This is a genomic window from Pseudomonas sp. OVF7 (assembly GCF_030644265.1).
Taxonomy (GTDB): Bacteria; Pseudomonadota; Gammaproteobacteria; order Pseudomonadales; family Pseudomonadaceae; genus Aquipseudomonas; species Aquipseudomonas gorinensis.
The window spans coordinates 2,969,794-3,084,097 of sequence record NZ_CP128996.1 but is presented as its reverse complement, the minus strand read 5'-3'; the positions used below and the strand labels follow the sequence as shown (position 1 = coordinate 3,084,097).

99 protein-coding genes, 1 rRNA gene and 5 pseudogenes (2 of these 105 running past the window's edge) are annotated in these 114,304 nt (G+C 61.6%); 54 read left to right on the top strand and 51 right to left on the bottom strand.

Annotated features, from left to right (window positions below):
* Positions 1 to 228 carry the beginning of an MFS transporter gene (locus tag QU606_RS14235; RefSeq protein WP_304998482.1) on the bottom strand. The gene continues 930 nt to the left of window position 1, outside the view, so 228 of the gene's 1,158 nt are visible here — the first part of the coding sequence; the start codon lies at positions 226 to 228; its stop codon lies beyond the left edge, outside the window.
* Positions 229 to 467: 239 nt separating this feature from the next.
* Between QU606_RS14235 and sstT the strand changes: the two genes are divergently transcribed.
* Positions 468 to 1,688: a serine/threonine transporter SstT gene (gene sstT, locus QU606_RS14230; protein WP_304998481.1), complete on the top strand. Its 1,221-nt coding sequence runs from the start codon at positions 468 to 470 to the stop codon at positions 1,686 to 1,688.
* A 125-nt stretch (positions 1,689 to 1,813) separates the two neighbouring features.
* Positions 1,814 to 2,839, top strand: a complete 1,026-nt coding sequence (locus tag QU606_RS14225; RefSeq protein ID WP_024074122.1) for an IS110 family transposase — start codon at positions 1,814 to 1,816, stop codon at positions 2,837 to 2,839.
* A gap of 269 nt (positions 2,840 to 3,108) precedes the next feature.
* On the opposite strand, the gene QU606_RS14220 is transcribed toward QU606_RS14225, so the two are convergent.
* The gene (locus tag QU606_RS14220) at positions 3,109 to 3,618 is read right to left on the bottom strand and encodes a DUF1993 family protein (RefSeq protein ID WP_168233661.1); all 510 of its coding nucleotides are present in this window, start codon (positions 3,616 to 3,618) and stop codon (positions 3,109 to 3,111) included.
* Positions 3,619 to 3,823: 205 nt separating this feature from the next.
* Here QU606_RS14220 and QU606_RS14215 point away from each other — a divergent pair, with 205 nt between their 5' ends.
* Complete coding sequence (locus QU606_RS14215) at positions 3,824 to 4,474, top strand: YceH family protein (RefSeq protein WP_069075649.1); 651 nt, start codon at positions 3,824 to 3,826, stop codon at positions 4,472 to 4,474.
* A 361-nt stretch (positions 4,475 to 4,835) separates the two neighbouring features.
* On the opposite strand, the gene QU606_RS14210 is transcribed toward QU606_RS14215, so the two are convergent.
* On the bottom strand, positions 4,836 to 5,654 hold the full coding sequence (locus QU606_RS14210) for a shikimate 5-dehydrogenase (protein WP_069075648.1): 819 nt from the start codon (positions 5,652 to 5,654) through the stop codon (positions 4,836 to 4,838).
* A 156-nt stretch (positions 5,655 to 5,810) separates the two neighbouring features.
* Here QU606_RS14210 and QU606_RS14205 point away from each other — a divergent pair, with 156 nt between their 5' ends.
* From QU606_RS14205 to QU606_RS14195, 3 genes are all read left to right on the top strand, one after another.
* Positions 5,811 to 6,185 carry a hypothetical protein gene (locus tag QU606_RS14205; RefSeq protein WP_041160888.1) on the top strand — a complete coding sequence of 125 codons (375 nt, stop codon included), beginning with the start codon at positions 5,811 to 5,813 and terminating at the stop codon, positions 6,183 to 6,185.
* 233 nt (positions 6,186 to 6,418) lie between these two features.
* Positions 6,419 to 6,613, top strand: coding sequence for a hypothetical protein (locus tag QU606_RS14200; protein ID WP_024074474.1), 195 nt, complete (start codon positions 6,419 to 6,421; stop codon positions 6,611 to 6,613).
* 91 nt (positions 6,614 to 6,704) lie between these two features.
* The gene (locus tag QU606_RS14195; RefSeq protein WP_024074473.1) at positions 6,705 to 6,887 is read left to right on the top strand and encodes a hypothetical protein; all 183 of its coding nucleotides are present in this window, start codon (positions 6,705 to 6,707) and stop codon (positions 6,885 to 6,887) included.
* A gap of 3 nt (positions 6,888 to 6,890) precedes the next feature.
* Here the strand turns inward: QU606_RS14195 and QU606_RS14190 are convergent, their stop codons facing one another.
* Positions 6,891 to 7,958 carry an AI-2E family transporter gene (locus QU606_RS14190; protein WP_304998480.1) on the bottom strand — a complete coding sequence of 356 codons (1,068 nt, stop codon included), beginning with the start codon at positions 7,956 to 7,958 and terminating at the stop codon, positions 6,891 to 6,893.
* A 160-nt stretch (positions 7,959 to 8,118) separates the two neighbouring features.
* Between QU606_RS14190 and yegQ the strand changes: the two genes are divergently transcribed.
* Positions 8,119 to 9,441, top strand: coding sequence for a tRNA 5-hydroxyuridine modification protein YegQ (gene yegQ / locus QU606_RS14185; RefSeq protein WP_069075644.1), 1,323 nt, complete (start codon positions 8,119 to 8,121; stop codon positions 9,439 to 9,441).
* 4 nt (positions 9,442 to 9,445) lie between these two features.
* On the opposite strand, the gene QU606_RS32970 is transcribed toward yegQ, so the two are convergent.
* From QU606_RS32970 to QU606_RS14175, 3 genes and pseudogenes are all read right to left on the bottom strand, one after another.
* Complete coding sequence (locus tag QU606_RS32970; RefSeq protein WP_370531117.1) at positions 9,446 to 10,201, bottom strand: methyl-accepting chemotaxis protein; 756 nt, start codon at positions 10,199 to 10,201, stop codon at positions 9,446 to 9,448.
* 102 nt (positions 10,202 to 10,303) lie between these two features.
* A pseudogene (locus QU606_RS32965) lies at positions 10,304 to 11,125 on the bottom strand (cache domain-containing protein); the annotation flags it as partial.
* Between the two features lie 162 nt (positions 11,126 to 11,287).
* Positions 11,288 to 12,607 (bottom strand): Na+/H+ antiporter family protein, encoded by a 1,320-nt coding sequence (locus QU606_RS14175; RefSeq protein ID WP_162163605.1) that lies wholly within the window; start codon positions 12,605 to 12,607, stop codon positions 11,288 to 11,290.
* 240 nt (positions 12,608 to 12,847) lie between these two features.
* On the opposite strand from QU606_RS14175, the pseudogene QU606_RS32960 reads away from it, so the two are divergent.
* Positions 12,848 to 14,137, top strand: a pseudogene (locus QU606_RS32960) (HAMP domain-containing protein); the annotation flags it as partial.
* Positions 14,138 to 14,239: 102 nt separating this feature from the next.
* Entirely contained in the window at positions 14,240 to 14,995 is a 756-nt protein-coding gene (locus QU606_RS32955) for a methyl-accepting chemotaxis protein (RefSeq protein ID WP_370531116.1), read from the top strand.
* Between the two features lie 325 nt (positions 14,996 to 15,320).
* Here QU606_RS32955 and QU606_RS14165 read toward each other — a convergent pair whose 3' ends face one another.
* The 4 genes from QU606_RS14165 to QU606_RS14150 are packed head-to-tail and all read right to left on the bottom strand — an operon-like array spanning position 15,321 to position 17,918.
* Entirely contained in the window at positions 15,321 to 16,640 is a 1,320-nt protein-coding gene (locus QU606_RS14165; RefSeq protein WP_024074467.1) for a sensor histidine kinase, read from the bottom strand.
* The gene (locus QU606_RS14160; RefSeq protein ID WP_069075642.1) at positions 16,637 to 17,305 is read right to left on the bottom strand and encodes a response regulator transcription factor; all 669 of its coding nucleotides are present in this window, start codon (positions 17,303 to 17,305) and stop codon (positions 16,637 to 16,639) included. Before QU606_RS14160 ends, QU606_RS14165 begins: the two co-directional genes overlap by 4 nt.
* Positions 17,305 to 17,616 carry a PepSY domain-containing protein gene (locus QU606_RS14155; protein ID WP_024074465.1) on the bottom strand — a complete coding sequence of 104 codons (312 nt, stop codon included), beginning with the start codon at positions 17,614 to 17,616 and terminating at the stop codon, positions 17,305 to 17,307. Before QU606_RS14155 ends, QU606_RS14160 begins: the two co-directional genes overlap by 1 nt.
* Entirely contained in the window at positions 17,616 to 17,918 is a 303-nt protein-coding gene (locus QU606_RS14150; protein ID WP_024074464.1) for a PepSY domain-containing protein, read from the bottom strand. Before QU606_RS14150 ends, QU606_RS14155 begins: the two co-directional genes overlap by 1 nt.
* A 210-nt stretch (positions 17,919 to 18,128) precedes the next feature.
* Between QU606_RS14150 and QU606_RS14145 the strand changes: the two genes are divergently transcribed.
* The 6 genes from QU606_RS14145 to codA all read left to right on the top strand — a co-directional run bounded on the left by QU606_RS14145 (position 18,129) and on the right by codA (position 24,442).
* Positions 18,129 to 19,208, top strand: a complete 1,080-nt coding sequence (locus tag QU606_RS14145) for a hypothetical protein (RefSeq protein WP_024074463.1) — start codon at positions 18,129 to 18,131, stop codon at positions 19,206 to 19,208.
* 122 nt (positions 19,209 to 19,330) lie between these two features.
* A complete protein-coding gene (gene queD, locus QU606_RS14140) occupies positions 19,331 to 19,687 on the top strand; it encodes a 6-carboxytetrahydropterin synthase QueD (protein WP_304998479.1) in 357 nt (118 codons plus the stop codon).
* 206 nt (positions 19,688 to 19,893) lie between these two features.
* Positions 19,894 to 20,517, top strand: coding sequence for an NUDIX hydrolase (locus QU606_RS14135; protein WP_024074461.1), 624 nt, complete (start codon positions 19,894 to 19,896; stop codon positions 20,515 to 20,517).
* A 192-nt stretch (positions 20,518 to 20,709) separates the two neighbouring features.
* On the top strand, positions 20,710 to 21,978 hold the full coding sequence (codB, locus tag QU606_RS14130; protein WP_024074460.1) for a cytosine permease: 1,269 nt from the start codon (positions 20,710 to 20,712) through the stop codon (positions 21,976 to 21,978).
* The gene (locus tag QU606_RS14125; RefSeq protein WP_193690399.1) at positions 21,975 to 23,180 is read left to right on the top strand and encodes a PucR family transcriptional regulator; all 1,206 of its coding nucleotides are present in this window, start codon (positions 21,975 to 21,977) and stop codon (positions 23,178 to 23,180) included. The genes codB and QU606_RS14125 overlap by 4 nt, the downstream gene beginning before the upstream one ends.
* A 26-nt stretch (positions 23,181 to 23,206) precedes the next feature.
* A complete protein-coding gene (gene codA / locus QU606_RS14120; protein ID WP_024074458.1) occupies positions 23,207 to 24,442 on the top strand; it encodes a cytosine deaminase in 1,236 nt (411 codons plus the stop codon).
* An 8-nt stretch (positions 24,443 to 24,450) separates the two neighbouring features.
* Here codA and QU606_RS14115 read toward each other — a convergent pair whose 3' ends face one another.
* From QU606_RS14115 to QU606_RS14095, 5 genes are all read right to left on the bottom strand, one after another.
* Complete coding sequence (locus QU606_RS14115) at positions 24,451 to 26,607, bottom strand: lipase family protein (protein ID WP_304998478.1); 2,157 nt, start codon at positions 26,605 to 26,607, stop codon at positions 24,451 to 24,453.
* Between the two features lie 14 nt (positions 26,608 to 26,621).
* Positions 26,622 to 27,401 (bottom strand): hypothetical protein, encoded by a 780-nt coding sequence (locus tag QU606_RS14110; RefSeq protein WP_304998477.1) that lies wholly within the window; start codon positions 27,399 to 27,401, stop codon positions 26,622 to 26,624.
* Positions 27,394 to 28,230: a DUF4123 domain-containing protein gene (locus QU606_RS14105; RefSeq protein WP_304998476.1), complete on the bottom strand. Its 837-nt coding sequence runs from the start codon at positions 28,228 to 28,230 to the stop codon at positions 27,394 to 27,396. Before QU606_RS14105 ends, QU606_RS14110 begins: the two co-directional genes overlap by 8 nt.
* Complete coding sequence (gene tssI / locus QU606_RS14100) at positions 28,230 to 30,248, bottom strand: type VI secretion system tip protein TssI/VgrG (RefSeq protein WP_304998475.1); 2,019 nt, start codon at positions 30,246 to 30,248, stop codon at positions 28,230 to 28,232. Before tssI ends, QU606_RS14105 begins: the two co-directional genes overlap by 1 nt.
* 294 nt (positions 30,249 to 30,542) lie before the next feature.
* The gene (locus tag QU606_RS14095; protein WP_304998474.1) at positions 30,543 to 31,535 is read right to left on the bottom strand and encodes a diaminopimelate epimerase; all 993 of its coding nucleotides are present in this window, start codon (positions 31,533 to 31,535) and stop codon (positions 30,543 to 30,545) included.
* 360 nt (positions 31,536 to 31,895) lie between these two features.
* Here QU606_RS14095 and QU606_RS14090 point away from each other — a divergent pair, with 360 nt between their 5' ends.
* Positions 31,896 to 33,047, top strand: a complete 1,152-nt coding sequence (locus QU606_RS14090) for an MFS transporter (protein WP_024074452.1) — start codon at positions 31,896 to 31,898, stop codon at positions 33,045 to 33,047.
* A 32-nt stretch (positions 33,048 to 33,079) separates the two neighbouring features.
* On the opposite strand, the gene QU606_RS14085 is transcribed toward QU606_RS14090, so the two are convergent.
* The 4 genes from QU606_RS14085 to QU606_RS14070 form a co-directional block, all read right to left on the bottom strand.
* Positions 33,080 to 33,628, bottom strand: a complete 549-nt coding sequence (locus tag QU606_RS14085; protein ID WP_024074451.1) for a hypothetical protein — start codon at positions 33,626 to 33,628, stop codon at positions 33,080 to 33,082.
* A 1-nt stretch (position 33,629) separates the two neighbouring features.
* Positions 33,630 to 33,992, bottom strand: a complete 363-nt coding sequence (locus QU606_RS14080) for a hypothetical protein (RefSeq protein ID WP_024074450.1) — start codon at positions 33,990 to 33,992, stop codon at positions 33,630 to 33,632.
* Positions 33,993 to 34,595: 603 nt separating this feature from the next.
* A complete protein-coding gene (locus QU606_RS14075; protein ID WP_304998473.1) occupies positions 34,596 to 35,147 on the bottom strand; it encodes a hypothetical protein in 552 nt (183 codons plus the stop codon).
* Positions 35,148 to 36,251: 1,104 nt separating this feature from the next.
* The gene (locus QU606_RS14070; RefSeq protein WP_304998472.1) at positions 36,252 to 36,689 is read right to left on the bottom strand and encodes a tautomerase family protein; all 438 of its coding nucleotides are present in this window, start codon (positions 36,687 to 36,689) and stop codon (positions 36,252 to 36,254) included.
* 95 nt (positions 36,690 to 36,784) lie between these two features.
* Here QU606_RS14070 and QU606_RS14065 point away from each other — a divergent pair, with 95 nt between their 5' ends.
* Positions 36,785 to 37,747, top strand: coding sequence for a GlxA family transcriptional regulator (locus QU606_RS14065; protein WP_304998471.1), 963 nt, complete (start codon positions 36,785 to 36,787; stop codon positions 37,745 to 37,747).
* A 250-nt stretch (positions 37,748 to 37,997) separates the two neighbouring features.
* On the top strand, positions 37,998 to 38,531 hold the full coding sequence (locus QU606_RS14060) for an NADPH-dependent FMN reductase (protein ID WP_304998470.1): 534 nt from the start codon (positions 37,998 to 38,000) through the stop codon (positions 38,529 to 38,531).
* A 63-nt stretch (positions 38,532 to 38,594) separates the two neighbouring features.
* Here the strand turns inward: QU606_RS14060 and QU606_RS14055 are convergent, their stop codons facing one another.
* The 5 genes from QU606_RS14055 to QU606_RS14035 all read right to left on the bottom strand — a co-directional run bounded on the left by QU606_RS14055 (position 38,595) and on the right by QU606_RS14035 (position 44,726).
* Positions 38,595 to 39,629, bottom strand: a complete 1,035-nt coding sequence (locus tag QU606_RS14055) for a S9 family peptidase (RefSeq protein WP_051448915.1) — start codon at positions 39,627 to 39,629, stop codon at positions 38,595 to 38,597.
* A gap of 154 nt (positions 39,630 to 39,783) precedes the next feature.
* On the bottom strand, positions 39,784 to 41,304 hold the full coding sequence (locus QU606_RS14050) for an MDR family MFS transporter (protein WP_168233534.1): 1,521 nt from the start codon (positions 41,302 to 41,304) through the stop codon (positions 39,784 to 39,786).
* Positions 41,294 to 42,421 carry an HlyD family secretion protein gene (locus QU606_RS14045; protein ID WP_304998468.1) on the bottom strand — a complete coding sequence of 376 codons (1,128 nt, stop codon included), beginning with the start codon at positions 42,419 to 42,421 and terminating at the stop codon, positions 41,294 to 41,296. Before QU606_RS14045 ends, QU606_RS14050 begins: the two co-directional genes overlap by 11 nt.
* Complete coding sequence (locus QU606_RS14040) at positions 42,418 to 43,869, bottom strand: efflux transporter outer membrane subunit (RefSeq protein ID WP_304998467.1); 1,452 nt, start codon at positions 43,867 to 43,869, stop codon at positions 42,418 to 42,420. Before QU606_RS14040 ends, QU606_RS14045 begins: the two co-directional genes overlap by 4 nt.
* A gap of 107 nt (positions 43,870 to 43,976) precedes the next feature.
* The gene (locus QU606_RS14035; RefSeq protein ID WP_024074440.1) at positions 43,977 to 44,726 is read right to left on the bottom strand and encodes a helix-turn-helix domain-containing protein; all 750 of its coding nucleotides are present in this window, start codon (positions 44,724 to 44,726) and stop codon (positions 43,977 to 43,979) included.
* A gap of 157 nt (positions 44,727 to 44,883) precedes the next feature.
* Here QU606_RS14035 and QU606_RS14030 point away from each other — a divergent pair, with 157 nt between their 5' ends.
* The 3 genes and pseudogenes from QU606_RS14030 to QU606_RS32950 all read left to right on the top strand — a co-directional run.
* On the top strand, positions 44,884 to 45,684 hold the full coding sequence (locus tag QU606_RS14030) for a glucose 1-dehydrogenase (protein WP_304998466.1): 801 nt from the start codon (positions 44,884 to 44,886) through the stop codon (positions 45,682 to 45,684).
* Entirely contained in the window at positions 45,677 to 47,503 is a 1,827-nt protein-coding gene (locus QU606_RS14025) for a glycoside hydrolase family 15 protein (RefSeq protein WP_168233532.1), read from the top strand. Before QU606_RS14030 ends, QU606_RS14025 begins: the two co-directional genes overlap by 8 nt.
* A gap of 380 nt (positions 47,504 to 47,883) precedes the next feature.
* Positions 47,884 to 47,995 (top strand): annotated as a pseudogene (locus QU606_RS32950) (alpha/beta hydrolase); the annotation flags it as partial.
* Here QU606_RS32950 and QU606_RS14020 read toward each other — a convergent pair.
* Positions 47,992 to 48,960: a GlxA family transcriptional regulator gene (locus QU606_RS14020; RefSeq protein ID WP_041160887.1), complete on the bottom strand. Its 969-nt coding sequence runs from the start codon at positions 48,958 to 48,960 to the stop codon at positions 47,992 to 47,994. The pseudogene QU606_RS32950 and the gene QU606_RS14020 overlap by 4 nt on opposite strands.
* A 90-nt stretch (positions 48,961 to 49,050) precedes the next feature.
* Here QU606_RS14020 and inhA point away from each other — a divergent pair, with 90 nt between their 5' ends.
* A complete protein-coding gene (inhA, locus tag QU606_RS14015; protein WP_304998465.1) occupies positions 49,051 to 49,731 on the top strand; it encodes an isonitrile hydratase in 681 nt (226 codons plus the stop codon).
* 93 nt (positions 49,732 to 49,824) lie between these two features.
* On the opposite strand, the gene QU606_RS14010 is transcribed toward inhA, so the two are convergent.
* A complete protein-coding gene (locus QU606_RS14010) occupies positions 49,825 to 50,454 on the bottom strand; it encodes a LysE family translocator (RefSeq protein WP_304998464.1) in 630 nt (209 codons plus the stop codon).
* A 663-nt stretch (positions 50,455 to 51,117) separates the two neighbouring features.
* On the opposite strand from QU606_RS14010, the gene QU606_RS14005 reads away from it, so the two are divergent.
* From QU606_RS14005 to QU606_RS13950, 12 genes are all read left to right on the top strand, one after another.
* Positions 51,118 to 52,557, top strand: a complete 1,440-nt coding sequence (locus QU606_RS14005; RefSeq protein WP_024074433.1) for an undecaprenyl-phosphate glucose phosphotransferase — start codon at positions 51,118 to 51,120, stop codon at positions 52,555 to 52,557.
* Positions 52,557 to 54,017, top strand: a complete 1,461-nt coding sequence (locus QU606_RS14000; RefSeq protein WP_304998463.1) for a mannose-1-phosphate guanylyltransferase/mannose-6-phosphate isomerase — start codon at positions 52,557 to 52,559, stop codon at positions 54,015 to 54,017. The genes QU606_RS14005 and QU606_RS14000 overlap by 1 nt, the downstream gene beginning before the upstream one ends.
* Position 54,018: 1 nt before the next feature.
* On the top strand, positions 54,019 to 54,930 hold the full coding sequence (locus QU606_RS13995; RefSeq protein ID WP_102624316.1) for a glycosyltransferase family 2 protein: 912 nt from the start codon (positions 54,019 to 54,021) through the stop codon (positions 54,928 to 54,930).
* 29 nt (positions 54,931 to 54,959) lie between these two features.
* Positions 54,960 to 55,736, top strand: coding sequence for a polysaccharide biosynthesis/export family protein (locus tag QU606_RS13990; RefSeq protein ID WP_069075627.1), 777 nt, complete (start codon positions 54,960 to 54,962; stop codon positions 55,734 to 55,736).
* Between the two features lie 14 nt (positions 55,737 to 55,750).
* Entirely contained in the window at positions 55,751 to 57,742 is a 1,992-nt protein-coding gene (locus QU606_RS13985) for an exopolysaccharide transport family protein (protein ID WP_304998462.1), read from the top strand.
* Positions 57,742 to 58,932, top strand: coding sequence for a glycosyltransferase (locus tag QU606_RS13980; protein ID WP_168233531.1), 1,191 nt, complete (start codon positions 57,742 to 57,744; stop codon positions 58,930 to 58,932). Before QU606_RS13985 ends, QU606_RS13980 begins: the two co-directional genes overlap by 1 nt.
* Positions 58,922 to 60,250 carry a cellulase family glycosylhydrolase gene (locus QU606_RS13975; RefSeq protein WP_024074427.1) on the top strand — a complete coding sequence of 443 codons (1,329 nt, stop codon included), beginning with the start codon at positions 58,922 to 58,924 and terminating at the stop codon, positions 60,248 to 60,250. Before QU606_RS13980 ends, QU606_RS13975 begins: the two co-directional genes overlap by 11 nt.
* Before the next feature lie 8 nt (positions 60,251 to 60,258).
* On the top strand, positions 60,259 to 61,476 hold the full coding sequence (locus tag QU606_RS13970) for a glycosyltransferase family 4 protein (protein WP_069075623.1): 1,218 nt from the start codon (positions 60,259 to 60,261) through the stop codon (positions 61,474 to 61,476).
* On the top strand, positions 61,467 to 62,570 hold the full coding sequence (locus tag QU606_RS13965; RefSeq protein WP_304998461.1) for a glycosyltransferase family 1 protein: 1,104 nt from the start codon (positions 61,467 to 61,469) through the stop codon (positions 62,568 to 62,570). The genes QU606_RS13970 and QU606_RS13965 overlap by 10 nt, the downstream gene beginning before the upstream one ends.
* Positions 62,571 to 62,572: 2 nt before the next feature.
* On the top strand, positions 62,573 to 64,000 hold the full coding sequence (locus QU606_RS13960) for an O-antigen ligase (RefSeq protein ID WP_304998621.1): 1,428 nt from the start codon (positions 62,573 to 62,575) through the stop codon (positions 63,998 to 64,000).
* The gene (gene murJ, locus QU606_RS13955) at positions 64,000 to 65,409 is read left to right on the top strand and encodes a murein biosynthesis integral membrane protein MurJ (RefSeq protein WP_304998460.1); all 1,410 of its coding nucleotides are present in this window, start codon (positions 64,000 to 64,002) and stop codon (positions 65,407 to 65,409) included. Before QU606_RS13960 ends, murJ begins: the two co-directional genes overlap by 1 nt.
* A 101-nt stretch (positions 65,410 to 65,510) precedes the next feature.
* The gene (locus QU606_RS13950; RefSeq protein WP_190362324.1) at positions 65,511 to 66,518 is read left to right on the top strand and encodes an acyltransferase family protein; all 1,008 of its coding nucleotides are present in this window, start codon (positions 65,511 to 65,513) and stop codon (positions 66,516 to 66,518) included.
* Between the two features lie 38 nt (positions 66,519 to 66,556).
* Here QU606_RS13950 and QU606_RS13945 read toward each other — a convergent pair whose 3' ends face one another.
* From QU606_RS13945 to QU606_RS13925, 5 genes are all read right to left on the bottom strand, one after another.
* Entirely contained in the window at positions 66,557 to 67,141 is a 585-nt protein-coding gene (locus QU606_RS13945) for a DUF4174 domain-containing protein (protein ID WP_041160884.1), read from the bottom strand.
* Between the two features lie 165 nt (positions 67,142 to 67,306).
* Positions 67,307 to 67,939, bottom strand: coding sequence for a glutathione S-transferase family protein (locus QU606_RS13940; RefSeq protein WP_304998459.1), 633 nt, complete (start codon positions 67,937 to 67,939; stop codon positions 67,307 to 67,309).
* A gap of 13 nt (positions 67,940 to 67,952) precedes the next feature.
* Positions 67,953 to 68,531: a GNAT family N-acetyltransferase gene (locus tag QU606_RS13935; RefSeq protein WP_024074419.1), complete on the bottom strand. Its 579-nt coding sequence runs from the start codon at positions 68,529 to 68,531 to the stop codon at positions 67,953 to 67,955.
* A gap of 68 nt (positions 68,532 to 68,599) precedes the next feature.
* Complete coding sequence (locus tag QU606_RS13930; protein WP_304998458.1) at positions 68,600 to 70,957, bottom strand: DNA polymerase II; 2,358 nt, start codon at positions 70,955 to 70,957, stop codon at positions 68,600 to 68,602.
* Positions 70,958 to 71,125: 168 nt separating this feature from the next.
* Positions 71,126 to 71,593 (bottom strand): SRPBCC family protein, encoded by a 468-nt coding sequence (locus QU606_RS13925; protein ID WP_024074417.1) that lies wholly within the window; start codon positions 71,591 to 71,593, stop codon positions 71,126 to 71,128.
* A 98-nt stretch (positions 71,594 to 71,691) separates the two neighbouring features.
* On the opposite strand from QU606_RS13925, the gene QU606_RS13920 reads away from it, so the two are divergent.
* Positions 71,692 to 72,093, top strand: coding sequence for a GFA family protein (locus tag QU606_RS13920; protein ID WP_304998457.1), 402 nt, complete (start codon positions 71,692 to 71,694; stop codon positions 72,091 to 72,093).
* A gap of 4 nt (positions 72,094 to 72,097) precedes the next feature.
* On the opposite strand, the gene mrdA is transcribed toward QU606_RS13920, so the two are convergent.
* On the bottom strand, positions 72,098 to 73,990 hold the full coding sequence (gene mrdA, locus QU606_RS13915; RefSeq protein WP_024074415.1) for a penicillin-binding protein 2: 1,893 nt from the start codon (positions 73,988 to 73,990) through the stop codon (positions 72,098 to 72,100).
* Between the two features lie 329 nt (positions 73,991 to 74,319).
* On the opposite strand from mrdA, the gene rrf reads away from it, so the two are divergent.
* The 4 genes from rrf (at position 74,320) to QU606_RS13895 (ending at position 78,236) form a co-directional block, all read left to right on the top strand.
* Positions 74,320 to 74,435, top strand: a 5S ribosomal RNA gene (gene rrf / locus QU606_RS13910).
* A 235-nt stretch (positions 74,436 to 74,670) separates the two neighbouring features.
* Complete coding sequence (locus QU606_RS13905) at positions 74,671 to 75,330, top strand: paraquat-inducible protein A (RefSeq protein ID WP_069075247.1); 660 nt, start codon at positions 74,671 to 74,673, stop codon at positions 75,328 to 75,330.
* The gene (locus QU606_RS13900; RefSeq protein WP_024073211.1) at positions 75,317 to 75,940 is read left to right on the top strand and encodes a paraquat-inducible protein A; all 624 of its coding nucleotides are present in this window, start codon (positions 75,317 to 75,319) and stop codon (positions 75,938 to 75,940) included. Before QU606_RS13905 ends, QU606_RS13900 begins: the two co-directional genes overlap by 14 nt.
* The gene (locus QU606_RS13895) at positions 75,933 to 78,236 is read left to right on the top strand and encodes a PqiB family protein (RefSeq protein ID WP_024073212.1); all 2,304 of its coding nucleotides are present in this window, start codon (positions 75,933 to 75,935) and stop codon (positions 78,234 to 78,236) included. The genes QU606_RS13900 and QU606_RS13895 overlap by 8 nt, the downstream gene beginning before the upstream one ends.
* 172 nt (positions 78,237 to 78,408) lie before the next feature.
* Here QU606_RS13895 and mksF read toward each other — a convergent pair whose 3' ends face one another.
* From mksF to mksB, 3 genes are read right to left on the bottom strand one after another with little or no spacing between them, the layout of a single operon-like run.
* Positions 78,409 to 81,249 (bottom strand): Mks condensin complex protein MksF, encoded by a 2,841-nt coding sequence (gene mksF / locus QU606_RS13890; RefSeq protein WP_024073213.1) that lies wholly within the window; start codon positions 81,247 to 81,249, stop codon positions 78,409 to 78,411.
* Positions 81,246 to 81,953: an Mks condensin complex protein MksE gene (mksE, locus tag QU606_RS13885; RefSeq protein WP_024073214.1), complete on the bottom strand. Its 708-nt coding sequence runs from the start codon at positions 81,951 to 81,953 to the stop codon at positions 81,246 to 81,248. The genes mksF and mksE overlap by 4 nt, the downstream gene beginning before the upstream one ends.
* Positions 81,943 to 83,220 (bottom strand): Mks condensin complex protein MksB, encoded by a 1,278-nt coding sequence (gene mksB / locus QU606_RS13880; RefSeq protein ID WP_069075245.1) that lies wholly within the window; start codon positions 83,218 to 83,220, stop codon positions 81,943 to 81,945. Before mksB ends, mksE begins: the two co-directional genes overlap by 11 nt.
* 187 nt (positions 83,221 to 83,407) lie before the next feature.
* Between mksB and QU606_RS13875 the strand changes: the two genes are divergently transcribed.
* Complete coding sequence (locus QU606_RS13875) at positions 83,408 to 84,151, top strand: energy transducer TonB (RefSeq protein WP_304998620.1); 744 nt, start codon at positions 83,408 to 83,410, stop codon at positions 84,149 to 84,151.
* Entirely contained in the window at positions 84,144 to 84,596 is a 453-nt protein-coding gene (rimI, locus tag QU606_RS13870) for a ribosomal protein S18-alanine N-acetyltransferase (RefSeq protein WP_003188286.1), read from the top strand. Before QU606_RS13875 ends, rimI begins: the two co-directional genes overlap by 8 nt.
* A 121-nt stretch (positions 84,597 to 84,717) precedes the next feature.
* Here the strand turns inward: rimI and QU606_RS13865 are convergent, their stop codons facing one another.
* Positions 84,718 to 85,020 (bottom strand): hypothetical protein, encoded by a 303-nt coding sequence (locus tag QU606_RS13865; RefSeq protein WP_024073217.1) that lies wholly within the window; start codon positions 85,018 to 85,020, stop codon positions 84,718 to 84,720.
* Positions 85,021 to 85,174: 154 nt separating this feature from the next.
* On the opposite strand from QU606_RS13865, the gene can reads away from it, so the two are divergent.
* Positions 85,175 to 85,819 carry a carbonate dehydratase gene (gene can, locus QU606_RS13860; RefSeq protein ID WP_010213394.1) on the top strand — a complete coding sequence of 215 codons (645 nt, stop codon included), beginning with the start codon at positions 85,175 to 85,177 and terminating at the stop codon, positions 85,817 to 85,819.
* On the opposite strand, the gene QU606_RS13855 is transcribed toward can, so the two are convergent.
* The 4 genes and pseudogenes from QU606_RS13855 to QU606_RS13840 all read right to left on the bottom strand — a co-directional run bounded on the left by QU606_RS13855 (position 85,816) and on the right by QU606_RS13840 (position 89,848).
* Positions 85,816 to 86,340 (bottom strand): hypothetical protein, encoded by a 525-nt coding sequence (locus QU606_RS13855; protein ID WP_024073218.1) that lies wholly within the window; start codon positions 86,338 to 86,340, stop codon positions 85,816 to 85,818. The genes can and QU606_RS13855 overlap by 4 nt on opposite strands.
* Before the next feature lie 143 nt (positions 86,341 to 86,483).
* Complete coding sequence (locus QU606_RS13850; protein WP_024073219.1) at positions 86,484 to 87,653, bottom strand: hypothetical protein; 1,170 nt, start codon at positions 87,651 to 87,653, stop codon at positions 86,484 to 86,486.
* A gap of 122 nt (positions 87,654 to 87,775) precedes the next feature.
* Complete coding sequence (gene acpA, locus QU606_RS13845) at positions 87,776 to 89,476, bottom strand: acid phosphatase (protein WP_102624509.1); 1,701 nt, start codon at positions 89,474 to 89,476, stop codon at positions 87,776 to 87,778.
* 94 nt (positions 89,477 to 89,570) lie between these two features.
* A pseudogene (locus QU606_RS13840) lies at positions 89,571 to 89,848 on the bottom strand (hypothetical protein).
* A gap of 143 nt (positions 89,849 to 89,991) precedes the next feature.
* On the opposite strand from QU606_RS13840, the gene QU606_RS13835 reads away from it, so the two are divergent.
* Together QU606_RS13835 and QU606_RS13830 are read left to right on the top strand one after the other, a co-directional pair.
* Positions 89,992 to 90,282: a nucleotidyltransferase family protein gene (locus QU606_RS13835; protein ID WP_024073222.1), complete on the top strand. Its 291-nt coding sequence runs from the start codon at positions 89,992 to 89,994 to the stop codon at positions 90,280 to 90,282.
* Positions 90,279 to 90,623, top strand: a complete 345-nt coding sequence (locus QU606_RS13830) for a DUF86 domain-containing protein (protein WP_024073223.1) — start codon at positions 90,279 to 90,281, stop codon at positions 90,621 to 90,623. The genes QU606_RS13835 and QU606_RS13830 overlap by 4 nt, the downstream gene beginning before the upstream one ends.
* A 37-nt stretch (positions 90,624 to 90,660) precedes the next feature.
* Here the strand turns inward: QU606_RS13830 and QU606_RS13825 are convergent, their stop codons facing one another.
* Complete coding sequence (locus tag QU606_RS13825) at positions 90,661 to 92,079, bottom strand: short-chain fatty acid transporter (protein ID WP_150292317.1); 1,419 nt, start codon at positions 92,077 to 92,079, stop codon at positions 90,661 to 90,663.
* 185 nt (positions 92,080 to 92,264) lie between these two features.
* Here QU606_RS13825 and QU606_RS13820 point away from each other — a divergent pair, with 185 nt between their 5' ends.
* Complete coding sequence (locus QU606_RS13820) at positions 92,265 to 93,554, top strand: MFS transporter (protein WP_304998456.1); 1,290 nt, start codon at positions 92,265 to 92,267, stop codon at positions 93,552 to 93,554.
* Positions 93,555 to 93,557: 3 nt separating this feature from the next.
* On the opposite strand, the gene QU606_RS13815 is transcribed toward QU606_RS13820, so the two are convergent.
* Positions 93,558 to 94,928, bottom strand: a complete 1,371-nt coding sequence (locus QU606_RS13815) for a gluconate:H+ symporter (protein ID WP_304998455.1) — start codon at positions 94,926 to 94,928, stop codon at positions 93,558 to 93,560.
* Between the two features lie 216 nt (positions 94,929 to 95,144).
* On the opposite strand from QU606_RS13815, the gene QU606_RS13810 reads away from it, so the two are divergent.
* The 4 genes from QU606_RS13810 to QU606_RS13795 all read left to right on the top strand — a co-directional run bounded on the left by QU606_RS13810 (position 95,145) and on the right by QU606_RS13795 (position 101,668).
* A complete protein-coding gene (locus tag QU606_RS13810; RefSeq protein WP_024073227.1) occupies positions 95,145 to 96,050 on the top strand; it encodes a cation diffusion facilitator family transporter in 906 nt (301 codons plus the stop codon).
* A gap of 108 nt (positions 96,051 to 96,158) precedes the next feature.
* The gene (locus QU606_RS13805; RefSeq protein WP_304998454.1) at positions 96,159 to 97,382 is read left to right on the top strand and encodes a TolC family protein; all 1,224 of its coding nucleotides are present in this window, start codon (positions 96,159 to 96,161) and stop codon (positions 97,380 to 97,382) included.
* A gap of 17 nt (positions 97,383 to 97,399) precedes the next feature.
* The gene (locus tag QU606_RS13800; RefSeq protein WP_024073229.1) at positions 97,400 to 98,506 is read left to right on the top strand and encodes an efflux RND transporter periplasmic adaptor subunit; all 1,107 of its coding nucleotides are present in this window, start codon (positions 97,400 to 97,402) and stop codon (positions 98,504 to 98,506) included.
* Between the two features lie 18 nt (positions 98,507 to 98,524).
* Positions 98,525 to 101,668 (top strand): CusA/CzcA family heavy metal efflux RND transporter, encoded by a 3,144-nt coding sequence (locus QU606_RS13795; protein ID WP_304998453.1) that lies wholly within the window; start codon positions 98,525 to 98,527, stop codon positions 101,666 to 101,668.
* A 114-nt stretch (positions 101,669 to 101,782) separates the two neighbouring features.
* Here the strand turns inward: QU606_RS13795 and QU606_RS13790 are convergent, their stop codons facing one another.
* The 3 genes from QU606_RS13790 to QU606_RS13780 form a co-directional block, all read right to left on the bottom strand.
* Positions 101,783 to 103,186, bottom strand: a complete 1,404-nt coding sequence (locus QU606_RS13790; RefSeq protein WP_304998452.1) for a heavy metal sensor histidine kinase — start codon at positions 103,184 to 103,186, stop codon at positions 101,783 to 101,785.
* Positions 103,183 to 103,857: a heavy metal response regulator transcription factor gene (locus QU606_RS13785; RefSeq protein ID WP_024073232.1), complete on the bottom strand. Its 675-nt coding sequence runs from the start codon at positions 103,855 to 103,857 to the stop codon at positions 103,183 to 103,185. Before QU606_RS13785 ends, QU606_RS13790 begins: the two co-directional genes overlap by 4 nt.
* Before the next feature lie 339 nt (positions 103,858 to 104,196).
* Positions 104,197 to 105,516: an OprD family porin gene (locus tag QU606_RS13780; protein WP_024073233.1), complete on the bottom strand. Its 1,320-nt coding sequence runs from the start codon at positions 105,514 to 105,516 to the stop codon at positions 104,197 to 104,199.
* Between the two features lie 225 nt (positions 105,517 to 105,741).
* Between QU606_RS13780 and QU606_RS13775 the strand changes: the two genes are divergently transcribed.
* The 3 genes and pseudogenes from QU606_RS13775 (at position 105,742) to QU606_RS32940 (ending at position 107,496) form a co-directional block, all read left to right on the top strand.
* On the top strand, positions 105,742 to 106,074 hold the full coding sequence (locus tag QU606_RS13775; protein WP_069075238.1) for a DUF2790 domain-containing protein: 333 nt from the start codon (positions 105,742 to 105,744) through the stop codon (positions 106,072 to 106,074).
* Between the two features lie 63 nt (positions 106,075 to 106,137).
* A pseudogene (locus QU606_RS32945) lies at positions 106,138 to 106,956 on the top strand (PAS domain-containing protein); the annotation flags it as partial.
* A 108-nt stretch (positions 106,957 to 107,064) separates the two neighbouring features.
* Positions 107,065 to 107,496: a methyl-accepting chemotaxis protein gene (locus QU606_RS32940; RefSeq protein ID WP_370531115.1), complete on the top strand. Its 432-nt coding sequence runs from the start codon at positions 107,065 to 107,067 to the stop codon at positions 107,494 to 107,496.
* Positions 107,497 to 107,618: 122 nt separating this feature from the next.
* Here the strand turns inward: QU606_RS32940 and QU606_RS13765 are convergent, their stop codons facing one another.
* Entirely contained in the window at positions 107,619 to 108,428 is an 810-nt protein-coding gene (locus tag QU606_RS13765) for an AraC family transcriptional regulator (RefSeq protein WP_024073236.1), read from the bottom strand.
* 138 nt (positions 108,429 to 108,566) lie between these two features.
* On the opposite strand from QU606_RS13765, the gene QU606_RS13760 reads away from it, so the two are divergent.
* Both QU606_RS13760 and ddlA read left to right on the top strand, forming a co-directional pair.
* Positions 108,567 to 109,205, top strand: a complete 639-nt coding sequence (locus QU606_RS13760) for a LysE family transporter (protein WP_304998451.1) — start codon at positions 108,567 to 108,569, stop codon at positions 109,203 to 109,205.
* Between the two features lie 43 nt (positions 109,206 to 109,248).
* Positions 109,249 to 110,343 carry a D-alanine--D-alanine ligase gene (ddlA, locus tag QU606_RS13755; RefSeq protein ID WP_304998450.1) on the top strand — a complete coding sequence of 365 codons (1,095 nt, stop codon included), beginning with the start codon at positions 109,249 to 109,251 and terminating at the stop codon, positions 110,341 to 110,343.
* A gap of 55 nt (positions 110,344 to 110,398) precedes the next feature.
* On the opposite strand, the gene pgeF is transcribed toward ddlA, so the two are convergent.
* From pgeF to QU606_RS13735, 4 genes are all read right to left on the bottom strand, one after another.
* Positions 110,399 to 111,121, bottom strand: a complete 723-nt coding sequence (gene pgeF / locus QU606_RS13750; RefSeq protein ID WP_304998449.1) for a peptidoglycan editing factor PgeF — start codon at positions 111,119 to 111,121, stop codon at positions 110,399 to 110,401.
* Between the two features lie 23 nt (positions 111,122 to 111,144).
* The gene (gene ggt / locus QU606_RS13745; protein ID WP_168232474.1) at positions 111,145 to 112,974 is read right to left on the bottom strand and encodes a gamma-glutamyltransferase; all 1,830 of its coding nucleotides are present in this window, start codon (positions 112,972 to 112,974) and stop codon (positions 111,145 to 111,147) included.
* A 36-nt stretch (positions 112,975 to 113,010) separates the two neighbouring features.
* On the bottom strand, positions 113,011 to 113,790 hold the full coding sequence (locus QU606_RS13740; RefSeq protein ID WP_024073241.1) for a PhzF family phenazine biosynthesis protein: 780 nt from the start codon (positions 113,788 to 113,790) through the stop codon (positions 113,011 to 113,013).
* A gap of 219 nt (positions 113,791 to 114,009) precedes the next feature.
* Positions 114,010 to 114,304 carry the 3' portion of a DUF2388 domain-containing protein gene (locus tag QU606_RS13735; protein WP_168232472.1) on the bottom strand. It continues 32 nt past the right edge of the window, so the window shows 295 of its 327 coding nt (coding positions 33-327); its start codon lies off the right edge, out of view; its stop codon occupies positions 114,010 to 114,012.

Sequence of the window (114,304 nt, the reverse complement as noted above, 5' to 3'; positions counted from 1 at the left end):
GACCAGGATCGTGATGAACAGGCGTTTGCGCTGGAATCGGGCGAAGTAGGCCGTGAGAAACGGGCCGAACGCCGCCACGGTGAACGCGAACAGGGTCACCAGCAACCCAGCCTGGGACACGCTGACATTCAGGTCGCGGGCAATCGACGGCAGCAGGCCGACGATGATGAATTCCGTGGTCAGCACGGTAAAGCCGGCGGCCGACAGCAGCAGGATCGGAAACAGCATGAAAACTCCAGAAACGACGACATCAACGACTGCCCTGGGGGCTCGCTGACGGAGAGGAAAGATGAGAGGCAAGAATCTTAACAGAACATGTCCGGACTTGGCTAAGACCGGCGCCCGGCCGGTGACGCGTTGCCGCATTGGCAGGGACAGTTCGTGCAGCATGCTAGACTTCGCGACCTGTTTCCTACAGCCCTTTCCGCCCGCCCTGCTGCACCCATTAAAAAAACAGAGACAACTTTATGACTGCTGCCCCTTCCCTCTTTCAACGACTTGCGCGTGTCAGCCTGGTCACGCAAATCGTCATCGGCTTGATCGCCGGTATCCTGCTGGCCCTGCTGTTGCCCGAAGCCGCCAAGGCCACCGGGTTTATCGGCAAAGTGTTTGTCACTGCGCTCAAGGCCGTCGCGCCGATCCTGGTGTTTGTGCTGGTCATGGCGTCGATCGCCAACCATAAACACGGCCAGGAAACCCACATCAAGCCGATCCTGTTCCTGTACCTGCTGGGCACCTTTGCCGCGGCAGTCGTTGCGGTGATCGCCAGCACCCTGTTTCCCTCGTTCCTCGTACTGGCCCCCCATGACGCCACGGTGAGCGCCCCCGGCGGCATCGGCGAGGTGCTGCAAAGCCTGCTGCTCAGCGTGGTGGATAACCCGATCAGTGCCCTGATGAATGCCAACTTCATCGGCATCCTGGCCTGGGCCATCGGCATGGGGATCGCGATTCGCCATGCCGGCGAAACCACCCGCACCGTACTCGACGACCTGTCCAACGGCGTCACCTTGATTGTGCGCGTGGTGATCCGCTTTGCGCCGCTGGGTATCTTCGGCCTGGTGGCCTCGACCCTGGCCACTTCCGGTTTCAGCGCCCTGCTCGGCTATGCGCACCTGTTGGTGGTGTTGATCGGCTGCATGCTGTTCGTGGCCTTGGTGATCAACCCGGCCATCGTGTTCTGGAAGCTGCGCCGCAACCCGTACCCACTGGTGCTGATGTGCCTGCGCGAAAGTGGCATCACCGCCTTCTTCACCCGCAGCTCGGCGGCGAATATTCCGGTGAACCTGGCGTTGAGCAAACGCCTGGGCCTGCATGAAGACACCTACTCGGTGTCGATCCCCCTGGGCGCCACCATCAATATGGCCGGCGCCGCGATCACCATCACCGTATTGACCCTGGCTGCCGTGCACACCCTCGGGATTGCCGTCGACCTGCCCACCGCCGTACTGCTCAGCGTCGTCGCGGCAGTCTGTGCCTGCGGAGCCTCGGGGGTGGCCGGTGGTTCACTGCTGCTGATTCCCCTGGCGTGCAGCCTGTTCGGCATTCCCAGCGAAATTGCCATGCAGGTGGTGGCGGTCGGTTTCATCATCGGTGTGTTGCAGGATTCGGCGGAGACTGCACTTAACTCGTCCACGGATGTGTTGTTTACCGCGGCCGCGTGCCTGGGCAAGGAAGAACTGCCTGCTTGAACTCCAGGCGTAAAAAAGCCCGGGGCCGTTCATTGAAGAACGCCCCCGGGCTAATGAGATGGTCCCCCCCACACCCTGCGAGGGCTACGCTTTCGCAGGGTGTTTTGTTTTTGGAGGCCATCATCATGAGCGAGTCAGCACTGATCGGGATCGATCTCGGCAAACATAATTTCCACCTTCTGGGCCAAGACAAATCGGGCCGCGAGGTGTTTCGCAAAAAGCTCTCGCGAGCGCAGATGATGCGGTTCTTCGGCAACTTACCGAGCTGCGTCGTGGTAACGGAAGCCTGTGCCGGCTCTCACTTCATCGCCCGTCAGCTTGCGGCGATGGGGCATACGACCAAGTTGATTTCACCGCAGTTTGTCCGCCCTTTCGTCAAGGGCAACAAAAATGACTTTATCGACGCAGAGGCCATTTGCGAGGCGGCTTCCCGTCCGTCCATGCGCTTCGTTACGCCTAAAACCGAGTCTCAGCAAACCCTGTCTGTCCTGCATCGCATGCGCGAGTCGTTGGTGCATGACCGCACCAAGACAGCCAATCAGATGCACGGTTTCCTGCTGGAATTTGGCATCAGCCTGCCCAAAGGCTCAGCCATCATGAAGCGTTTGGCAGCTGTTTTGGCCGAGCATGAGCTGCCTGTGCGGCTGACAGTGCTGTTGCAACGCCTGCACGATCACTTCGTTTACCTGGATGAACAGATCAAGGAACTGGACAAACAACTGGCTTGCCAGCTGGCCGACGATGATCTGGGGAGCCGTTTGCTTAGCATGCCGTGTGTCGGTCCGATCACCGCCAGCCTTCTGGCTGTAGAAATGGGCGATGGCAAGCAATACCGATGCAGTCGCGATTTTGCGGCTTCAGTGGGCTTGGTGCCGCGACAGTACAGCACGGGCGGCAAAGCCAATTTGTTGGGGATCAGCAAGCGGGGTGACAAGCACCTGCGGCAACTGCTGGTGCAATGCTCCAGGGTTTACATGCAGAGGCTGGATCATCAGAAGGGGGCTTTGGCCGACTGGGTGCGAGCGCTGCTGCGCCGACGACACTCGAATGTGGTGGCCTGTGCCCTGGCCAACAAACTGGCGCGTATCGCTTGGGCGATAGCGGCTCACCATGCGCAATATGAAGCAGGGCCAGACGCCTTGAACGCCTGACCCTGCGGTTGTTGCAGTACCACAATTCACCCTTCAGGTTTTGCGATAGCTGAACAACGGATGACGTGAACGGCCTACCGGCCTGGCGAAGATCCTGACATAAAAATCGGCTTCAGAAGCCGACGGGCTTTTAAGGATCGTCAGGCGCGACTCTCATCGTGGCGCTGGGGCAAGCCCCAAACAGACGCCGGATAGATTTAAGCAAGCCAACCACATCGCCCGTTAATCAGTATTGCAAAAATGGGGGGGACCATAGATTTTTTATAGGCTTAGAAAGCGCCCATGTAGTCGCGCTTGCCCACTTCCACACCGTTGTGACGCAACAAGGCGTAAGCAGTAGTGACGTGGAAGAAGAACTGCGGCAGGCCGTAGGTCAGCAGGTAGGACTGGCCCGTGAAGCGTTTCTCTTTCGGGGTGCCTGGGCGAGTGATGATTTCGATACCTTCCTTGCCGTCGATCTGCTCAGGCTTGATGGTGTCGACAAACGCCAGGACCTTGGCGATCAGCGCTTGCAGGTCGGTGAAGGTCACTTCGCTGTCTTCGTACTTCGGCACTTCAATCTCGGCCAGGCGTGCGGAAACACCTTTGGCGAAGTCGACCGCGATCTGCACCTGGCGCACCAGTGGGAACATGTCCGGGAACAGGCGCGCTTGCAGCAGGGCGTTGGGCTCGATGTTCTTGGCGGTGGCGTGGGCTTCGGCTTTGTTCAGCACATCGCTCAGGGCGTTGAGCATTTGCTTGAAGACTGGGACGGAGGCGGCGTACAGGGAAATAGTCATGACAGTCTCATCGGTAATGGCAGGGTTGGAACCAGCGGCGATTATAGCCATGCCGAGCGCTTGTCTTTTATTTTTTCCGGCTTAGGCTAGGCGGGGGCGTTCTCAATTAGATTCCCCGCCGCGCCGGGCCTGGTCTGCTTTAAGGCGACAACGGGGTAGGGAAACCCATTGAGAACGCCCCCATTCACTGCATAGGGAAAGCGCGATGACCGCCGAGCACGACACCGACACTCCTGAGCCGCGCCTGAACAGCACGGAAATCCGCATCCTGGGCTGCCTGATCGAAAAACAGGCGACCAACCCCGAAACCTATCCCCTGACCCTCAACGCCCTGGTCCTGGCCTGCAACCAGAAGACCAGCCGCGAACCCGTCATGAACCTCAGCCCAGGCCAGGTCGGCCAGAGCCTGCGCGCACTCGAAGGCCAGGGCTTTACCCGATTGGTGATGGGCAGTCGCGCCGACCGCTGGGAGCATCGGGTAGACAAGGCGCTGGAGCTGGTGCCGGCCCAGGTGATCCTGACCGGGCTGCTGTTTTTACGCGGACCGCAGACGGTCAATGAACTGCTGACCCGCAGCGGGCGCATGCATGATTTCGAAGATGCCGAGCAAGTGGTGCACCAGTTGGAGCGCCTGATCGCACGCGGATTGGCGCTGCTGGTGCCACGTCAGGCGGGGCAGCGGGAAGATCGCTATACCCATGCGCTGGGGGACCCGGCGGATATCGAGGCGATTATCGCGGCGCGGGGGAGCCCGGTGGAGCGCTCTGCCGGCGCGGTCTCGCTGGATCGTATTGAAGAGCTTGAAGCACGGATTGCGGCGCTGGAAGAGCGCCTGGCACAGCTGGAACAGGCCTGACACGGTCAAAAATGTGGGAGGGGGGTTGCCCCCGATAGCGGTGGTTCGGTCAATACATTCATTGCCTGATACACCGCCATCGGGGCATGGGTATCTACACAACTTTTCAGCCCCTGACAAATCTCCCTGTGGCGAGCGGGCTTGTCCCGCGTTGGGCTGCGTAGCAGCCCCAAAACCAGCCTCTGCAGAGTGTCTGATACACCGCGTTCTTCTTGACTAGGGCTGCTACGCAGCCCAACGCGGGACAAGCCCGCTCGCCACAACAGCCCTATTTTCCGGGCATTCAGCGTTGAGCCAACGTTGTGTAGATACCTATGCCATCGGGGGCAAGCCCCCTCCCACATTTGATCACCAGCGTTCTTCAGCTTCGGGCAAACACCACGGCCTTTTCGAACTGTTCCTGAGTCGGTCGAATGCCGGTGTACAGGACGAACTGCTCCAGCGCCTGGATCGCAATCACTTCCAGGCCAGTAATCACCCGCTTGCCCTTGGCCCGCCCTCGCACAATCAACGGCGTTTCGGCGGGGATCGCCACCACATCGAACACTGTCTCGGCTTTATCAACGGCATCCGCCTCAAACGCCAACGCGTCCGCCTCGGCCCCGCCGGTCATGCCGATCGGCGTTACGTTAATCAGCATCCGTGGGCGCAAATCACCCAGTTCAGCCCGCCATTCGTACCCAAGATTCTGCGCCAATGCCCGCCCCGCCGCCTCATTGCGCGCCACGATCACGCCATGGGCATAGCCACCGTCACGCAAGGCACTGGCCACGGCCTTGGCCATGCCGCCGCTGCCACGCAGGGCAAAGGTCGAATCCTGTGGCACCCCGTGTTTTTTCAGCAGTTGTTCGATAGCGATGTAGTCGGTGTTGTAGGCCTTGAGGTGGCCGTCGGTGTTGACGATAGTGTTCAGGGAGTCAATGGCTTGAACCGAATCATCCAGTTCGTCCACTAAGGCAATGGCGGCTTCCTTGAACGGCATGGACACCCCGCAACCGCGAATGCCCAAGGCGCGAATACCGCCGATCGCACCGGGCAAATCCTGGCTGCTGAAGGCTTTATAGTAGAAGTTCAAACCCAACTGCTCGTACAGATGGTTATGAAAACGCAGGCCAAAATTCCCAGGGCGCGCCGACAGTGACATGCACAATTGGGTGTCCTTGTTGGGGTGCATCTGCATCGCAAGCTCCTTTAAGTAAGCAAATGGGTACAGACCTTACACAACCTTTACCTAGTGGCTGTGCTGTTTTTCAGAAATACGTTGTCTTAAAAGTATCCCCGCGACAATCCTTGAGTCTATTGATTGCAGACCACAAGCGCAGGGGCTAACCGAGGAATGACCATGATGCGTAAACTCCCCAAGATCGCCCTGCTTATCGGCGCACTCGCTATGGCAGGCCAAGCCTCAGCCCACGGTGGTGGTTGGGGTGGCCCGGCCGTTTTGGGTGCTCTTGTCGGTGCCGCCGTCGTCGGCTCCGTCGTTGCCAGCCAGCCGCGTGAGGTCTATGTGCAGCAGCCGGTGTACGTCCAGCCGCAGCCGGTGTATGCCGCTCCGCCGCCGGTCTACTACGCCCCGCCGCCACCGGTGTATGTGCAGCAACAGGTTTACTACCGTCCGGCGCCCGTCTATTACGGCCCGCCACGCGGCTACTACGGCCCTCCCCGCGGTTACTACGGCCCGCCCCATGGCTACTATGGCCGCGGCTGGTAAGCTTGAATTGACACACCTGAACAGGCCTCGCCCACACGCGGGGCTTTTTTTCGGGCGAAAAAGGCTGGATTCGGGAGGCCAATGTCGCTTTGAAGACAACGGCCAAGCAGCAATCCCACATCATTCAGATCGAAAGTCTACTTGCCCGACCGGGGCTCGCGCTGTCATGTTTACGTCACGACACCCCCTCACTCTTAAACCAGTCCACCCCAAAACAACAAGGACGACTGACCATGCCCACACAAAACCCACACCGCACCGCCGGCCTCTGTACGTCCAGCAGGGTCTATAGCGCCCTGACTGAACTCAAGCACCTCGAAGGCCACCGCAGCGCGAAGTTCCTGGCATTGCTTACGGAAAACCTGGTACGCAAGGGCCTGCTCAGCGAGCAGGAAGTCGTGAGCATGCTCGATCAAGTGGTGGATTGACGCCTGGCGTTGATGTCGACTATCGAGCCAGGTGATTTTTCCTGCACGCCGGCCCCCCGTAAGGTGACCTCCATAGCGATTGGAGGTATTTATGCCCACTGTTCAGATCATGTCCGTTATCGGTAGCGCCGTCCCCGCGCCCCTTCGCAAGGCCGGCTTGCTTGCCTGCTGGTATGTGGTCCGTGATGGCGAGCCCATCAGCGGCCCGCTCACCTCGTTGTCGGCCGCAGAAAAACAACTGCAACACGCGACCCACGTCCGGCTCCACGCCTGAGAATCAGGGCAGTGGCAGCTTGACCCGTGGCTTGCTTTCGACAAATAGCGCCCAACTGGACATGAACAATGCCGCTACCAGCGGCCCGATCACAAACCCGTTGAGGCCAAATACTGACAAGCCGCCCAGGGTCGAGATCAGAATCAGGTAATCGGGCATCTTGGTGTCCTTGCCCACCAGGATCGGGCGCAGCACGTTATCCACCAGGCCGATCACAAAGACGCCGAACAAGCCCAGCACCACACCCTGCCAGATCGCCCCGCTGAGCAGGAAATACGCGGCAACCGGCGCCCATACGATCCCCGCGCCCACGGCCGGCAGCAGCGATAGAAATGCCATCAATACCGCCCAGAGCAACGCACTGGGGATATCCAGGAACCAGAAAATCAAACCGCCCAGCGCTCCTTGGGTCACGGCCACCAGGACGTTGCCCTTGACCGTGGCACGCACCACGCGGTTGAACTTGAGTTGCAGGCGACGCTTTTGCGGTTCGGCCAAGGGCACTGCGGTACGCACCTTGCGCACCAACTCCGGGCCGTCGCGCAGCAGGAAGAACAGCAGGTACAGCATGATGAAAAAGCTCACCAGGAAATCAAACGTGCCTTGGCCAAAGCTGAACGCCTGAGTGGCGAAGAATTGGCTGCCCTGCATCGCGCTCTTGACGATTTTCTCGCGCAAGCCCTCCAGGTTGCCCATGCCGAAGCGATCCAGCAGGTGCTGGAAGTACGGTGGCAGGACGTTCTTGAACTGTTCGATGTAACCGGCCACGTCCAACTTGCCGCTCTCGATGTTCTTGTACAGCGTCGCCCCTTCCTGCACCAACAACGCGCTGGTGATGATCACCGGCAGGATCGCGATGATCAGGCAGGCCGTGAGAGTCGTCAGGGACGTGAGGTTGCGATTCCAGCCAAATTTGAACTGCAGCCGGCGCTGCAAGGGCGCAAAGATGATACCGAGGATGACCGCCCAGAACACCGCGCCGTAGAACGGCAACAGAATCCAGATAAAGGCCATGGTCACCAGGACCAGTAAGAGCAACAGGGTTTTGAATTGCAGGTTGGTCGCGTTCATGTCCGATCCATGTCAAAAAAGCAGGGCGCGTGTGTGCGCCCTGATGCTTAGTCCACTGCGCCCCCTGCGAGTGCCATCTTTGTTGCAAGCGTAGACCCAGATCAATAAAGCCTTCGCCGGCTTGCACTACCCTGCCGCACTTTTGCCCCAAGTGCCGACCATGCCACCTATCCTCGCTCCCGAACTGCTCGCCCCCGCTGGCACCCTGAAAAACATGCGCTACGCCTTCGCCTACGGCGCCGATGCGGTCTATGCCGGCCAGCCGCGCTACAGCCTGCGAGTGCGCAACAATGAATTCGACCACGCCAACCTGGCCCTGGGCATCCAGGAAGCCCACGCGCTGGGCAAGCGTTTCTACGTGGTGGTGAACATCGCGCCGCACAACGCCAAGCTCAAGACCTTCCTCAAGGACCTCGCCCCGGTGATCGCGATGGGCCCGGATGCGCTGATCATGTCCGACCCGGGGCTGATCATGCTGGTGCGCCGGCATTTCCCGATGATGCCGATCCACCTGTCGGTGCAGGCCAACACCGTGAACTGGGCCAGCGTGGAGTTCTGGCAACAGCAGGGCATCTGCCGCGTGATCCTGTCGCGGGAGTTGTCCCTGGAAGAAATCGGCGAAATCCGCCAGCAAGTGCCGGCCATGGAGCTGGAGGTGTTTGTGCACGGTGCGTTGTGCATGGCCTATTCCGGGCGTTGCCTGCTCTCGGGTTATATGAACAAGCGCGACGCCAACCAGGGCACCTGCACCAACGCGTGCCGCTGGAAATACCAGGCCACGCCCGCAGTGGAAAATGCCACCGGCGATATCGTCCAGGAATATCAGCCCGAGCCAACCCTGGGTATCGGCGCACCGACCGACCAGGTGTTCCTGTTGCAAGAAGCCAATCGCCCCGACGAACACATGCCCGCCTTCGAGGACGAACACGGCACCTACATCATGAACGCCAAGGACCTGCGCGCCGTACAGCACGTGGAGCGCCTGACCCATATGGGCGTGCACTCACTGAAGATCGAAGGCCGCACCAAGTCCCACTTCTACTGCGCGCGCACCACCCAGGTGTACCGCCAGGCCATCGACGATGCGGTGGCCGGGCGTGAATTCGACCGTAGCCTGATGACCAACCTGGAGTCCCTCGCCCAGCGCGGCTACACCGAAGGTTTCCTGCGCCGTCATGTCCATGACGAATACCAGAACTACCAGAACGGCAGCTCGGTTTCCGAGCGCCAGCAGTTTGTCGGGGAGTTGACCGGCGAGCGCCGTGGCGAGTTGGCCGAGGTCAAGGTGAAAAACCGCTTTGCGGTGGGCAATCACCTGGAACTGATGACCCCCGCCGGCAACTTTCACTTCGACCTGGCCACGTTGCATAACGCCAAGGGCGAGGCTATCGAGGTGGCGCCGGGGGATGGACACACAGTGTATGTCCCCCTGCCAGCCGAGATGGATTTGCGCTACGGCCTGTTGATGCGCGACATCGTGTAGCCGCTCAGATCCTGAACTGACCGACCAATTGCCCCAGGCGCTGGCCCAGATCAGCCAGGCTGCGCGACGTCTGGGCGCCCAATTGGGTTTCATCGGCCACGCTGTCCACAGCCACGGCAATCTGATGCACGCTGCGATTGATCTCTTCGGCCACTGCCGTTTGCTCTTCAGCGGCGCTGGCGATCTGCGCGTTCATCGAATTGATGGTGCCGATCAACTGCGCCATGGTGTCGAGTGACGCCCCGGCTTCGTTGGCCTGAGCCGAAGTGCCGTCACCGGCATCGCTGGAGCGGCGCATGGCATCGACAGCGGCCTCGGTGCCTTTTTGCAGGCGGTCGATCATGCCCTGGATTTCCTGGGTGCTGGTCTGGGTACGGCTGGCCAGCGCGCGCACCTCGTCGGCGACTACGGCGAAACCCCGCCCGGCCTCCCCGGCCCGGGCGGCTTCAATGGCGGCATTGAGGGCCAACAGGTTGGTCTGCTCGGCAATCGAGCGGATGACGCTCAGTACGCTGACAATCGACGATACATCCTGCTTCAAGCTGTCGAGGGACACGCCACTGCTGCGGATATCGTTCACCAGCGCATGGATTTGCGCGATGCTGCCGTCCACCACGCGCTTGGCGGCCTGGCCTTCGGCGTCGGTCTGTTGCGCGGCCACGGAGGCACCTTGGGCACTGCGCGCCACTTCTTGCGCAGCGGAAGACATCTGGTTGATCGCCGTGGCCACCTGGTCGGTCTCGTGGCGCTGGCGCTCCATGGCCTGTTCTGAACGCTGGGCCTGCTCGGACACCTGGCTGACCAGGCCGGTGAGTTGCGCGGTCATTTCGGTGATCTGGCGTACCAGGCCGTGGATCTTGTCGACAAACCGATTGAACGCCCCGGCCAGGTCGCCCAGTTCATCCTGGCTGGTGATGGCCAGGCGGCGGGTCAGGTCGCCTTCGCCGGCGGCGATGTCGTCGAGGTTGGCTTTCATCAGGTGCAGTGGACGCAGGATGGTATTGGCCAGCACCACCCCCACGGCGGCGATCACCAGCAACACCACCACGGCCACGCCGAGGATGCTCAGCAATACGCCTTCCATGCGTTTTTCCACCTTGGCCTCGACCACCGCCACCTGGGCTTCAATGCCGTCCAGGTTGACCGACGTGCCGATCACCATGTCCCATTTGGGCAGGTATTCGGTGTAGCCCATCTTGGGTACCAGTTCGGTCTGGCCCGGTTGGGTCGAACTGTATTGCAGGTAGTGGGTGCCATCCTTGCCGACCTTGACCAGGTCGCGGTTGACGTAGACGCCGTTGGGGTCACGGTTGTCCTTGAAGCTCTTGCCCACACCGTCCGGGCTGTTGCCCTTGAACAGGCGGATGGTCTCGGAGTCGTAGCCAAAGAAGTAACCGTCCTTGCCGTAGCTGGTGTTGGACAGCAGCTTGACCACCTCGGCGCGCGCCGCCGTATCGCCGGGGGCCGCCGCGTCGTAGAGCGGCTTGATGGTGGTCATGGCCACTTCTACATAACTTTTCAGGGTGGCCTTGGCGTCATTGAGCAGGCGCTGGCGGGTTTCATCCACCTCGTTACGCGCTTGCCCCTGGAGGATCGACACGGTGGTCAGGCTGATCACCAGGGCAAACAAGAGCACCGGCACGACGGCGAGGGACAGGACTTTGGCCTTCAAACTCAGACGCATGGCTTTTCTCTCTTATTAGTGGCGACTTAAAGAGGTTAGCGGCCAATTGAGAAATATCTGTAGGAGCGAGCGTGCTCACGAAAAACCTGAGCACCGCAGGGTGTCAGGTTTGCCGCGTTATCGTTGACGTTCTTCGCGAGCCAGGGCGGTGCAACATGCCGGTCAGAGGATCATGGCGGCCAGCCAGCCAAACGCCAGCAGCGGGATGTTGTAATGCAGAAATGTCGGCACCACGGTGTCCCAGATATGGTGGTGCTGGCCGTCGATATTCAGGCCGGAAGTCGGGCCCAGGGTGGAGTCCGAGGCAGGCGAGCCGGCATCGCCGAGGGCGCCGGCCGTGCCGACGATGCATACGATAGCCAGCGGGCTGAAGCCCAATTGCACGCACAGCGGCACGAAAATCGCCGCCAGGATCGGCACCGTGGAAAACGACGAACCGATCCCCATGGTCACCAACAGGCCCACCAGCAACATCAGCAACGCCCCAACCCCACGGCTATGCCCGATAAACGCCGCCGAGGCCTCCACCAAGGAGCGCACGTCGCCGGTGGCCTTGAGCACTTCGGCAAAACCCGACGAGGCAATCATGATGAAGCCGATCATGGCCATCATCTTCATGCCTTCGGTGAACAAATCGTCGGTCTCGCGCCAGCGCACGATGCCCGACACCGAGAAAATCAGGAACCCCGCCAGGGCGCCGATGATCATCGAATCCAGCCACAGCTGAATAATGAACGCCGAGGCAATCGCCACACCCGCCACCAGCAGGGTCAGCGGGTTGTACTGCACCGCCACTTGCTCTACCCGCTCGATTTTCTCCAGGTCATACACGCGTTTCTTGCGATAGCTGATAAACACCGCCACCAGCAGGCCAACCACCATGCCTAACGCCGGCAGCCCCATGGCATGGGTGACATTGACCTGGCTGATGTCCACGCCGCTCTTGGCCACGTTGGCCAGCAGGATCTGGTTGAGGAAGATATTGCCGAACCCTACCGGCAGGAACATGTACGGCGTGATCAGGCCGAAGGTCATCACACAGGCGATCAGGCGGCGATCCAGTTGCAGCTTGGTCAGCACGTAGAGCAGCGGTGGCACCAGCAGTGGGATAAAGGCGATATGGATGGGCAAGATGTTCTGCGAAGCAATTGCTACCCCCCACAACAGGCCGATCAACACCCATTTGACATGACTGCCGCCCGTGGCTTCCTGGCGGTCCACCAACATCAACGCCTTGTCCGCCAGGGCATGGGCCAGGCCGGACTTGGCAATGGCCACCGCAAAAGCGCCGAGCAATGCGTAGGACAACGCCACGGTCGCGCCACCGCCCAGCCCACCATTGAAGGCCTGGAGAGTGGCCTCGATGCCCAGGCCGCCAGTCAGGCCACCCACCAGGGCGCCGACAATGATGGCAATGACCACATGCACGCGGGACAGGCTGAGCACCAGCATGGTGCCGACCGCGGCGATGACTGCGTTAATCATGGTTACCTCAAGACAGAAACATAAAAACAGGCATGCCCACGCGTGCGGCCACGGTAATGGCGGCCAGCATGCAGGCTTCAAGGAGGTCTTATTAGAGGGCGCGCACTTTGCAGCAGGCGGGGCCGCATGTCAAAAAACGACGCCGCTGCTAGATTTAAATTGAACGTTTGAATAAAGAAAAACTTGCAGCGGTCGATACAGGGGTTCTTTGTGTTTTCAGGTTAAGGATGCTCCGCGATGTCCCTCAGACAGCTCTCCATTCAATGGAAAATCACCCTGCTCGCCGGCCTTTGCCTGTTGGGGATCGTGACCCTGCTGGTAGGTCTGTCGCTGTATCGCATGGAGCACAGCTCCGAACAGGTCAAGGTTTCGAGCATGCAGATGCTCGATGAAGCCGCCCAGGCGCGTATCGAGGCGCAAGGCGATGTGCAGGCGCTGGGCATTCGCCAGCAGTTCATGGACGCCTACCAGTACGGCCACGGTTTTTCCCGCCAGGTGCTGTTCCTGCGCGAACAGGCCGAGAAACGCTTCCTCGACGCTTTCGACACCCGCGAAGACCTGACCCGCCAGGTCAAGGCTGCACTGCAGGCCAACCCGGACCTGTTGGGCCTGTCCCTGGTGTTCGAAGCCAATGCGCTGGACGGCAAGGACGAACTGTTCGCCAACCAGGCAGAGCTGGGCAGCAACGACAAGGGCCGGTTCGCCCTGTACTGGTCGCAACCGACGCCGGGCAAACTGACGTCGATGCCGCTGCCCGAAAGCGACATGACCGACACATCCGTCGGCCCAAGCGGTGAAAAAGCCAACGCCTGGTTCACCTGCCCACGCACCACCCTCAAGCCGTGCGTGATCGAACCCTATTTTTATCGGATCGACGGGCAGAACGTGCTGATGACCAGCATCGTCTTCCCGCTGATGGTCAACGGCAAAGTCATCGCCTCGTTGTCGGTGGACATCAACCTCAACAGCCTGCAGAGCATCAGCCAACGGGCCAGCGAGAAGCTGTATGACGGGCAGACCCAGGTCAGCATCCTCAGCCCCACCGGCCTGCTTGCCGGCTATAGCCCGGACGCCAGCAAGCTCAGCCAGCGCCTTGAGCAGGTCGACAGCGCCAACGGCGCACAACTGACCAGCGCCCTGGCCGGCAGTACGCAAATCAGCAGCCTGCGCACCGACCATCGACTGAAGGTCCTGGCGCCGTTCGCGCCGATTCCCGGTGGCAAGTCGTGGGGTGTGTTGCTGGATGTGCCGGAAAAAGTCCTGGTGGGGCCGGCAGAAGCACTGAAGGCGCAGATGGATGCCGATAACACCCGCGGCACCCTGCTGGAACTGGGCCTGGGCCTGCTGGCCGCCGTGATCGGCCTGATCCTGGTGTGGCTGATGGCGCGCAGCGTGACCCGACCGATCCTCGGTGTGGCGCACATGCTCGAAGACATCGCCAGCGGCGAAGGCGACCTGACCCGTCGCCTGGCTTATGACAAGCCAGACGAACTGGGCCAACTGGCCGGCTGGTTCAACCGCTTCCTCGACAAGCTGCAACCGATCATTGCCGAGGTCAAACGCTCGGTGCAGGACGCCCGTGGCACCGCCGACCAGTCCGCCGCGATTGCCAGCCAAACCAGCGCCGGCATGGAACAGCAATACCGCCAGGTCGACCAGGTGGCCACCGCCTCCCATGAAATGAGTGCCACCGCCCAGGACGTCGCCCGCAGCGCGGCCCAGGCGGCCCAAGCGGCGCGGGATGCCGACCAGGCAACCCGCGACGGTCTGACGGTAATCGACCGCACCACCACCAACATCGGGCTCCTCGCTGCGGACATGAGCACGGCCATGACCCAGGTCGAAGGCCTGGCGGCCAACAGCGAGCAGATTGGTTCGGTGCTGGAAGTGATTCGCGGCATTGCCGAGCAAACCAACCTGCTGGCCCTTAACGCTGCCATCGAAGCTGCCCGCGCCGGTGAGGCAGGCCGTGGCTTTGCCGTAGTGGCTGACGAAGTGCGCAACCTGGCGCGACGGACCCAGGAGTCAGTGGAAGAAACCCGCCTGGTGATCGAACAGCTGCAAAGCGGCACCACCGACGTGGTCGGCGCCATGGGCAACAGCTATCGCCAGGCCCAGGGCAGCGTCGAACAAGTGGGCGAAGCGGTCACCGCACTGCGCCAGATCGGCGACGCGGTGACGGTGATCAGCGACATGAACCTGCAAATCGCCAGCGCCGCCGAAGAGCAAAGTGCGGTGGCCGAAGAGATCAATAGCAATGTGGCAACGATCCGCGATGTCACCGAGTCGCTGTCGGAGCAAGCCAATGAATCGGCGCGGGTCAGCCAGGCGTTGAACAGCCTGGCCAACCAGCAGCAGGGGTTGATGGACCAGTTCCGCGTCTGAGGGTCGAAGGCAGTCCAATGTGAGAGGCCCCACACCCTCGTCGACGTGGCGCTGTCGCACAGCCGACTGTGACCTCTAGGGTGAGTGGGCTGGTAAGTGGGCTTGTTGTGGTGAGTGGCCTTGTGGCGAGTGGCCTTGTTGTGGCGAGCGGGCTTGTCCCGCGTTGGGCTGCGAAGCGGCCCCAAAACCTGGCGATTTAATATGCCTGGATAAACGCGGTGGCTTTATTGGGGCTGCTGCGCAGCCCAACGCGGGACAAGCCCGCTCGCCACAACAAGGCCACTCACCACAACAAGCCCGCTCCCACATTTTTATCTAAGGTGTGTCAGCCATGGCGCTTGGGTAATTCGATCAACGCCTTCAAGCCGCCCAACTCGCTCTCCTGCAACTGCAACACCCCGCCCCACACCTCGACGATATCCCGCACGATCCCCAGGCCCAGGCCATGGCCGTCCGTCTGCTCATCGAGACGTGTACCACGGCTGAACACTTCGTCGCGCTGGGTCTCGGGAATGCCAGGGCCGTCATCCTCCACCGTCAGCAGGTAACTGTGTGGCGTCTCGCTGACGCTGACGCGCACTTCGGCATCTGCCCATTTGCAGGCGTTGTCCAGCAGGTTGCCGAGCAGCTCCAGCAGGTCTTCGCGATCCCACGGCAGTTGCAGGCCCGGGGCGACGTGGTGGCTCAGGTCCAGGTGGTCGCCGTGGATCATGTTCAACGTGGCCAGCAGGCCGGGCAGTTCTTTTTCACAATCAAACAAGGCGCCCGGCAGGGTTTCGCCGGCCAGGCGCGCACGGTTGAGTTCACGATTGAGGCGTTGCTGCACCTGCTCCAACTGGTCACGAAGCAATTTGCGCAACTCGGGGTGGTCCTTGAGCGCCTCGCTGGAGGCCGCACTCAGCAGCACCGCCAGCGGGGTTTTCAGTGCATGCCCCAGGTTGCCCAGGGCGTTGCGCGAGCGCTTGAGGCTGTCTTCAGTGTGAGCCAGCAGGTGGTTGATCTGCGCCACCAGCGGCTCCAGTTCCAGCGGCACCTGGGTGTCGAGCTGGGAACGCTGGCCCTGTTGCAATTGGGCGATCTGGTTGCGCGCGGTTTCCAGGGGGCGCAACGCCCGGCGCACGGTGACTCGTTGCAGGATCAGCACCAGCAGCAGCGCCGCCAGCCCCAGCACCAGGCCGATTTGGCGCATCAGTCGGAAGCTTTCGCGCACCGGTGTGTAGTCCTGGGCCACGCTGATCGAAATCGCTTGGCCAAAGCGCTTGTAGTCCGAGCGTAGTACCAGCAGCTGCTGGCCCTCCGGCCCCAGTTGCAGGTTGCCCTTGAGCCCGGTCTCGGGGAGCCGGGGCAGTTCCTGGTCCCACAGCGAGCGGGAGCGCCAGTGAATGTCGGCAAAATCGATACGAAAATAATGCCCGGAGAACGGCCGCTGATACGCCGGCGACAGGCGGTGCTCATCCAACTGCACGCCGTTGGGCCCGCGCACCAGCGCCACCAACAGGTTCTCGCTGTCGTTACGCAAGCCAGCTTCCAGGTAACGCTGCAAACCGGCCTCGAACAACCACAGGCTGGTTTGCGCGAGTACCACGCCGACGATCACCATCACGCTGATCAGCCCCAGGCTCAGGCGTCGCTGGATCGACTTCATGCAGGGCTGGCGCCAAACCGGTAGCCCTGGCCGCGCCGGGTTTCGATCACGCTGCGGCCCAGCTTGCGGCGCAGATGGTTGACGTGCACTTCCAGCACATTGGAGTCGCGCTCGGTCTCGCCGTCATAAAGATGCTCGGCCAGATGGCTTTTCGACAGGATCTGTTCCGGGTGCAGCATGAAATAACGCAACAGGCGGAATTCAGCGGCGGTCAGTTGGATTTCCTCGCCGTCGCGCAACACGCACTGGCGGCCCTCGTCCAGATGCAGGCCGGCAGCTTGCAGGGTGGGCTGGTTGGCCTGGCCATGGGAACGGCGCAACAACGCCTGGATGCGCAGGTGCAGTTCTTCAGGGTGAAAGGGTTTGCTCAGGTAATCGTCGGCGCCGGCCTTGAGCCCCTCGATGCGCTCGGCCCAGGAATCCCGGGCGGTGAGCACCAGCACCGGGGTGGCCAGCGCGGCTGCGCGCCATTGCGCCAGCACTTCCAGCCCCGGCAAGCCAGGCAGGCCGAGGTCGAGGATGATCAGGTCATAGGGCTCGCTGCGGCCCTGATACACCGCGTCGCGCCCATCCGCCAGCCAATCGACCGCATAGCCCTGGCGTTGCAGCCCAGCCAGCAGTTCATCGGCCAGGGGTACGTTGTCTTCCACCAGCAGCAGGCGCATCAGTCTTCCTCGTCTTTGATCAGCGCACCGGTCGTGGCGTCGAGCTTAATCTCGCGCACCACGCCTTCGGTGGTCACCAGTTCCACTTCATACGCGTACTGGCCATGTTTTTTCTCAAGTTCCGCCTCCAGCAACCGCGAGCCGGGGTGCCGCGCCATGGCCTGCTGCAACAGTTGCTCCAGCGGCAGGATCACGCCCTGCTGGCGTAGCGCCAAGGCTTCATCCTGGTTGAGGTCACGGGCCGACAGGCTTGAGCAGAATGCCAGGAGCACCAGCACCGCCAAACCCGTGGCACGTCGATATACCTTCATTACGTATCCTGATGATTCTTGAGAACTTGCCCGGTGAGCGCGTCCAATTCAACGTCCCATTCGATACCGTGGGCATCTTCCAGTTCGACTTCATAGATGTACTTGCCATAGGCCTCATCCAGATCGGTGTCCAACAGCGTTGAGCCGGGATGCAGGGCCAGGGCGGTGGCGTCCAGTTGATCAAAGGCGACAATTGTAACAGTGGCGGGCACGGTCAGTGGCTTGTCAGGGTCCACGGCTCCAGCCTGGGTCGCCGTGGACGTGATGATAGCGGCGGCGACCAGAGCTGTGAGGCGCTTCATGATAAGTCTCCGTTACACGATGTTTTCCTACGCCGGTCACGGTAACGGCTGCAACTTAACTGAAACTGAATTGCCACCATGGCAATTACGAGTATGCGCAAACGCGGTCACAAAGATTTCGCCAGCATCGTGTGTATCCAGGATTCACGCGTTATCGTTGACGTTTTCGCGAGCAACCTCGCCCCTGAACTTGCCTCAACAGAGACCGGTATGACAGCCATCCATATCAAGTTTCCCGCCCTGACGCTCAAGGCCGGTAAACGTGCGTTCACCCGCATTCGCGAACAGGGCCTGCAGCCGGCCGACGTCGGCACCCTCCCCGGCGCGGCCGGCGGCCCTAAAGCCTTGGGCATCCAGGGCCTGGACCTGGCCCTGTTCGGCGACTGGCTGCCCCGCGCGCCCCGGGAACGCGCGCTGATCGGCGCGTCGATCGGCTCCTGGCGCTTTGCCAGTGCCTGCCTGCCCGACCCGGTGCAAGGCTTGCTCGACCTCGGCCGACTGTACAACGAACAACGCTTTGCCAAGGGCGTCACCATGGCCGACGTCAGCCAGAGCTGCCAGCGCATGCTCGATGACCTGCTGGCCGGACGTGATGCCCAGGTGCTGGACACCCCCAACTATCGATTGAACATCATGGTCGTCAAGAGCCACGGCCTGCTCGCCGATGACCATCGCGGGCGTCTTGGCCTCGGCCTGTCGTCGGTGATTGCCGACAACCTGCGTGGCCGCGCGCGGCTGTCGCGGCATTTCGAACGACTGATCGTCCACGACCCCCGCCAGGCGCCGCCAGTGCATCCGTTGAAGGATTTTCCGTCGCGCTTCCTCACCCTGGACCTGGGCAACCTGCGCCAGGCGCTGCTGGCCTCCGGCTCGATCCCCATGGTGATGCAAGGCGTGCGCGACCTGCCCGGAGCGGGTGCCGGCACCTACCGCGACGGCGGCCTGCTGGACTATCACCTGGACCTGCCCTACCACGGCGACGACATCGTGCTGTACCCGCACTTCACCGACCGGGTCATCCCCGGCTGGTTCGACAAGGGCCTGCCGTGGCGGCGCAGCAACCCACAAGGCTTGCAGGATGTGTTGCTGCTGGCGCCGTCCAAGGACTACCTGGCCCGCCTGCCCCACGGCAAACTGCCGGATCGCAGCGATTTCAAGCGCTTCATGGGGGATGACCCGAGTCGTAACCGGTACTGGCAGACCGCGATGAGCGAGAGCCAGCGATTGGGCGATGAGTTTCTGGCATTGGCCGATAACGGTGGATTAGGCGAGCGCTTGCAAGCCCTTTGACCCAACGCCTTTCTCCTGGAGGAGCGAGCCTGTTCGCGCCTGCAGAGGGACGGTATGCGCGACGTGTGATGTAGCTGTTAAACTCGCCGCCTGCCAGAAACCTGACCGAGCCGAAAAATACTGTGGAAATCTTCAAGGAATTTACATTCGAGTCCGCCCACCGCCTGCCCCATGTACCGGAAGGCCATAAGTGCGGGCGCCTGCATGGGCATTCGTTCAAGGTGGCGATCCACCTGAGCGGCGACCTGGACCCTCATACAGGCTGGATTCGCGACTTCTCGGAGATCAAGGCGATTTTCAAGCCGCTCTACGAACGCCTCGACCACAACTACCTGAACGACATCCCGGGCCTCGAAAACCCGACCAGCGAAGTACTGGCCAAGTGGATCTGGGCCGAACTCAACCCCCTGCTGCCGGAGCTCAGCGCCATTCGCATCCATGAGACCTGCACCAGCGGCTGCATCTATCGCGGTGAATAAACCCATGCGGTACAAAACACCCTGGCGGTAATGCCAGTCAGCCAAGGAAGAACACGGTCACTGTGGCGAGGGCGTTTGCGCCTTCGCCACAGGTTAGCGGTGACCCGCTCTATACCTTGATTGACCCGCATCACCCTTGCGGTGTTTTTTTATGCCCGGTATTACAGGCTTGGACCTGCCCCTGTTCAGTCACCCACGAGGTTCGTATGGAAAACATCTGGCTGGCCCAGGCCAAACGCTTACAGGCACTGGCTTCCACCGGGCTGCATTTTTGCACCGACGATTTCGAGCGCGAGCGTCTGGAAGAAATTGCCGAAATTGCCCATAGCATGCTCGCGCAACTGGGCAATGTGCCGCTGGAGCGCATCACCGGGTTGGTGAGCGATTTTGCCCAGCGCTATTCCACGCCGATGATCGATGTGCGCGGCGCGGTGATCGAGGGTGACAAGATCCTGCTGGTGCGCGAGTTGACCGACGGTTGCTGGGCCCTGCCAGGGGGCTACGCCGATATCGGCTTGTCGGCGGCAGAAAACATCATCAAGGAAATTCGCGAGGAAGCCGGGCTGACCGTGACCGCACGCGCGCTGTACAGCGTGACGCACAAGGCCAAGGGGTTGTACCGGCCGGATGTGCGGGACTTCTACAAGCTGTATTTCCTGTGTGAGCGGGTCGACCAACTGGCACCCGCGGCGGGTTTTGAAACCACCGAGGTGGGTTTTTTCGCCCTGGACAACCTGCCGCCACTGTCCCGTGGCCGCACCATTGAAAGTGATCTGGAAGCGGCGTTTGCCTTTCATCGCGGCGAGACCACCCAGACCCTGTTCGACTGATCCAATTTGTATCACCGCTGCACCGCTTTCGTGCCCGATTGGGCACACAGAACACTCCTGCCCGCGCGCGCCCCCCTGATTGGCTATAAATACTGTGCACACTGCACAACGCCCGCCATGCGTCCTTCACTGCGGCGAATGTGGCACGCGCGGTGCAATAGGCCTGCGTCACTCATTCAGGGAGCAAGGCACATGACGCAGCAAGATCCAGGCAACGATTACCCCCTCAGCGAAGTCCCCATGCATGCGCGCAAGGGGCTGGCGTCGACCGCCATGGTGCTGCTGGGTTTCACGTTTTTTACCGCAACCATGTTTGCCGGCGGCAAGCTGGGGGTGGCCTTCAGTTTCATCGACATGCTCGGCGTCGTGGCCTTGGGTAACCTGCTGTTGGGCATCTACGCCGCCGGCCTGGGTTACATCGCCTTCAAGAGTGGGCTGAATTCAGTGCTGATGGGACGCTTCTGTTTTGGCGAAGTGGGCAGCAAGCTCAGTGACTTGATCCTCGGTTTCACCCAGATCGGCTGGTATGCCTGGGGCACCGCCACGGCCGCCGTGGTGCTGGGCAAATACTTCGAGCTGAGCCAGGGCAGTGTGCTGGCGCTGATGGTGCTGTTTGGCCTGGTGTTCTGCGCCACGGCCTATGTGGGCTATCGAGGGTTGGAGATTCTGTCGTACATCGCGGTGCCGGCCATGGGCATTCTGCTGTTTCTGTCGATGTGGGTGGCGACCGTCAAGGTCGGCGGGCTGGACGGCCTGCTGGCGGTGGTGCCGAGCGGTACGCTGGACTTGTCCACGGCGATCACCCTGGTGTTCGGCACCTTTGTCAGCGGCGCGACCCAGGCCACCAACTGGACACGGTTTTCCCGCTCGGCCAAGGTCGCGGTACTGGCCAGCCTGATCGGCTTCTTTGTCGGCAATGGCCTGATGGTATTGATCGGCGCCTATGGGGCCATCGTCTATCAGCAACCGGATGTGGTGGAAGTCTTGCTGCTGCAAGGTTTTGCCATGGCGGCGATGGCCATGCTGTTGCTCAACATCTGGAGCACCCAGGACAACACCATCTATAACTTCGCCGTCGCCGGTTGCAACCTGCTGCGCACCCGACGTCGCAAGACCGTGACCCTCGCCGGTGCGGTGATCGGCACCCTGCTCGCCCTGCTGGGCATGTACGACCTGCTGGTGCCTTACCTGATCCTGCTCGGCACGGTGATCCCGCCCATCGGCGGCGTGATCATGGCGGACTTCTTCTATCGCTATCGCGGCCAGTACCCGCGCCTGGCAGAGGCGCGCCTGCCCGCGTTCAACTGGCCGGGCCTGGTGGCGTACGCCGTGGGTACGTTGCTGGCATTCAACTCACCCTGGGTCGCGCCGCTGGTGGGGATTGTGGCGGCGTCGCTGACCTACGTGGTGCTCACCGCCGTCCTGCGTGTGCGCACGCCATTGGCTGACGCCCAGGCATGAGCCTGACCCTTGCCGATGTGCTGGCCCTGCCGGGCCTGGAGTCCATGCGCCTGCGCGCTGGCTCGGCCGGCCTGGATAACGTGGTGCGCTGGCCGTATGTGGCCGAAAACACTGGGATCGCCGAATGGGTGCTCGGCGGTGAACTGGTGTTCGTCACCGGTATCAACCACCCCCGGGATGAGGCCAACCTCCTGCAACTGCTGGACGAAGCCTGTCAGCGCCAAGTGGCCGGGTTGGTGATCCTGACCGGCCCCGCCTATATCCAGGTGATCCCCCAGCGCTTGCTGGACGCCGCCGAATCCGCTGGCCTGCCCCTGATCGAGCAGCCCTACTCGTTGAAAATGGTGTTGGTGACCCAGGCGATCGGCTCGGCGCTGATCCAGTCCGAACAACTGGGGCGTTCGCGGCACGATGTGCTGGAACGCTTGCTGGCCGGCGACTTTCAATCCCTGGACCTCCTGCTGCACCGCGCCGCCCAACTGGGCCTGTCGCTGGCAGGGCATTGGCAAGTGGTGCAATTACAGCTGGAGGGCAGCGACGCATTGTTTACCCAGGGCGATGCCGGGCACATGGAAGCGCAGTTGGCTCGGCAACACGAAAGCATTACTCGGCGCCTGCGTCAGTATTCGGCGTCGATACCCGTCCTCGGGAGGGCCGGGCAATGGACGTTGTTGCTGCCGGCCGCGGATGCCGTTGCCGCCTTGGCCAACCGCGAGCAGTTGGCCAGTTGGTTGAAGCCATTGAACCTGCGCCTGGCGCCCCTGAAAGTGTTTATCGGCCTGAGCGCCGCCGCCCATCCGCCTGCGCGCCTGGCCCTGGCACAGGAGGAAGCACGCCAGGCGTTGACCGCCGCGCGACGCTTCAGCGAGCGCGCCGGGCTGTGCGTGTATGACGAACTGGGCGTGCTGAAACTGCTCAGCGGTGTTCGCGATCGCGCGCTGCTCGATCAGTTTCTCAATGAGCGCCTGGGCCCGTTACTGCGCCATGACCGGCATCATGGCCCAAGCCTGATGCCGACCCTGGAAGCCTGGTTTCATGAGAATGGTAACCTTGTGGCCGCCGCCCAGCGCCTGGCCGTTCACCGCAATACCCTGACGCACCGCGTCCAACGCATCGAAGCCCTGTGCGGGCTGACGCTGGATAATTCATACGACCGCCTGGACATCGGTATCGCCCTGATGATCTGGCGGCTGTCTGCCTGATTGTTTTAGCCAAGAGGAACTTGCCCATGCACATCATCAACGCCCGCCTGCGCCACCGTGAAGGCCTGCATGATCTGCACCTGGAACATGGCCGGATCGCCAGTATCACTGCGCAAACGGGGTCGCCAACTGCAGGGCCCGACGACCTGGACGCTGCCGGTAACCTGGTGACGCCACCGTTCGTCGAACCGCATATTCACCTCGACGCCACCCTGACTGCCGGAGAGCCGCGCTGGAACATGAGCGGCACCCTGTTCGAAGGCATCGAGTGCTGGGGCGAGCGCAAGGCCACCATCACCGAGGAAGACACCCGCACGCGCGCCAAAAAAACCATCCAGGCCCTCGCCGCCCATGGCATCCAGCATGTTCGCACCCATGTCGACGTCACCGACCCGGACCTCACGGCGCTCAAGGCCATGCTGCAAGTGCGCGAAGAAAGCACGCACCTGATCGACCTGCAAATCGTCGCCTTTCCCCAGGAGGGCATCGAGTCCTACCGCAATGGTCGCGAACTGATGGAAGAAGCCATTCGCCTGGGCGCCGACGTGATCGGTGGCATCCCGCACTTCGAATACACCCGTGACCAAGGGGTGAGTTCGGTGAAGTTCCTCATGGACCTGGCCGAACGTACCGGCTGCCTGGTGGACGTGCACTGCGACGAAACCGATGACCCACACTCGCGCTTCCTTGAAGTCCTCGCCGAGGAAGCCCGCAGCCGTGACATGGGTGCCCGCGTCACTGCCAGCCACACCACGGCCATGGGTTCCTATGACAACGCCTACTGCGCCAAACTGTTTCGCCTGCTGGGGCATTCCGGGATCAGCTTCGTCTCCTGCCCCACCGAAAGCATTCACCTGCAAGGCCGCTTCGACAGTTTCCCGAAACGCCGTGGCGTCACCCGCGTCAACGAACTGCTCGAAGCCGGCATGAACGTGTGCTTCGGCCAGGACTCCATCGTCGATCCCTGGTACCCGTTGGGCAACGGCAACATCCTGCGCGTGCTGGAAGCCGGCCTGCACATTTGCCATATGCTCGGCTACCGTAACCTGCAAAGCGCCCTGGACCTGGTCACCGACAACAGCGCCAAAGCCATGGCCCTGGGCGAGCGCTACGGCCTGGAGCCTGGGCGGCCGGCCAACCTGTTGATCCTATCGGCCGACAGCGATTATGAGGTGATTCGCAGCCAGGGCCTGCCGCTGTATTCGATCCGCCATGGCAAGGTGTTGATGAAGCGGCGGCCGGCGCAGGTCGAGTTCCTGTAAAGAGTGGGCTAAACGATCGAGTCGATATCCAGCGAGTGCACCCTCCCCCGGTCGCCATGAACGGGGGACGGGACACTCGCTACCGGCGAACGCTCACGGTTTTCCCGGTGGCTGAACCAACGCTTGAGACTCGGTTGCAGGCTGGCGGAGTGACTATGACTGCCATACACGTCACGGACCTCGAGACGGCGCCAGCGCAGGCTGTGCAGCCGCTCGCGGCTGGTGTTCAAGCGGTCGATTTCGGCATTGAGAGCCTGATTGTGCTCATGGGCCTGGCCACGCTGGTTCGGCGGACGCCGCTGCTCAAGCTCGCGGTTCTTGTCGCGCAATTGTTGGCGCATGGTCTCCAGCGCATGGTCGAGCAACGCGTATTCCCTCGGGGTGACCAAAGGCCCCTGGCTTTCCAGGGTGTGCTGCCAGCGGCGCAGCGTGGCCCAGGCGGCGGGGATGTAGCTGGCGGTCATGAAATGCTGGTCGGCCTGGAACAGCTGTTTGAGCAAGTTGTCACGGTCGGGCATATCGCCGTGCAGTTGCAACACACGATTGCAGGCGGCCTCCTGGATGGACTCACAACCGGGTTTCCACAACACCGACGCCTGCGTGCCATCCTCCAATGTGATCGGCATGAAGTGCTGCTGTTCGCCATGATGTTGGTAGGGATTGCCACCAACCCGCACCAGGCCAGCGGCGAACAACAGGCCCCCGGGCGTAGGGGCACTGAATAACGTCACGGCGCCGGGGATCCAGAGTTTGGCGGTAGTGTTCATCCAGGGCGCGGGAACACTGGGGACGGGATCGTTATGGTTGACGATCCGGTGGTGGACCAGGGCTGAGGCACCGTCGGTGAATTTGGAATCGGCGGCGCGGGGGGCGCCGTAGGTGTAGAGGAGGACATCGTAGTTGACCTCCGGCACACGGCGTAGTCCTTCCGAAAGCAGCAACGCGATAGCGCCGCCCAGGCTGTGACCACATATAACGATTCGTTGTCCTTCGTAAAACTGGTCGAGATAGCGCAATACAAAATCACGCATTGCCCGGTAAGCCAGATAAAACCCCTCGTGCACCTTGCCTACACCGTCGGCGAAAACAACCTGATGGGCGTTGGCGTCACGTAGTACATCAGTATGACTGTAGGTACCTCGCACAGCGATCAAGATCACCTCATCGTGATGCGTGATAAAAGCCTGGGTGTCAGTACCAAACGCCTCATCATCAAAAAAGTGCATGCGTGCCGGGTGTTCCTGATCGTCCTTCAGTTCCGGACGGTTTTGTGGATACAACTCAGGATCAAAGGGCAAGATCTCGAAGCGCTTGGAGTAAGGCACATCCTCATAAACAGGATAAAAACGCTGTGCCTGTTCGGGATCAATTCGCCAGGCTTCTCGGTACCCAGACAACTTGTCGGCAAATAGATTTCCAACAGAGGGATCGAACGGGAACTTGACTTGATCAACTGGCCGTTCAGCAGGGTGTTGACCAAAATCGCAATAACTCAACGCAGACATCAGCGCCAACTGGTAAAGGTTCAAGGCACAAAACCGGTCATCGATGGAAAGCAGCAGACGCAAGGCCCGCAATGGCCGAACCTCCAATACACTATGTTGATTGGGGAAAAGTACGACACCCGACAGTGTCGGCTGAGGCGGACCAAATCCCAGATCAGCCATCATTTTCAGCGCGTGGGGCTGTGGGCGGCAGGCCGTAGGCACCACCGCCGGTAAATGAGCGATATGGCGAACCAAGTCACTCACTTCAACCTGATAAAACCTATCCGCTTGTTGCCGCGCTGGATTGCCATCAATGCGCCGACCATCAGCGTTGGAAAAGTGTGATTGCTCGGCCCGAGTTTGAAGTTCAGTGATAGGCAGCTTGTAGGTCAGGCGCTTGCTCAGCCGAGCGTAAGGTTCTTCTGTTCCAGAATATCGTTCATCTAACAGGAGAATCACCGGACCACAGTAGAAGTCCTGCAGTTTTGCGAATCCCTCACCGTCCAATCTGCCTTCGTATTGGCACCCTGTACTGTCGTAGGCCGTGAATGAAAGGCCGCCGTATGCCTTCCCACTACCCGCTTCATCTACCAGACAAAAACTCACCCAATGTCCTCGCATTGAGCAAGCCAGCATCTTGTCATTGAAAAAAGGTTGCTTCCATGCGTCCAGCTTCATCAATACTCTCCTTGTTACATGCACGTTGGATAGACGTCACAGATGCGCCCCTCCGGCATTTTTATAGGTTTAAAGTCCGTTGTATTGCCGCTGCAATAGGCAGACAAATCTTCGACACTCTTACCTTTGCAACGCCTCCACCCTCCAGGAACACTTATCCATCTATCATCAAAAGCAGGTAACTCTTCTTCAGTAACAGTTAATACGAGCCTAAGTGTCTTGCCTGATAACTGATCTCGTTGCGCAACAGCAGCAGCTGATTTTTTTTGTGGCCGGCCCACCGCATCCAGAGCATTGCATAACAGAATTTTCCTGATCGCGTGGTGAGGCCCCACCGTCCGGAAGTGCCACTGGCATTGCCTCGACAACTCCAGAACATCCGCGTCAAGCTTCATAGGCACGTCAACTTCCCGGCGATCTCGAATGGAGATACCTGCAATATCCCCCCCAACATCCGTATCCCGCTTGCCCCACTTCGCATAAAAATCAAACACCACACTACTCACGGCCAGCGGGCAGCCGTCTACTGTTTCAGTCAGCGGCAGCTCATAACTCACCCGACTGGCCACGGGTTTGTATTCAGTAAAAAACACCTTGCGCTCAGGACGCCTGCCCCGGCGCTGCGGCAACGTGCAAGTCTCACCAGGGGCGGGATGGTAGTTAGCCGCCGTTTTGACTTTGAACTCCGCCGGCATATCCACCTCCAGCGTAAAATGCTCACCTCTCTTCCCCGTACACCCAGGGAGCCACACCAGGGCAACAACTAACAACGCACCGCCTATCCATCTACTCATGGTTGCGCTCCTCCCCACGCCATTGCTCCACCAGCCGTTCAAAATGCTCCCCTGGCGCCTCACCCGCTCGCGGCTGCCAACAGATCACACGGTTGCGAGTCGCCTCCTTCAGCCGTCGAACCACCAGGAATTCCAGCTGCTCCGGCGCGTGCCATTGCCAGGCGCGAGCCTGCTCCAGCACTTGGCTCAGCCACGCCCTGGGGTCTTGAAACTCGACCAGTGCGGCAAGGTCTTCACTGTGTTCGGCCAGCAGGTATCGCAGGATATTGGCGTGCAGGATGGCGTCGGCCTGAGGGTTCGGGGTGTTCAGCCATGGCGCCGGCACAGGCACCGGGTAGTGGCCGGGGGCAGGGTTTTCGCCATGGCGCCAACCTCCTTCGTGCCAGTAGCACACGCTGATCAGTGGCCCGAGGAATTCCGGCCACAGCGCTGTGGGCAGGTAGGCCAGGGCACGGGCCAGGGTGCGATTATCGTGAAGACGGTAGAGCGCCTGCTCCCCTTCGGGCCAGACCATCAGCCGCTCGCGCCAATGCGCTGTCACACCGGTCAAGTCGTCGTCAGGCAGGCTGCCCAGCCACCCCCAGTTGGCTTCGGGGTGTTGCAACAGGTCGACCAATGCGGGCTCGCTCATCGGCCCCAGCAGCAGGAGTACGGGGCCCGTGTTCGCCAGTTCTGCCGCGACGGTCTCGCTGTAGAGACAGCGATAGTGCGACAGGTCGCGGGCCGCCAACATGGGCTGGCGGGCCGCGCTGTAACCATCGAGCATCAGGCATATCCGGCGTCCTGCCTGTTGTTGTCGGGCCATCCAGCGGTTGGGAAGCATCGGCATCAAGCCGCCCTCCCGGTCATGTCGCATTGGCCTTCACGGCAGCGTTCGCACAGGGGGCAGAAGTCCGCGCCCAGTTGCCGCGCCAGGTCCATGATGACGCCTTGCACGGCGGCGACTTTCAGGCTGCCGGTAACAGGCGAGGCATTCGCAGCACGGGTTTCGGACGGTGAGCCGCCAAGGCTGATGGGCCGACTGCTGAAAATCCCTCCTGCCTGCAGCACCAGGTGCTCTCCGCCAGCCTTGAGGCTCAGTTGTGCGCCCGCATCGATCACCAGGTTGGCACCGGCCTTGATATGCACCTGTTGTCCGGCTTCGACCACCAGGGTCTGCTTCACATAGGTCCGGCTCTCGCCCTGTACGTCAAGGTGGTCGTTCGCCTGCAACACCACCTTGCGATCACCGGTGATGTGACGATGCTCCTCGTTATCCAGGCGGACCGTACTTAACCCGTGGATGATCTCGCGTCGCTCCCCGGCCACCTCCAGCCGGCTGTCATGGCCGACCTGTTGTTCCAGGTCACGTTGGGCGCGCAGGTAAATAAGCTCCTCGCCGCACCGGTCTTCCAGATGCAGCTCGTTGCCGCCTGCGCCTCCCGGGGAACTGCAGGTACGCAGCACACTACGGGTCTTGTGCTGCGGTAACGAATAGGCCGGCAGGCGTAGCGCATTGGGCAGGCAGCCGTTGATCAGCGGCTGGTCGGGGTCGCCTTCAAGAAAGGTCACCAGCACCTCCATGCCGACCCGGGGAATCATCATGGCGCCAAACCCGGCACCGGCCCAACCGGTGGCCACGCGCACCCAGGCGCTGCTTTTATCATCCGTCGGGTCCAGGCGATCCCAATGAAAGCGCACCTTGACCCGGCCATAGGCATCGCAATGCACCTCCTCCCCCGCAGGCCCGGTCACCGTAGCGGTCTGGCTGCCCTTGATGGTTGGCTTGGCATGTTTGAGGGGCGGACGATACACCGCGCGCCAGGGCGTCGCGGTGAAGCGGTTGCGATAGCCCTGGAAGGCCCCTGGCGCAAATACCGCCTCTTCAAGTACTTGCGGTTGATAACCTTCGTGACGCACCGAGGTGAGCAACCACAAGTCATTGCAGACCGGGTCCGGATGGTCACGCAGGTCGAGGAAATGACCGCTGCGCAATACGGGTTGATCGCTCTGGCCCGATGCCCGATGACGGTCGCTCTGATGGCGCTCCAGGCCACGACGCGCCAATTGCACACCCCGCGCATGGCCAGTGAAACCAGCGGGATAGTCATAGTCTTCCAGCGGTTGCGCAGACACCGTGCCGGCCTGGTTCTGCAGGCGCAACGCTGGGTGTTCGAAGTCATGATCGCGGCGCACCGTTTGCCGGCTGCGGGTTTCCAGGCGCCTGTCGAAACGCTGGACGCCCCGCGCCTCGGTCGTCGGATCAGGCGAGGCGCAGTAACGCTGCTGTGGCAAGCGTCGAAACACCGTCTGGTCATCCCCGAACACCAGCAGGTGATTGTTCACGCTGTGGCGGAAATGGTAGTGAATCCCCTCCTCTTCACATAGGCGCTGGATGAAGTGCAGGTCGGTTTCCGCGTATTGCACGCAGAATGTGCGCGGCGGATAGACCACCGGGCCGAGCTCAAAGGCATAGGCGTCGGCCAGGATGCCATGGTGCTCGAGGACGGCCATGATGATCTGCGGCACACTGCGCTGCTGGAAGATGCGTTGGTCGCGCCGGTAGGCCAGGCTGGCCAGGCGCGGTGCCAGGGTGAGGTGGTAGCGGGTGAGCCGAACACCCGGATCAGCCCGGCCAATGGCGTAGACCTGCCCATGCAGGCCTTGATCGGCCTCGCCAAAGTCCAGATAGGCAAGTTGGTGAAGCAAACGCTCCAGGTCAAGGGAGGGGTTTTCGCTGACGAGTTGCACCTCAATGAAGTACGGCTGATCGACGGCCTCGCTGCCGTTGAAAGCCAGTACTTGAAAGTCTGTATTTATGCCTGGAACTATTAATTTGAAACGTGACGAAACAAACGCATTAACCATCCGTTGTTACCCGCCATCCACTTTCTGACTGAAATACCCTCTCTCGCAACATCGATCGAGTTGCAGAGAAAAAGCGCCTGAACGCCCGAAAGCTTAGCGTCTCCGGCGGAAATTCGGCCGGTCAGAAATAAAACAGAATATTCGTACGATGAGGATGGAAGTGTCTTTTGCTAAATATTAAATACAGCCACTCAACCAGTGATCAACAATAAGAAAAGTACGACACAGGCTTACATCTAAATAACTAACCGCTAAAGAACTAGCCCACATCAATTAAAGCCGCCAAGGGTTCCCCTACGCTGCGGGGAGTGGTCGCGCCGTCCCAAACAGGCTGACGCCGAGCAAGCGTTCGGCCTGCGTTTGCAAGCGCACTGGCGCCGTGCCGCCCGGCATGACCACGGCCACTTCACCGCCCTCAACCCAACCGGCCCGCCACGCCGCGCATGCCACAGCGCTGGCGCTGGTGCCCGACGACGCCGTAGGTCCCTCGCCCCGTTCGAAGACTCGCGCCAACACCCGGTTGCCGTGATCACGCGCCGCCCATTGCAGGTTAATGCCGGCGGCACAGGGTTGGCCGCTACCGACAGGTGGTGCGAAGGCAACGGCTTGCAGGGCGAGGAACAATGCGGGCTGGTGCATCGACGGGTTGTCCGGCAATGCCGAAACCTGGTCGACCAGTGTGACGCAATGAGGGTTGCCGACCCGCACAAACTGACTGCAGGCCCATTGCGGATTGATTGCCACCAACGTGTCCACCCGGCTGAACCCATGCGCCTCCACCCGCACGGGCTCGACGCCCACCGCCCCCACGGCCAAGGGCCCGAACTCAGGCTGCCCCAAGGCCAGCCAGAACCCATCGACCTGCCCATACCGTGCGGGCTCGACCGACGTAGCCACCGGCGACGCGGCATCCGATTTGTCGTGATGCACCCGCAGTTCACAGCCCTGGGTCATCAACCCCTGGTCGGTCAACGCCTGCGCAAAGATGGTCAAGCCGTTGCCACTGCGCTCGGCGAGGGAGCCATCGGTATTGACGATCAACAGATCGAACGGCGGCTCAGCCTGAAACGGCCCGACCAGCAGCCCATCACAGCGATGGGCCTTGGCGTCGGCCGGACGCGGCAATGAACCCCAACCGCATTCGGAAGCGATGGCCGATGCCGTCCATGCCTCCCGGTTACTCGCCGCGAGGGCGGCGCTATCGGGCACACCCACACCCCGGCTGCGCAAAAAGGCGGGGTTGACTACCCCATAGATATTGCCGCGTGCATCGTAGAACAGGGTCATGCTGCCGCCTGCCTGAGAACTTTCATCAGCTCGTCCATCCAGTTGCCTACTCACCGGGGCAGCAGCGTATTACAGAATGGTCGAGCTGTGGGAGGTGGGCTGGAAGGTGGTCATCCACCACAAGAAAGCTGGGGTTCATCCATTCTCACAGGAATTACACATCTTCCAGGCCACCTCCTACAAACTCGACAGGCTCTGTGTGGCAAATCAGGTCCACAGCGTTCCGTGTTTGTAAAAAAAGAATTCACCGCCTGGGCAGCAAACCTGAAACCAGGGGAACCCTGACTCGCTCGATACGGCTTGATATGCAAGGATGTCGCGCCGGACATCGTTCATTGAACGCAAGACCAAGGATTTTTCATGACTGCCATCCCCACCCCAGCGCCCGTGGTTCCCGGTCGGCTGGAACAAATGTCGACCCGTATCGCTTTTTTTATCGCTGGCTTCGGCATCGCCGCCTGGGCGCCGTTGGTACCGTATGCCAAGGCGCGCGCGCAGTTGAATGAAGGCACGCTTGGCCTGTTGCTGCTGTGCCTGGGGGTGGGTTCGATCATTGCCATGCCCGTGGCGGGCGCGCTGGCCTCGCGCTACGGTTGCCGACGCGTACTGACCGCCGGGACGATCCTGATCTGCCTGGCCCTGCCGATGCTGGCCACCGTCAGTTCGATCCCCTTGTTGATCGCCGGGCTGTTCCTGTTTGGCGCAGGCCTGGGCACGGTGGATTCCACGGTCAACCTGCAAGCGGTGATCGTTGAGCGCGCCAGCGGCAAAACCATGATGTCGGGCTTCCATGGTTTGTTCAGCCTGGGAGGCATCGTCGGCGCTGCGGGCGTTGCCGGGATGCTGGGGCTGGGCTTGTCGCCCTTGCAGGCGACCCTGGTAGTGATCGTCATCATGGCGGCAGCACTGCTCAAGGCCGGGCCACACTTCTTGCCCTATGGCAGTGAAAGCTCGGGGCCGGCCTTTGCGGTGCCGCACGGCGTCGTGCTGTTTATCGGCTGCCTGTGCTTTATCGTGTTTCTGGCCGAAGGGGCCGTGCTCGACTGGAGCGCGGTGTTCCTCAGCGCCGAACGCGGCCTGGACGAAGCCTATGCCGGCCTGGGTTATGCGGCCTTTGCCTTGACCATGACGGCCGGACGCCTGACCGGTGATGCGATCGTGCGGCGTCTGGGCGCCACCCGCGTCATCATGATCGGTGGTGCGCTGGCCACCACGGGCATGTTACTGGCCACCCTGCTCCCTGCGTGGGAAACCGCACTGCTGGGGTACGCCCTGGTGGGCGCCGGCTGCTCGAATATCGTGCCGGTGCTGTATACCGCGGTCGGCAAGCAGACCGTCATGCCTGAACATATCGCCGTGCCAGCCATCACCACCCTCGGCTATGCCGGCATACTCGCAGGCCCGGCGATGATCGGCTTTATCGCCCACGGCAGTAGCCTGAGCACCGCCTTTGTGTTGATCGCGCTGCTGCTGGCGGGTGTGGCCATCAGTGGCAAGATCCTCAAGGTATAAGGCCACTCAAGGCAATAAGCCCGGATCGAGGGCTACCTGGCCTTATGCGCCTTGTACTGTTCAAGCCAGCGTTCAAGACTCTTATTGCTGAGCCAACCCTCATACCGGGGCCAACCAAACAGGCGCGTGTGGTTGGCACGCTCCAGCGAACGCAGTAACCCCGGGCGCTCGATAATATTTTTCGCCATGTACACGCAATGTTCGCTGTACTTCTTCCTGGGCAGGCCAGTGCAAGGCTCCAATATGGGCAGGCCCAGTGAATCAATGGCATCGGGGTCATTCATCACGGTTTTGAGCAGCGCAATTTCCACGTACTCAAGCGCTTCAAAAAAAAACTTGCGATCCTTGGTCGGGTCTTTCAATTGTGTGAAATGACCTTGCAGGGCCTCGACAACCAGGGCATTGCCCTGCCCCTGGAAAGGATCCTGGCTGAAGGCCCCTGGCGTACTGTTGCCCAGCAGCGTTGCAGCAGCCACCCTCAAGCTGTCGCGAGTGATGTACCCCTCGCAATCGATGATTGCGTCGTTAAGAGGCGGACGCTTGAGAATTTCCCTGACCATCAGGATCATGCGGTCCCGCACATTACTCTCCCCTCAACGCTTCAGCAGCGATGCGATGCAAGGACGACTGCGTCAGGCGCCCTTCCTTGAAAAACGAGTGCAATTCACCAAAGTTTTTCTCCAGCTCGCCCGCCAACTGGCTATCGGTGGAGTGAGGACCGGGTGGGACCGTATTCGCGCGCGCAGCCGGTGGATTTTGTAATGCCTGGTAGCGCAACGCCGACAAGGCCCCACGCAACAGCACCGGACGCCGTGGCCGCGCATCCGGTGCGAGACTGGGTTCCTCGCACGGCGTGTGAACAACGGGCGCCGGCAAAACCGGTTGCACCTCTGCCCCTCCCATGGCCGCTGGCCGCCCGAGAGGTATTGCACCATCAATTTTCATGCATTATCTCCAACTTTTTCCAGATCCGAGCTTGTCTGGCGCCCACTGCCAAGGTGGCCGAGATCCGCGGATGGATACCAGTCAAGCCACCGATGTGTGGCTGGGCGATCGCAATAGTTCCGGGGGACGAGCGAATAGCGATGACAGCATGTAAACGCACGCACCACGATGGCCGATCAGTCGCGGTCGTGAGGAGGCGCCGCGCGGTTGTTTTCGGCCTTTTGCCCACTGCACATGGACCTCAGCCCAATCATCACCGAGACCATGACACCACGAAGCGACGCCAGGGGTTGAGCGTCCCTTCCAAGTTCCTGGCCGGGCGCAAGCATGCCTCGGGCAAAATCGTCAGCCACTGGCGCCTGGAACCTGCGCTGACCGGCAAAGTCCTTCATGCGCTGGGTCTCATAAGCATGGAGTATTTGCGCGGGGGCTTTGTCGCAAGTGGGCTCTTGAGCCTCCGCATGGGTTTGATCGCTGGCAGACTGTCGGTATCCAGACTGACCAGCGTTGAACGAAGTCGAAGTCATAGGGCCCCCCAAGGGAATGCGCCACGAGGGGTTCGTGGCGATTCTCCCGCTCAATGAATTACTCTGCGGTGCACGTTTATCCGCGGGACATCTGGCGCAATGTGTCCCAGTGAATCCTGCCCCAGTAATCCCCACCGCCCATGTTTTCCTTCACCTCGGAGCGCTTGAGGACTTCCTGCGCAATCCAGGCCAGGCGTCCATGAACCGGATCGCTCGTCGGCCACGAGGCGAGCCCGTGCAACTTGTCGATGCTGATGAAGCCCGGGTTGGCCGGGTCCTCCAACCCCTCGAAATGCTCGAGCATCTCTTGCGCCAACCGCGAGTCATCCTGGTATTTCAAAGGACTTTGGCTGCTGAGGGTCATCTGAATTTTTTGCCGGTCGATCAGGCCATCCAGCGCGCCGGTGGAGCTGTGTCGATCCAATGCGTTCACCACTTCCGGGCGCCTTAACAGCTCACGCGCCAGGCGGATGTTCTGATCCTGGGCGGGGTTACCGGTCAACGGCTTGTTGGCCATGTCCGAAAGACCCTGCGTGGTGACGAACCACGGCGTTTTCGGATCCTTGAAGGCATCGAAGTTGTTCAACAGCTGGCGCGCCAGATCGTCGTTGCTCTTCTGTGAGTACACAGGGTCGGGCTTGTGGCCGTAGCAAGGATCAGGCTTGCAGGGCGTGGGGCACACCGGCGGCTTGCTGTAGCAAGGGTCGGGCTTGCACGGCGTAGGCCGCTCTGGTGGCTTGCTGTAGCAAGGGTCAGGCTTGCACGGCGTAGGTCGCTCTGGTGGCTTGCTGTAGCAAGGATCGGGCTTGCAGGGGACCGGCTTGGGCGGCTTCGGTGGTTTGCCGTAGCAAGGGTCAGGCTTGCACGGCGTAGGTCGCTCTGGTGGCTTGCTGTAGCAAGGATCGGGCTTGCAGGGGACCGGCTTGGGCGGCTTCGGTGGTTTGCCGTAGCAAGGGTCAGGCTTGCACGGCGTAGGTCGCTCCGGCGGCTTGCTGTAGCAAGGGTCGGGCTTGCAGGGGACCGGCTTGGGCGGTCGCTGCCCACCGCACCAGCCCTTCATTTTTTGCGTGATTTGGCTGAGGGTCCCAGACGCCGGTGTCTGTCGACTTTCACCCTGCGCCCCGCTCCCACCTTCTCGGTGCTGGGCAAGCTCTTTGTTGGCAAACAATTTGCCAGGTTTGTCGCCGCCCGGGTTGAATGCGATACGTGCGCCTTTTTGCCCATCACCCTGGGAGGTGACAGTGTCCTTGACCTTGGTCTCGGCTTTGGAGGACGACGAATTAGGGGGCGAATGAGACACGGATTTATCGAGGGCTGATACCGCCATTTTTTGAATCTCCAGTCCGGCTGTATTACAGGGTTCACCGGCTTCCAATAAGGGAATGCAGGCAACCTCTGTGTGGCGGACATGTCTGATTCAGTTCCTCCAGTCGGCATCAAATCGCCGACTGATCGGTAGGAGATCGGATCAATACGCGAAAAAAAACACAGCGTGGTGCTGCGACTTTTCTCCTTCCTCCCAGAGTCAGAACCCGACACTGGCCCGTACGAAGAAAGTACGTGGCTCGCCCAGTGAATCGCCCCCGCCTCCGTAGATGTTTTCCAGCCTCGAAGTGAGGCACTTTCGAATGCCTCGGGGCTGACGCCGCCCAGGTGACGGTGACGACATTTCAACTGAAGACAGGGGCACGTAAGAAGACATGGAGGTTCAGATGTAAGCTGTCTGGAGGGCCTATAGATGCCCGTATCCGGCTGCACGGGCGAAGTCGGCCAAATGCCAAATATCACCATTCGCCCCCCAGGTTCCGTCAACAACCTCCTGGATCTGTATAGAGCTCAGCAACTGGCGCTGATCCCCCACTGCCTGGCTCGATTGTAGTGCGCCATGCAGTTCACGCACGTAGCGCTGGCGCATCGGCGCATCCAGAACGCCGGCAGGTACCTTGACGACGACCATGCATGGGACAAACCGGGCATGAGGAGCAACGCCCCCACACAGCCATTCATCAGCCTGAACTTCCTCGATGAGCACCCAGCACAACGCACGCTGTTGAGGGGCATCGCCCATATGCTCGTTAACCATTGCCACATCGCTCACGCGTCGAAGCAGCTGTTGGCGCTGTGGCTGATTGAAAGCTCCGGTAGGTACTTTGATCAGAATGTTTGGCATGGCGAAACCTCATTGTTAACTGGAAACGCCATTGGGCCAGTTATCTCTTCAGCGCATAAGTGACCGATTCGTCTGTTTTCGGGCACAATCGGACAATGTACGATTTCACTATTCTCATCTTTCCTGGGGCGTTCGCTTCAAGCGTCGCAGCGACCCTGGACATCCTCGGCACCGCCGCAACACTTGCGCAACGGCACGGCCTTGCCGTGCCACGCTGGCGAGTTTGTGGGCCGCAGTCGGGGCTGGTTGTGCTAGGGCACGGCATGCACCTGTTGGTTGACGAACTGACAACAGACGTCGAGGACAACTCCTGCTGGGTCATTCCAGGCCTTGGCATCAGCGACTTCGACACGCTGCTGCAGCGTCTTGAGGAAGACTGGGTACGTCAGATACTGCCGGCGCTGAAGGCTCATGCGGATAAAGGCAGGGAGATTGCAGCGTCGTGCTCGGCGGTCTTTCTCCTGAATGCCGCAGGATTACTCGATGGTCGACAGGTAACGACCTCCTGGTGGCTCGCCCCTTGGCTGTCGAGCATCGCGTCTGACTGCATTGTCGACCCCAACGTCATGGTGCTCTGCGACCCACCCTTGACGACCGCAGGCGCGGCCTTCGCGCAAACTGACCTGATGCTGCACCTGCTGCGCAGACGCCTGTCGCCGGAGCTCGCCGACTATGTGGGCAAAGCGCTTCTGCTCGACGGCCGACAGCTACAGTCCCCCTTCATCAACCCAGCAATCATGGCCCAGGGCAATACACTGGTCGCTAACCTCACCGCCTACATCGAAACATGCCTGCCCCATCCGCCCAGTGTCCCGAGCCTTGCAGCGTACGCCGACATGTCTGAGCGAACGCTGTCCCGACACCTTCGAAAAGCTACCGGCCTTTCAACCCAATATTTGATCCAGCGTGTGCAACTCAACCGGGCCCGTGTGCTGCTGGAAACCAGCAGATATTCCGTTGAATCTATCGCCGAACAGGTGGGATACCAGGATGCCACGGCCCTACGGCGACTTGTGCGCCGCCTGTTGAACGCCTCCCCAAAACAACTGCGCCAGTAGTCCGCAGACTTGCACGCCAGCGTCAGCCAAGCGGGCGCTGCTTATGCGCTCGGTGCGATGACGGGTTCGCCTATATATCCGACCAACCCTCTCCCTGAATCCAATGAATAGATTTTCATCCTGTAAACACATTCGTTCGTAGCCGCAAGCGGGAAGAACATGTCCATTGCCGCATGGCTATGCCGCAATGGTGCATGCGGTTCGGCTCGTGCGAAACTTCACCGCTTGATGAACCACGAACGGTGCTGAAATGGTGCGTTTGCTTGCTGTCTCGGGAAGTCTGCGTCAGGCCTCCTCCAACTCAATTTTGCTACAAGCAGCGGAGCGTCTATGCCCCGAAGGGGTATCGGTCGCACAGTACGACGGTATCGGTAAATTGCCTCACTTCAACCCGGATCTGCTCGAGGATCCCCCCGAGACAATCATTGAGTTACGCTCAATTATCGGGCAAGCGGATGGGCTGTTGTTTTCATGCCCCGAGTACGCTCGAGGTATTCCCGGCGCATTCAAAAACATGCTCGATTGGCTCGTGAGCAGTGAAGAGTTCCCAGGCAAGCCTGTCGCGCTTTTCAACGCTTCACCCAGAGCCAGTCATGCGCAAGCCGCATTGCGGCTGGTCCTGGATACGATGTCCGCCCGCGTCATCGAGGAGGCGTCGATGTCGGTTAACCTCCTGTCCAGCGAGTTGAGCCCCGAGGGCATCACCACCGACCCGGTGATAGGCCCTCTGATTGTTACTGCGCTCGACGCGTTTAAACGGCACCTCGACAATCAAAACCCTTGATGCTCCTGCATCGCTTGCCGAGTGGTTGGCCGCATGCAGTCGAACTGCTAGCAGCCAGCGCATCTACTGGCCGGATCTTGCATGAACCCACTCGTTTATCGTTTCAAGGGCGCCTGGTGCGTAGGCATGACGACTTTCCATCAGGAACCTCATCGTGGTGAACCAGGACCATTCGCTGGTGAGTTGGGTGTTGTAAGACGCCGCCCTCAGTAGCCCATGAGTTGCATCCGGTATGACTTCAATCCGGTTGGCTGGATGGTTGCCCCCAACTGTCTTTCGATAGAGGGCTGGGTTGGCTTCGGGATCGACATTCAGATCGTCCGCCCCCCACAACGCAAGGAGTGGTATATCGAGTTTTTTCAAGGCGCTGGTCGCATCTTCGTGCACATTTCGCCGTACAAAAGCCCATCGTTCTGGGCTTATACCGTCCAGAAGAGCAGCCGACGGCACCTGCGAAGAGGCAAACAAGCGATCATCGGCGGCGGCCATCTCAGCCATCGTTGTGTCAATGTCACGCTCGGACATCCCTGTGCGTTGCAACCGCGTCCGAGTGTAATAATCACCTTGCCGTTGCCAGGATACCGCACCTCCGACAAGCACAAGAAAGTCCGCCTCACCCGACGCAAATCGGGGCAGTACCCAGCCGGCTTGAGAAAACCCAAGCGCACCGACAGGGATTCCTTGCAGCTTACTGCGCAAGGCGGACAACGCGCTGCGCGCGTTCACGTAGCGATCAGCCATGGACTGGCTGAGCCAATTCCCCTGCGACGCCCCAATGCCTGGTTTATCCCACGAAGCAACCGCGATACCTGCATCGAGAAGCGCATTGATGAGGGGATCGTAACCTTGCTGCGACGTGCGATCCTGGGGGCCATCTCCGTGAACCAGAACGACTGCCGCTGTCGCTGCGTGGTCAGGAAGCCAGAGCGTGCCGGCCAGGCGCAGTCCATTTGCGTCGAATGCAAAAGGTTCGCTGGCCCTGCGATCCAGACCATAAGTGTCAAGCCGCGCGAGAACCACCAAAGCGATAGCCACGATGAGACAGATGACAAAAATCAACCTTGCGCGGTAACGCTTCATCCAGATTACTTTGTGCATCGTCACTACTTTTTTCCTTTCAAGCGTTTCGGCTAACAGGCTCGAATCGCAGTGCCACTCCCTTAAGCAGTGCATGCATTAAATAACGCGCAACCTATTGATTTTTAAGATCGAAAAGCATCACTTTCTTGAGGGCCTTCACTGGGGTCGAGATTCAACCGCGCCGCAACATTAACGCCGCCACGGCACACAGCGTCAAGGCCACACATGCCAGGTAGAACGCATCGCTGTAGGCCATCAGGAACGCCTGGTGATGAATGCCCTGATCCAATATCTGCAAGGCCCATTGCTGGTCCGGTAATTGCGCCTGCAACACACCCTCACCGGGCAAGCGTTGCTGCAAGGCCGGGTCGAACACCGTGACTGACTCATTGATGCGTGCCGCATGCACCCGCTCACGCACCACCACCAGTTGCGCCAGCAGCGCCGTGCCGACGGCACCACCCAGGTTGCGCAGCATCGAAAACACCGCCGACGCCGAGCCAGCCTCCGCCTTCGCCAACCCCTGCACGGCGAGTACTGACAAGGCCACCATGATCAGCGGCTGGCCGATGCCGCGCACGACGATCGACGGCACGATCACATTGCTGGCACTGTCGGCCGATAGATGAGCGCCCATCCAGCAGCCCAACGCCATGATGGCGAAGCCCGAAGCGACCAGCAGCTTGGCGCTCAGCCACTTCATCAGCCGTGGCAAGAACGGCGCCATCACCAGTTGCACCAGCCCGTAGAGAATCAGGCTTACCCCGATTTCCCGCGCGTTGTAGCCCTGCAGTTGCGACAGGTAATTGGGCACCAGGAACACCAGGCCGAAGGTGCTGGCGCCGAAAATGAACATCGCCACACTGGCCACCCCGAAGTTGTAATGCCCCAGCAACCGCAAGTTGATAAACCCGTGCCGCCCTCCTAACTGACGGGCAACAAAGCCGATCAACCCCACCACCGCCAACAACGTCATCCACACGATGAACGGCGAGCCGAACCAATCTTTGCGCCCCCCCTCCTCCAGCACGATTTGCAGCGCACCGAGGCCCAGCACCATGCAGGCGATTCCCCACCAATCGCCCTGGCGCAACAGCTTCAGTTGCATGGGCTGACGATCGATGGACCAGGCCACCGCCGCCAGCAACGCGATACCGGGGAAGAGTTGAAGGTAGAAAATCCAGCGCCAGGAATACATGTCCGTCAGCCACCCGCCCATGGAAGGGCCGGCGGCCTGGGCCACGCTATTGGCCAAGCTGAACAGCGCCATGCCCAGCGGCACCTTGCTGGCCGGCAACTCGGTGATAATCAGTTGGAACGACAACGGAATCAGCACCGCCCCGGCCGCGCCCTGCACCACGCGGATCACGATCATGGTTTGCAGGTTTGGCGCCAGCGAACAGGCGACCGACGCCACCAGGAACAGGCCCGAGCCCACCAGCATCACGCGGCGCAGCGAGAACACCTGCACCAGCCAGGCCGTGAGGGGGATCATGATGATTTCCGCCACCAGGTACGCGGTGGAAATCCACGAGCCTTCCTCGAACGTCGCCCCCAGGGCGCCTTCGATTTCCGGCAGCGCGGCGCTGGTGACATGCACGTTCATGCCGGCCATGAAACAGCCAAACAGCCCGCCGATCACGGCCACCCAGGCACGCAGCGAGACCTGGGGCGAATGCGCCTCAGCCTCCATGGGAACGCTCCCCGCGGGTATCGACCGTGGCGATCACCGACATGCCCGGCAGGATCGGCGGGCTCGCGCCGCCCCGCTGCACCAGGCGGATCTTCACCGGAAAACGCTGGACGATCTTGGTGAAATTGCCCGTGGCGTTGTCTGGCGGCAACAGCGCAAACACGGCGCCGGAACCGGGGGCGATGCTGTGGACTTCACCCTGCCAGTGCTGGCCACTGAAGCTGTCCACCGCAATCTCCACCGCCTGCCCCGGTGCCATGTGCTGCAACTGGGTCTCCTTGAAATTGGCGATCACATAAGCCTGGGTCACCGGTACCACGGCCAACAGCGGCAGACCCGGCGTTGCGTATTGCTGGCGCCGCACCTTGCGTTGCCCGACCACGCCGTCAAAGGGCGCACGGATGGCGGTATCGGCCAAGGCATTGCGGGCCAGGGCCAGGCTGGCCTGGGCTTCGCCAATATGCGCCTGGCGCTCGAGCAACTGGGCCTGGGCTTGCTGTCGACGCGCCTGGATAACTTGCGCCTGCGCCTGCTGGCGCGCGACCTGGGCACGCGCCTGGGCCAGCGCCGCCAGGGCTTGGGCCTGGCTGGCGCTCACGGTTTCCAGGTGCTGCGCGCTGGCCACCTGTTGTGCCACCAAGTTGCGATAGCGCTGGTAGTCCAAATGCGCCCGTCGCGCTTCAGCCTCACCGCTGTCGAGGGCTGCACGTGCTTGAACGATGCGTTGCTGTTGTTCGCTCAATTGTGCGTCCAAGGTGTCCAGGCGTGCCTGCTGCGCGGTGACCGCCGCATGTGCTTGCTGCAACTGCGCCTCGGCACTGTGCAGGCGCTCGGTGTAATCCCGTGCATCGATACGCACCAGCACATCTCCGGCCTTGACCGCCTGGTTGTCGTCGACCAGCACCTCGCTGACATAACCGGCCACCCGCGGACTGATTGCCACCCAGTCGGCGCGCACATAGGCATCATCGGTTTCCTCCAAGTATTGGCCCAGGTTCCACCACCAGGCGCCAGCCCCTACGACGCCCAGCAAAGCGGCGACTGAAACAGCGCTGACCAGTGCCCGGCGATGACGCTGCATCAACGTAGGAGGAAGGACTTCAATTGCCTGGTTCATGGGCGAGCTCCGAGGGTATTAACAGTGAGGGAAGACGCCGGATCGTCACGCTGCCAGCCGCCACCCAGGGCCTGGAACACATCGATCTGACGGTTGATCAATTGCAGGTCGACCTGGGCCAGGCGCGCCTCGAGGCTGACCCGGTTGCGTTCGCTGTCGAGCAGTTGCAGGGCATCCAGCCCACCGGCCTGGAAGCCACGCCGGGCCAGGTCGAAGGCGCGACGGCTGTTATCGAGAGCGTCGGCAACGGCCTGGCGACGCTGCTGTTCGCCCTGGTACAGGGCCAAGGCTTGCTCGACTTGCTTGAGCGCGCCCAGCACCGTGGCATCGAATTGCGCGAGGGCCTGGTGGGTCTCGGCCTGGCGTTGGCTGATACGCGCATGGGCGATCTGCCGGTCGGGAAACTGCCAGGACAGCAAGGGCCCAATGCCGTACACCACAGCGTCAGCATTGCCCAGCTTACCCAGGCTGGCAGCCGAAGAGCCCAACATGGCGCCAAAGGTGATACGCGGATAAAGCTGCGCGCGGGCAACGCCCGTGGACGCTGTGGCTGAACGCAACCGCGCTTCGGCGCGACGGATATCGGCGCGCCGTTGCACCAGGGGCCAGCCCTCGCCCACTGGCAACGGTGCCTGCAATTGCGGCGCCTGGGCACAGCGCAAGGCGATCACCTTTTCCGGGGTTTGGCCGCTGAGCGCGGCCAGTTCATACAGCGCGCTCTGGCGCCGGGCAGTGAACATGGGCAAGGGCGCGCGGGTCTCCTCCAGCAAGCCCTGGAGGCGCGCGACGTCCAGTTCGGTGGCGGCACCGGCGTGGCGCAAGCGCTGGGTGATGTCGACGCTCTGCTCCAGCAATTGCACCGAATGGCGTTGCACCTGCGCCTGTTGCGTGTAGACACACGCCTGGGCATAGGCCCTGGCGGTCTGCGCCGCCACGGTCACGCGCCACTCATCTTCCATCGCCCGTGCCACCTGGGCATCGGCGCGGGCGGCGGCAATGCGATAGCGCACCGCGCCCCACAGGTCCAGGGTGTAGCTCAGGGAAAATTGCGGGGTATGGCTCCACTGTCCATCCGCTGACTGGCCAGAGGCCTTGGCCAGGGTCTGGTCATCACGACTGCGCCCATAGTCCAGGCCATAGGACAACGTCGTCGAGGCACGGCGCTCACCTTCAAATTGCTGCAACTGCGCGAGCAATGCATCGACATGGGCACCGGCTGCCTCCAGGTCTTTGTTCTCACGCAGTGCCTTTTCCACCAGGGCATCCAATTGCGGGTCGCGGTACAACTGCCACCAATGGTCGGGCAGCGCGTCACTGGTTTCCACCGACAAGCGTGGCGCGGGCTGCGCGGTGACCTGGGTCGACGGCACGTGGCCGCACGCGACCAACGCACTCAACACAACCGCGAGCGGTGTGCGGTGTAAGGCGACAATCACAGAGCTGGGCATCACAAGGCTCGTTCAAGAAAGGGCCTTGCAGCATAGGCAGTCGCCCCACGGGTTTCGCGCGCGCCCAGGCCATGTGTCGTCGCCGGACAGACACCGGGATGAGCGAATCAGGCCCCCGGGCGGAAATGACTCGGCGGGTAGCCCATCGCTCGCCGAAACATCGCACTGAAGGCGCTCGGGCTTTGATAGCCATGCTCCAGCGCCACCTCCAGAATGGAGACGCCCTGGGCCAGCAATTTCAGGCTCAGGGCCAGCCGCGCGCGCTTGCGCCATTCGCCAAAGCTCATGCCCAGTTCGCGCTGGAAAATCCGGCTCAGGGTCCGTGTACTCATGTTCAGGATGTCGGCCCAGGCTTGCAGGCTGCTGTCATCGGAAGGGTTGCGGATAAAGTGCGTGCACAACCGCGCCAACCGCGCTTCGGCGGGCACCGGCACATGCATCGCGACCACGGGCGCCGTGAGCAGCTCCATGCGGATCAGCTCGATCATCGCCTGCATGCGCGGGCTGTTCTGCCCGGCGATCAAGGTGGCGGCGACGATCAGTTCGCGCAGCAGCGCCGACACTTCAATCACCTGGCACACTCGGCCCAATTCGGGCTCTGCATCCGGCGCCAGGAACAGTGTGCGCATATGCACGTCACCGGCCATGCGAATCTCATGGGCCGTCCCCGCGGGCACCCACAGCGCGTGCCCGGAAGGCACCAGCCAGCTGCCTTGCGCGGTGCTGACCAGCATGACCCCGGAGACGCCATGAATCAGTTGGGCTTCGGCATGGCAATGGGCGTGCACCACCTCATCGTTGTGGTAATTGTCGGCATAGGCTTCAAGCCACGGCCTGGGAGACGATTGGGCAGTCATGGGCGGGTCTCGCGTCAACAGGCCCTGAGTCTAGCGAAAAGCACGCTGGCGAAAACGATTGAAAGAGACAGCTGTCGTCGCGCTCAAGACATCCGGTGAACTTCCGCGCCGCGCCGCCAGTCAGCTGAAAGGACTCTGACAATACGGTGGATGGTCGATGCAGATTTCATTGCAGCAACAAGTGGCCCTGGTCACCGGCGCCAGCTCCGGCATCGGTGCCGGCGCAGCCAAGGCCCTGGCCGCTGCCGGTGCGGCCGTGGTGCTCAACTACAACGCCCAGGCGGCACCCGCCGAGGCCCTCGCCGCACAGATCAATGCCGACGGCGGCCGGGCGATTGCCATCGGTGGCGATGTGTCCAAGGAGGACGACGTGGAACGCCTGTTCGCGAAGAGCCTCGAAGCCTTTGGCCACCTGGACATCCTGGTGGCCAATTCCGGCCTGCAAAAAGACGCGAACCTGGTCGACATGAGCCTCGACGACTGGAACACGGTGATCGGCGTCAACCTCACCGGCCAGTTCCTCTGCGCCCGCGCCGCCGTGCGAATTTTCCAGCGCCAGGGCGTGCGTGATGGTGTGTCGCGAGCGGCGGGCAAGATCATCCACATGAGTTCGGTGCACCAGTTGATCCCCTGGGCCGGGCATGTGAACTACGCCGCGTCCAAGGGCGGCGTGGAGATGCTGATGCGCACCCTCGCCCAGGAAGTCAGCGAGCAACGCATCCGCATCAACGGCATTGCCCCAGGAGCGATTCGCACGGCGATCAACCAGGCGGCCACTGAGGGCGCGGCGGAAAAAGAGCTGCTCAAGTTGATTCCGTATGGGCGTGTGGGCGACGTGGAAGACGTGGCCAATGCGGTGGTCTGGCTGGCCAGTGACGCCTCGGACTATGTGGTGGGCAGTACCCTTTTCATTGATGGCGGGATGAGCCTTTATCCGGAGTTTCGTGGCAATGGTTGATTTGAACAAAGAGCCCCAAAGCGCCATCGATGCCCACGGCATTATCGGCGACATGCGCAGCGCCGCCCTGGTGAACGACAAGGGCAGCATCGACTTTTTCTGTTGGCCTGAATTCGACAGCCCATCGATTTTCTGCTCGCTGCTCGACACCCCCGAGGCCGGCATTTTTCAACTCACCCCGAACCTGCCCGAGGCCCGCCGCGAGCAGATCTACCTGCCCGATACCAACGTGCTGCAAACCCGCTGGCTCAGCGACGAGGCGGTAGTGGAAGTGACCGACCTGCTGTGTGTCAGTGAAGCCGTCGACGACCTGCCCCTGTTGATTCGCCGAGTGCGAGTGGTCAGCGGAACGGCAACGATTCATCTGCGCTGCGCTGTGCGCCATGACTATGCGCGGGCGCGAACTCACGCCAGCGCCGATGAAAACGCCGTGCTGTTCACCGCTGATGGCCAGCCTGGGCTGCGCCTGGCGGGCAGCCATGCGCTGCAACTGGATAACCAGGCCGCCGTGGCGACGTTTACCCTCGGCCAGGAAGAAAGCGCCGAATTCATCCTCGGTGGCGAGGACGACCCCCGGGTCACCAACGCCTGCACCGACCTGTACCTGCAACGTACCCTGAGCTTCTGGCGCAGCTGGATCGCCCAATCGAATTACCGCGGACGCTGGCGCGAAATGGTCAACCGCTCGGCGCTGGCACTCAAGCTCCTGACCTCGCGCAAACACGGCGCAATCATCGCCGCCGCCACCTTCGGCCTGCCGGAAACCCGCGGCGGTGAGCGTAACTGGGACTACCGCTACACGTGGATCCGCGACGCCTCGTTCACGGTCTACGCCTTTATGCGCCTGGGTTTCATCGATGAAGCGAACGCCTACATGCGCTGGCTCAAAGGCCGGGTCAGCGACTGCTGTGGCCAACCGACCAAAATCAATATCCTCTACGGCATCGACGGCCGCCAGGAGCTGCCCGAGGCCACCCTTGATCACTTCAGCGGCCATGGCGGCGCGACCCCGGTGCGCATCGGCAATGAAGCCTTCGACCAGGTGCAGTTGGACATCTACGGCGAGTTGATGGACGCGGTGTACCTGGTCAACAAATACGGCGAAGCCATCTCCCACGAAGGCTGGAAACACACGGTGGAAGTGGCCGATCAGGTCTGTGAAGTCTGGAACCAGAAAGACGTGGGCATTTGGGAAATGCGCGGCGAGCAGCATCACTTCCTGCATTCGCGGCTGATGTGCTGGGTAGCCCTGGACCGCGCGATCCGCTTGGCCTCCAAGCGTTCCCTGCCGGCCCCGTTCGCGCGCTGGGACGAGACACGCCAGGCGATCTACGCCGACATCTGGAGCAACTTCTGGAACGAAGAGCGCGGGCATTTTGTGCAGCATATCGGCAGCACCGCGCTGGACGGTTCGATGCTGCTGATGCCGCTGGTGCGCTTTGTCGCCGCCACCGATCCGCGTTGGCTGTCGACGCTGGAAGCGATCCAGGACAGCCTGGTACGCGACGGCATGGTGTACCGCTATCGCAACGACGACAGCCAGATCGACGGCCTGCAAGGCACCGAAGGCGCATTTGCCGCCTGCTCGTTCTGGTACGTCGAATGCCTGGCCCGCGCCGGCCAGGTGGAAAAGGCCCATCTGGAGTTCGAACAGTTGCTGCGTTATGCCAACCCACTGGGGTTGTACGCCGAAGAGTTCGACAGCCAGGCGCGGCATTTGGGCAACACCCCCCAGGCGTTGAGCCACTTGGCGTTGATCAGCGCGGCGACATTCCTGGATCGCAAGTTGAGTGGAGAGAAGACGGTGTGGCAGCCCTGAGGTCGCCTGTGTGTGCTGGGGGTGTTGGCGCAGGAGTGGCGCTTGTCGCCCACGGCCCCACTGACAGTGAGCCGGTCCCCCTGCTGCACGGCTTCCCCTATCACTCCATAGGGATCTAAACAACGCTGGCTCAACGCTGAATGCCCGGCAGATGAGGCTGTTGTGGCGAGCGGGCTCGTCCCGCGTTGGGGCGCGAAGCGGCCCCATTACAGGCGATGTGTTTTTAACTGACACACCGCGGTGCCTGGTTTTGGGGCTGCTACGCAGCCCAACGCGGGACGAGCCCGCTCGCCACAGGGAGATGTGTCAGGGGCTGAAAAGTTGTGTAGATACCGGCGTTGGCCAAGGATCTGCTGGAACTCATGGATGGGCTGGCGATCCCCCTGGAGGACGACGACGTGGCGCACTTCAGCGGTGTCTATCGCGGGCCACAATATCCCCCAGGAAGCGCCACACGCGACCCTTGAAGCGCTGTTGGAATTGCTTGCCTAGGCCACTGGCGAAAAACGTTCGCGATAGGCCTGTGGCGTCACCGCCAAGGCCCGAAGGAAGCTGCGGCGCAGCGTCTCTTCACAGCCAAAGCCGCACTGCACGGCGATGCGCTTGATCGATGCCGTACTGTCCGCCAGTTGCCGGCGGGCAGTCTCAACACGGATCAACTCGACGGCACGCGCCGGGGTTTGCCCGGTTTCGGCACGGTAGTGGCGCACGAAACTGCGCTCACTCATGCCGGCTTGGGCGGCCAGGGTCGCGAGGGTCAGGTCGAGGGTCAGGTTCTCGGCGATCCAGGCGTGCAATTCGGCAAAGCGGCTGTCGCCCTTTTGCAACGACAAGGTCACGCTGAATTGCGATTGGCCGCCGGGGCGCTTGAGAAACACCACCAAATGCCGCGCCACTTCCAGGGCGACGGCGCGGCCCAGGTCTTCTTCCACCAGCGCCAGGCACAGGTCGATACCGGCCGTCACGCCGGCCGAGGTCCACAGCGTGCCTTGCTGGATAAAGATCGGGTTGGCCTCGACCTGAAGCGCGGGGAACTTGCGCGCCAGCTCGTCACAACGCGTCCAGTGGGTGGCCACGCGGCAGCCGTCGAGCAAACCGCTGGCGGCCAGCAGAAACGCACCGGTACATACCGAAGCCATGCGCCGGGTATGCCGGGATTTTTCCCGCACCCAATCCACCAGCGCCGGGTCTTCGGCGGCGCCGTACACGCCCCAGCCGCCGGCGATCAGCAGGGTGTCGCAAGGCTGGTCAACCGCAGGCAACGGCTCGGCCACCAGCGCCAGGCCAGCGGAGGTCATCACCGGTTGTGCCTGATCGGCGATCACCGTGACGGCATAGGGCAGCGGCAAACCGCGTTGGCGCGCCAGGTCATTGGCCGAGGCGAACACTTGCAGCGGCCCGGTGACATCGAGCACTTGTGCATTGTCGAAGGCGAGTACGTGAACAAGTCTGGGCATGATTGGCGTGATTCGTGGGCTCAATGGCGTATGCGCCAAAGCCTAGGCCTCTAGAGTGAAGCCGTCCACCCCTTTATCGGAGCGTCATTCATGACTTTGCAGATCGGCTTTGTGTTGTTCCCCGGCATCCAGCAACTGGACCTTACCGGCCCGTACGACGTATTGGGCTCGTTGCCGGACGTGCAGTTGCACCTGGTCTGGAAAGACCTGGCTCCGGTCATGTCCAGCACCGGGCTGGTCTTTACCCCGACCATGACCTACGCCGACTGCCCGAACCTGGATGTGCTCTGCGTGCCCGGCGGTTCCGGTGTGGGCCCGTTGATGGAAGATCCGCAAACCCTGGACTTCCTCAAGGCCCAGGCCCGGACCGCGCGCTACGTGACGTCGGTGTGCACCGGTTCGCTGGTGCTCGGCGCGGCGGGCCTGTTGCGCGGGCGCAAGGCGACGACGCACTGGGCCTACCACGACCTGCTCGCCCCTCTTGGCGCGATCCCGGTACAGGAGCGCGTGGTGCGCGATGGCAACCTGTTCACCGGCGGCGGCATCACCGCCGGCATCGACTTCGCCCTGACCCTGGCAGCGGAGTTGTACAGCGAAGCGGCGGCACAATTGGTGCAGTTGCAGATCGAATACGCCCCGGCGCCACCGTTCAATGCCGGCCGCCCAGACACGGCGCCCACCGCTGTGCTGGAAGAAGCCAACAAGCGTACGGTCGAATCGCGCAAGACCCGCGCTGAGATTGTGGCGCGGGCGGCAGCGCGCCTGGGTTGACGACGCGGCTCGCGGCCAGTGTGGCTTGTGTAGGGGCCTCGGTTGATCGCCAGCAGCGATGAGCAGGGGGACCGTACTTTCTTCAACAAGCCATCACGTCGGTCGGGCCATCAGCGCCAGGCGCACGGCCAACACCGTCAGCACCGTGGCCAGGCCCCACTTCTGCAGGGTGGCGGTGCCGGGGCGGCCGCTGAAAAACCGGCTGGCCGCCCCGCCAAACACCCCCAGCACCAGGTGAAACACGGCGGCGATGAAGGTCAGCACGCCGCCCAGCACCCACAGTTGCGTCGCGATCGGGCCTGCTTCGGGGCGCACGAACTGCGGCAGGAACACCACGAAAAACAACAGCGCCTTGGGGTTGAGCAAACTGTTGAGCATGGCCCGTACGCATACACGGCCCAACCGCACGCGTTCGACCTGGGTAGCTGCCCCACCGGGCTTTGCCTGCAAGGTCTTGGATACCAGCCACAGCAGGTAAATCACGCCGGCATAGCGAATCAAGTCGAATGACGGTGGCCAACTCGCGACCAAGGCCGTAACGCCCATGGCCGTCAATGCCGTCAGCAGCAGGTCCGCTGCGCCGATGCCCAGGGCCGAGGCCGCGCCACCGCGCCAGCCATGGGTTATGCCGTGGCTGATGACGAACGCCATGTTCGGCCCCGGCGATAACAGCAACAGCACAACAGCACCGGAAAAAACCGCCAAGGTTGCGAGATCTATCATGCTCGGCCCCTCCACCGGGAAAGCCCGTAGATTAAGCAGCGAAACTGATGCAAACAAAAAATTGTGCTGGATACAATCCCGCACGTACGGGTCATCGACTACAGCATGAATAACGTTTGGACGCTCACACTGCCGGGCACTCACCTGTTCGCCAAACACTATTATCAAACAGTGGGCACCGCTTCCCAGGACAACTTCCTGGATGAACCGCATCATTTAAGCGTAAGTTCCGCAGACAACTTCCGAACCAACGAAAGCCCGGCGGCTGGGCACTTTGTGCTCCTGATCAACCCATACTTGTCCCCTTTTCCTACCTCTCTTTGGAAAAGGTTCTCGCGTTAAACAGGAAAAATCTCACATTTGTTCCTACACTCAAAAACACACGCCATGACCGAGTGCCTGGACAAGGATCGTCAATAAAATGCCAAAAGAATATCGCCTAAAGCGTCTATCACAACACCTCCGCAACATCGTCAATTCGTTGACAGAGCACACAAAGGGACCACTCCTTTAGTCACCACCCCGCACATTCCACTCATATGAATGGGCGGTTGCGTTTTATCCAGAGTTGCCGTCGTTCGACGTTCCCTCAATAAAGTGGCCCGCCGCCTTATTGAATAAAGAACCGAACAGAGAAGTCTGGAGTGCAATGAGGGATGTTTTATGCCAGAGACGTCGTCCGTCGACAGCTTGTTTTTAACACGTGCGGGTTTTGTTGAATTTTTTGTTGTTTTCGTCAAATCGATCCATGGCCTGACGGCTATCCTGCCGCCGTTGGTGCTGGTATTTTTCATCGACCCGATGGCCCCTGAACTGCGCTCCCACTTTCTCGGCCTGCTGCTGTTTTTCGCGATCCTGACCATTATTCTGTTCCAGGCTCTCGGTATTTATTCCGAGGAACTGTTCAGCAATCGACTGCGCTTGCGCACCAAGATAAAGGCCTGGTCGGCAGCGTTTTGCATCCTGCTGTTCATGTACCAGATCCTGCAGTTTTTCCCGCAACTGACCCCGCGCAACCTGGTGTATTGGTACATCACCAGCCTGGGGCTGTTCTGCCTTGAGCGCCTGCTCATGCTGCGCCTGTACCGCCAGCTGATGCGCCACGGCATGTACCTGCAACGCACGGTGATCCTGGGTTTCACCGATACCGCCGTGCACGTCGCCGATCACCTGCAACGCAACGGCGATATCCGCTCGGGCCTGATCGGCTTTATCGATGACCGTACCGAGCGCATTCCCAAATCGTTGAGCAACCTGCCCTTGCTGGGCAACACCCGCGAGCTGGAAAAGCTGATCCGCGCCGAGCAGGTCAACCAGGTCATGATTTGCCTGCCCTGGGCGGCCGAACAGCGTATCCATGGGCTGGTCAATCGCCTGCGCCAGATGTCGGTGAACGTGATGCTGGTGCCCGACATGGCCGCCTTGCGCTATGGCCACAGCCGCATCAGCGAAGTGGGTGGCATCCTGATGTTCAACACCTCGCAGTTGCCACTGCGCGGTTGGTCGCCGGTGATCAAGCGCCTGGAAGACTGCCTGTTGGCAAGCTTGGCGCTGGTGGTGCTGTCACCGTTGATGCTGGCGACCGCGATTGCGATCAAGCTCGACTCCAGGGGCCCGGTGCTGTTTCGCCAGAATCGATTTGGCTACAACGACAACGAAATCCGCGTATTCAAGTTCCGTTCGATGTACACCGACCAGAGCGACTTCACCGCCGAACGCCAGACCACGCGTCACGACCCACGTATCACCCGGGTCGGACGCATTATCCGCAAGACCAGCATCGACGAGCTGCCGCAGTTGTTCAACGTACTGCTGGGCAACATGTCGATCGTTGGCCCGCGCCCCCACGCCACGGCCACCAAGGCCGCCGGTATTCCCTTCGAAGTGGCGGTGAGCGAATACAGCTCGCGGCACCGGGTCAAGCCTGGAATCACCGGCTGGGCGCAGATCAACGGCTACCGCGGTGAGACCGACACGCTGTTCAAGATCCAGAAACGTGTCGAGTACGACCTGGAGTACATCTCCAAGTGGTCGGTGTGGTTTGACTTGTACATCGTCTTCATGACGGTCCCGGCCGTCCTTTCCACCAAGGAAGTCTATTGATGAATCCCCTCGACGGATTAATTCCCTGCATCATTTCCGGTGGTTCGGGCACGCGGCTGTGGCCGGTGTCGCGGCAGAACATGCCCAAACCCTTCATGCGCATGCGCGATGGCCAGAGCCTGTTGCAGAAAACCTTCCAGCGCGCCAGCCGCCTGCCCGGCGTGCAGAGCGTACTCACGGTCACCAACCGCGACCTGCTGTTTCGCACCCTCGATGACTACCGGCTGGTGAACAAGGCGCACCTGCCCCTGGACCTGTTGCTGGAGCCGTTCGGTCGCAACACGGCCGCCGCGATTGCCGTGGCGGCACTGCATGTACAGGAGCATTTCGGCGACGACGCGCCGTTGCTGATCATGCCCGCCGACCACTTGATCCTCAATGAAACCGCGTTCGCCGCCGCCGTGAGCCAGGCCCGCGAGCTGGCTGAAGCCGGCTACCTGGTGACCTTCGGGATCCAGCCCGATCGCCCCGAGACGGGCTTTGGCTACATCGAGCAAGGCGAGGCCTTGAGCGCCGGGTATCGCGTCAAACGCTTTGTCGAGAAACCCGACCTGGCCACGGCCCAGGCCTACCTCGACGGTGGCAAGCACCTGTGGAACGCCGGGATGTTCTGCTTCAAGGCCAGCACCCTGGTCAACGAACTGACGACCTATGCTCCCGACGTCCTGGAAGCGGCCAGCGCTGCGCTGGCGCATAGCCAAAGCCTGCAGAATAAAACCTCGCGCCAGCGAGAGCTGGACGCCGATGCCTTCGGCAGCGCACCGGACATTTCCATCGACGTGGCACTGATGGAGAAATCCCAGCACGTGGCCGTGGTGCCTTGCGACATCGGCTGGAGCGACATCGGCTCCTGGGAAGCCCTGCGCCAACTCACCCCCAATGACGCCCAGGGCAACCAGGTCAATGGCGAAGCGATCCTGCACGACGTGCACAACTGCTACATCGACTCGCCCAAGCGTGTATTGGGCGCGGTGGGCGTGCGCGACCTGATCATCGTCGACACCCCCGACGCGCTGCTGATCGCCGACGCCCATCGCAGCCAGGATGTGCGCTACATCGTCGCCGAACTCAAGCGCCAGAACCACCCGGCGTACAGCTTGCACCGTACCGTGACGCGGCCGTGGGGCACCTATACCGTTCTGGAGGAAAGCCCCCGCTTCAAGATCAAGCGCATCGTGGTCAAGCCCCTGGCATCGTTGTCGTTGCAGATGCACCACCACCGCAGCGAGCACTGGGTGGTGGTCAGCGGCGCGGCACAGATCACCAATGGCGAGCGCGAGTTCTTGATCAACGCCAACGAGTCGACCTACATCCCGGCCGGGCACAAACACCGTTTGAGCAACCCGGGCATCATCGACCTGGTGATGATCGAGGTGCAGAGCGGCGAGTACCTGGGGGAGGACGATATCGTGCGCTTCGATGACATCTACGGGCGCGCGCCCCTCGACGTGAACAAATGATATGCGCACCGCGTTGATCATCCCGACCCGCAACGCCTCCAGTCATTTGGCGCGCCTGTTGCCCGCCCTGACGATGCAAACCCTGCAACCGGACGAGATGCTGGTGGTGGACAGTGCCTCCAGCGATGACACCGCGGCGCGCTTTCAGGCGTTTGGCGCGCGGGTCGAGGTGATCGACGCCAGCACGTTCAACCATGGCGGCACGCGACGCTGGGCCAGTGAACAGGTGGACGGCGACGCATTGATCGTGATGACCCAGGACGCAATTCCCGCCGACCCGCAGACCTTCGCTAATCTGCTGCACGAGTTGCAGGAAGACCCGCTCAACGGCGTGGCCTACGGCCGCCAATTACCACACCCCGACGCCGGTGTGCTGGGCGCGCAGTCGCGGCACTTCAACTACCCGCCCCAGAGCCGCAGCAAAAGCCTGGCCGATGCGCCGGAACTGGGGATCAAGACCTGCTTCAGCTCCGACTCGTTTTCCGTGTACCGGCGCAGCGCCCTGGAGGCGGTCGGCGGCTTCCCTGTGGATGTGATCGGCAGCGAAGACGCGTTTGTGGCGGCACGCCTGCTGCTCGACGGTTACAAAGTGCGCTACGCCGCCACGGCGCGGGTGTACCACTCCCACGACTACCGGCTGATGGATGAGTTTCACCGCTACTTCGACATTGGCGTGTTCTACGGTCGCGAGCCGTGGATCCGCGAGGCCTTCGGCGATGCCGGCGGTGAAGGTAAACGCTATGTACTGGCCGAGCTGGCGGCCTTGCGCAAGGCCGGTGCCTTGCACCGCGTCCCCGAAGTCCTGGTGCGCAGCGCGTTCAAGTTGCTCGGCTATCGGCTGGGCCAACTGGAGCGCCGCCTCCCCGTCGCCCTCAAGCGGCGCATCAGCATGTTCCCCGGCTATTGGAGGTGAGCATCATGACCTACAGGAGGTCCCCCTTGATGAAACGCACCGTGCTCGTCCTGGCCTTGATGGCCCTGACCGCCTGCAACACTCCCGCGCGTATCGTGCCACCGGACGACCAGACCGTCGAAGACGGCAAGCGCGCCCTCGAGCAGCTCGCCCAGTTGCCGCCGGCGGTGGAACGCATTCGCGTCGGCGACCAGTTGCGCATCGTGCGTGATGCCGGTGAGATGCCGACCCTGTCGGCGTTCAACGTCAGCACGATCTACGAGCTGACGCTGTACACGGTGCAGAACGACGGCAAGATCAACTACCCGTTCCTGGGGCCGATCCAGGTGGCGCGGCGTACGCCCGCCGAGGTGGCAGAGGAACTGACTGAACGCCTGGCGCCGGTGTACCGCGAGCCACGCGTGACAGTGAATATCAACCAGGCGCCGGGCAACTCGGTAATCGTCGGCGGCGCGGTGAACAACCCCACGGCGGTACAGATCGCCACGGCCAATACCCTGGAACAGGCGATTGTCGGTGCGGGCGGTGTCAGCCAGGCCGGCAACGCGAGCATGGTCGCGCTGCTGCGCGAAGACGCCCAAGGCGCCTACCACGCCTACTTCCTGGACTTCAGCCAGTTCCTCAAGACCGGCACCAGCGGGCGCAAACCCGTAGCCCTGCAACGCGGCGACGTGGTGTTCGTGCCCAAATCCAACGTCGGCGAACGCATCCAGGGAGTGGATACCTACATGAACCAACTGATCCCGTTCACCAAGTCCATTGGGGTTGGCTACAACTACACCCGAACCAGCAGCGGCAGTAACTGAAGGAGCGACATCCCATGATCGAGATCCGTTCTTTTCGTGACCTGCTGCGCCTGTTCTTCATCTTCCGGCGTGAGTTCAAACTGGCCGCAATTGCCGCGCTGGTGATCATCCTGCTGGGCGCTTTTTTACTGCCGGCCAAGTACGAATCCACCGCGCGCCTGCTGGTCAAGCCAGGACGTGATTCGACACTGCCGATCGAGATCAGCAACCGCCAGGCGTTGGTGATGCCCAGCACCCAGCGCGACCCGATTGTCGACGAGGAACGCCTGCTGACCGGGCGCCCGATCGTGCGCGCGGTGGCCGAGCACTACCTGGAAGTGATCAACAACGCGCCACCGCCGGAGGGCTTCTGGAAGCGCACCAAGCATTACATCAAGGAGGGCGTGGGCGCGGTGTTCGATGGCCTGCGCGTGGTACTGGAAACCGTGGGTGTGATTGAAAAAACCACCGCGGTGGAACGCCTGGCCGCCGGCCTGGAAAAGAGCTTTGAGGTGAGCCACGCCGCCGGCTCCACGGTAATGGACATCACCTTTACCTGGGGCGACCCGCACATCGCCCAGGCGGTGGTCAAGGCTTGGGTCGAGACCTACATCAACGAGCGTACCCAGGCCCTGGGGCGCAAGAGCCTGTACACCTTCTATGAGGGCCAGGTGTCCACCAGCGCCGCCGAGATCAAGCGCTACAAGCAACAGATCCTTACGCATTTGAACCAGATCGGCGCGGCGAGCATCACCGACCGCCTGGAAGACTTGTCCGAACGCATCAACGTGCTGCGCGGCGAAGTGTTCAATACCACGCGCCTGATCGCTTCCTCCGACAGCGCCATCGCCAGCACCCGCGCTCAGCTCAAGACCCAGCCCAAGGAAGTGACCACGGTGCGCCAGATCGCACTGAACCCGCAGCAGCAGGATTTGCGTCGCCTGCTGAACCAGAAGCTGCTGGAACGGGCCGACATGATGCGCACCTACACGGATAACGCGCCGCCGGTCAAAGCCCTGGATGCCTCGATACGCGCGATGCAGGCCCAGGTCGCAGGCGAAAGCAACACGGTGCAAAGCTCGGAAAACCGTGCGCCCAACACCCTGGAAATCCACCTGCAGCGGGTGCTGCTGGATGAGTCGAGCAACAACCTGGCGTTGCGTACCCAGCTGGTGCAGCAACAGAAACACCTGGCAAACCTTGAAGGCCAGCGCAAGCAAGCCCTGGAGATCGAACCGGAACTGGCCCGCCTGGCCCGCGAGCTGAGTGCCACCGAACGCAACTATGCGCTGTACGTGGATAACCTGGAAAAATCGCGCATCGACCGTGAGTTGGACAACAGCCAGATCAGCAACATCGCGGTGATCGAAGAAGCCACCTTGAACCCCGGCCGCACCTTCCCGAAAACCCTGATGATGTTGGTGTTGGCGATCCCGTTCGCCATCGTCGTCGGCCTGCTGGTGATCTACCTGTGCTACCTGCTCGACCAGCGCATCCACGACGGCGGCCTGGTAGAACGCAAGTTCGGCCTGCCGCTATGGACCACCCTGCCGGAGCTGGACACCAGCACCGCGCAAAGCACCAACGCGTTCAATGCGAGCATCTACCGGCTGTACGGTTTGCTGCAACTGGAGCGCATCGCCGAACACGGCATGACCCTGGGGCTGACCTCGGCGCGCCACGGCGAGGGGGTGACGTTCGTGGTGGAGCAATTGCGCCGATTGCTGCAGGAAAACGGCATCAGCGTACGCGTCGGCGGCGTGGAGCCGGCGGCGCCTGGTGAGGTGGTGCTGCTGGATGCCTCGGCGCTGCTGGACAACCGCGACGCATTCATCACGCTGCGGCGCGCGGACCTGATCGCGTTGGTGGTGGAAGCGCAGAAAAGCACGGTGCCGGTGGTGGAGCATGCGCTGTCGATCCTCAATACCGCATTCGGCAAAGTCGACGGCATCATCATCAACCGGCGTAAATTCGAAGTACCGGCCAAGGTGCTTCAAACCATCGCCAAGTACCAGGGGGCACTCTGATGCGCATCGCCCTGCTCGCACCTTTGCCGCCGGAAAAAAACGGGATCGCCGACTACGCGAACCATTTCAAGACGGCACTGGAGCAGTTGGGTGTGGAGGTGTTGACCCCGTTGAGCGGCGTGGCCGGCACTGGCGAAGCGATCCGGCAGGCCGTCGCCGCGTTCGACTGGCGCCGGGTGGACCTGGTCCACGCCGAATTGGGCGGTGGACGCCTGGGCGAGTTCCTGGCCCTGCGCGCACTGCGCCGGGCCTACCCCCACCTGGCACTGACCGCCACCGTGCACGACCCGGAACGCTTGGTCTGGCGGCGTGAGCACCTGCCCTTCCCGCTCAACCTGCTGGCACGTTTGCCCAGCCCCTTGCCGCAGGCGGCCGTGGTGCTGGCAGACCCGTTGACCTTGCGCGAAGAACGCCAGGTTGCCCAGGGCCTGACCCGCCTGGTGACCCTGACCCGACTGGGCGCCGAGTGCCTGAGCCAACGCATGCAACTGCCGGCGGGTAAAGTGGCGGTGATCAACCATGCCAACCTGTCCATTGCCGCGGCCCCTTTGCCGCCGCTGGAGACACTGCGCCTGCTGTATTTCGGTTTTATCTACCGAGGCAAAGGTATTGAGGACTTGTTGCAGGCCTTGGCCGCCGTGTTCCAGCAAGCCCCCGAATGGCGTGAGCGTATTCGCCTGACCCTGGCCGGTGGCACCGCCGCCGAAATGGCATTTGGCGCAGGCGGCAATTACCTGGAGCAACTGACCCGCCAGATCGCCGACCTCGGCCTGGCGGGAACCATCGACTGGCGACTGAACCTGCCGGCCAGCGAGATTGCCCAGACGATCCAGGCGCACCATGTGATGGTGCTGCCCTATCGCGAATCGAAAAAACTCGGGCTGCTGGGGCGCCAGCGTGGCACCAGTGGCGCGTTGTCCTGGGCGGCCGCCTGTGGGCGCGGCGCGATCACGTCGGATGCGCGGGCGTTTGCCGAAGAAGTCGCCAGCGGCAACGGGGCGATCTATCCCCAGGGCGATGTGGCCGCGCTGAGCGCGCAATTGTTGCGCCTGGCACACACGCCGTCGCTGGCTCGGGACTGGGCCGAACGCGCCGGGGAAATCGGCCGCGAGCGCCTGTGGCCGTTGACCGCGCAAAAGTTTGTACAGCTGTTCGATGAGGCCGTTGCAGGAGCCGACCATGGCGCGTAAACGTACCTGCCTTGCCACCCTGGCCGTGGTCGCCGCCCTGGGCCTGAGCGCGTTTTTGTGGGACCGCCAGGCCGACGCCGAGAGCCATGTGCTCAAGGGCAGCAAGGTGGTGGTGTGGAAGGACTTCCTGGGAGTGAACGCGCAGTTCCTGTGGTTTGCCCCTGAGCGTTACCAGAAGCAGATCGACCGCCTCAAAGCGCTCGGGCTGGAGTGGGTGCGCCTTGACCTGCATTGGGACCAACTGGAGCCGGCCGAGAACCAGTACCAGGTCGCGACGCTGGATCAACTGGTCGGCAAGCTGCAAGACAACCAACTCAAGTCGGTGTTCTACCTGGTCGGTTCGGCACCCTTCGCCACCACCGCGCCCGCCGGTGCGCCTTACCAGGACCAGTACCCGCCCAAAGACCCGAACGTATTCGCCAAACGCATGGCGCTGCTGGCCCAGCGTTACCCCAGCGTCGACGCCTGGCAGGTGTGGAACGAGCCGAACCTGCTGGGTTTCTGGCGCCCTGCGGCAGACCCGGCCGGCTACGCCACACTGCTTACCGCCACCGCCGCCGCGCTAAGGGCGGTCGACCCGAATAAACCGGTGGTGGCCGCCGGCATGGCGTTCTTCGGTGAAATGCCCAACGGCCAGAACCTGTTCAGCGCCCTCGGTGCCCTGGGCGTCGCAAGTTTGAACACGGTGATCGCCTATCACCCCTACACCCAATTGCCCGAGGGCAACGACCCCGCCAACCTGGACTTTATCGCCAAGACCCGCGCGCTCAACCAGGCCCTGCGAAACAGCGGCGTGCAAACCCTGTGGAGCACCGAATGGGGCTGGTCAACCTACACCGGGCCCAAAGACGCCCAGGACCTCGTTACCCTCCAAGGCCAAGCGGATTACGTGGTGCGCCGCCTGGCGCTGATGAGCGCGCTGGATTACGACCGAACCTTCCTGTTTACCTTGAGCGACCTCGACCCGCGCGCCAGCGTGCGCGATCAGTCTTATGGTTTGCTCGACATCGACGCCAACCCCAAGCCGGTCTACACCGCCTTGAAACAGTTCCTCGAGGTCAGCGGGCCAACGCTCACCCCCGGCGACCCGCCCACCACCGACGCATGGCCCGACGGTCTGTTCAGCATCGGCTGGACCCGCGCCGACGGGCGCAAGCTGTGGTTCTTCTGGTCGGCCCAGGGGGGTAACGCACACCTGCCAAACCTTGCCAGCGCAACCCTCTATGACCCGCTGCGCGGCACGCAAACCCCGGTGAGCGGCACCAATGGGCTGACCCTCCCGGTCAAGCCAAACCTGCAAATTCTGTTATGGGATTGAGGCCAGCCATGCGCATTTTATGGATCCTGCCCTACTCGCCCTGGCCCGCCACCAGCGGCGGCAAGACGCGCCAGTTCCACCTGTTGCGCAGCCTGGCGGCGCGCGGGCATCGGATCACCTTGCTGCTGCATGACAAGCACCCGGTGTCGCTGGCCGATCGCCAGGTGCTGGAAGCCTTCCTCGAACAACTGATCATCCTGCCGCGCCGCCCATTGCGCAGCGTGAAGACCCTGGTGGCCGGATTGTTGGCGCCCTACCCGTTGCTGGCGAGCGTGAATGGCCTGTCGGGAGCCTTGCAGGACACCTTCAGCCAATTGCTCAATGAACATTGGGACGTGGTGCAGATCGAGCACAGCTACAGCTTCCAGCCCTATGAAGAGGCGCTGGCGCGAAAGTCCCAACCCTTTGTACTGACCGAACACAATGTCGAATCGGCCCTGGGTGCGGCGACCTACGACCGCTTGCCGCGATGGGCGCTGCCGTTTATTCGCTACGACCAATGGCGCTACACCCGCTGGGAACGCCGGGTGATGCGCCAGGCAACGCAGGTAGTGGCGGTGACCGACAGCGATGCCCAGGTCCTGGAAAAAATCGCTGGCAAGCCGGTGCCCGTGGTGGTCAATGGCGTGGACTGCCAATACTTCGCCAGCGCCCGGCCCGACCCGTCGGCGCGTCGCGTGCTGTTCCTCGGCAACTATGAATACGCCCCCAATGTGGATGCGATTGAGTGGGCGCTGGATGAGATCCTGCCCAAGGTCTGGGAGCACTGCCCGGACGCGCGCATGAGCGTGTGTGGTTTCGGCATGCCCACACGCTGGCGCGAACGCTGGCAGGACCCGCGTATCGAATGGCAAGGCTTTGTGCCGAACCTGCTGGCCCTGCAATCGAGCTGTTCGGTGTTTCTCGCGCCGTTGCGTCATGGCGGCGGCTCCAAGCTCAAGGTGTTGGAGGCGCTCGCGGCCGGGTTGCCGTTGGCGAGCACCGATCAGGGCGTGTCGGGCCTCGATCTGGTAGAGGGGTTGGATTACCTCGGCGGGCAAAGCGCGACCAGCCTGGCGGATGCCGTGGTGCGCCTGCTGCAATTTCCCGGCGCTGCCGCGCCCATGGGGGAAGCCGGCCGCACCTACGTGCGCCGCGCCCATGACTGGAGCGTCGCCGCCAGCCAATTGGAAAAGGTGTACGCCACGCTGTCGCCGCTGAATCAAAAGGAGCCCGCATGCGCGTAGGCCTGGATTACCGCACCGTCGGCACCTCGCCGCAATCGGGCATCAGTCGCCAGGTGTATGCGCTGGAAAGCGCCCTGCGCACGCTGCCGGGTATCGAGCTGGAACGCTTTACCGTGGCGCCGCTGGGCGATCAAACCCGCTTGCAGGCCCACTGCCCCGAATGGGGTTGCGCCAAGACCGCGATGCACCAGCCGCACAATCGCCTGCGTTTCGAAGCCGGCTTTTTGCCCCGGGCATTACGTGAACAGCACATCGATGTGTACATCAGCACCTTCAATATGGGCCTGCCACTGCCGCCCAAGCCCAGGGGGTTGCGCACGGTGGTGCTGCTGCATGACCTGTTCCAGATCACCTTGGACAACTACCACGCCAACCGCTTGAAGGCGCTGATCTACAAGACCAGCGATCGCCTGTCGATTGCCTACGCAGTCCACAGCGCTGACCGGGTGTGGACACCGTCGCAGTACAGCGCCGATGAAACCGTGCGGTTATTTCCCAACGCGGCGGGCAAGGTTCGTGTGCTGCCCAACCAGGTCGATGGCTTTACCGAACGGGCGGCGGACCTGGCCGCCCACCAACTGCCCGAACGCTACTGGCTGCTGGTGGGCACCCGGGAACTGCGTAAGAACGTACCGTTCCTGGTGGACGCCTGGCAGCAGGCGCGCCGCCAATCCCCTGGCGTGCCTGAGCTGGTACTGGTGGGCAGCCTCGATCATTTGCCCGAGGCCCAGCGCAGCTTGCCGGGGGTTCGCGCCTTGAGCGGCGTGTCGGATGCCGAGTTGCAGGCGCTGTACCGCCAGGCGTCGCGCCTGTGGCAGCCGTCCTATGCCGAAGGCTTTGGCTTGCCGGTGATCGAAGCCCTGAGCGTCGGCACGCCGGTGGCCGTGGCCAGCGGTACCTCACTGGATGAAATCACCCCGCCGTCGGCGCCGCGTTTTTCGCCCACCGATGCACCGGCGCTGGTGCAGTTGATGGTGACGCTGGCCGAGCGGCCCGATGAAGAGCCACCCGAGCAGCGGCGTCAATGGGCTGCGCGCTTCAATCAGCATGCCTATCGCCAGCGCCTCGCCGAATTGATCGAGGAATTGACGTGAGGCTGAACCTGACCGGTCTCGTCGCCGTCCTCTTTGGCGTGCTGTTCGGCGCCCTGGCCCTGCTGCTGTCACCGGCCAAGGCCTTTCTCGCAGTGATCGGCCTGGCGGCGGCGGTGACCATCTTGCGTTTTCCGCTCTGGGGCCTGCTGCTGTTCGCCGCGATGGCAACCTTCATGCCGTACTCGACGGTCAACCTGGGCATTCGCACCACCGTCAGCGAGGCGATCCTGGCCCTGACCTGGGGCGCGGTGATGTGGCACGGGTTTCTGTCGCGCCTGCCCGACCCCCCCGGTTTGGCGCGGCGGCCCACCGACCAGATGCTGCTGGGGCTGATGCTGTTCAGCGTGTTCCCGTTTATCGTCGGCCAGGTCATCACCCACGCCGATGCCAGCGGCCTGGCCAACTGGCTGCGTTGGCTGTTGAACCTGTCCGGGGTGTTCCTTGCCGCCAAATTGCTGGTGGACCAGAAGCAGCGTGAATCCCTGGTGATCGCCTTGCTGCTGGGCACCCTGGCGATGCTGGTGCTGTCGATTGCGGTGTTCGTGCGCACACGTTCGGGGGCGGGGATTGCGCCGCTCCTGGGGCTGTTCAACTACGCCAACTACGACATGTTGAAGTTCGGCCTGGAGGCCATGTCATCGCGCATGGGCTCGCCGTGGACTCACCCGAATGCCATCGGCGGGATCATGGCGTTGCTGCTGCCGTTGGCGTTCTGCTATGGCATGACTGAACAAGGCTGGAAACGCGCACTGGGCCTGGCTGTGGCGTGCCTCGGCGCGGCCGCGTTGCTGTTGGCCAGCAGTCGGGGGGCGATGGTCAGCCTGGCGTTGGTGCTGATGTGGATGGCCACGCGTCGCGTGCCGTATACCGGCCGCCTGTTGATGATCGGCGCGGCGCTGACGGTGGCGCTGGTGATGGCGTATCCGCCGTTGCAGGAGCGCCTGGCGACGATTTTCTCATCGGACAACGCCAGTACCGAAGTGCGTTTCGATGAATACCGCCTGTTCCCCCAGGCGGTTGCCGCGTACCCGCTGGGTATCGGCTTCAAGGTCGACCCACCGGTGCCGGGCACGCACCTGCTGGGGATCTCCAACCTGTGGCTGAACTACATCTACAAGATCGGCCTGGTGGGCATGTTGCTGTTTGTCGCCGTGACCGTGCGCTGGTGGCGCGAAGCTCGCCCGGAAAAAGGCCCGATCCGCCTGACCAAGGACAATGCGCTGTGGTTAGGCACCACCGCCGGGATTCTCTCAGCGCTGGTCAGCGGCTTGTTTGACCACTACTTCAGCTTTGCGGTGGTGATGGTGGCGTTGTTCTGGCTGATGGTGGGGATCAATGTGCTGGAGGCGCGCCGGTTGTTTCCGGCGCGCCTGCCGCCGCTCAAGGGCGTGGCTTATCGCAAGCCGCTGCTCGATGGCGTGCGTCCCTGATGCTCGGCTCTGCGGCGTGGCTGACCCTGGCGACCTTGCTCGGCCTGTGCCTGGGGTTCGCCCGCGAATGGTTGTTGGTGGCGGCCTGGGGCGCAGGGGAGCGCAGCGATGCGCTCCTGATCGCGCTGTTCTTGCCCGAGGCGTTGCGCATGTCGTTGGCCGGGGGCGTGTTAAGTGCCGCCGCACTGCCGCTGTACCTGGCGCGCAAGGCCGCTGAGCGGCTGGCTTGGCTGGCGGCATTGTTCCCAGCGCTGCTGCTGATTGCCCTGTGCACCAGCCTGCTGCTGACGCTGCTGGCGCCCTGGCTGGTGCAGGTACTGGGCCCGGGGTTGGCGGCGAGCGCCACGACGCTGGCTGGCAGTAACCTGCAGATTGTCGCCTGGTGCGTGCCTGGGCTGATGTTGCATGGGTTGTTCAGTATTCCGTTGCAGGCCAGCGAGCGCTTTGTGCTGGCGGGGCTGGGCTCGCTGCTGTTCAACCTGCCGCCGGTGATTTATCTAGCCCTGGCAGGCACCGCGACGCAGCCGCACACGCTGGCCCTGGCATGCCTGGCGGGCAGCCTGTTGATGCCGTTGGCGCTGTTGCCCTCGGTGTGGCGCCAGGGCTGGCGACCGTGGCGCTGGCAGTTGTCGGTTGCACCGCTGCGGGAGTTGGGCCAGCGCATCGGGCCATTATTGCTGAGCAATGGTGCCAGCCAGGGCCTGGCGCTGATCGAGCGGCTGGTGGCGTCGCTGCTGGGCGAAGGCGCGGTGACGTGGGTCAACCTGGCACGCAAGCTGATGAACCTGCCGTTGATTGCGCTGATGAGCCTCAACCAGGTGCTGCTGGGCATGATGAGCCGGCGCGAGGGCGATGAGCGCCTGGCCCTGCTCAAGCGCGGCCTGGAAACCGCCAGCATGTTGACCCTGCCCGCTGGCGTCGGCCTGGTGGCCGCGGCGCCGAGTCTGGTGGCGTTGCTGTTGCCCAGGCAATCGGCCAACTCGCTGCTGCCCTGGTTGCTGGCATGGTTCGCCGCGCCGCTGGTGTTCGGGGCATGGAACGCCTTGCTTGCGCGGTATGCCTATGCCGCTGGCGATACGCGCCAGCCGCTGCGTTGCGAGGTGCTTGGCAGCCTGGTCAATGTGCTGTTGCTGGGTGCCCTGCCCTTTGTGTTCGGACTGGCGGGTATTCCGTTGGCGGCACTGGCCGGGGTGATCGGCACCGCGCTGTTGCTGATGCAGCGCCAGGGGTTGCTCGGCGCCTTGCCGTGGGTGCGACACGGGTTGCTCAGTACGCTGGTGATGGGGCTGGCGGCGCTGTGGCTGTTTCGGATTGACGGCGTGTGGCTGCAATTGGCGCTGGGCACCCTGGCCGGTGCCACAGTGTTGTTGGCCATGGGCCTGTGGCTCAAGCCGTGGCGCAAGGCATGACGCCAATTGTGGCGAGCACGCTTGCTCGAGGGTGCGAAGCGCTCCCAGGAATGTGGGGTTTATGAATAGGGGGTGGTCAGGTGAAACATCGTTGGATTCAAATGGATATCGCCAAGGGCATTGGCATCCTGATAATCGTCTACGCCCATGGCTGGTTCGTCGCCTCGTCCCCGGACCTGCTATACCCGATCCTGGCGTCGTTCGTGCTGCCGCTGTTCTTCTTTTTGTCCGGGGTATTTTTCAAACCGGAGCAAGCCTTCACGCAGATGGCGGTCCGCAAGGCGGACGGCCTGCTCAAGCCGTTTTTCTTCACCCTGCTGACCTACGTGATCGTGCGCGACCTGCTGCGCGGCCAACCACTGCTGCCGGATATCGGCGGTGTGCTGTATGCCTCGGTGGACACTATCCCCTGGCAAGCGTTGTGGTTCCTGCCGCATTTCTGGGTGGCGATCCTGTTCAGTTGGGTCGTGCTGCGGCTGATCGAACGCCTGTCGCTGGCGGTGAGCTGCGTGCTGATGCTGGTGCCCTTGCTGATCGGCATCTGGATGTTGCCCTTCTTCTGGCAACTGCCAGTCACCGTCGGAGGGCAAACCTGGGTGCTGCCCGGCTTACCGTTCAGCCTCGATATCACCCTGATCAGCAGCACGTATTTCATTTACGGTTACCTGCTGCGCGACAGGTTACGCAGGCATCAGGGCTCGCTGCTGACGCTGCTGATTTCGGTGGTGCTGTTCGCAGCGGTGTTCATTTATAGCCACGACACCATGGACCTGGCGCAACGGCGCTACGACCACTGGCTATGGACCAGCTTGCTGGCGGTGATTGGCGTCTACCTGTGCTGGGCATTGGCGCGGGTGCTGATGGTGTCGCCGTTGATCACCCGGGCGATGACCTACATCGGCCAGTCGACCCTGATCCTGTTGATCTTCCATGGGGAAATCCAGCACAAGACCTTCGACCTGATGGAGCGCCTGGGCCTGCCTGCATTTTTTGCGGCGTGCGTGGGGTTTGTGGTGGCGGTGGGGGCGCCGTTGCTGATTGGGGAAGTGATCAAGCGGGTGGCGTTCTTGCGGTTTTTCTACTTTCCGTTTGCCCTGCGCAAGGCGTAAAAAAACCCGTAGGCGCGAGCGCCCACAGGTTTTTTGGATCAGTCATCCAGTTGTTGCGGAGCAGGCTTGCTGCCGGGCTTGGCTGGCTTGGCTGGCTTGGTGCCCTTGGCCGGAGCGGGCGCCACAGGTTCGGGCTCTGCGACGGCAGCGGCTTCTTTTTCAGCCTGGGGCATCTGGTCGATGGCGCTGAAAAACGCCTTCAGGTCGAGGGTATCCGGTGGCACGGTCTTCTCGACTTTCTTCTCGCCGTCCTTGCCGATCAGGATCACTTTGGTGCCGCTGCCGGCACCCAGTTTGAGGGCACGGATCAGCGCATTGGTTTCAGGTGGAGTGAGCTTCTTGTTGTCCTTGGGATCCTTGGCGAACTTCTCCCCTTCGGCACCGATGCTGCCGAACTTGATGGTGTAGAACACCATGTTGCGCTCTTCAAACGACTGCTTGGTGGCAGGCTCGTCCAGTTGTCTCTTCAGGTCTGCCAAGGTGGCATTACCGGAATCAAGCTCCACCACCACCAGTGGCCGGGCTTTGCCCAAGTCCTGCTTGAGCGGGTTGATATCATCAGCAGCCAACAGCGGCCCCGTAAAAGCCATCAAGGTAGCCAGGGTCAGCGACCGGATGAGCATGCGCACCTCCTTTGAATTCCATGCAGGGTTCTTGAGTTTCATGTCTGCGACAGTCAAATTCAAGGATGATTCCTACGTCACTTTAAGAAAGCGTAGGTCAGGGCGCCCGCTACGCAAGGGTTTTGGCCTGTTCAATGCTCATTGTTTCCTTTGATTGCGGAAACATTACGAGACCTTCCACTCGGGCCAATGTCGCGCAAAGACAGGCGCGACAATGGGGTCGGCATCCACCCGCACGAGGGTCTGGGCAAAGCCTGGAGCCAGGGAGTTCAGGGCCTCCCGCGCCTCGTCCCAGCGCGACACCGCCGCCGCCATGATGCCCAGGGCATTCGGCGCCTGGTTCGGGGCAAACAACTGGCCCGCGAACTGATTGGCAAACACCACCCAGGCATGGTGCAGGTAGCGACGCGTGCCGCTGGTCAATTGTGCTTGTGCTGCCGGGTCCGCATCCCCCAGCCAACGCTGTGGGTAGTCGAGGATGCCGATGGCCGAGTAGCAATTGGCAGCGATGTATACCAGGCCCCTGATGATCTGGGCACGGTCGCCGCTGAGCAGGTGCGAGTCGGGATACTCCAGGCCCAGGTGGATCAGGATCGCCGCACTTTCGGTCAACACCTGGTCATCGGGCGTGACCAGGGTGGGGATCTGCTTGAGCGGGTTGATGCGCGCCAGGGCTTCGCTGCCCGCACCGTCCTGCCAGGAACTGGCGTCCACCCGTTGCCAGTGCACCGCGCAACGTTGCAGGGCGATTTCGATCATGCAGGAGCCCGACTCGTCTGTGCCATAGAGCGTGTACATAGGTGCTTCCTCCTTATCGCAGCAGCTTTGCCTGCAAGTTGGCCTTCACCTGCGACCATTCCGAATCAATGATGCTGAAGCGTACCGAGTTGCGCTTGCGCCCGTCGGGCATGATGCGTTCGTGGCGCACGATGCCTTCCTGGACGGCGCCCAGGCGCAGAATCGCGGCTCGGGATTTTTCGTTGAGTTCGTCGGTGGTGAATTGCACGCGCACGCAATCGAGGACTTCGAAAGCGTAAGTCAGCAGCAAGAGCTTGGCTTCGGTGTTGATCGCGGTTTTTTGGGTGGACTGCGCCAGCCAGGTATGGCCGATTTCCAGCTTGCGATTGGCCCGGTCGACCTTCCAGAACCGCGTGCTGCCGACGATCCGGCCGGTGTCCCGGCGCACGACGGCAAATGGGATAACCGTGCCGGCATCACGTCCGGCCAAGGCCGTGTCGATGTATTGATCGACCGTGTGCGGGCCCGGTACATGGGTGACCTTGAGGTTCCACAGCTCGCCGTCGGCGGCTGCGTCGAGCAAGGCGGCCGCGTGTTCACGCTGCAGGGGCAAGAGCTCGACCGTGTGGCCGGTCAGGGTGATGTGGGTCATGGGGCGGCGCCGTCGGATGGTCGTCAGAGAACAAGAGTGCAGGCTCTCACCCGAACGAGGCAAGTGTTTTAGAACAGGCCCATTTGCCCACCGACCAGGGTGCTGAAATCATCATTCACGAACGGCAAAATCGCATCGGCCACCGGCTGTAACTGGCGGGTAACGTAGTGGTCGTAGTCGATCGGCGCCTGGCGCACTTCCAGTGGTTCGGGGCCATTGACGCTGATCACGTAGCTGATCCAGCCGCCGCGCTGGTATTGGCGTGGGCGGTTCAGGCGGTCGTTGTAGTCGTCGGCCAGGCGCGCAGCACGCACGTGAGGCGGGACGTTGCGTTCGTAGTCATCGAGCTGGCGGCGCAGGCGCTTGCGGTAGATGAGCAATTCGTCGAGCTCGCCGTTCAATGTGCGCCGTACGTAGTCGCGCACATAGTCCTGGTGGGGCTGGCGATGGAAGATGCGCTGGTAGAGTCCCTGCTGGAATTGCCGGGCCAGGGGCGACCAGTCGCTGCGCACGGTTTCGAGGCCCTTGTAGACCATCTCCTCGCTACCATCGGCGCGCACCACCAAGCCGGCGTAGCGCTTCTTGCTGCCCTCCTCCGCGCCACGGATGGTGGGCATCAGGAAGCGGGTGAAGTGGGTTTCGTACTGCAGTTCCAGGGCGCTTTGCAGGCCGAACGCATCGTGCAAATGCGTACGCCACCATGCGTTGACGTGCTGCACCAGTGCCCGGCCGATGCGGCTGGCATCGGCCTGGGAATGAGCGCTGCCGAGCCAGACAAAGGTGGAGTCGGTGTCGCCGTAGATCACTTCATAGCCCTGGGCTTCGACCAGCGCGCGGGTCTGGCGCATGATCTGGTGGCCGCGCATCGTGATCGACGAGGCCAGCCGCGTATCGAAAAAGCGACAACCGCTGGAGCCGAGTACGCCATAGAAGGCGTTCATAATGATTTTCAGCGCCTGGGACAGTGGCGCATTGTGTTCACGCTTGGCCTCTTCGCGACCTTCGGAAACACGAGCAACGATGGACGGCAGGCAATGCCGGGTGCGGGAAAAGCGCGCACCGCGAAAGCCTTCCACGGACTCGCTGTTGTCCGGGTGCTTGAGGCCCTCGATCAGGCCCACCGGATCGATCAGGAAGCTGCGGATAATCGACGGATAGAGGCTTTTGTAATCGAGCACCAGTACCGATTCGTAGAGGCCGGGGCGCGAGTCCATGACAAAACCGCCGGGGCTGGCCTGGGGCGGCTTGTCGCCCAGGTTCGGCGCGACGAAACCCTGGCGGTGCATCAGCGGCAGGTACAAGTGCGTGAAGGCGGCCACCGAGCCACCGTTGCGATCGGCCGGCAACCCGGTGACGCTGGCGCGTTCGAGCAGGAACTTGAGCAGCTCGGTCTTCTCGAAAATCCGCGTGACCAGCTCGCAGTCCTTGAGGTTGTAGCGCGCCAGGGCGGGCTTGTCCTCGGCGAACATGCGGTTGATTTCGTCCATGCGCTGGTACGGCGTGGAGATGTCCTTGCCCTCGCCAAGCAGGGTTTGCGCGACGTTTTCCAGGCTGAAGGATTCAAAGCTCCAGGTAGCGGAGCGCAGGGCTTCGATACCATCGATGATCAAGCGCCCCGCCGCCGCGGCGAAATAGTGATTGCGGCTGCCATGTTCGCGCCAGGCCATGGGCTCGGCGCCACGGCCAAGCAGCAGCGGCACATTGAGGCGCTTGGCATGTTCGTGGAGCACGCGCAGGTCGAACTGCACCAGGTTCCAGCCGATGATGGCATCGGGATCATGGGTGGCGAGCCATTGATTGAGGCGTTCGAGCAATTGGGCGCGGGTCTCGCAGTAGTCGAGCTTGAAGTCGACTGCGTCGGTGTTGTTCGGTGGACCGAGCATGTACACCTGGCGTTCGCCGCAACCTTCGAGGGCGATGGAGTAGAGATCGCCCTGGGCGGTGGTCTCGATGTCGAGGGATACCAGCTTGAGCGAGGGGCGGTAGTCCGGCGCGGGTTTCATCTGCGCGTCGAGCAGCGTGCCGCTGGCATCCGGCGTGCCGCCGAACCACACCGGGGCGGTGATGAAGCGTTCCATCATGTAGCGCTCGGGGGGCCGTACATCGCCTTCGTAGACATCCACCCCGGCGGTGCGCAGGCGTTTTTCCAGATCCATCGCCTGACGGTGCTGACGGGTGTACAGGCCCAGGACCGGGCGGTGATGGAAGTCGCACAGTTGCAACGGCCGCAACTCGATATCGCGCTCATCCTTGAGCAACCAATCCAGCGGCTTGCGGTGGGCCTCGGGAATGAACATCACCGAGGTTTGCACGGGGAGGCGGATAAACCGTGGCCCAAGGTCCGTGGCCAGCCAGAAGCTGACCTCCGTGCCCCCAGGGGTATCGCGCCAATGCCGGGTCAGGACAAAACCCTGCTGTAAATCCACCGTACCGCACCTCAGGAATCGCTTTCAGGGCGTGATTCTACCTGTCATACGTCTAAACGCCGAACGTTTGCGGCGAACAACCGGTGATCAGAGGGTGGCCACGGTGTCGGCAGCCATCGACGTCTACAAGAAGCTGAAAACGGGCATCGCCCATGATGCCCGTTTGGGTCAAGCCTGCCGGGCTTGGCTGAGATAGTTTTCGATATTGCCCATCTGCTCATCCCATCCACGGGAGTTCATCTTGAAGGCTTTCTGACGGCGAGCCTCGGGAATGGCGTCGAAGCCCGACTCAACGACCCGCAGCAGAATGCCAGGCGCGCGGTCTTCAATCGTGAACTCCACCAGGGTGGGTGTCTCCTGGTCGTAGTCGACAGTCTTATCGACCGCGAACGGATGCCACCAGAAAGAGAACAACGTTTGCGGCAGGATGCGCTCGATCTTGGCTTTCCACACCACATGTTCGTAACCAGGATAGGTAATCGGTGCTTCGATGGTCTCCCCGGCAACAAAGGTCTTGCCCTTGAGGGCAATGCCAAACCAGCGACCGAATTGTTCGGCATCGGTCAGTGCCGCCCACACTTGTTTACGTGAAGCGTTCAGCAGGACTTTTCGTTCTATGCGATCTAATACATGCATAAGTCACCTCCTCCATTGACAGTAGGCGACATCGACCAATGCGCAAACTTCGGTTGTGCGCGATGATGATGACCCCATCCTTGACCCGGCCATAGGTTATGACTGACCCGTTGAATGGAAGTTGCTTCTGTAAAGGCGTGCGCTATCAAGTGGACAGCCTGGACATGCCCATCAGCCACTGCCACTGCGACAGCTGCCGCAAAGTGCATGCGGCTGCGTTCGTGGCCACAGCCGGCGTGATGCGCAAGCATTTTCGCTGGACGCAAGGTGAGGACCTGCTGTCGTCGTTTGAATCTTCGCCGGGCAAGCACCGGCATTTCTGCTCGCGCTGCGGCTCACATCTGATCGCTGAACGTGAGTTTCAGCCGCATGTGATTGTGCGGGTGGCGACGCTGGATGATGATCCGGACGTCAGGCCCACCTCGCACATCTGGACGGCCCATGATGTGCCGTGGCTGACTTATGAGGGCGTGGAACAGTGGGATGAGTGGAAGACCTGATTCGTCAGACGTGCGGGTCGCCCGGCGCCTTGCTCGGGGTCGCATATTGCGGCTTCAAGTGGCCCTCCTGGTCGAGTAGCCAGGCGTCCATGATCTGGCGCACTACAGGGCCTGCCACACGTCCGCCCGCCTCGCCGTTTTCGATCATCACCGAGATCACGATTTTCGGGTGTTCCGCTGGTGCGAAGCCGACGAACAAGGCGTTGTCGCGATGGCGCTCCAGGGTCTTGTTGCGGTTGTAGCGCTCCCCCTGCTTGATTGCCACTACCTGCGCGGTACCGCTCTTGCCAGCAATACGATATTGGGCGCCAAGCGCAGCAGCCCGGGCGATACCGCGCGGGTCGTGCATTACCAATTGCATACCGTGGTTGACCTGCTCCCAATCGCGCGGATCCTTGAGGACCACGTTGGGCATGGGGTTCTCATCCACCGGCGGCACGCCATTGATGGTCTTGGCCAAGTGCGGTCGGTTCCACACACCTTTGTTGGCGATCAACGCGGTGGCTTGAGCCAGTTGCAGCGGCGTGACCTGCATATAGCCCTGGCCGATTCCGAGGATCACGGTTTCACCCGGGAACCAGGGTTGGCGCCTTGTTGCACGCTTCCAGGCCTGGGATGGCATCAAGCCAGCGGACTCTTCGAACATGTCCAGTGAGACCTTCTGGCCAAGGCCGAATTCGGCCAGATAGTCGTGCAAGCGGTCGATCCCCAGCTTGTGGGCAAGGTCGTAGAAGTAGGTATCGTTGGAGCGCATGATGGCCGCGTCCATGTCCACCCAGCCGTCGCCACTGTGGTTCCAGTTGCGGTATTTATGGTCAAAGTCCGGCAGTTGGTAGTAACCGGGGTCGAAGACGCGGGTTTGGGCTGTGACGACGCCACTGTCGAGACCGGCGATCGCCACTTCCGGCTTGATGGTTGAGCCTGGGGCATAGAGCCCGCGTAATACGCGGTTGAACAGTGGCCGGTCGATCGAGTCGTGCAGCGCGGCGTATTCCTTGAAGCTGATACCGGTAACGAACAGATTCGGGTCGAAGCTCGGTTTGCTGACCATGGCCAGTACTTCGCCGGTTTGCGGGTCAAGGGCGACCACCGAACCACGACGATCGCCCAGGGCTTCTTCAGCCGCTTCCTGGAGTTTGACGTCCAGGCTCAGGACGATGTTTTTGCCGGGGATCGGGTCCGTATGCTTCAGCACGCGCAATACCCGGCCCTGAGCATTGGTCTCGACTTCTTCATAGCCGACATGACCATGCAGTTCAGACTCGTAGAAGCGCTCGATGCCGGTTTTACCAATGGATTGCGTACCGCGGTACTCCACCGAATCCAGGGCCTTGGATTCTTTTTCGTTGATACGGCCGACATAGCCGATGGAGTGAGCGAAGTGCGCACCCAGCGGGTAGTGGCGAACGAACTGTGGCTCCACATCGACCCCGGGAAGCCGGAATTCATTCACCGCCAATACGGCGATCTGCTCTTCCGTCAACTCGTAAAACAGTGTGACAGGGACGAAGGGATGGCGTGCTTGCTTGAGTGCCTTATCGAACACGGCACGGTCTTCGGCGGGCAGGTGCAGCAGGTTGACGATGGCGTCGAGTTCACCTTTGAGATCCGTGGTGCGCTCGCGGGTAATGGTCAGGTTGTAGCTGGGACGGTTGTCAGCCAGCACAACCCCGTTGCGGTCATAAATAAGGCCGCGGGTGGGCGTGATGGGCAGGACATGGACCCGGTTGTTTTCAGAAATCGTCGAGTGATAGTCGAACTGCACTACCTGCAGGAAATACATGCGGCCCACCAAGGCACAGGTGATGCCAATCACCAACAGCGCGCAGGCGAGCAGACGTTTGTTGACCAAACGGTTTTCTTTTTCGTGATCTTTAATCGGTATGGGTTCAGGCATTTCTACAGCATCTCGTTGAAGAAGGTCGACGCCGCGTCCTGCGGATGAAAAATCAATCCTTGTGAAAATGTGCTGCACCATACCAAAAATGAAGAAACACTTTGCATCGATTTCCCCAACGGCACTCTGGAAGAGTTGTTTTGTGTAGTTGAGTCAAAATTCAGATGGGTATCTATGCTCCAACAGCCAGGCGTCACTCGGGCCAACATGCCATCAGGATGGTGGGATGCCAACCCGAGGGTGCGCGTCAGCGTTGTCGTCCTGCGTGAGCACGCTAGCGCCTGCGCTTTTCGATCGCCCAAAACAAAACCCCATCTGCTTTCGAATTTCTTGACGACCATAGAGCATTGGAACCACCTGATCCCATCCCGAACTCAGTAGTGAAACGATGCATCGCCGATGGTAGTGTGGGGTTTCCCCATGTGAGAGTAGGTCATCGTCAAGATTAAATTCCGAAACCCCATTTGCGAAAGCAGATGGGGTTTTGTTTTGGGCGGTCGAAAAGCGCAGGCGCTAGCGTGCTCATGCAGGACGATAACGCTGAGGCGCACCGTCGGGCACACCGCCTCCGGCTCCAATTCCCGTACTTGCCCCCAATCGCCCGACAAATTTGCACAGTTATTTCTGAACCAGACCACTAGAATAGGCACCTAACCTTTTTTAGAGTCAGAGCCCTATCTATGCCCGACCCGGTTGATACCCTCAAGGTGTCGGATTTACCACTGGACGACCTGGTTGCATGTCATGAGTGCGACTTGCTGATGCGCAAACCAACGCTTGCCCTTGGCGAAAAGGCCCAATGCCCGCGTTGCGGGTACGAGCTTTACGCTCACCGCCACAATGTCGTTGAGCGCAGCCTTGCCCTCGTGCTCGCCGCGCTGTTGCTGTACATCCCCGCGAACTTTTTACCCATCATGCAGCTCAATCTACTCGGGCAATCCTCTGAGGACACCGTGTGGAGTGGCGTTGTCGGTTTGTTCGATACCGGCATGCAAGGCGTTGCCGCCGTGGTGTTCCTGTGCAGCATGGGTATTCCCTTGCTCAAGCTGCTTTGCCAACTGGCAGTGTTGCTCAGCATTCGCTGGAAGATGGGCCGCAGTTACGGGCTGTTGCTGTACCGCATCTACCATCATATGAAGGACTGGGGGATGTTGGAGGTCTATTTGATGGGGGTGTTGGTAGCGATCGTAAAACTCGCAGATATGGCTTCTATCACAATCGGTCTGGGGCTAGCCTGCTTTGTCAGCCTATTAATGGTTCAGGTTCTGCTTGAGGTGGTGATGTCGCCGCACCAGATCTGGCAAGCACTGTCAGGAGAAGATGATCATGCGGGCGATTGATGCAGGCATTCTGATTTGTACCGAATGTCACGAACTGAACAAGCAAGAGCCGGATGCCGATGAGCAATCCTGCAGCCGTTGTGGTGCGCTGATCCATGCCCGCCGTCCCAACAGCCTCACGCGCACATGGGCATTGCTGATCACCGCGGCCATTTTATATATTCCCGCCAACCTGCTACCGATCATGACCATCAACTCCCTTGGCCAGGGTGATCCCAGTACCATCATGTCGGGTGTCATCCAACTGGTGCAGCACGGGATGTTCCCCATCGCCGCCGTGGTGTTCATTGCCAGTATTCTGGTGCCGACATTCAAGCTGGTGGGCATTGGTCTGCTACTGTTCTCGGTGCAGCGTCACCAACCGCTGTCCGCGCAACAACGCATCATCATGTACCGATTTATCGAATTCATTGGCCGCTGGTCCATGCTGGATATCTTCGTGATCGCCATCCTGGTGGCGGTTGTAAACTTTGGGCGGCTTGCCAGCGTCGAGGCCAACCTCGGCGCAGCAGCCTTCGCCAGTGTGGTGATCTTGACGATGCTTGCCGCAGTAACTTTTGATCCCCGACTGATTTGGGATAACACGGAGTCGGACGACGACCATGAGTGATTTGCCTAAAGCTAAAACCCGACCGGCCTCGAATTGGTCGGCAATTTGGGTCCTTCCCCTGATTGCGCTGATCATTGGTGGCTGGTTGGGATGGCGTGCCTATTCCCAGCAGGGCATTGAAATCCAAGTGCGTTTTGAAAGTGGCGAAGGTATCCAGGCCAACAAAACCGAAGTGGTCTACAAAGGTATGTCAGTGGGCAAGGTCAAGACCTTGGCCCTTGACGATGAGGGCAACAATCGCGGGGTGATTGCCACCATCGAGATGAACAAGGACGTCGAGCAATACCTCAAGACCAACACCCGCTTCTGGCTGGTCAAGCCCAGTGTCAGCCTCGCCGGTATCACCGGCCTGGAAACCTTGGTCTCAGGTAATTACATCGCTGCCAGCCCAGGCGACGGCGAACCCACACGCAAATTCAAGGCCCTCTCCGAAGAGCCGCCATTATCCGACGCCAAGCCCGGCCTGCACCTGACCATCAAGGCCGACCGTCTCGGATCGCTTAACCGTGGCAGCCCAGTGTTCTACAAACAGATCCAGGTCGGCCAGGTCAAAAGCTACCTGCTGTCCGAAGACCAGAGCACCGTTGAAATCAAGGTTTATATCGAACCAACCTACGCCAACCTGGTGCGCAAACACACGCGTTTCTGGAACGCCAGCGGCATCAGCATCGATGCCAACCTCTCTGGAGTGAAGGTGCGCAGCGAGTCCCTCTCCAGTATCGTTGCCGGCGGTATCGCCTTCGCCACGCCGGAGAACCGCAAGGATAGCCCTCCCACTGATCCGAGCCTGCCGTTCCGCCTGTACGAAGATTTCGACGCTGCCGCAGCCGGTATCAAGGTCAAGGTCAAACTTACCGACTTCGAAGGCTTGCAGGCCGGACGCACCCCGGTGATGTACAAAGGCATTCAGGTCGGCAGCCTGAAAACCCTGAAGATCGATCCAGACCTGTCCAGCGCCAATGCTGAGCTGACCCTTGACCCATTGGCCGAAGATTATCTGGTGCAGGACACCCAGTTCTGGGTGGTCAAACCGTCCATTTCCCTGGCCGGTATCACCGGGCTTGAAGCGTTGGTCAAAGGTAACTACATCGCCATCCGCCCTGGCGACAAAGGCAGTGCGCCACAGCGTGAGTTTGTCGCCCGGGCCAAGGCCCCGCCATTGGATCTGCGTTCGCCAGGCCTGCACATGGTGCTGTTCACTGACAACCTTGGGTCCCTGGATGTAGGCAGCCCGATTCTCTACAAGCAGGTCAAGGTAGGTTCGGTGCAGAGCTATCAGTTCTCGCGCAAGAACAAACAGCTGGTGATCGGCGTCCACATCGAGAAGGAATACGCCAATCTGGTCAACGGTTCGACGCGCTTCTGGAATGCCAGCGGCGTAACCTTGACCGGCGGACTCACCGGCGGCATCCAAGTGAAAAGTGAATCCCTGGCCAGCTTGATGGCCGGTGGTATTGCCTTCGAAACGCCGGAACCGAACGTACCGCTGAAAAAGCGTATTCCACGTTTCCGCCTGTTCGCCGACCGTGAGGCCGCCAACCAGCATGGCACCCTGGTGACCATCAAGGTCGACCGCGCCGATGGGCTGCGTCCTGGCACGCCTGTTCGTTTCAAAGGGCTGGATGTGGGCAAGATCGAGAGCGTCGACTTGAGCGCCGATATGCAGTCGGTATTGCTCGGCGCGCGTATCACCCAAGTTGCGGACCGCATCGCGCGCGTCGGCAGTCAGTTCTGGGTGGTCAAGCCTGAACTGGGCCTGATGAAAACCTCCAACCTGGAAACCCTGGTCACCGGGCAGTACATCGAAGTACAGCCTGCGGTGAAAAACGCCGGGCCACAAAAGAGCTTTGTCGCCCTGGACCAACCTCCTGAAACCGCCCACCAGGAGGCGGGCCTGAGCCTGGTGCTCAGTGCCGCGCGCCGTGGTTCGTTGAAGGAAGGTGTACCGGTCACCTACCGTGAAGTCACCGTGGGCAAAGTGACTGGATATGAGCTGGGCCAGACCGCCGACCGCGTGCTGGTCCACATCCTGATCGAGCCCAAGTACGCTCCCCTGGTACGCAGTGGCAGCCGCTTCTGGAACTCCAGCGGCTTTGGTCTCGACTTTGGCCTGTTCAAGGGGGCGACGGTGCGGACGGAGTCCCTGGAGACGCTGGTCGCCGGCGGCATCGCCTTTGCCACGCCCGATGGCGAGCGCATGGGGAGTGCGGCGCGACCGCAGCAAACGTTCCCGCTGTTCGACAAGTTTGAAGACGAGTGGCTGACCTGGGCGCCTAAAATCCCACTCGGTAAATAGACCTGGGCGCCGCTATCGGGAGTAAGCCCCTCCCACATTTTGATTTGTGAGCGTATTCAACATGTGGGAGGGAGCTTGCTCCCGATGGGGCCTCAAAGACGACGTAAAACCCAGCCTAAAAAAAGGCCGCGATCGATCAGATCGCGGCCTTTTTGCCTTTCAACGCCGAGCGTCAGACCTCATCCAATTCCGGCTCATCCGCCTGCACATTCACCGTGGCCTTCACCACATCGTGGCGGCGGATGTACTTCCAATCCGCCTCATCGATATAGATCCCGTTCGGTCCGCTGCCGCCCTCCAAGTCGATTGCGACCTGGGCTGAGACCTGCGGTTTCACACTGGCCAGGATCGGCACGAAGCCCAGTTGCAGGCTGGTCTCCAGCAATGCGGCCTGGTTCTTCTCGTCGATATCCGCGGCTTCATCGAGATAGTACGGCAGCCGTACGCGACCGGCCTGGTCGCGGTCCATCAAGTGCAGCAACAAATACATGTTGGTCAGCGCTTTGATTGTCATCGTGGTGCCGTTGGACGCGGCACCATCGATGTCGGTGTGGATCACCGGCTGACCATGCACCTTGGTGATCTCGAAGGCCAACTCGAACAAATCCTTGAGGCCCAACTGGTTATGGTTTGCCGCTACCAGGCGCGCCAGGTATTCCTTGGCTTCCTCGTTCTTGTTGTCCTGCTCGGCGCTCTGGCTGAGGTCGAACACTGACAGGGTTTCGCCTTCTTCATACTGACCGGCACTGTGGATGATCTGGTCGATATGCTTGAGGGCTTCCTTGTTGGGTGCCAGCACGATACGGAAGCTTTGCAGGTTGGACACCTGGCGCTTGTTGATCTCGCGGTTGAACAATGCCAACTGGTGCTCAAGGCTGTCATAGTCGCTGCGGATATTGCGCAGGGTCCGCGCGATATCGGTGACTGCCGCACGCCGTGCCTTGCCGAGGGTCAGTGCTTCATCGGTACGGTGCGCATAGGCGTTGATCAGCAGTTGCAGGCGACGCTCCACGTCATCCTCGCTGTCGAACTTGGCCACGCCCTTGAGGCGTACCTGGGCGTACAGCGCTTCGATCTGGCCATCAGCGCGCAGCAAGCCCTGCCAGCTGTCCTGATAGTCATTGAGCAGCGGCAACAGGTTGTCCATGGAGTCGTCGACCGGGTCCATGAACGGCGTGCCGAACGGCAAGTCCGCCGGCAGCAACTGACGACGGCGCAAGGCGTCATCCAGGGTGCGTTGCTTGGCTTCCATATCGCCGATCTGGCGACCGACCAGTTGCAGCTTGGCCGACAGTTGCTGGACACGTTCGGTGAACGCATCGCTGGAGCGCTTCAGTTCATCCTGGGCGGCTTCCATTTGCGCCAGCTGTTCCAGCTTCTCACCTTCTTCGGCGCTCAGGGTCTGCGCGCGGCGGAAGTCTTCGAGGGCTTTTTGTGCGTCCAGCACCTGCTGGTACAGCGCTTCAGTCTGGGTCTTGCTCGCGGCACGGTCAGAGGCCACGGCCTGCTGGGTCTTGAGCTGCTTGAGTTCTTTCTCCAGGCGTTCTTTCTGGTCACGCAATGCCGCGCGATCCGCCAGGGCCTGTAATGCCGGGGGCTCGATGTGCGAGATGTCGATGGACAGCCCCGGCACTTCGAAACGCTCGCCCTTGAAGCCATCCAGGATCAGTTCCAGGGATTTGACCCACTGGCCGTCCTCATCCAGCGTAATGCCATGCTCGCCCAACGGCAGGCTGAACAGAGAACTGTTGAACAAGCGCATCAGACGCTCGACATCCTGCTGTGAGAATTCTTCACGCAGTTTGGCGTAGCTATTGTTATCCGCGTGATCAAGCTGCTGCTTGACCGACTTCAAGCGTTTTTCCAGGTCGCGCAGACGCTCGTCCAAATCCTCGGCGCTGAACTGCCGTGACTGCGCCAGGGCGCCGGCCAGTTCATCGTGGGCATCTTTGGCCGCCAACAGCTGTTGTTCCAGCACCTTGACGTCATCGACCAGGGCAAATCGATGCTTGAGCACCGACAGCTCGCCCAGCCAACGCTGGATACCGCTGATTTCCCGCTCCAGGCGCATCAGCTCCTGGGTGCCGCCGCGCTGGTCGTTTTGCAACGCGTCCTGCTCGTTGCGGTAGTGCTCGGCCTGGATGGTCAGCTCTTCCTTGCGCGCACTGGCGTAGTCCGACCAGGTGCCCAGCAGCGAGTCCAGCAGCGGCGACAGGCGATGCAATTTGCCACGCAGGATGTCGCGCTGTTTCACACCATTGGCCAGTGCTTCAACCAGCGGTCCTGCGGCGACCAGGGAGTTGTAGTCCTGCTCCATGCGTCGCACGTCGCGGAAGGCTTCTTCGCACGCTGCGATGTAATCGACACTGCCGGAGCGCAGGCTGTGCTCGAACGCATCGAGGAACAATTGCTTGAGCTTGGCCGCGGTGATTTCGCGCATGTGCAGCAGGTTGATAAACAGTGCGCGGAAGGTCTTCAGGCTCTGTTCGCTGGTGGAACGCAGCGGGATCAGGGTCAGGTCCAGCGGGATCGACGTGTGGCCGCCCACCAGCAAACGGCGTAGTTCATCGGGCTTGAGCTCGTAGGCTTTCAGGCCCTCGCGCTCCAGGTTGGTGAACAGTTCTTTCTGACGCAGGCAGGTGTCGTTTTTCTGGTAGTGGGCCAGGTCCAGCTTGCCGGCGTAGGCGAAGAACTGGTGACCAAAGCCGCCTCCCGGGCCGCGACCGACCACGCCGATCACATGCGGGCCGTGGGGCAGGGAGACCTCTACGAGGATGTAGCTGGTGTCGGTGGCAAAGTAGAAGCGCCGCGATTGTTCCAGGGTGTACTTGCCGAAACTCATGTCCGACATGCGCGCCAGGATCGGGAACTGCAAGGCGTTGATCGACGCGGATTTACCCAGGTTGTTCGCGCCATACACCGACAGCGGCTCTTCCAGCGGGAACAGGCCCAGGCTGTAGCCGGCGGTGTTCAATAGGGCGAAGCGGCGGATGCCGTAGCGTTCCTTGCTCATGCGTCGGTCTCCTGTTCTTCGGCAATGGCGCGGGCCAGGGCGTCTTCTTCGCTTTCGTCGTCAAAATCACTCAAGTCCAACGGGTCATCGGTCTTCAGCAGTTTTTCATCGCTGTCTTCGTCGATGATCACCGGTGCAGGCAACGGCAACACGCTGTGCACGCTGGCCGCCAGGTCGCGGTCCTGCTGCACCGACAGGCACACATCGAGGAAGCGGTGCATCGGCGGCAGGAAGCGATAAATACCGTTGTCTTCGCTGGCAAAACCCAATTGGGTCATGCGGCGCATGATTTTTTCTTCGAGTTCTTCCTGGGTCTGCACTTCGGCCTGGATAAACAGGTCGCGGTACTTTTCCAACAACGAGGGCAGTTCGTCGCGGCCCAGGCTGCCACCGTCGAGCACGGCAATCGGGTCGCGGCCCTGGTCGGCCAAATGCTCGACGATGATGAAGGTGAACAACGCCAGGCGTTGGGCGGTCTTGTTCACCTGCGCGCTGGCAATGGCGGAGTCGGGTACGAAGTAGTAGAAGCCCCGGGTATCGCACACCAGCTCAAAGCCAAGGGCCTTGAACAGCGTACGGTACTGATCCTGGAAATTCGACAGTTGCGCGTACAGCTCCGGGTCGCGGCGGCTGACGTGGTAACCCTTGAACAGCTCGCGAAAAATCGGCGCCAGCTGGGACAGTTCGGATAGATCAAGATGCATAAGGAGTGCTCGCAGAATGCTCGGCCGCGTCAGGGCTGGCCGGGAGCAGGGCGAATGAGCGCAGGCTGACCTGGTGCTCGTGTGTGTGGTAATCGCGGCGTTCCAGACGCTCGCGCTTGAAGCGTTTTTCGCGGGACAGGCGTGAGAACCAATACAGCAATTCGTCGGTGGCGCCGTCCGGCTCCTGTTCCAGCAGCCAGGTCATCAGGTCCGGCATCGGCAGCGCGTCTTCGCAGCGTTCGAGCATTTCCTTGACCGTGCGCGGTGCGCGCTGGGCTTCGCCTTTATGGGACTTGTGCGCCTTGGGGAAACGCGCCGGTTTCGGCTCGAAGTTCGCCAGGGCGTATACGTAGGCCTCGACCTGACTCGCGCTGCCAAGGAAGGTGCTTTGCGGCCGGGTAAACATCGGCATCGCGGCCTGCGGCACGGCATCCAGGCCTTTGCGGCGGATGGCCGATAGCGCGAGTGCTGCGCCACGGGTCACGGCGTTGTGCCGACGTGCTTCTTCACGCAGTGGCAACAGCAGTTCCCGTGCGTGACGCAAGGTCAGTTGGGCGCTGGTCTGCATCTCGAGAATGCGCGCGTGGGTACGCAGCAGCATGTCGTCGTCCACCAGGTGGCCGAGGCGCTGTTGCTCGGTGAGCATGCGCAGCAGCACATTCTCCACCTTGCGCACGCCTTGCTCGAAGGCGCCGTCGGCGTTCACCAGTTGGATCATCGGTTCGACGTATTCATCCCAGGTCGCCAGGACTTCGGCATAACGCTGGCGCAACGGGATCTGCCGGTCGCTGGTCTTGGCGCGGTCGGCCACGGCAGCGAGGGCCTGTTCGTCGTTGGCGAGTTTTTTCAGTACGTCGCGCACACGCATGTCCAGCAGGCGCAGTTGCCGCGCCAGGTCGTGGCCATCGCGGATGTCGAAGGCGTCCTGGATATAACCGGCCAAGCGCTCGAGGTGGCGCAGGTAAGCTTCGATTTCCAGGCACAGGCCAAGCCGGTGCTCCTTGCGAAGATAGGCGAGGAAGTCGTGGATCTGTGCATTGAGCTCGAAACGGTTCGGGCTCTTGGCGACAGGTACCAGGATATCCAGGCGAATCCACACGTCCAGCAGGCTGGTGATGTCCTGGGGCGTGCTGTCCAATTGTTGGGCGGCCAGTTGTGCGCGCAACTCGCCCAGGCTCAGCGTGCCTTGGTCGAAGTGTTCGCACAGTGGCTCAAGTAGGGCCCAGTGTTCGGCGAGGGCGCGCAGGACGCGCTTGGGTTCGATCATGGGAATGGCCGGCTGGTTGGCGATTAAAAGTCGCGATTGTACTGCATCAGGCGCGGGATTTATCCACAGCCGGTCAGTGCGCAGTGGGCGATTGTTACCGAACAGCGGTAGAATCCCCGTTCTTTACTTATCCACAAGTGGCCGAGCTGTGCTTATCGAGTCCCGACGTCGCGCTTACTTGACCGCCATGCAGGTGGTCAACTGGCTGCCCCGCACCGAACTGCCGTTTGCCGCCCCGTCGCGGCCCGAGTTGTTGCAGGCGCTCGAGCCCTATGAGGCGTTCGAGACCTCCGGGGAAGAAGCCGCTGCGCCCGTGGCGGTGGTCAAGCCAGAGCCGCCTGTGCGGCCGGTGGTGGAGCGCGCCAATGTCGAGGTGCCACGTCCGTCGCCGATGGCCAAGCCGGTAGTCGCTGAAGAAGCGGCCCCCGTGGTCAAGGCGCCGGTCGTCCCGCCACCGCGTTTTGCCCTGCAATTGCTACGGGCCGGACGTTGCCTGTTGCTGGTGGAACTGCCTACCGGCGAGCGCTTCCAGACCCGTGACCCGGCCTATATGCTGCTCAAGGACATGCTGCGCGCCGCCGGCCTGCCCGACAGTCCGCAAATTGTCGGCGACCCCGTGCGTTGGCCGCTGCTGGTGCGCGGCACGATGGACCAGGGCCCGGAAGCCGCGCGGGATTTTGTCCAAGGTTTTGTCTCGGCGCGTTTGGAAGACGAACCCTGCGTGTGCCTCTGGCTGATCGGCCTGCCTGCCGTGCGCTTTGCCGGTGAGGCCAATGCCGAGGCGTGGTACCGCGAGCTGCAGGTCGAAGGCCTGGGCTCGGTATGGGCCCTGCCGGGCCTGGAATTATTAATGGAAGAGCCACAGCGTAAGGCTGATGTCTGGCAAGCCATGCGCCGGCTGATGGCGCGCTGGAAAACAACCGATGAGTGAGGCTTTATCCTTCCGCCCGATGACCGAGGCAGACCTCGACGCCGTGCTGAAAATCGAATACGCGGCATTCAGCCATCCCTGGACCCGCGGGATCTTTCTCGATGGGCTGGGCAAATATCAGATCTGGTTGATGTTTGAAGGCGAGCAGCAAGTGGGCCACGGCGTGGTGCAGATCATCCTCGACGAGGCGCATTTGCTGAATATTACCGTCAAGCCGGAAAACCAGGGCCGTGGCCTGGGCCTGGCGCTGCTGGAGCACCTGATGTCTCGCGCCTATGCGGCCAACGCGCGGGAATGTTTCCTCGAAGTGCGTGACAGCAACACCGGCGCGTTCCGGCTGTACGAGCGCTATGGCTTCAATGAAATCGGCCGTCGACGCGATTACTACCCGGCCGTCGGTGGGCGCGAAGATGCGGTCGTCATGGCCTGCACCCTGGTCGACTAAATACATAGCCCAATGTGGGAGGGGGCTTGCCCCCGATAGCAGTGGACCAGCCAGCTCATCGAGTGACTGACACACCGCCATCGGGGTGCAAGCCCCCTCCCACATCTAGGACGACGTTTTGTCAGCGGTTACCGTCTACCGGATCGATATCCGCCAGTTCGGCCTCATCCAGGCCGTTACCACCGCCAATTTCATCTTCGTTCACGATACTCAAATCGTAATCCGCCGGATTATCTTCGCCTTCCTCCCTGGCATCCCGCGCGCCATCCTCATGGATCAAGTTTTCCGGGGTCAAATCATCACCGGTCTGCGCGGAGGGTGCGTCCTCGTCAAAGTCCAGCTCGCGCATCGAGCCCATGCGATCTTCGTTGTCATCAATCGGTTCGGGCTGGGTAGCACCGTAGGGACGTCGTGATTCAGTCATGGCCAATCCTCATACTGTGGGGCTTATAGTGTGTGGACAGGCACTGCGCCCCAAAGATTCAAGCTGATTCATGTTTGTTATTCACCGGCAGGGCGTGACCCGGACGACGGGTTGTCAGTCACAAAACTGCGCATCATTCCTGAGGCTTTCCCTGATGAACGAACTACAAGACCTGCTTGATAACAACGAACGCTGGGCGGATGCGATCAAACAGGAAGATCCCGAATTCTTCGCCAAGCTCGCTCGCCAGCAGACCCCGGAATACCTGTGGATCGGCTGTTCTGACGCCCGAGTGCCGGCCAACGAGATCGTTGGCATGCTGCCGGGTGATCTATTCGTGCACCGCAACGTGGCCAACGTGGTGCTGCACACTGACCTCAATTGCCTGTCGGTGATCCAGTACGCGGTCGATGTACTCAAGGTCAAACACATCCTCGTCACTGGCCACTATGGCTGTGGCGGCGTGCGTGCATCGATGCAGGACCGCCAGTTCGGCCTGATCGACGGCTGGCTGCGCACCATTCGCGACCTGTACTACGAAAACCGTGACCTGCTGGCCCAGTTGCCGACTGAAGAAGAGCGCGTCGATCGCCTGTGCGAGTTGAACGTGATCCAGCAAGTGGCCAACGTCGGCCATACCAGCATTGTGCAAAACGCCTGGCACCGTGGGCAGAGCCTGTCGATCCATGGTTGCATCTATGGCATCAAGGATGGCCGCTGGAAGAGCCTGAACACCACCATCAGTGGCTTTGAGCAACTGCCGCCGCAATATCGCCTGCGCCCGTTGGGCGAAGCCTAACGGTATTCGGGGCCGCGCTTGCTCTCCAGCACGCGCAGCCCCTCGGCGTTTATCTGTTCCTCTCGGCCTTTGATCCAGCCCCGGCAGTTGGGCGCGCCACAGTGGCAGGCAAATTGATGGGGCAAGATGTCGCCGCTGTCGGCGTAATCGATGGTCAGCCAGCTTCCGACGGCAATCGGCACCACGGCCCATAGCTCCAGATAGTGGGTGTCGAAATAGACATTCGGGCTGCAAGAGTGACGCAGCAGGCCGCAGAACCATCGGTCGTACAGATGAATACGCGATGAGATCTGGAAGGTGTGCTGGCGCCGCTCGCTGAGGGCGTAGCCCGACACCTTGGCAATGCGCGTTCGGCTGTCAAAGGCGACACGGGCCTTGATCCCCGTGGGGTCGCCGTTTCGGTTGCGCACCACTTGAAACTGGCGGGTCGAGGGGTAGCCGCGCTCGAACAGCGATGTCGCAAAGGGATAGAGGCAGTCAGTCGCAACAGTTTTAGCCTTATCCATGGCTTGAGTCTTCATAACTCTCCTTGGTAGGGCTGCATCGACCTGCGGATGGTGTCTGACTGCCAGTCTTGCAGCGGATGGCCCGGCTCAAGACTCGCTTAAGATTGAACCGATTTCTACTGTCAGAGTTGACAGTAGAAATCGTTTTTTTTTGCGCTTTAGAGCGCTGGAATGCCGATCGATGGGGTGGGAACGGCGTTTTTAAGCTGTTTGAGCTGTGACTTGATCGCGGGCGTGGCGCATTTGGCATTCGCCTGTTCGGGGCTCAGGTTGCGCACCGAGGTATAGAACAATTCACAGGTCTGTTCTTTGCGCGTGACCTGCCAGGTGTTCATGCATGCCTTGAGTAGCACATTCGGATCGCTCGCCGGTTTTTGCCCCATCCCGGCTTGCCAGCAGGCGGCACTCAGGTCCTGGCCCATCACTTTCAAGCCTGCTTCGTCAGCCTTCTGCTCGTCGCCGTCATAGGTGTCGGGGCTGGCCGCATACCAGATGTAGCTGGGATGGTTGGAGCCCAGGACCGACACGGTTTTACCCGCTTCCGGGCTGATTTGCGCCAGGCCCAGCACTCCCACGGTTTGCCCGTATTGTTGCTTGATCCAACTGCGCACCGGCGCGCCGAACGCGACCATTGGCAATGAGCCGCTGGGCCGCACGCTCAGTTCCTTGACCATGCGGGTCTGGTAGTCGGTGAAGTAACCGTAGACGCTCTCCAAGTCCTTGCCGGCGTTGGACGGTGCGGCGATGGGCGCGATGTCGATGATGGTCTGGTAGGCCGGGGTTTCGGTGGCCGGTATGCCATTGTCGGTGAGCAAGGTGGCCCAGCGGTCGGTGGTGGCCGATTCCAGGTAATCCTGGGCCTGGGTCAGTGAGTAATCCGGGGGGAAGTGCAGCAGCTCAATGCTCTTGCGGTTTTCCAGGGCCATGCCCAACGGCAGGAACAGGTACCAGTTGTAGGCCCACTTGCCGTCGACGTTGAGCTTGCTGGCGCCCCGGTAGGCCAGGTCGGCGGTGTCGAGCAGTGCCGTCAGCGGGTGCCCGTAGCTGTCGGGTACGCCACTGAAGGTCGCGACGACCTGGCCCTCATGGGTTTTGACACTGACCTTGGCCCGACTGTAGCCGTCGCGTTGCAGGCTTTGGTTCAGGTAATGCTCGACGGTCTGCTCCAGCGTCCATGGACGAAAGCAGATCACGTTGCAGTTATTGGGGTAAGCGAACAACTGGGTCACCCGTTGCGGGCTACCCAGGGGTACTTCGATGTCGGCCTGTACCACCGCACTGGCCATCAGTGCGGCCAGGGCGAAGGACAGCCTGGTCGATTTGAACATACTTGATTCCTTGTCAGCGAAAGCCCGTCTGCGCGGGATGAAAGCCCACCTCCACACAGTAGCGGCTGACCGGGAAAACCGCGTCCTAAATCGTCGGGTGTGTCGTTATTGGATAAGCCGTCCTACACGCTGAACTGCAAGGCATTGCTCAAATCGCCCATGGGTTTCTGGCCGCGGGCAATCATCGCGTCATCCCGCTGCTTGAGGCCGTCCAAGGTCTCCAACTGGAAGACTCGGGTAATCAGGCGCAGGATCGACGCCGTGTCGTACACCGTATGGTCCACCGTGCCTTTGCGCGCAAAGGGTGACACCACCAGCGCCGGCACTCGCGTACCAGGGCCCCAGCGGTCGCCCTTGGGCGGTGCCACGTGGTCCCACCAGCCACCGTTTTCATCGACAGTGACCACCACCACCATGTTTTTCCACTGCGGGCTCTCCTGCAGCACCTTCAGGGCACGCACGATATGGCGGTCGCCGGAGGCCACGTCGGCATAACCCGCGTGCATATTGAGGTTGCCCTGGGGCTTGTAGAAGGTCACGGCGGGGAGCTTGCCCGCCTCGGCGTCGGCGAAGAACTTGTTGGTGCTGGATTCGTCGCCCAAGCCCGCGTCGCGCAGGCGCTTGTCACGCTCCGCACGGTTTTCGGGCCCTTGCTGCTTGAAGTAGTTGAACGGCTGGTGGTGATACTGGAAATTCGGGATCTTCGGAATGCCGCCCGAGTCCTTGAATTGGTCCAGCGTCGCCTGCCAGGCCCCGGCGTACCAGGCCCAGTCGACGTTCTTTTTCGATAGCTTGTCGCCGATGTGTTCGTGGGTCTGCGGCACCAGCACGTTGGGCAGGTCGGCTTTGGCGTAGTCCGGGTTTTCCGGGTCGCGAATCCAGGTCGGCCAGTAGGGTGGGGCCAGGGTGTTCACGCCGTAACCGTCAGGGGTCAGCGCACTGGGGCCGAACTGCGGCGGGCCGGTCATGGCGCTGGCCGGGGATTTATCCAGGGGTTTGAGGCGCGGGTCAGTCGGGTCATCGCTTTGCAGCGTGGCGATCTGCGCCTTGGCCACCGACTGCGCGGCATTCGGATAAAACGGCGCGGTGGCGCTGATCAGGTACTGGTGGTTGAGGAACGAACCGCCGAAGGCACCCTGGAAGAAGTTATCGCAGAGCACGAACTCCTTGGCCACGTCCCACAAGCGTAGGGAATAACGGCTCTGGGCGTAATGCCCCATCACCAGGCCACCGGAGTCGGCCCAGGCAACGAAACCATCGTTCTTGCCGCCGTTGATCTGCATCTGGTTCTGATAGAACACGTGCCACAAGTCGCGGGTGACCAGGCTCAAGGGCAGGTCTTCGGCGTTCGGGCCCTTGAGGGCGAACGGGGCGTTGGGCAGGTTTTCCTGGAATTGCACTTCGCTGGGGTAGGTCACCCCATCCACGCTTTGCGGGCCGACCTGCAACACACCGCCCCAGACGGGGGGCAGGGTGGTCAATAAGCTGCCGTCGCGGTCGCGTTGCTGCGTGTCGGCGGCAGAAAGCGCCGACAGCGGTTTCTCAACGCCGGGGAAGTCCGCAAACAGATTGTTGAAGCTGCGGTTCTCGGCATAGATCACTACCACGGTCTTCACCTGGTCGTGCAACGCCTTGTCCAGCTCCTGCGGTGTGAGCGGGCGTGCCACTGGCTTGCCCGGTGCTTCGCTGCCATTGCCGCACGCACTCAAGGTCGCGCCAACCCCCAGCACCGCCGCGCCCCCCAGGAAGCGCCGACGGCTGGTATCTACCGGCGGTTGGGCGATGGAGTCGGGGGCAGGGCGGTCTTCGTGATCGTCACTCATTGCGGGGAGTCCTTGCTGGCGAGATGTTGCAAGATATTTCGCAGGACGGTAGCAATGCAATGTGACGAAAGGAAGACAGGCGGGTGTCAAGGGATCACGGCAGACGCAATGCCAATTGGCTACCAGCCCGCAAGTACTCCACCTGCGCCGTCAGCGCATCCTTGACGATGGCTTCGCCTGTGTCGGTCAGTCTGGTTTTTTTGCATCAATGACACTGGTTTGCAGGAGTTGCATGGCGACATCCATGGCTTTTTGGAACGCTGTCACGTTGTTATGCCGGCCGAACGCCTGGACAACTGCACTCATGCGACGGTCAGCATCGTCGCGCAGGGCCTTGTACTCAACGAAGGAGACGTTGTCATCCCGATTGATGACGGCCTAGGTGTTTCAAAAGACCCTGCCGAATCTTCCCGATACTTCGCCAGGGCATTAGAAATGCTGTGATGAGCTTCATATGTCTACAGGAGGCGAGCGCTGCTAGACTGGCTCGATAATGGCTGTCACCGAGGTGAACCGTGAAACCTTCAACTGCCCTTGACTTACAGCGAGCCGCCGTCAGAGAAGTGGTGGGCCGTTTTCGCATCTCAAATCCCAGGGTGTTTGGATCTGTGTTACGAGGTACTGACGTAGAGGGTAGCGACCTTGATCTTTTGGTCGACGCCCCCCCCGGAACCACTCTTTTTGATCTGGGTGGGCTTCAGGTCGAGCTTGAGGATCTGCTCGGGGTCAATGTTGACTTGCTGACGCCTGCCGATTTGCCTGTGAAGTTTCGCGCAAAAGTGTTGGCAGAGGCTCGGCAGATATGACCTCGAACCGCCTTGGGGATTATTTGAATCACATCAGGCAGGCCGCAACTGACGCGATCACCTTTGTCGAAGGCTTGAGCAAAGAGGAGTTTCTGGAAGACAGGCGTACTCAACAAGCAGTGATCATGAGTTTGATCATCTTGGGTGAAGCGTCGACAAAAATCATGGATCAGCACCCGGAGTTCACGGTGGGGCATCCACAGATTCCTTGGCGGAGCATGCGTGGAATGCGCAATCGGATAGCCCACGGTTATTTCGATATCAACCTTGATGTGGTTTGGGACACAATCCAGAGCGCATTGCCCGATTTATTGGCGCGACTCCCCAGTGCCCCTGCATGAATGCACCTGTTGCAACAACAGGTGCGTCACCCGCAGATTAAGGCATCACCGGCGGCAAATACTTCAACGTCGTCCCCAACGCCCACAACAAAAACAACACCAGCGGCGTGTGCACCAGCAACTGCACGAATGAAAACCCGATCAAATCCCGCGCCTTCAACCCCAGCACCCCCAGCAACGGCAGCATATAGAACGGGTTGATCAGGTTCGGCAGTGCTTCGGCGGCGTTGTAGATCTGCACCGCCCAGCCCAGGTGGTATTGCAGGTCATTGGCCACTTGCATCACGTAAGGCGCTTCGATGATCCACTTGCCGCCGCCCGACGGGATAAAGAACCCCAGCACCGCCGAGTACACGCCCATCAACAGCGCGTACGTATCGTGGGAGGCGATGGAGGTGAAGAACGTCGAGATGTGGTGCGCCAGGGTCTGGCCGTCGCCGCCCTTGACCACGGTCATCAGCGCGGCGATCGAGCCGTACAGCGGGAACTGGATCAGCACGCCGGTGGTTGTCGGCACGGCGCGGGCCACTGCATCGAGGAAGCTGCGCGGGCGCCAGTGCAGCAGCGCCCCGACCATGATGAACAGGAAGTTATAGGTGTTCAGCCCCGAGATGGCGCTGATCGCCGGCTTGGTCGAGAACTCATGGAACAGCCAGCCGGCTGCCAGCAGCGCCAGCAGGATGGTCAGCAACGGGCTGTGTTCCAGCCATTCGCCAGGGCGGGTCGGGGCTTGCGGTTTGGGCAGGTTGAAGGCCGGGTCGACGCCGCAGGCCTTGGCGTCACGTGCGCTGTTCGGACCGGGGGCGGTGGCGTAGGCGATGATCAGCGACACCACGATCAGCGCCAGCAACAGCACGCCCGATTGCCACAGGAAGATCGTGTCAGTGAACGGGATCACCCCGGTGATCGACAGGATCGACGGCGGCAGGCTGGCCGGGTTGGCCTGCAATTGCGCGGCCGACGACGACAGCCCCAGCGCCCATACTGCACCGAGGCCCAGGTAGGCCGCCGCGCCAGCCGCGCGGTAGTCCATGCGTAAATCCGTACGACGGGCCAGTGCGCGCACCAGCAACCCGCCGAACACCAGGGACAAGCCCCAGTTGAGCAAGGAGGCAACCATGGAGATCAGCGCCACCCACGCCACGGCCGAGCGACCGTTCCTGGGGAGGCGTGCCAGGCGATCAATCAACTTCACCGCCGGCGGCGAACTGGCCACGACATAACCGCCGATCACCACAAAGGCCATCTGCATGGTGAACGGGATAAGGCTCCAGAAGCCATCTCCAAAGGCTTTTGCGGCTTCGGCGGGGGCGGCGCCCATGCCCAGGGTCGCCACAGCCACAATGATCACGGCGAGCGCGGCAAACACCCAGGAGTCAGGGAACCAGCGCTCGGCGAAGTTTGAACAACGCAGGGCAAATCGGGCATAGCGGCTTTCTTCGATAGCATTGGCCACGAGTCATTCCTCTTGTATTTATTATGGTTTTGGCAGTTTTACGGCATGTTCCGCTACGGCCATTGATATGGGAATGCAGTTATCTTCATCGATCCATGAGGAAAACAAATATATCCGCCGCGATTGCCATCAACCGGCTCAGCTCATAACCTGCACGCCATTTTGTTTGCCTGCCGAGCCTCAACATGACTGCCACCTCTGTTCTACAGGCGCAGCGTTTTTCTCGCTCCGACTACAAAACCCTGGGCCTGGCCGCCCTGGGCGGAGCCTTGGAAATCTACGACTTCATTATCTTCGTGTTTTTCGCGCTGACCCTCAGCCAACTGTTCTTCCCGCCCGAAATGCCCGAGTGGCTGCGCCTGCTGCAAAGCTTTGGCATCTTCGTCACCGGGTACCTGGCGCGGCCGCTGGGCGGCATCCTGATGGCGCACTTCGCCGACCATCTGGGGCGCAAGCGCGTGTTCAGCCTGAGCATCCTGATGATGGCATTGCCCTGCCTGCTTATCGGGATCATGCCAACCTACGCGCAAATCGGTTATTTCGCACCGCTGATCCTGCTGGTACTGCGCGTATTGCAAGGCGCAGCGGTGGGCGGCGAAGTCCCCAGCGCCTGGACCTTCGTCGCCGAACATGCACCACGTCATCACCGTGGTTACGCGTTGGGCTTCCTGCAAGCCGGGCTGACCTTCGGCTACCTGCTTGGTGCGCTGACGGCCACGTTGCTGGCGCAGGTCTTCACCCCGGCTGAAATCCTCGACTACGCCTGGCGTTTCCCCTTCCTGCTCGGCGGCGTATTCGGCGTGATCGGCGTCTGGCTGCGCCGCTGGCTCAGCGAAACCCCGGTGTTCCTGGAAATGCAGGCTCGCCGCCAAGCCGCTGCCGAACTGCCGCTGCGCACCGTATTGCGCGACCATCGCGCCGTCTTGCTGCCGGCGATGATCCTCACCTGCGTGCTCACTTCCGCGGTGGTGGTCCTGGTGGTCATCACCCCGACCATGATGCAGAAAACGTTCGGCATGACGCCCAGCCACACCTTCGCCTTGAGCGCCCTGGGCATCGTGTTCCTGAACATCGGCTGCGTGCTCGCCGGCCTGTTGGTGGACCGCATCGGCGCCTGGCGCGCGGTGCTGGTCTACAGTCTGCTGCTGCCGGTGGGTATTTTCGTGCTGTACGCCAGCCTGATCAGCGGGGGCATCTGGCTCGGCGCCGCGTACGCGCTGGCGGGCTTGAGTTGCGGTGTTGTGGGCGCGGTGCCGTCGGTGATGGTCGGCCTGTTTCCGGCGCAGGTGCGAGTATCGGGGATTTCCTTCACCTACAACATCGCCTATGCAGTGTGGGCGAGTACCACGCCGCTGATGTTGATCGCGTTGATGCCGACCAGCCCCTGGATTTGCGTGGGGTATTGCATGGTGATGGGCGCGGTGGGGGTTGGGAGTGTGGCGCTGTTTGGCAAGCGCCACACCTTGACTGCCTGAGTGTCAGGTCAAGAAGTGCCACAGCAGCAGCGTACCGACCAAACCGACGACTGACACAATGGTCTGCAACACCGACCACACCCAAATCGTCTGCTTCAACTGCAAGCCAAAGTACTCACGGACCATCCAGAACCCGGCGTCGTTGACGTGACAGAAGAACACCGAGCCGGCGCCGATGGCCAGGGCCACCAATGAGCTTTGCGTCGCCGCCAGCCCAGCCATCATCGGTGCGAGGATGCCGGCGGTGGTGGTGGTTGCCACCGTGGCTGAACCGGTGGCCTGGCGCAGGGCCACGGCGATCAGCCAGGCCAGCAACAGATACGGCATGTGCGCGCCTTCGGCGACCTTGCTGATGGTCTGGCTGACGCCGGCGTCGAGCAAGGTTTGCTTGAGGCCGCCGCCGGCACCGATGGTCAGCAGCAGCACGGCAATAGGCGCGAGGGCCTTGCGCAGGGTGTTGCCAACATCGGCGCGTGGCATGCCGGCGGCCCAGCCCAGGCAAACGACGGCGGCGATGACCGCCAGGCCAAGGGCAATCAGCGGTTCACCGAGGAACTTCAAGGTCAAGCCGAGCGTGCTGTCGGCCGACAGCGCGACTTTGGCCAGGGTGCTGCCGAGCATCAGAATCACCGGCAACAAAATGATCAGCAACGACACGCCAAAGCTCGGCTGGCGCGGAGCCTTGGGCGGTGCGCTGAACAGCGCGCCGATGTCGGCCGGTTCATCCACGTGCAGGCGCTTGGACAACCAGTTGCCATACAGCGGCCCAGCCAGGATCACCGCCGGCACCGCCAGGCAGAAGCCCAGCAACATGGTCAGGCCCAGGTCGGCGTGCAACGCGCCCACCGCGATCAGCGGCCCCGGGTGCGGTGGCATCAGGGCGTGCAGGGTGGTCATGCCCGCCAGCGCCGGGATGGCGATTTTCAGCAGCGGCTGGTTCGAACGTTTGGCCATCACGAAGATGATCGGCACCATCATCACCAGCCCCACTTCGAAGAACAGCGGTAGGCCGATCACCATGGCCACCAGCGCCATTACCCACGGCAAAGACTTGCCCTTGCCCAATCCGAGCAAGGTGGTGGCGATGCGGTCGGCCGCGCCGGATTCGGCCATCAACGCGCCGAGCATCGAGCCCAGCGCGATGATGATGCCGGCTTCACCGAGGATTGCCCCGGCGCCTTTGCTGAAGGCTTTGGCAACTTCTTCGGGCGGCAACCCGGCGCCGACACCCGCGATAAAGGTGCCGATCAGAATCGACAGGAACGGCGGCAACTTGGTTGCGCTGATCAGCACGATGATGCTGGCGATAGCCAACAGGACGCAAAACATGAGGCGGGTGTCGTGAACCATCCACGCAGCAGTCGATAACACCAAGACGGGACTCCTTATCGAACAGGTTGGGAAATATGTTTCTTTTTGTTTCCTGCTCGAAAAGCATACCTGATACAACTGTTCCAGAGCGTTCAAGTGCACTTTTGGTGCACCAAGGATGACGCGCTGCTGGCGCGCGGATGACAATTTTGCAACCTGTAGCGGTGACGTTGGCCTATAGCGCTATGATCCGCCGCACCCGTCTCAAGAGGATTTTCCATGAGCGCAGGACATAGCCACGCCCAGGTACGCGCCGGTCACGAACGGTTGTTATGGATCGCCCTCGGCTTGACCGGCAGCTTCATGATTGCCGAGGTCATCGGCGCGTTTATCACCGGCAGCCTGGCGCTGTTATCCGATGCCGCACACATGATGACCGACGCCCTGGCCCTGGGCATTTCCCTGGTGGCGATCCAAGTGGCCAAGCGCGCCGCCGACCGCAAGCGCACGTTCGGCTATGCGCGTTTCGAAATTCTCGCGGCAGCGTTCAACGCGTTGCTGTTGTTCGCCGTTGCGTTCTACATCCTCTACGAGGCGTATCAACGCCTGCGTGAACCCGCCGAGATCCAGTCCACCGGCATGCTGGTGATTGCCGTGCTGGGGTTGATCGTCAACCTGATCGCCATGCGCCTGCTCAGCGCCGCCAGCGGCGAAAGCCTGAACGTGAAGGGCGCCTACCTCGAAGTCTGGAGCGACATGCTCGGCTCCATTGGCGTGATCATCGCGGCGGTGGTGATTCTGTTTACCGGTTGGGGCTGGGTCGACTCGCTGGTCGCGGCCGCGATTGGTTTCTGGGTGTTGCCCCGCACCTGGACGTTACTCAAGGAGAGCATGAACGTGCTGCTGCAGGGCGTGCCGGACGGTATCGATATCGATCAGGTGGAGCAGGCTATTCGCAGTGTGCCTGGGGTCAAGGACGTGCACGACCTGCATATCTGGGCGCTCACCAGTGGCAAGAACGTGCTGAGCACGCACCTGGTGGCGGATTCGGCGTCCGGCACGGAACAACACATCCTCACCCAGGTGACGGAATTGCTGCATGAGCAATTTGATATTTCCCACGCGACGGTCCAGGTCGAAGGCGACGGCTTCGAGCATGACGAACATGACGAGGTGCATGCCTGATCCTGGCTAACGGATTTGTAATGTTCTGCCCACCGCCCTGATAAGTACCGAACGCTACAGTGCCCCGGCTTGGATTTGTCCGCCATTCATGGGCCTGGAACTTTCGTTATGCCAACTGGTGCAAGAACATTACTGTGCTCGCTCGTCCTGTTTCTGGCGACGGCGCAAGGGGTCGGTGCACAGACCCTGACCCTCGACTCCGCGCTGCAAACGGCCTTCGCCAACAACCCGGACCTGGCCGCTGCGCGCTGGGAAATCGGGATTGCCGAGGGCGCTCGCCAACAAGCCGGCCTGATCCCCAACCCCGTGGCATCCTGGGATGCCGAGGACACTCGCCGCAGTACCCGCACCACCAGCGTCAAACTCAGCCAGACCCTGGAGCTGGGCGGTAAGCGCGGTGCGCGCATTGATGTGGCCACCCGCGCCCAGGACGCCGCCGCGCTGAGCCTGGAACAGCGCCGCAATGGGTTGCGCGCCGATGTCATCGAGGGTTACTACGGCGCCCTGCGCGCCCAGGAACGCCTCGACCTGGCGCAACGCTCGCTGGCCTTGGCCGAACGCGGCCTGGTGGTCGCCAACGGTCGCGTCGCCGCCGGCAAGTCGTCGCCGGTGGAGGCCACTCGCGCCCAGGTGCAGTTGTCGGAGATCCGCCTTGAATTCAACCGCGCGCAGATGGGCCTGACTGACGCCTATCGCCGCCTCGCCGCCAGCACCGGGAGTGCGGCGACCGACTTCCAGGCCGTCGCCACCCAAGGCCCTGCCACACCGCCATTGCCGTCCGCCGCGCACTTGCTGGCGCGCCTTGAACAGACCGCCGAACTGCGCCTGGCCGAACTGCAGATCCTGCAGGGCGAAGCCAGCATTGGCCTGGAAAAAGCCCAGCGTATTCCCGACCTCGATGTGTCCATCGGCAGCCAATACGACGCCAGCGCGCGCGAGCGGGTGAACCTGGTGGGGGTGTCAATGCCGATCCCGTTGTTCAACCGCAACCAGGGCAACGTGCTCGCCGCCACGCGCCGCGCCGACCAGGCCCGTGACCAGCGCAACGCCGCCGAACTGCGCCTACGCACCGAAACCCGCCAGGCCCTGGACCAGTGGCAAACCGCTAATACCGAAGTGCGCGCGTTCAACCAGCAGATCCTGCCCGCCGCCCAGAGCGCGGTGGACGCTGCCACCCGCGGCTTCGAGATGGGCAAGTTCAACTTCCTCGACGTGCTCGACGCCCAGCGCACCTTGATCGCCGCGCGCACCCAATACCTCACGGCGACCGCCCAGGCCACCGAGGCCTGGGTACGTATCGAACGGATTTACGGCGACCTCGCCCGGTTCTGATTTTCCTGGAGTCTGCTATGAACAAAACACACGGCGCGGCGCTTGCTGTCGTCCTTGGCCTGATGCTGTCCAGCGTTGCAAACGCCGAGGAGGAAGAGGGCACGTTGGTGCTCACCGCGCAGCAAATCGAAGCCGCTGGTATTCAACTGGCCCAGGCCCAACCCCGGCCGATCAGCACGCTGTTGTCATTGCCGGGAGAGGTGCGTTTCGACGAAGACCGCACCTCGCATATCGTGCCCCGCGCGGCCGGCGTGGTGGAGGCGGTGAAGGTCAACCTTGGCCAGGCGGTGAAGAAGGGCGAGTTGCTGGCGGTGATCGCCAGCCAACAGATTTCCGATCAGCGCAGCGAGCTGGCGGCCAGCGAGCGCCGGGTCGAACTGGCGCGCACCACCTTCCAGCGCGAACGCCAACTGTGGCAGGACAAAATCTCCGCCGAGCAAGATTACCTGCTGGCGCGCCAGGCCCTGCAAGAAGCCGAAATTGCCCTGAATAACGCGCGGCAGAAGATGACTGCTCTCAGCGGCAGCGCCGTGCTGGTGGGCGGCAATCGTTATGAGCTGCGCGCGCCTTTTGCGGGCGTGGTAGTGGAAAAACACCTTGGCGTCGGTGAGGTGGTCAGCGAGACCAGCAACGCCTTCACCCTCTCGGACCTGTCCCAGGTGTGGGTCACGTTCGGTGTGTTTCCCAAGGACTTGAACAAGGTGCGCGTCGGCAAGCCGGTGAAGGTCAGCTCCACGGAAATGGGCACCGAAGTACTCGGCACCGTGGCCTACGTGGGCAACCTGCTGGGTGAACAGACACGCACCGCCACCGTACGCGTGAGCGTGCCCAACCCCGATGATGCCTGGCGCCCTGGGCTGTTTGTGACCGTGCAAGTGGCCACGGATACCTACCCGGCCAAGGTCACCGTACCGCAAGCCGCGATCCAGACCGTCGAGGACAAGCCCTCGGTGTTTGTGCGCACCGCAGACGGTTTCGTCACCCGCCATCTGGAACTGGGTATCAGCGAAAACGGCTACGTCGAGGTACGCCAGGGCCTCGACGCCGGGGCGCAAGTGGCCACCGTCGGCAGCTTCATCCTCAAGTCCGAACTGGGCAAAGGCTCGGCCGAACACGCCCATTGATCCTGCGAGTGATTTCTCATGTTTGAGCGCCTTATCCAATTCGCCATCGAGCAGCGCATCATCGTGCTGCTGGCGGTGCTGTTGATGGCCGGTGTCGGCATCGCCAGCTATCAGAAACTGCCGATCGACGCGGTGCCCGACATCACCAATGTGCAAGTGCAGATCAACTCCGCGGCCGCGGGTTTTTCGCCGCTGGAAACCGAGCAGCGCATCACCTTTCCCATCGAAACCGCCATGGCCGGTTTGCCCGGCTTGCAGCAGACCCGTTCGCTGTCGCGCGCCGGGTTGTCCCAGGTAACGGTGATCTTCAAGGACGGCACCGACCTGTTCTTCGCTCGCCAACTGGTCAATGAGCGTCTGCAAGTGGCCCGTGAGCAGTTGCCCACCGGCATCGAAACGGCGATGGGGCCGATTTCCACCGGGCTCGGGGAAATTTTCCTGTGGACCGTGGAAGCCGAAGAGGGCGCACGCAAGGACGACGGCACGCCCTACACCCCGACCGACCTGCGGGTGATCCAGGACTGGATCATCAAGCCGCAACTGCGCAACGTGCCCGGCGTGGCCGAGATCAACACCATCGGCGGCTTCGCCAAGGAGTACCAGATTGCCCCCGACCCCAAGCGTCTGGCCGCCTACAACCTGACCTTGAGTGATCTGGTCACGGCGCTGGAGCGCAACAATGCCAACGTCGGCGCCGGCTATATCGAGCGCAGTGGCGAACAGTTGCTGATCCGCGCACCGGGGCAAGTCGCGTCCATCGATGACATCGCCAACATCGTGATCACCACGGCCGATGGCACGCCGATTCGTGTGCGCAATGTGGCCCAGGTTGAGATCGGCCGTGAGCTGCGTACCGGCGCCGCCACGGAAAACGGCCGTGAGGTGGTGTTGGGCACGGTGTTCATGCTGATCGGCGAAAACAGTCGCACCGTGTCCCAGGCGGTGGCGTCGAGGCTGGAGCAAATCAACCGTTCGCTGCCCGAAGGCGTGGTAGCCGTCACGGTCTACGACCGCACCAACTTGGTCGAAAAAGCTATCGCCACCGTGAAGAAAAACCTCTTCGAAGGCGCGCTGCTGGTGGTCGCGGTGCTGTTCCTGTTCCTCGGCAATATCCGCGCGGCGTTGATTACCGCGATGGTGATTCCCCTGGCGATGCTGTTCACCTTTACCGGGATGTTCACCAACAAAGTCAGCGCCAACCTGATGAGCCTCGGCGCGCTGGACTTCGGCATTATCGTCGACGGTGCAGTGGTGATTGTCGAGAATGCCATCCGCCGCCTCGCCCATGCCCAGCAACGGCACGGCCGCCTGTTGACGCGCAGCGAGCGCCTGCACGAAGTCTTCGCCGCAGCCAAGGAAGCCCGCCGCGCCCTGATTTTCGGGCAACTGATCATCATGGTGGTGTACCTGCCGATCTTCGCCCTCACCGGTGTCGCCGGGAAGATGTTCCATCCCATGGCCTTCACCGTGGTGATCGCCCTGCTTGGCGCGATGATTCTGTCGGTGACCTTCGTGCCGGCGGCGATTGCGTTGTTCGTCACCGGCAAGGTCAAGGAGGAAGAAAACCTGGTGATGCGCAGTGCGCGCCGCGCCTATGCGCCGGTGCTCGATTGGGTGATGGCACACCGGCCACTGGTGTTCGGCCTGGCGGTGTTGACCATCGTTGCATCAGGGGTGGTGGCCAGCCGCATGGGCAGTGAATTTATCCCCAGCCTCAGCGAGGGCGACTTCGCCCAACAGGCCCTGCGCGTGCCCGGTACCAGCCTGACGCAATCGGTGCAGATGCAGCAGCAGTTGGAAAAAACCTTGATGGCCCAGGTGCCGGAAATCGAGCGGGTGTTTGCCCGCACCGGCACTGCCGAGATTGCCTCGGACCCGATGCCACCGAATATTTCCGACAGTTACGTAATGCTCAAGCCCAAGGATCAGTGGCCTGATCCGAAGAAGTCGCGGGATGCCCTGATCGCCGATATCCAGCGCGCCAGTGCAATCGTGCCAGGCAGTGCGTACGAGTTGTCGCAACCGATTCAACTGCGCTTCAACGAGTTGATTTCCGGGGTGCGCAGCGACGTGGCGGTGAAGGTGTTTGGCGATGATATGGCGGTGCTCAACGCCACCGCCGGGGAAATCGCCGAGACCTTGCAAAGGCTTGGCGGCGCCTCGGAGGTGAAGGTGGAGCAAACCTCCGGCCTGCCCGTGCTGACCATCAATATCGACCGCGACAAAGCCGCACGTTTTGGCCTGAACGTCGGGGATGTGCAGGACACCATTGCGGTCGCCGTCGGTGGGCGCCAGGCCGGCACGCTGTACGAAGGTGACCGTCGTTTCGACATGGTCGTGCGTTTGTCCGATGCGCTGCGCACCGATATCGACGGCTTGTCGCGGCTGCTGATCCCGGTGCCTGCGTTGGCGGGTAGCGCGTCCGCGCAATTGGGCTTTATTGCCTTGTCCCAGGTCGCCAGCCTGGACCTGGTGCTCGGCCCCAACCAGATCAGCCGCGAGAACGGCAAGCGCCTGGTGATCGTCAGCGCCAACGTGCGTGGGCGGGATATCGGCTCGTTCGTGGACGAGGCCGAGGCGGCCATCAGCGCCCAGGTCAAAGTACCGGCGGGCTACTGGACCACCTGGGGCGGCCAGTTCGAGCAGTTGAAGGAAGCCTCCGAGCGCTTGCGCATCGTGGTGCCGGTGGCGTTGCTGTTGGTGTTCGGCTTGTTGTTCATGATGTTCAACAACCTTAAGGACGGGTTGTTGGTGTTTACCGGAATTCCGTTCGCATTGACCGGTGGGATCATGGCCCTGTGGTTGCGGGATATTCCACTGTCGATCTCGGCGGGGGTGGGGTTTATCGCGTTGTCCGGGGTGGCGGTGCTCAACGGCCTGGTAATGATCGCGTTTATCCGCAACCTGCGTGAGGAAGGACGTTCGTTGTCAATGGCGATCAATGAGGGCGCGTTGACCCGCCTGCGCCCGGTCTTGATGACGGCGCTGGTGGCGTCCCTCGGGTTTATCCCCATGGCCCTGGCCACTGACACCGGCGCCGAGGTGCAGCGACCGTTGGCGACGGTGGTGATCGGCGGGATTATCTCCTCTACGTTGCTGACCTTGCTGGTGTTGCCGGCGTTGTACCAGTGGGCACATCGCCGTGAAGAGGAGGTTGCCTGACTTCTTTAAAGCACCGCAAAACCATGTGGGAGGGGGCTTGCCCCCGATGGCGGTGGGTCAGTTGATACAGGTGTCAGCTGACACACTGTTATCGGGGGCAAGCCCCCTCCCACTCTAGACCTGCGCTGTTTTCAGGTGCTGGGGAAACACCAGGTTGAACCGCGTGAAGCGCCCAGGCTGGCTGCTGACGTCGGCGTGCCCCTGATGCAGGTGCATGATCGACTGCACAATGGCCAGCCCCAGCCCGGTGCCACCTTCGGCGCGGGTACGGCTGCTGTCGGCGCGGTAGAAGCGTTCGAACAGGTGCGGCAGGTGGTGCGCTTCGATGCCGCGCCCCGGGTTGCCCACCGACAACGACACGTGCTGGTCGTAGGTCTCCACCAGCAGCAACACGCTGGAGCCTTCGGGCGTATGGCGAATGGCATTGGACAGCAAATTGGAAATGGCTCGCTGAATCATCAGGCGATCCCCCATGACCCAGGCGTCGCCGCGCAGGTTCAGGGTCAGGTGCTTGTCTTCGGCACTCAGGGCGAACAGCTCCATCACCCGTTGCGCTTCCTCACCCAACGAGACCGGGCTAAACCCGGCCCGCGCCGCTGGGTGGCTGACCTGGGCGAGAAACAGCATGTCGGAGACGATGCGCGACAGGCGCTCCATTTCCTCGGTGCAGGATTCCAGCCCGGCCTTGTACTCCTCCAAGGGGCGGTCGCGGGACAACGTGACCTGGGCCTTGCCCATCAGGTTGGTCAACGGCGCACGCAGTTCGTGGGCCAGGTCGTCGGAGAACTGTGACAACTGCCGTACACCGTCATCCAGGCGATGCAGCATGAAATTGATACCCTGGGCCAACTCACCCAGCTCCTTGGGGAGGTTGTCCAGGCTCAGGCGATGGGTCAGGTCCTGGGTGCTGACCTTGGCCGCCACGCGGCTGAACTGCTGCAATGGGGCGAGCCCGCGTTGCACCAGCCACCAGGCGCCCATGCCGATCAGGATCAGCAGCAGCGGCAGGGCGATCACCGTGGAGCGCAGGTAGGCACTGAGCAACGCCTCGTCATCGGAGCGATCCAGTGACAGCAACACACGCACGTTTTCCCCGCTGTGCAATGGCAGCAGGCGGGTGGCACTGAGGATACGGTTGCCACGGTCATCCACCCAGTTCAGGTAGGCCAGGGCCTTGCCGGCGGGTACGTCGAGCAACAGCGGCTGCTGGGGCTTGGCACCGACGCTCAGCAAGACCGGCGCATCGGCTCCGGTGCCCATGATGGTCAGGTAGATGTTGTCGTGGCCCATGATCAGGTCCAGCAGCGAATGGGGGCGGGCGCTGATGTCGTCGAGGTTGAGGCCCAGGCGCAGGCTGTGCTCCAGCTGCTCCAGCTTGTTTTCCAGGCCCCTGCGCGCAAGTTTCTCCAGTTCGTGGGTCAAGGCCAGGTAGGCCAGGGTCGCCAACAGCACGACCAGGCCGGCGCCCATCAGGCTGACCGTCAGGCCCAGGCGCATCGACAGGCTGCTGGTCCTCATGGGCGCGCCTCCAGCACATAGCCGACGCCGCGAATGGTATGGATCAGCTTGACCTCACTCTGGTCATCGACCTTGCCACGCAGGCGGCTGATGGAGACTTCCACTACGTTGGTGTCGCAGTCGAAATTCATGTCCCAGACCAGGGAAATGATCTGCGTGCGGGTCATCACCTCACCGGCCTGGCGCATCAACACGTGCAGCAGGGCGAACTCCTTGGTGGTCAGGTCGATGCGCCGGCTGCCGCGATAGGCGCGATGCCGACGCGGGTCGAGTTCCAGGTCCGCGACACGCAGCACGTCGGGCAACGGAATATGTTCGCTGCGCCGTAGCAAGGTGCGCACGCGGGCCAGCAGTTCGGGAAACTCGAAGGGCTTGACCAGGTAATCGTCGGCGCCCATGTCCAGGCCCTTGATCTTGTCGGCCAGCCGGCCACGCGCGGTCAGCATCATCACGCGTTGATTGCCGTCGCGGCGTAGTTGTTCCAGTACCTCCCAACCGTCGGTGTTGGGCAGGTTGACGTCGAGGATCACCAGTTCATAGGTGTTCTGCCTGGCCAGGTGCAGACCATCGATGCCGCTGGCGGCACAGTCGACGACATAACCACTTTCGGTCAAGCCTTGCTGCAGGTAGTCGGCGGTTTTCTGCTCGTCCTCAACCACAAGGATACGCATGGGGATTTACCTTCAAGTGAAACGAAAGGAGATGACCTCATAGAGGCTTGAATGGGCGTAGGAAAACTCTGAAGCCTGAAGTAACTTTAGGGTCAAGCCGCGTCAGGCCGGTGCGACGATTCGTCACTGAACCGGCACACAAAAAAAACGCCCCGGCTGGGGCGTAAAAATTCATCTCTGTTCCAAAGGAGCTACACAAAAGCCGCAGAGATGAGATGTGTTCGATGCGCAGTATAAAAAGTGCAACTTAACGGGAAGGTGAGGTCGATATTACAGTTCTGACAGACTTCAACTTGTGAACAGATGTAGGGCATCGGCAAGTTAATGTAAGCGGGTGTCTTAGAGCACCGCCAAGGGATATTCGACAATCACCCGGACTTCTTCCAAGTCGGATTCAAACGAACTTGAGCGCACGGTGGCCTGGCGAAGTCGCAGCGACAGATCCTTCAAATTGCCGCTTTGCACCACATACTTGGCTTCGATATCCCGCTCCCAGCGACGTTGGTCGGTCAGCGGGTTGCCGGCGCCATCGCGGCGCATATACACCGCGTTGGCGTTGCTGTAGTCGGCGTCGGTGCCCTTGCCGTAACGGGTCATGAATGACAGGCCGGGAATGCCGAAGGCCTGCATGTCCAGGTCGTAGCGCACCATCCACGAGCGCTCCTTGGGCGAGTTGAAATCGCTGTACTGGATCGAGTTGTTGAGGAAGATCGAGTCCGACTGGCGCAGGTAATCGAAGTCGTCATCGCCGTTGTTGCGCTGGTGCGACACGGCCAGGCTATGGGCGCCAACCTTCACCCCGAGGCGGGCGCTCCAGATGTTGTTGTCGAATTGCCCGAGCAGCTTTTTGCCTTCATCCACCGCCTTGTAATAGTTGACGTCGCCAAACAGCGAGACGTCGTCATTGAGTGGGTAACTGGCGGCGCTGCCGACGTAGTACTGGTCCCAGGCGTCTTTCAGGCGGCTGCTGTACAGGCTGACGCTCAGATGCTTGTTGAGTTGGTAATCGCCGCCGAAATAGCCGATCCAGGGCGAGTCGACCGGGCCGGCATAAAACGTCGCGAAACCTTTGTTCATGCCGCTCTCGTTGGGCTGGCTCATGCCACTCAGGCGCCCACCTTGCACGCTCAAGCCTTCGAGGCTGGTGTTCTGCAAGGTCACACCGCGAAAACTCTCGGGCAATACACGCGAATCGCCGTAGGCCACCACCGGGGTCAGCGGGAATACGTCACCGGCCTTGATCACGGTGTCCAGCACGCGCAGTTTCGCGGCGCCGCCGACTTTGCTGTAGTTGTCCTCGGGGTGGTTGCTGCTGTCCACCGGCAGGACGCCGAACGACCCCTTGCCACCGCTGCGGCCGGTGCCCGAGTCGAGCTTTACGCCGACCATGGCAAAGGCGTCCAGGCCGAACCCTACGGTGCCTTGGGTGAAGCCCGATTCGAACTTGCCGATCAAGCCCTGGGCCCAGGCTTCGGAATAGCCATTGCCGGTGGGGCTGGACTGGCCCTTGCGATCATCGCGGTTGAAGTAAAAGTTACGCGCCAGCACGTTCACGCTGCTGCCTTCGATAAAGCCTTCGGGTGTGTCTTCCACGGCCACGGCTGCCAGGGGCAAGGCCGCACACAGTGAAAGGGGAAGTGTGACGTAACGGATACGCATGTTCAGCTCCTCGGTGTTGGCAGTTATCAGCTTCTTATGGAGGTGGGCGTTCTTATTGATCTGGCCCGGGCTGATAGTTGCAAACCGAAGATAACGGCTGCGTGGCGCGGACATTACAATTCTGGAAACTTGCGGCCACCTAACAGATAAGTAATGTTCCAGTGAACATGGCGTCAGGGTTCGCTGGTTAATCTCGGCACTGAACTTTCAGTCGAGGAACCTGTTATGAACTTTTATAAAACTGCCCTGGGTGTATTCACTGCCGTTCTGTCATTCGGTGCGCTGGCCGAAGGCGGCGGCGACCGTACCTTCGCCCTGATGATGGAGCGCAACGAACAAGCCATGGCCGCCTACGCCGCGAAACAGGGCAAGCCGGCGCCCGAGGTGCAGGCGTATCGCTATGGCCTGGAGTTGGACATTGCCAAGGTGGTCAACGTGACGCCGCCGATCCGCTCGTGCAACGCTGTACCGTCGCGGATGACCTATGAAGACTCCAACGGCAAGCTCAATACCCTGGAATACCAAGTGATGGGCGTGTGCCGAAATAACGGCAGTTAATGGCTCTGGAAAAAGAATGGGGCGCAGCCTGGATCGGCTCTTCAGAAAACGCCGGCAGCGCCGATGCAGGTCAGGTCCCTCTCCCCTAATGACCATCGGTGCCCCATGTTCAACACCCGTTTGAAGCAGGAGCTGTCGGCTCTTCGCGAAGAATTGTCCAGCTTGCAACAGGTCAAGGAGAGCTTGGAAAGCGAAATGCTGTGCCTGACGCTGGACGCAGACGGCCGGGTGGAGTGGGCGAATGCCAACTTCCTGCAGGAACTTTCATACTCGTCGGGCAACCTGTTGGGACGCCCCATCGAAGACCTGGTGCCCGCCCATGTGCGCCAGGACGAATTTCAACTGCGTTTCAAGAACGCACTGGTGCGTGGCGAACACTTCGCCGGTGCCGTGCGCCTGATGCGGGGTAACGGCAAGGAAGCGTGGCTGCGTTCGATCGTGCAACCCGTACGCAGCTCAGATGGGCGCATCAAACATTTTTCGATGTATTCCAGCGACCTGACCCGCACCATCGAGGCCTCGCGCGAGCACGAAAACCTGATCACCGCGCTGGTGCGTTCCACGGCGGTGATCGAGTTTGACCTTGAGGGCCATGTGCTCACCGCCAACGACCTCTTCCTCAGCGGCATGGGATACAGCCTGGCGCAGATCCAGGGCAAACATCACCGCATGTTCTGCGAACCGCAGGAGTACAACAGCGCCGAGTACCAGCAGTTCTGGAACCGTTTGAACGCGGGCGAGTTTGTCGCGGCGCGCTTCAAGCGCGTGGACAGCCATGGCCGTGTGGTGTGGCTGGAAGCAACCTACAACCCGGTGCTGGATGCCAATGACCGCCTTTACAAAGTGGTCAAGTTCGCCACGGTGATCACCGACCAGGTCACTCGTGAGCAGGCGGTTGCCGAGGCCGCCAACATTGCCTACAGCACCTCCCTGCACACCGACGACAGTGCCAAGCGCGGCACCACGGTGGTGAGCCAGGCGGTCGATGTGATGCGCGACCTGGCCCAGCACATGCAACAGGCCGGCGACGGCATCGAAGCACTGAATGCCCAGTCCCAAGTGATCGGCAGCATCGTCAAGACCATCAGTGGCATCGCCGAACAGACCAACCTACTGGCACTCAACGCAGCCATCGAGGCGGCGCGAGCGGGTGAGCAGGGTCGAGGGTTTGCGGTGGTGGCCGATGAGGTGCGGCAACTGGCATCACGTACCAGCAAGGCCACCGAGGAGATTGTGGGGGTGGTGCGTCAGAACCAGGACATGGCCCGTGATGCGGTCACCCTGATGACCGACGGCCGCCTGCAAGCCGAACAAGGCTTGGCCCTGGCGGCTGAAGCCGGCACGGTGATCGTGGAAATCCAGGATGGCGCGCAGAAAGTGGTCAGCGCGGTCGGGCAGTTTGCCAACCAGCTGTCGAGTTGAGTTGTCAATGTGGGAGGGGGCTTGCCCCCGATGGCGGTGGGTCAGTCACCGATGCATTACTGTCAACGCCCTCATCGGGGGCAAGCCCCCTCCCACATTTTGATTGCATTTCAATCCCAGGGTCAGCGCCCGAGCATCTTCACCCAACGCGATGGCGGCATGCCGTAGGTGCTGCGAAATTGCCGGGTCATATGGCTCTGGTCGGTGAAGCCGGCGGTCATCGCCGCATCCACCAATGATTGGCCCTGGGCCAGCAAGTGACGCACCAGATCCAGCCGGCGCATGGTCAGGTAACGGTAGGGGCTGGTGCCGAACAGCAAACGGAAATCCCGCGACAAGGCCCAGCGATCGCGCCCGGCGTGATCGGCGATTTCATCCAGCGTGATGCTGCGGCCCAGGGCGCTGTGGATAAATTCGCGGGCGCGCTCGGCGGCCACGTAATCGAAGGTCTTGCGGCTGATAATGGCACCGGAGGCGTTACTCAGCGCGTGGGCCAGATCGAACATCGCGTCCTGTTCCTGCAACGGGTCGATAGGGTTATCCAGGTTTTGCAATAACACTTCGCTGGCGCGGAACAGCCTTGGGTCAGTGGATAAACCGTTGGGGATAAACGGCAACGGCTTGCCGCCGAGGATCTGTTGGATCAGCGACGGCTCTACATAAATCATCCGGTACTTGAAGCCTTCGTCACTGCCGGCGTGGCCGTCGTGGGTCTCATCGGGGTGAAGCACCATGGTCGTGCCGGGCAGGCTGTGGATCATGTCGCCGCGATAATGAAAACTCTGCACGCCGAACAAGGTACGGCCGATGGCGTAGGTGTCATGGCGATGCGGGTCGAACGCGAAGCCGGCAAAGTACGCCTCGATACGGTCCAGGCCGCTGGCGTGCGGGGCGCGGTGCAGCCAGTCGAGAGTGGGGGTGGGTTTACCCATGGTGACTTGTCACAAAAAGAGGTGGAAACACGTTAACCCAGTCTGCGTCCCTTGTCTGCCGGGGTCTTGTACGATTGTGCAGGGGGCAGGCGAGGCCTATGATCGCGGTTCGTGCCCTGTGCTGATGGAGTTGCTCCCATGGATGTTCTCAACCCCGCCTACGTGGCGCCGCTGGTCTCCCTGGCCCTGCTGTGGACGGTGGCAGTGGTCACGCCCGGCCCCAACTTCTTCAACTCGGCGCAGCTGGCCGCCAGCTGTTCGCGCCGCCATGGCGTGGTGGCCTCGGCAGGTGTGGCCACCGGGACGATCATGTGGGGGTTGGCGGGTGGCCTGGGCATCAAGTCGCTGTTTACCGCCGCGCCGATGCTGTACCTGGCGTTCAAGATCATCGGCGGCTGCTACCTGATCTACCTCGGGTTGAAACTGTTCAAGCGCTCGGCTCCGGCCATGGGCCAGAGCCTGTTGCCGGACGAACCCCGGCGTTCGTTATTTTCCGCCTGGCGCCTGGGCTTGTTGGGCAACCTGTCGAACCCCAAGGCTGCACTGTTCGTCGCGACCATCTTCGCATCCACCATGCCGCCGTCACCGTCTCCGATGCTGCTGACCCTGGCGGTGATCACCATGGCGACCTTGTCGTTCAGTTGGTACTCCAGCGTGGCCCTGGTGTTTTCCAGCGCGCGCATGGCCAACCTCTACAGCCGTTCGCGTAAATGGCTCGACCGCTTTGCCGGTGGGTGCTACATGCTGTTCGGCGCACATCTGGTAGCGAATCGCTGACCACCCGTGGTAAGAAGCCTTACTTTCAAAAGCGAGGCGGATCATGAGCAAGTTGCGCGTAGGGATTATTTTTGGTGGCCGTTCGGCCGAGCACGAAGTCTCGCTGCAATCGGCGCGCAACATTGTCGATGCCCTTGACCGGTCACGCTTCGAGCCCATCCTGATCGGCATCGACAAGGCCGGCCACTGGCACCTCAACGACACCTCGAACTTCCTGATCAACCAGGAAAACCCGGCCCTGATCGCCCTCAACCAATCCAATCGTGAACTGGCGGTGGTGCCCGGCAAGGCCAACCAGCAAGTGGTGGAAACCTCAGGCAGTGGTTTGCTGGAACACATCGACGTGATCTTCCCGATCGTCCATGGCACCCTCGGCGAGGACGGCTGCCTGCAAGGTTTGCTGCGCATGGCCGACTTGCCTTTTGTCGGCTCTGACGTACTGGGGTCGGCGGTGTGCATGGACAAGGACATCAGCAAACGCCTGCTGCGCGACGCCGGCATTGCCGTCACCCCGTTCATCACCCTCACGCGCCGTACCGCGGCCCGCACCTCGTTTGACACGGCCGTGAATACGCTAGGCCTGCCGATGTTCGTCAAACCGGCCAACCAAGGCTCCTCGGTGGGGGTGAGCAAGGTCGCCAACGAAGCTGAATACCACGCGGCCGTCGAACTGGCCTTGGGCTTTGATGAGAAAGTGCTGGTGGAGTCCGCTGTCCAGGGGCGCGAGATCGAATGCGCCGTACTCGGCAACGATAACCCCATCGCCAGCGGCTGCGGCGAGATCGTGGTGAGCAGCGGGTTCTATTCCTACGACAGCAAGTACATCGACGACCAGGCCGCCCAGGTGGTGGTCCCGGTCGATATCAGCACTGAAGCCAGCGAGCGAATTCGCCGCCTGGCGATCGAGGCGTTTGAGGTGCTCGGGTGCGCAGGGTTGGCTCGGGTCGATGTATTCCTCACCGATGACGGTGAAGTGTTGATCAACGAAATCAACTCACTGCCCGGTTTTACCCGTATCAGCATGTACCCCAAGTTATGGCAGGCGGCGGGGATGAGTTACAGCGAGTTGGTGAGCCGGTTGATCGAGCTGGCGCTGGAGCGGCACGCGGGGCGCAAGGGCTTGAAGATCAGCCGCTGAACATACCGAGAGGGCGCTGTGACGAGTGGCCCCGCCACAGGTGGGATGTACGCGCTCAGGGTTTGCGAGCGATCCACGAGTAGATCAGCGTCTTCGTCTCCTGCGGGTGATGGGTCCTTCGGCGGTAGCTGGCAAACAGCGGCGACGTGCAATACGTACACACTTCACTCACCTCGATCTGTTCGCGCCGAACCCCGGCCGCTTGCAGCAGCATCAGCCCATACCGGCTCAGGTCAAACCAGGCACTGCCTGTGTGTCTTGCTTGGGGGGGCGTGATGTGCGGCGCCAGCAGCGGTCGCGGTTGCTCAATGCTCCATGGCGCCCGGTCGTGTTGCCATAAGTGGCCCTGGTCAGCCTGGAACTCGGCAATGAACCCTTCGCTCACTTCATAACAACACGGTTTGATCGATGGCCCGATGGCGACCAGCAACTGATCGACGCCAATCCCTGCGTCGGCAAAGTGCTGCACGGTAGTGGCGACAATCCCGCGTTGCAGGCCTTTCCAGCCGCCATGAACGGCCGCTACGCGTTCGCCATTTTTGGCGGCGAACAGAATGGGCAGGCAATCGGCGGTGATCACTGCGATCGGCTGGTGATGGCCTGTATGTACCCCATCCGCCTCGATCGTATTGGCCACCTGGCCCGCCTGCCACTCAATCACCGCGGCGCTGTGCACTTGCTTGCAGATGAATACTTCATCTGGCCGCGATGGGTCGTCGATCAAACAAAAACCATGGTCGACACCCGCGAGGGAGTCGAGATTATTGGCCTGCTGCAAGGGGCTTTCTCCGCTGATTGATCTCAGTCACCGTATGCCTCGCCTTCCCGTCGAGGGTCCGCGCCACCGCTCAGCGATACCTTACCCTGGGCGTCGCGCGTGCGAATGATCGCCTGGATACCGCTGGTCATCTCAATCTCGCTCAGCGCATGACCCTTGTCCTTGAGTGCCTGTTTCAACACGGGGCTGAACAAACCGCTTTCCAGTTCGGTTGCGCCATTACGGCTGCCGAAGTTGGGTAGGCTGATGGCGGCTTGCGGGTCGAGGTTCCAGTCGAGCATGGCCACCAGTGACTTGCTGACGTACTCGATGATCTGCGACCCGCCCGGCGAGCCCAGTGTGGCCAGCAGCTCACCGCTCTTGCGGTCGAACACCAGGGTCGGCGCCATGGCCGAGCGCGGGCGTTTACCGGGTTGTACGCGGTTGGCCACCGGCTGGCCGTTTTCTTCGGCAATAAACGAGAAGTCGGTCATCTGGTTATTGAGTACAAAGCCCTGGACCATCAGGTGCGAGCCAAACGCGGCTTCCACCGTGGTGGTCATCGACACGGCGCCACCCCAGTCGTCCACCGCTACCACCTGCGAGGTGGAGATGCGCAGCGGCGAGCGGTCGGGGGCGTAGGCCACCTGGATACCGGCCGGCTGGCCGGGCTTGGCGATGCCCAGGCTGCGGTCACCGATCAGCGCGGCGCGTTGGGCCAGGTAGCTCGGCGCGACCAGGCCGGCCACGGGCACCGGTACAAAGTCTGCATCGGCCACATACAGCGCACGGTCGGCAAAGGCCAGGCGACCGGCTTCGGCGATCAGGTGCACGGCTTCGGGTACCGGCTCAAGGCCGGCCGGCGAAGCGCTCTTCACCGGCCTCATGGGGGCGATGGCCAGGCGTGGGTCGCGGGCCTCCAGCGCCTGCAATGTGCCCATGATCTGCGCGATGGCAATCCCGCCCGACGACGGTGGTGGCATGCCACAGATTTTCCAGCGCTTGTAATCGCTACACAGCGGCACGCGTTCCTTTGCCGCATAGCCCTTGAGGTCGGTTGCCGACAGGCTGCCTGCATTGTGGTTGCCCTGCACCTTGCGGGCGATCTCCTCGGCAATCGGGCCGTTGTACAGCGCGTCCGGCCCCTCCTGGGCGATGCGCTTGAATACGGCGGCCAGCGCCGGGTTTTTCAGCAGGGTGCCGGTGGCTTTCGGCGTGCCATCGGCATTCAAGAAGTAGGCGGCCATGTCCGGCGATTGCGGGATAAAGCGGTCAGCGGCAATCAGGCTGTGCAAGCGCGGGGAAATCGCGAAGCCCTGTTCCGACAGACGAATCGCAGGCTCGAACAGCTTGGCCCATTGCAGGCGACCGGTCTTTTTGTGCGCCATTTCCAGTGCACGCAACACACCGGGCGTCGCCACCGAACGCCCGCCAATCTGCGCATCGGTAAACGCCATCGGCTGGCCGTCGGCCTTCAGGAACAAGCGCTCAGTCGCCCCGGCCGGTGCTGTCTCACGGCCGTCATACGCGTGCACGTTTTTTCCGTCCCACAGCATGATGAACGCACCACCGCCGATGCCGGACGATTGCGGTTCCACCAGGGTCAACACGGCCTGCATGGCAATCGCCGCGTCGATGGCAGACCCGCCCTGGCGCAGCATTTCACGCCCGGCCTCGGCCGCCAGCGGGTTGGCGGCGGCCGCCATATGGTGCTGGGCGTGCTGGGTGGTGAGGTCGGCGCGATAGCCCGACCCCAACTCCGGCGCCGGTGGCTGTTCGTTGACGGGGGGGTGGCAGGCCGCGAGGGCCAGGGCTGCGGCAATGATCGTCAACTGACGGCGGTAAATCGAAAACACGCGCTGAACTCCGTTCATTTTGAGAATGATCTGTTGTTCGTGGGTTACTGCGTTCTACAGGTAAATCGTGCCTTGCATATACAGCACCGCCTTGCCGGAAATGATCACCCGGTCGCCCTTGAGCGCACAACGCAACTGGCCCTTGCGTGTGCCGCCTTGCTCCGCCGTGAGGGTCGACTTGCCCAGGCGCTCGGCCCAGAACGGTGCCAGCGACGTGTGCGCCGAACCGGTGACCGGGTCTTCATTGACGCCCACGTTCGGCCCGAACCAACGAGAGATAAAATCAAATCGCGCGCTTTTGGCCGTCACTGCAATCCCACGCTTGGGCAGGCCCTTGAGTCGCGCAAAGTCTGGCGTGAGCGCGGCGACCTGGGCTTCGTCCTCCAGCAACACGATGTAGTCATCGGTGCCGAACACCTCGGCGCTTTCAATCCCCAGGGCGCTCAACATCCCGGCGGGCGGCTCACAGGGTTGCGGCGCTTTGGCAGGGAAATCCATCGCCAGTTCATCACCCTCGCGCGTGACCCGCAGCTCACCGCTGCGAGTGGCAAAACGCAGCACTTGAGGCGCATCCGGCAACTGGTGAATCAACACCCACGCCGCCGCGAGCGTGGCATGGCCGCACAGGTCCACTTCGACTTGCGGGGTGAACCAGCGCAACTCATAGAAGTCGCCACGGGGCACGAAGAACGCGGTTTCCGAGAGGTTGTTTTCGGCGGCAATGTTGTGCAGTTGCGCGTCGCTCAGCCATTCGGTCAGTGGGCACACCGCAGCGGGGTTGCCGCCGAAGGGGTGTTGGCTGAAGGCGTCGACTTGGTAGATGTCCAGTTTCACCGTAGGGCACTCCGTGTGGGGGGAGGCTGGACACTAGCAGTGGGCTCAGGGAGCGTCAAAATACAGATGGGATGTTTTTTTTGCGCGCGTGAACAACCATGCTGAGCCATCGCGGCAATGCGCTGCGCATGCTGTGTACCGGTTAGGTGGTCGCCGCGCAGTATCAACCGGCGTAAAACGCCGGCGCTGGGTGCTCACGGCTCTTTCCTTTTTGAGGTGTCAGTCGGTCACTGCGATTGCCTGTGCCAGCTGCATGTCACTCATGTGCGGCGCAGGGTAAGCCGTGTGATAGGTCCTGATGGCCTGTTCGAATTGGGCGCCGCGGATATCGCCATCCGACCCCATGAATGCCAACGCATCGCTCTTGGCGGCCGTGAGCATTTCGAAGGGCTTGGACGTGAGCCACGCGGTGCCGGAGGTGAGCAGGAAGGGCGCGCCGGTGGTCATCATCGTGGCGCGTTCGAACGGGGTTTTACCTTCGGCGGCGTTTACGTACAAGGGAAGGGCTGATAGT

Excerpts from the sequence above, each read along its gene's own strand:
- QU606_RS13990 (WP_069075627.1), top strand. The coding sequence starts at position 54,960 with ATGAAACGCACCGTGCTCGTCCTGGCCTTGATGGCCCTGACCGCCTGC.
- QU606_RS14040 (WP_304998467.1), bottom strand. The coding sequence starts at position 43,869 with ATGCCCAGCTCTGTGATTGTCGCCTTACACCGCACACCGCTCGCGGTT.
- QU606_RS14110 (WP_304998477.1), bottom strand. The coding sequence starts at position 27,401 with ATGAGTAGATGGATAGGCGGTGCGTTGTTAGTTGTTGCCCTGGTGTGG.
- murJ (WP_304998460.1), top strand. The coding sequence starts at position 64,000 with ATGCTCGGCTCTGCGGCGTGGCTGACCCTGGCGACCTTGCTCGGCCTG.
- QU606_RS14200 (WP_024074474.1), top strand. The coding sequence starts at position 6,419 with ATGCCCACACAAAACCCACACCGCACCGCCGGCCTCTGTACGTCCAGC.
- QU606_RS13965 (WP_304998461.1), top strand. The coding sequence starts at position 61,467 with ATGCGCGTAGGCCTGGATTACCGCACCGTCGGCACCTCGCCGCAATCG.
- mrdA (WP_024074415.1), bottom strand. The coding sequence starts at position 73,990 with ATGCCTGAACCCATACCGATTAAAGATCACGAAAAAGAAAACCGTTTG.
- QU606_RS14045 (WP_304998468.1), bottom strand. The coding sequence starts at position 42,421 with ATGAACCAGGCAATTGAAGTCCTTCCTCCTACGTTGATGCAGCGTCAT.
- QU606_RS14125 (WP_193690399.1), top strand. The coding sequence starts at position 21,975 with ATGAGCCTGACCCTTGCCGATGTGCTGGCCCTGCCGGGCCTGGAGTCC.
- mksB (WP_069075245.1), bottom strand. The coding sequence starts at position 83,220 with ATGATCGAACCCAAGCGCGTCCTGCGCGCCCTCGCCGAACACTGGGCC.
- QU606_RS14030 (WP_304998466.1), top strand. The coding sequence starts at position 44,884 with ATGCAGATTTCATTGCAGCAACAAGTGGCCCTGGTCACCGGCGCCAGC.
- QU606_RS14195 (WP_024074473.1), top strand. The coding sequence starts at position 6,705 with ATGCCCACTGTTCAGATCATGTCCGTTATCGGTAGCGCCGTCCCCGCG.
- QU606_RS13905 (WP_069075247.1), top strand. The coding sequence starts at position 74,671 with ATGCCCGACCCGGTTGATACCCTCAAGGTGTCGGATTTACCACTGGAC.
- QU606_RS14035 (WP_024074440.1), bottom strand. The coding sequence starts at position 44,726 with ATGACTGCCCAATCGTCTCCCAGGCCGTGGCTTGAAGCCTATGCCGAC.
- QU606_RS14205 (WP_041160888.1), top strand. The coding sequence starts at position 5,811 with ATGACCATGATGCGTAAACTCCCCAAGATCGCCCTGCTTATCGGCGCA.
- acpA (WP_102624509.1), bottom strand. The coding sequence starts at position 89,476 with ATGAGTGACGATCACGAAGACCGCCCTGCCCCCGACTCCATCGCCCAA.
- QU606_RS13760 (WP_304998451.1), top strand. The coding sequence starts at position 108,567 with ATGGATGTTCTCAACCCCGCCTACGTGGCGCCGCTGGTCTCCCTGGCC.
- QU606_RS14005 (WP_024074433.1), top strand. The coding sequence starts at position 51,118 with ATGCCAGAGACGTCGTCCGTCGACAGCTTGTTTTTAACACGTGCGGGT.
- QU606_RS13800 (WP_024073229.1), top strand. The coding sequence starts at position 97,400 with ATGAACAAAACACACGGCGCGGCGCTTGCTGTCGTCCTTGGCCTGATG.
- rimI (WP_003188286.1), top strand. The coding sequence starts at position 84,144 with ATGAGTGAGGCTTTATCCTTCCGCCCGATGACCGAGGCAGACCTCGAC.
- QU606_RS14225 (WP_024074122.1), top strand. The coding sequence starts at position 1,814 with ATGAGCGAGTCAGCACTGATCGGGATCGATCTCGGCAAACATAATTTC.
- QU606_RS14050 (WP_168233534.1), bottom strand. The coding sequence starts at position 41,304 with ATGGAGGCTGAGGCGCATTCGCCCCAGGTCTCGCTGCGTGCCTGGGTG.
- QU606_RS14135 (WP_024074461.1), top strand. The coding sequence starts at position 19,894 with ATGGAAAACATCTGGCTGGCCCAGGCCAAACGCTTACAGGCACTGGCT.
- QU606_RS14150 (WP_024074464.1), bottom strand. The coding sequence starts at position 17,918 with ATGAAGCGCCTCACAGCTCTGGTCGCCGCCGCTATCATCACGTCCACG.
- ggt (WP_168232474.1), bottom strand. The coding sequence starts at position 112,974 with ATGAACGGAGTTCAGCGCGTGTTTTCGATTTACCGCCGTCAGTTGACG.
- QU606_RS13895 (WP_024073212.1), top strand. The coding sequence starts at position 75,933 with ATGAGTGATTTGCCTAAAGCTAAAACCCGACCGGCCTCGAATTGGTCG.
- QU606_RS14090 (WP_024074452.1), top strand. The coding sequence starts at position 31,896 with ATGACTGCCATCCCCACCCCAGCGCCCGTGGTTCCCGGTCGGCTGGAA.
- QU606_RS14025 (WP_168233532.1), top strand. The coding sequence starts at position 45,677 with ATGGTTGATTTGAACAAAGAGCCCCAAAGCGCCATCGATGCCCACGGC.
- QU606_RS13985 (WP_304998462.1), top strand. The coding sequence starts at position 55,751 with ATGATCGAGATCCGTTCTTTTCGTGACCTGCTGCGCCTGTTCTTCATC.
- QU606_RS14065 (WP_304998471.1), top strand. The coding sequence starts at position 36,785 with ATGTACGATTTCACTATTCTCATCTTTCCTGGGGCGTTCGCTTCAAGC.
- QU606_RS14055 (WP_051448915.1), bottom strand. The coding sequence starts at position 39,629 with ATGCACAAAGTAATCTGGATGAAGCGTTACCGCGCAAGGTTGATTTTT.
- sstT (WP_304998481.1), top strand. The coding sequence starts at position 468 with ATGACTGCTGCCCCTTCCCTCTTTCAACGACTTGCGCGTGTCAGCCTG.
- QU606_RS13855 (WP_024073218.1), bottom strand. The coding sequence starts at position 86,340 with ATGAAGACTCAAGCCATGGATAAGGCTAAAACTGTTGCGACTGACTGC.
- QU606_RS13850 (WP_024073219.1), bottom strand. The coding sequence starts at position 87,653 with ATGTTCAAATCGACCAGGCTGTCCTTCGCCCTGGCCGCACTGATGGCC.
- QU606_RS14000 (WP_304998463.1), top strand. The coding sequence starts at position 52,557 with ATGAATCCCCTCGACGGATTAATTCCCTGCATCATTTCCGGTGGTTCG.
- QU606_RS14010 (WP_304998464.1), bottom strand. The coding sequence starts at position 50,454 with ATGATAGATCTCGCAACCTTGGCGGTTTTTTCCGGTGCTGTTGTGCTG.
- mksE (WP_024073214.1), bottom strand. The coding sequence starts at position 81,953 with ATGCATCTTGATCTATCCGAACTGTCCCAGCTGGCGCCGATTTTTCGC.
- QU606_RS13820 (WP_304998456.1), top strand. The coding sequence starts at position 92,265 with ATGACTGCCACCTCTGTTCTACAGGCGCAGCGTTTTTCTCGCTCCGAC.
- QU606_RS14165 (WP_024074467.1), bottom strand. The coding sequence starts at position 16,640 with ATGAAGTCGATCCAGCGACGCCTGAGCCTGGGGCTGATCAGCGTGATG.
- tssI (WP_304998475.1), bottom strand. The coding sequence starts at position 30,248 with ATGGTTAATGCGTTTGTTTCGTCACGTTTCAAATTAATAGTTCCAGGC.
- QU606_RS14060 (WP_304998470.1), top strand. The coding sequence starts at position 37,998 with ATGGTGCGTTTGCTTGCTGTCTCGGGAAGTCTGCGTCAGGCCTCCTCC.
- QU606_RS13775 (WP_069075238.1), top strand. The coding sequence starts at position 105,742 with ATGAACTTTTATAAAACTGCCCTGGGTGTATTCACTGCCGTTCTGTCA.
- QU606_RS32940 (WP_370531115.1), top strand. The coding sequence starts at position 107,065 with ATGCGCGACCTGGCCCAGCACATGCAACAGGCCGGCGACGGCATCGAA.
- QU606_RS14220 (WP_168233661.1), bottom strand. The coding sequence starts at position 3,618 with ATGACTATTTCCCTGTACGCCGCCTCCGTCCCAGTCTTCAAGCAAATG.
- yegQ (WP_069075644.1), top strand. The coding sequence starts at position 8,119 with ATGCCACCTATCCTCGCTCCCGAACTGCTCGCCCCCGCTGGCACCCTG.
- QU606_RS14095 (WP_304998474.1), bottom strand. The coding sequence starts at position 31,535 with ATGACCCTGTTCTACGATGCACGCGGCAATATCTATGGGGTAGTCAAC.
- QU606_RS32955 (WP_370531116.1), top strand. The coding sequence starts at position 14,240 with ATGGAACAGCAATACCGCCAGGTCGACCAGGTGGCCACCGCCTCCCAT.
- QU606_RS14115 (WP_304998478.1), bottom strand. The coding sequence starts at position 26,607 with ATGAAGCTGGACGCATGGAAGCAACCTTTTTTCAATGACAAGATGCTG.
- can (WP_010213394.1), top strand. The coding sequence starts at position 85,175 with ATGAACGAACTACAAGACCTGCTTGATAACAACGAACGCTGGGCGGAT.
- QU606_RS13970 (WP_069075623.1), top strand. The coding sequence starts at position 60,259 with ATGCGCATTTTATGGATCCTGCCCTACTCGCCCTGGCCCGCCACCAGC.
- QU606_RS14080 (WP_024074450.1), bottom strand. The coding sequence starts at position 33,992 with ATGAAAATTGATGGTGCAATACCTCTCGGGCGGCCAGCGGCCATGGGA.
- QU606_RS13830 (WP_024073223.1), top strand. The coding sequence starts at position 90,279 with ATGACCTCGAACCGCCTTGGGGATTATTTGAATCACATCAGGCAGGCC.
- QU606_RS13945 (WP_041160884.1), bottom strand. The coding sequence starts at position 67,141 with ATGCTCATCCGGTCGCTGACCCTGGCTACCTTGATGGCTTTTACGGGG.
- ddlA (WP_304998450.1), top strand. The coding sequence starts at position 109,249 with ATGAGCAAGTTGCGCGTAGGGATTATTTTTGGTGGCCGTTCGGCCGAG.
- QU606_RS32970 (WP_370531117.1), bottom strand. The coding sequence starts at position 10,201 with ATGGAGCGCCAGCGCCACGAGACCGACCAGGTGGCCACGGCGATCAAC.
- QU606_RS14215 (WP_069075649.1), top strand. The coding sequence starts at position 3,824 with ATGACCGCCGAGCACGACACCGACACTCCTGAGCCGCGCCTGAACAGC.
- QU606_RS13810 (WP_024073227.1), top strand. The coding sequence starts at position 95,145 with ATGAGCGCAGGACATAGCCACGCCCAGGTACGCGCCGGTCACGAACGG.
- QU606_RS13875 (WP_304998620.1), top strand. The coding sequence starts at position 83,408 with ATGCAGGTGGTCAACTGGCTGCCCCGCACCGAACTGCCGTTTGCCGCC.
- QU606_RS13900 (WP_024073211.1), top strand. The coding sequence starts at position 75,317 with ATGCGGGCGATTGATGCAGGCATTCTGATTTGTACCGAATGTCACGAA.
- QU606_RS13785 (WP_024073232.1), bottom strand. The coding sequence starts at position 103,857 with ATGCGTATCCTTGTGGTTGAGGACGAGCAGAAAACCGCCGACTACCTG.
- mksF (WP_024073213.1), bottom strand. The coding sequence starts at position 81,249 with ATGAGCAAGGAACGCTACGGCATCCGCCGCTTCGCCCTATTGAACACC.
- QU606_RS13995 (WP_102624316.1), top strand. The coding sequence starts at position 54,019 with ATGCGCACCGCGTTGATCATCCCGACCCGCAACGCCTCCAGTCATTTG.
- QU606_RS13795 (WP_304998453.1), top strand. The coding sequence starts at position 98,525 with ATGTTTGAGCGCCTTATCCAATTCGCCATCGAGCAGCGCATCATCGTG.
- QU606_RS14190 (WP_304998480.1), bottom strand. The coding sequence starts at position 7,958 with ATGAACGCGACCAACCTGCAATTCAAAACCCTGTTGCTCTTACTGGTC.
- codA (WP_024074458.1), top strand. The coding sequence starts at position 23,207 with ATGCACATCATCAACGCCCGCCTGCGCCACCGTGAAGGCCTGCATGAT.
- QU606_RS13790 (WP_304998452.1), bottom strand. The coding sequence starts at position 103,186 with ATGAGGACCAGCAGCCTGTCGATGCGCCTGGGCCTGACGGTCAGCCTG.
- codB (WP_024074460.1), top strand. The coding sequence starts at position 20,710 with ATGACGCAGCAAGATCCAGGCAACGATTACCCCCTCAGCGAAGTCCCC.
- QU606_RS13925 (WP_024074417.1), bottom strand. The coding sequence starts at position 71,593 with ATGCATGTATTAGATCGCATAGAACGAAAAGTCCTGCTGAACGCTTCA.
- QU606_RS14160 (WP_069075642.1), bottom strand. The coding sequence starts at position 17,305 with ATGCGCCTGCTGCTGGTGGAAGACAACGTACCCCTGGCCGATGAACTG.
- QU606_RS14070 (WP_304998472.1), bottom strand. The coding sequence starts at position 36,689 with ATGCCAAACATTCTGATCAAAGTACCTACCGGAGCTTTCAATCAGCCA.
- QU606_RS14145 (WP_024074463.1), top strand. The coding sequence starts at position 18,129 with ATGACAGCCATCCATATCAAGTTTCCCGCCCTGACGCTCAAGGCCGGT.
- QU606_RS14210 (WP_069075648.1), bottom strand. The coding sequence starts at position 5,654 with ATGCAGATGCACCCCAACAAGGACACCCAATTGTGCATGTCACTGTCG.
- inhA (WP_304998465.1), top strand. The coding sequence starts at position 49,051 with ATGACTTTGCAGATCGGCTTTGTGTTGTTCCCCGGCATCCAGCAACTG.
- QU606_RS14020 (WP_041160887.1), bottom strand. The coding sequence starts at position 48,960 with ATGCCCAGACTTGTTCACGTACTCGCCTTCGACAATGCACAAGTGCTC.
- QU606_RS13950 (WP_190362324.1), top strand. The coding sequence starts at position 65,511 with ATGGATATCGCCAAGGGCATTGGCATCCTGATAATCGTCTACGCCCAT.
- QU606_RS13765 (WP_024073236.1), bottom strand. The coding sequence starts at position 108,428 with ATGGGTAAACCCACCCCCACTCTCGACTGGCTGCACCGCGCCCCGCAC.
- QU606_RS13920 (WP_304998457.1), top strand. The coding sequence starts at position 71,692 with ATGACTGACCCGTTGAATGGAAGTTGCTTCTGTAAAGGCGTGCGCTAT.
- QU606_RS14105 (WP_304998476.1), bottom strand. The coding sequence starts at position 28,230 with ATGCCGATGCTTCCCAACCGCTGGATGGCCCGACAACAACAGGCAGGA.
- QU606_RS13975 (WP_024074427.1), top strand. The coding sequence starts at position 58,922 with ATGGCGCGTAAACGTACCTGCCTTGCCACCCTGGCCGTGGTCGCCGCC.
- QU606_RS13780 (WP_024073233.1), bottom strand. The coding sequence starts at position 105,516 with ATGCGTATCCGTTACGTCACACTTCCCCTTTCACTGTGTGCGGCCTTG.
- QU606_RS13935 (WP_024074419.1), bottom strand. The coding sequence starts at position 68,531 with ATGACCCACATCACCCTGACCGGCCACACGGTCGAGCTCTTGCCCCTG.
- QU606_RS13980 (WP_168233531.1), top strand. The coding sequence starts at position 57,742 with ATGCGCATCGCCCTGCTCGCACCTTTGCCGCCGGAAAAAAACGGGATC.
- QU606_RS13865 (WP_024073217.1), bottom strand. The coding sequence starts at position 85,020 with ATGACTGAATCACGACGTCCCTACGGTGCTACCCAGCCCGAACCGATT.
- QU606_RS13940 (WP_304998459.1), bottom strand. The coding sequence starts at position 67,939 with ATGTACACGCTCTATGGCACAGACGAGTCGGGCTCCTGCATGATCGAA.
- QU606_RS13805 (WP_304998454.1), top strand. The coding sequence starts at position 96,159 with ATGCCAACTGGTGCAAGAACATTACTGTGCTCGCTCGTCCTGTTTCTG.
- QU606_RS14155 (WP_024074465.1), bottom strand. The coding sequence starts at position 17,616 with ATGAAGGTATATCGACGTGCCACGGGTTTGGCGGTGCTGGTGCTCCTG.